Raw genomic sequence first — 114,568 nt, forward strand, 5'->3', positions numbered from 1 at the left:
GTCGTAGGCGTCGACCGTGGCCTTGACCGAGTTGCGGATGTAGTTGATGTCATCCAGCGCGTAGGTGGGGGCCGGGTTGTTCGAGTCCGCGATGGCCTGCGACAGCGACACGCCCGACGAGTACGGGTAGTTCGCGCTCGTGGTGTAGCCGTCGATGACCCACTTGATGCGTCCGTCGACGACCGTGGGGTACGGGTCGCTGTCGAGGGTCAGGTAGGGCGCGAGCTTCTGCACGCGCTCCTTCGGGTTGCGGTCGTACAGGATCTGCGACTCGGAGTTGACGTAGTCCGAGAACAGGATCTGCTCGGACTGGAACTTCAGCGCGTAGATGAGCCGGTTGAACACGTTGCCGACGCTCGGTCCGCCGTCGCCGGCGAAGGTCGTGCGGGTCTCGCTGCCCCCGTCGGCACCCAGCGGGTAGTCGAGCTCGATCTGCTCGCCGCCCTCTTCTCCACCCACGATCGAGTACGCCGGCGACTGCTCGCCGAAGTACACGCGCGGCTCGTACTTGAGGTCGGTGAGGAAACCGGTGCCGGGGATGGCCTGCTCGAGGAAGACCGGGTCGCCGTCGGCGGTGCGCTCGTTGCCCGCCGCCGCCACCATGCCGTAGCCGTGGGTGTAGACGAGGGTCGTGTTCTGCCACGACGCGGCATCGCCCAGCTGACCGATGTTCAGTTCGCGCAGCGACACGACGGTGTCTTGAGTCTGACCGTCGATCGTGTACCGGTCGACGTCGAGCGGGGTGTTGAACTGGTAGTACGCACGGTACTGCTCGAGCTGACGCACGGTGGGGCCGATGATCGCGGGGTCCATGATGCGCAGCTGCGCGGTGGACTCGGCGTCGTTGCGCAGCTGACCGGCCTGGGCCTGCGTCTCGGCCTGGAAGTCCTCTTTCTCGACACCGTCGATGCCGTACGCGGCCTTCGTCCCGTCGAGGTTGCGTTGGTAGTACTGGCTCTCGAGGGCGAGCTCGTTCGGGCGCACCTGGAAGGTGTTCACCGCCCACGGGATCGCGGCACCGACGACGATCGCCGAGACGACCAGCAGCGCGGTGGCGATGAGCGGGTAGCGCCAGCGGCCGATGAAAGCCGTGACGAAGAACGCCGCCGCGACGATGACCGCCGCGATCGCCAGGATCGTCTGTCCGGGGATGACGGCGTTGGCACCGACGTAACCCGGTCCGGTGATGCGCTCCGACGGCTCGACGAGCGTGCGGAAGCGGTCGAGCCAGAGGCTCGCACCCTGCAGCAACAGGTAGACACCGGCGAGGATCGCGAGCTGGATGCGCGCGGCCTTCGAGATGCGCAGTTCGCGCTGACCGACCCGCACCGAGCCGTAGAGGTACGACACCACGGCGGTGAGCAGCAGGCTGACGAGCACGACGGCCGAGGCGAAGCCCAGCGCGGCCGCGTAGAACGGCATCCCGAACAGGTAGAAGCCGGTGTCGAGGCCGAACTGGGGGTCGGTGACCGAGGTGGCGACCCCGTTGAACCACAGCCAGGTGGTCTCCCACTGGGCGGATGCCGCGAACCCGGCGAAGAAGCCGAAGAAGATCGGGATGCCCCACATCGCCAGGCGGCGCAGCGGCTCGACGACCTCCTGGTAGCGGTCGAGCTGCGAGCTCAGACGCGCGTAGACGGGGCGGAGTCGGTAAGCGAGCTGGATGACGCCCCACACAGGCACCGCCATCGCGAGGAAGCCCACGACGAACATCACGGTGCGCCCGATCCACTGGGTGGTCAGCACCTCCGTGAAGCCGAGCTGGGCGAACCACAGCCAATCGGAGTACAGGTTCGCGAAGACGAAGAAGGCGACGAGGAGAGCTGCGATCACCGCCAGGGTGATCGAGATGATCCGTCGTGAGCGGTTCGGGGGCGTGGCCTGGTTCGGCGCTGAGGTCGTGGTCACTCCCCCATCCTAGGCGCGCCCTTCTCGGGGTACGCCGTGAATGCTACGATCCCGAACCACACGTCGGGAGGGCGTCGAGATCGCCTCCGTCGCGGATCGTCTGGAGCACCGTGAGCGACTCCTGGAGCGTCGAGGTGGAGAACACCCGGATGCCGTCGGGCACGTGGCCGACGACCTCGTTGCAGTTCGCCGCGGGTGCGAGGAACCAGGTCGCCCCGGCATCCCGTGCTCCGTAGAGCTTCTGCCGGATGCCGCCGATGGGGCCCACGTTGCCGTCGGCGTCGATCGTGCCGGTGCCGGCGATGTGCTGTCCGCCCGTGAGGTCGCCCGGGGACATCTTGTCGATGATGCCGAGGGCGAACATCATGCCGGCGCTCGGGCCGCCCACGTCGTTCAGCTGGATCTTGACGTCGACGGGGAGGTCGAACGAGAGCATGAGGCCGACGCCCAGCAGGTACTGCTGCTGACCGTTGACGTCGGTCTGGCGCGGGGTGATCTCGACCGTCCCGGCTGCGCCGTCGCGCTCGTAGCCGATCGTCACCGGCGCACCGGCGGCCGCCTGCACCGCCGCGCGCACGGCGTCGACGTTCGGCGCCGTGACCCCGTCGACCGTGGTGAGGACGTCGTTCTGCTGCAGCAGGCCGGCCGCCGCACCCGAGTCGTCGACGGTTGCGACGGCGATCTGCTGCGGCACGTCGTAGCCCAGCGCCCGCAGCGCCGCGGCCGAGGACTCGACCTGCGAGTCGGTCATGAGGGCGGCGTTCTCGGTGTTGCGCTGCTCGGTCGTCTGCCCGGCGGGGAAGATGCGGTCGATCGGCACCACGGCGCGCGAGCGGTCGAACCAGGCCAGCGCGAGCTCGATCCACGACGGTGTGCGCTCGCGGTTGCCGCTGACCTGCACGGTGAGCAGGTCGAGCTGACCGGTGGAGGTGTCGTCATCCTCGTCGGGCACGCTGATCAGCGGCACCTCCTCGCCCTCGGCGTTGGTCGAGGTGCCGAGGGTGTCGAACACGGGGCCGGGCTGCTGGATGACGTACGCCGACGGCAGGAAGGTCATCACGAACAGCAGGATCACGGCGATCGCGAGCGACCACAGGCCCGCGACGGTGCTGCGCCGCCACCGCTGCGGCGATGCGGGCACGACGGAGGCGTTGTCGTCGAACAGGGTCACGGTCTCAATCCTTTGCCGGGTCGTTCGCGCGCGGCGTAAGCGGCGAGGAGCCGTGCCGGGGGAAGCGGGGAAGCGTGCGACTAGCGTAGGTCGTGATCCCGATGACCCGGCTGAAAGGCGGCTGAAGTGGCAGACGACGACCGAGGCGCCGACGACCGGAGCCCCGAAGAAGAGTTCCAGGAACTCATGCGTCGCCTCATGTCGGGCGACACCAGCGGCATCGATCCCGAGCAGCTGTCGCGCCTGTCGGGCATGCAGATCGATCCGGCCATGCTGCAGCAGGTGATGAACCAACTGCAGGGCGCTTTCGCCGGCACGCAGGAGGGCGTCGACTGGAGCCTCGCCGAACGCCAGGCCCTGCACATCGCCAACCAGGACGGCCTCGGCGTGTCGACGGGCCAGCGCACCGACATCGACCAGGCGTTCACGCTCGCCGGTCTCTGGCTCGGCGAGGCGACGACGATCTCGGACCTCCCGCGTCCCCCGCGCGTGGTCACCCGCGGCGCCTGGGTGAGCGCGACCCTGCCCCTCTGGCAGGAGCTCGCCGAACCCGTCGCGACCAGCATCGCCGACGCGCTGACCGAGGCCCTCGGCCAGCAGGCACCCGACGACATGCAAGAGATGATCGCGGGCGCCGGGCGGCTCATGCGCACGGTCGGCGGTTCGCTCTTCGCCACGCAGCTCGGACACGTCGTCGGTCGCCTGTCGACCGAGGTCGTCGGCGGCGGCGATGTGGGCATCCCCGTCATGCCCGAGGGCGACGCGGCGATCCTGCCGCAGAACTTCGCGGACTTCGGTCGCGATCTCGAGATCCCCGACGACCAGCTCGCGCTGTACCTCGCCACGCGCGAGCTCGCGCATGCCCGCCTCTTCCGGCACGCCCGGTGGCTGCGGCTGCACGTGATCGCGCAGGTGCGCGACTTCGCCCACGGCATCCGCGTCGACACCGACGCCCTCGAAGACCTCGCCTCGCGCTTCGATCCCTCGCAGCCCGAAGAGCTGCGCGGCGCACTCGAGAGCGGCGCGCTGCTGCCGGCGCGTTCCGAGGAGCAGACCGCGACGTTGACGCGTCTCGAGAACCTCCTGGCGACGATCGAGGGCTGGGTCGACGTCGTCACCGAAGACGCCACCTCGCGCCTCCCGTCGGCCGCGCGCATCGCCGAGGCCGTGCGTCGACGCCGGGCCGTGGGCGGGCCCGCCGAGCAGGCGCTCGGTTCGCTCGTCGGGCTCGAGCTGCGTCCGCGTCGCATGCGCGAGGCCGCCGCGATGTGGCGCTCCGTCACCGACGCCGTGGGTGTCGCCGGACGCGACGCGCTGTGGGACTACCCCGACCTCATGCCGTCGGCCGACGATATCGACGACCCCGCCGCCCTCATCGCCCGTCTGAGCGCCGCGTCACGGGGCGAAGCGGCTCCCTCGGATGCCATGGACGACGCTCTCGCCCAGCTCATCGCCGAAGAGACCAGTGGCGACGGTCGCGACGGCGCGCCGGATGCCGATTCCTCGGCGGACGAGGCCCTCCCCGGCGACGTGCTCCCGGGCGATGTGCTCCCCGGCGACGACCGGCGCGACGACGACGGCACTCCGGGCGACCAGCGCCCTGTCTGATCGGTCCGCCCGGGTCGGCCGTCGCGCCGACCCGGGCATCGGTTCCCCGTCCCGTCCTCCCCACGCGCGATCCGACGAGGATGGCTGGGGATAACGGCATCCGGGGTCAACCCCTGCGTCATGCTCGGGCGATGATCAGACTCGACCCCTCCGCTCCCCCGCTCTGGCGCCCCGACGGCAGCGTGCAGTTCGGCGCTCCGGCGATCGCGCGCATCCCCCGCGCCGACGCCTGGGTCGACGCCTGCGTCGCCGCTCTCGAAGAGGGCACGACGGCCCCGGCCCTGCGCGCCCTGACACGTGTGCACGGCGGAACCGATCACGATGCCGACGCCCTGATCGCGCAGGTCTCACCGGCGTTGCGCCGCGCTCGGCGTCATGCGCCGTTCGTGCTCCAGGCCGGCGACGACCTGTCCGCACGGGCGGTGCAGGCGGTGCTCGCGGCGCTCCCGCCCCGCACGCGCCTCATCGCCTGGGCGGGGCGTGTGACCGAGCCCGTCCCGCGGGGGACGCGGGTCGTCGTGCTCGCGTCGCACCGTGTCGATCCCCGCCGCGCGGCGATGTACGTGCGCGACGACGTCGTGCATCTGCCGCTCGCGCTCGACGGTGCGAGCGCCACCGTCGGCCCCGTCGTCGCCCCCGGGCGCACCGCGTGCCTCGCATGCCTCGACGCCGTGACCCGCCATCACGACGAGCAGTGGCCGACGCTCGCCGCGCAGTTGCTCGCGCGGCCCAGACCCGACGTCGACGCCGCCTTGGCGGCCGAGGCGGGACGCGCGGCGCGCTCGCTGCTCAGCTCGCCGATCGCCGAGACGACGCGGTCGGTGCGGCTGCGCGTCGATTCGTTCCGGCGGGTCTGGCAGCTGCATCGACCGAGTGCAGACTGCCACTGCCGATCTCTCGAAGGAACCTCGACGGCGAGCGTTCCATCCGCCCGCGTCCCCGTGCCCAGCTGACCGAGAGCGTGCGCGCGGCACGGGTGACCCCGACGTAGGCGAGTCGACGTTCCTCGTCGACGGCCTCGAACGTCTTCGCGTACGAGATCGGCAGCAGGCCCTCGCTCACCCCCACGAGGTAGACGTGATCCCATTCCAGACCCTTGGCCGCGTGCAGCGTCGCCAGCGTCACCGTGCGCGTCGTCGGCTCATGCTGGTCACGCGCGCGCGCCTGCAGGTCGTCGGTGAACGCACGGAGGTCCATGTCGTCCGGGGCCTCTTCGGCCAGGCGCAGCAGCGCCGCCCGTGCCTCCCACGCTTCGCGGAGGGCGCCCCCGGCCTCGGGGGGATCGTCGGTGAGCCCCATTCCGCGCAGAACGTCACGGACCGTGGCGTGGAAACCCGTCTCCAGCGGCGCCACCGACGCCGCGCGCAGGGCCATGAGCGCCTGCCGCACCTCGGGGAGGTCGAAGAACTTGCGCCCGCCCAGGACGGATGCCGCCACCCCCACCGCCGACAGCGCCGACAGCAGCGCCGCCGACTGCGCGTGCGAGCGGTACAGCACGGCGATGTCGTGCGGATCGACGCCGCGCTTCATCGAATCGGCGATGGATCGGGCCACGGCCGTGGACTCGGCTTCGTCATCGTCGAACCCGCGGACGGTGGGGACGACCGCCTCGTCGTCGCGGGCGGCGACCAGTTCGAGGGCGCCCGCGCGGCCGCGCATGAGGTCGTTCGCGACGGCCAGCACCGGCGCACTGGAGCGATAGTTGCGTTCCAGGCGCACCACGCGCGCGTCGTCGTGGGTCCGCTCGAAGTCGAGCAGGTAGCGGGCATCGGCCCCGGTGAACGAATACACCGTCTGACTGGCGTCACCCACGACGCACAGGTCGCGGCGGTCGCCCAGCCACAGCTCGAGCAGGCGGTTCTGCAGGGGCGAGACGTCCTGATACTCGTCGACGGTGAAGTGCCGGTACTGCTCGCGGACGGCGGCGGCCACCCGCGGCTCCGCCTCGATCATGCCCGCGCAGGTGAGCAGCACGTCTTCGAAGTCCATCTGACGCCGCTCGTCCTTGAGCTTCTCGTACGCCCGCTGCAACGCGACCACCTGGTCGACCCCGAGTCGACCGACGCCCTCGGGTCGCTCCGCGGCGTACTGCTCGACCGAGCGCAGGGTCACTTTGCGCCACTCGATCGAGGCGGCCACATCACGCAGGGTCGCGGTGTCGGGCGCCAGCCCCACCCCGTCGGCGGCGTGCGCGAGCATGCGCACCTTGTTGTCGATGATCGAGGGTGCCTGGTCACCCGCGAGGGTGGGCCAGAAGAAGTTCACCTGAGCCAACGCCGCGGCGTGGAACGTCCGCGCCGAGACGCCCGTCACCCCGAGCGCCCGCAGCCGCCCCCGCATCTCGCCCGCCGCCTTCGAGGTGAAGGTGACCGCCATGACCCGCTGAGGCGAGTAGGCGCCCGTGTCGACGCCGTGCGCGATACGCCGGGTGATGACGCGGGTCTTGCCTGTCCCCGCGCCCGCGAGGACGCACACCGGTCCGCGCAGCGCGCGCGCCGCCTCCAGCTGGTGCTCGTCGAGTCCGTCGAGGGGGCCGGTCACGCGTCGCCCCGAACCCAGCCATCGATCAGACGCCGGGCGATGGAGGCGGGTCCGGGCAGCTGCACCGATCCCTCGCCGCGCAGGGCGACGGCGATCTCGCCGCGGTCGAACCAGCGCACCTCGACGATCTCGTCGCCGTCGGGTCGGGCCTCGTCGACGTCGACGGCCCGGGCCCGGAAGCCCAGCATGAGCGACCGCGGATACGGCCAGGCCTGGGAGCCGCGATACGCGATGTCGCGCAGGCGCACACCCGATTCCTCGGTGACCTCGCGCTCCACCGTCTCTTCGAGCGACTCCCCCGCCTCGCCGAAGCCCGCGAAGCACGAATACCGGTCCCCACCCCAGGCCGCGTTCGCGCCGAGCAGCACGCGGTCGTCGTTCTCGCCGCCGGTGACCAGCACGATCACCGCCGGGTCGGTGCGGGGGAAGTGCTGGCGGCCGCACGAGGGGCAGTGGCGCGACCATCCGGCCTGTCCGAGCAGGGTGCGGGCGCCGCAGGCCGGGCAGAACGGCGCATCGCGCAGCCAGCCGGCCAGAGCCACGGCCGTCGTGAGCACCTCGGCCTCGGCGGCGGGCAGATCGCCTCCCCCGGTGCGCAGCGCCATCCACGCGGCGTCCGGGACGCCGTCGAGCTCGGCGTCGTCGGCGAGCACGGCCAGGAGCACCCCCGCACCGTCGGCCGTCCTGCCCAGGAACGCCCACTCGAGCGCGTCGTCGACTTCGGGCACGCTCACCAGTCGCAGGTGAGCGTCGGAGACGGGCGCCGCATCACGTCGGACGGCCAGCACGCGCGTATCGGCCGCCTCACGGAGGGAGTCGAGCAGATCGACGCGATCCCGCTCGATCGCCGATCGGTCGAAGGCCGAGTCGATCGGGTGGTCGTGCGACGTGTGATCGTGCGGCGGAGGCACGGGAAGCGGCATCGAACACCTCTCTCAAGGGCGTGGCGCGGGCGGGTGGGCGAGGGCCCGACCTACCCTGGGGGCATGGCACGCTCGCCCCTCATTTTAGCCGCGTCGGCGACGGCGGCACTGCCGCGCACCGCCATCACCCGCGTCAGCATCCTGACCGAGAACGCCGGCGGGAGGTTCGACACCGCCCTGGCGAGTACCGACGACGGACGGGAGCTCGTCGTGCGTATGCCGGCCGGCGACGACGACGGCGCCGACCTCGCCGCCGAGGCGCGCGCGCTTCACGCGCTCACCCCTGGTGTGCGTGCCCTGCTGCCCTTCGCGGTCCCCGAGGTCGCCGGCGAGAGCGGATCCGGCGCCCAGCGCGTGCTCGTGGTCGGGCACATCGACGGCTATCGCATCGACCCCGCGCACCTGCCCAAGGGCCCGGGGTACGCACCGGCGATCGGTGCCGCCCTGGCCGCCGTGCACGCCCTACCCGTGTCGATCGTGCGCACCGACGGCCTGCCCGTGCGCTCCGCCGATCAGACGCGCGACGACGTCCGGCGCCTCCTCGACCGCGCCGATGCCACCGGCCGGGTCAGCGACGGCCTCATGCTGCGCTGGCGCCGCGCTCTCGAGGTCGACGACCTCTGGCGGTTCGAAGCGGCGGTCGTGCTCGGCGGCGCGACGAGCTCGTCGATCCTGCTCACCGACGACGACGACGGCGTGCCGCATGTCGTCGGCCTGCTGGACTGGGCGGGATTGAGCGTGGGCGACCCCGCGGTCGACCTGCGCTGGCTCGCCTCGGCCCCGCTGGCCACCGATGACGTCTACGCCGGTTACGCCTCCGGTGCGGAGCGGTCCCCCGACCCCCTGCTGCGCGAACGCGCGCGCCTGTACGCCGAACTGGAGTTCGCGCGCTGGCTCGTGCACGGCCACGACGCGGGGGAAACCGACGTCGTCGCTGACGCCGTCGCCCTTCTCGACGCCCTCGCCGAGGGTGTGCGCGGAGACCACATCATCCCCGACTCGCGCAGCGACATCGACGACGCCCTCGCCCTGGTCGAGAGCGTGCCCCCCATTTCGGCGCCCGGGTCGGTCGACACCTCGATGCAGACCGACGCCTACGACCCCGAGGCGCTCTCGCTCTACCTCTCGGCCGAACGCGATCGGGCCGCGGCGGCCGAGGCCCTCGCCGACGCACTCGCCGCCGACCAGGATCCGGATGCCGAGACGGGGGCCCTCGCGTTCACCCCGCCCGCCCCGAGCTCGACGGACGAGTTCTCCTCACCCGAGCCCGGCGCGACCGAGCCGATCGATCTCGACGGGTGGACCGAGACGCCCGGCACCGCGCCCGGACAGGCGCACGCGGGAGCCGACGAGCAGGCGAACGTCTCACCCGCCGCCGCACACGGCGACGGCGCGCTCCCCGGCTGGGCTCGGCACGACGAGCCGGCGCTGCGGAACGGTCACGTAGACACCGACCACGACGACACCGACCACGATGATGAGGAAGACGCTGCGCGCGCCAGCCGTGCGGCCCTCCGCCGCTGGGGGGTTTCGGGCGACGGGGCCTGACGCGCTCGCGCCCGTTTCGCACGGCCTCAGCCGTCGCGCCGGCCCGCGCCTGCTCGGTGTAGGCGACCCGCTCGCAATGCGCTCACCGTGATTGACCGGCCGGAGTCGAGCTCGCTGTGAGCGAGCCGCTCGCGCACTCGACACGTCCGCGCCGTAATCGATGAACGCGACCGGCCCGCGCCGCACTGTACGCGCGCCCCTCCCGCGCCGCCGCCTCAGCCGCGCAGCACGAGCTCGTCGCCGACGTAGAACAGCGCGACGTCGATGCGGTCGAGGTCGATGCCGTGCTTGGCGTGATACGCCTCACGGTAGAGCTCGAGCTGCAACATGCGCGCGGTGCGCTCGGCCTCGGTGCGCGGCGGACGACCGGTCTTCCAGTCGACGATCTCGTAGCGGTCCCCGCGCCGGTAGACGGCGTCGAGTTTGCAGATGACGACGTGTTCCCGGCCGTCGAGCCGCGTCGTGACGAAGTCGATCTCGGTCTCGACCTCGAGCGGCATCAGCGGCGCCCATTCCGACCGCTCGAAGCACGCGCGCAGGCGCTCGAGTTCGGCCGCGTCGGCGGCCGATGCGCCCGCCTCGTCGTCGTCCCACAGCGCGTCGTCGTCGAGGCCGATCCCCGCGCCCACCAACCCCGACCGCTGTTCGACCCAGGCGTGGAACAGGGTGCCCAGGCGCGTCTGACGGTAGGGGCGCTCGGGGAGGGGCCGGCGGAGCGCCTCGACCGCCTCGCCGTAGTCGGCGACGAAATCCTTGAATCGAGAAGCGGGGATGCGCGTGGGCGCGGGCGTGTGGGCCGGACGCAACCGGTCGGCACGCTCGGCGAGAAGCAACGCGAGGTCGGGATCGGCATCCACCGGTCCCGACGCACGCGCGGCGGTCACCGCGGCCGCGGCAGCCGAGACGGCGGTGCGACGAGACCCGAGCGGGTCGAGCGGCCAGTGCAGCAGACGGCGCTCCCCGTCATACGGATCGTCGCCCGGATCACCGATCTCGAGGTCGATGCCGAGCGCATCGGTCGCCTCGTCGAGGAACACGCTCGGGCGGCGCGGGCGCTTCGTCCCCGACCAGCTCGATCCCGAAAGCATCAGATGGTCGCGGGCACGGGTGAAGGCCACGTAGGCGAGTCGGCGATCCTCGTCGAGTTGCCGCGCCCGGTTGTCGGCGACGAAGGCGTCGATGGCGGCCTTGAGGTCTTGCTGGGTCTCGGCACCCCGCCACCCGAACACCGGAAGCCAGGCGGAATCACCGCGGAACTCCGCGGGAAGGATGCCGAACCCCAGCCATCCCTTCGTGTCGCGTGCCAGCGACGGAAGCTCGTCGGTCACCAGGCGCACCACCGAGACGGCATCCCACTCGAGCCCTTTCGAGCCGTGGATCGTGAGCAGTTGCACCACGTCGTCTTCGGGCGGCTCGGTGCGCGGGGCGAACTCATCGGCCTGCTCGGCGTGATCGAGCCACGCGAGCAGGCTCGACACCGACCCCGACTCGTCGGCGGCGAGGAAGCCGCGGATCTCGTCGACGAACGCGCGCAACTGCGCCGAGGCGATGCGGGCGGGGCCGCGCGATTCGTTCGCGGCGAGCTCGATGTCGAGACGCAACTCGACCTCGATCAGTCGCAGGAGCTCCGGGATCGGTGCGCCGACGCTGCGCCGGAGCGCCGCGAACACGGCGCCGGCGTCGCGCAGCCGCGCGCGCCCCTCGGGGGTGATCTCGGCCAGCCAGCCGTGGCCGTCGGTCTGACGCGTGAGGAAGTCGAGCGCGTCGACGAGCGAGGCCCGGTCGGCCCCCGGCGTGGAGCGCAGTCGGTCGACGACCTCGGGGGCGAGGGGCTGCAGGCCGACGTCATGCGTGGCGAGGCGTCGTGCCAACTGCGCCAGGGCGCGAAGATCGGCCAGGCCCACGGCCCACCGCGGGCCCGACAGCAATCGGATCAGCGCCGATCCGGCCTCGGGGTCGCTGATGACCCGCAGGGCCGAGACGACGTCGACGACCTCGGGGGTGGTGAGGAGCCCCCCGAGACCCAGGATGCGATGAGGGATTCCGCGGCGACCGAGCGCGTCGCCGAAGCGCACCATGTGCTTCTTGCTGCGGAAGAGGATCGCGCCCGTCGTGGGGCGTCCCTCGGCCGCGCGGGCGGCGCGGGCCCCGACGAACCACGACGCGACGCGATCGGCTTCGGCGTCGAGGTCGTTCTCGAAGACCACATCGACGACGCCGGCCGGCGCGCCGGGGCGCGGGGCGAGTTCGCCCACCTCGACCGCCGCGCGCGCGGCGAGGGGGGCGAGGACCGCGTTGGCCGCCCGCAGCACCGCCGCGCTGTTGCGCCAACTCGTCAGCAGCGCGAAGTGCCGGCATCCCCCCTCCGGGGCGAAAGCGGCGGGGAATCCGCCGAGGTTGCCCGCACTGGCGCCCCGCCACCCGTAGATGGCCTGGTGGGGATCGCCGACGGCCATGACCCCGGTCCCGCCGAAGAGCGTCGCGAGCAGGTCGGTCTGCACGACCGAGGTGTCCTGGTACTCGTCGAGGAGCACGACCCGATACCGCGCGCGGAGTTCGGCGACCACCGCCGGGTGCTCCCGGGCGATGCGCAGCGCACCCGCCACCTGGTCGGCGAAATCCATCACCCCGACGCGGGCCTTCTCGCGGTCGTAGTCCGCCGCGAGGGCGGCGAGCAGTGAGAGCGCCGACACTTTCGCCGCGGCGTCGCCCACCTCTTTGTAGACGCTCACGCGGGCCGACGTCGAGGGGCGCTCGACGATGCGCGCGAACTCGTCGGGGAACGCGGCGAGACGCTCGAGGTCGACCAGGTTGTCGACGCCGTCGCGCGCGATGCGCAGGGCGGCGTCGATCAACGTGCGCGGGGATTCCTGTCGCTCCTCGAGTCTCGGGTCGTCGGAGGCGAACACCACGCGCCGCATGAGCAACCAGGCCGCCGACTCCGACAGCACCGCCGATTCGGCGTCGCGGCCGATGCGCACGCCGTGCTCGCGCACGATCCCGTCGGCGAAGCTGTTGTAGGTCGAGACGGTCGGCCGGTGCAGCAGCTGGTCGCCGTCGTGGGCGTCGTCGGCGTGCGCACCGACCTCGGCGGCCAGCGCGTCGAGCGCCTCGCGACGAGCGGCATCGCCGCGGGCACCGTCGAGGGGAGCCAGGTCGGCGAACACCGACAGCCGACCGGCCTCGTGCAGGGCCGGGAGGAAGGGCAGCAGCCCGCGCGCCTCGAACTCGGCCAGTCGCTGCAACCGCCGCTGGATGCGCTCGGCGAGCTCGCCCGCGGCCTTGCGGGTGAAGGTGAGTCCGAGGACCTCGTCGCGGCGGACGAGGCCGTTCGCGACGAGCCACACCACGCGTCCGGCCATCGTCTCGGTCTTGCCGCTGCCGGCGCCCGCGACCACCAGCGCCGGGGCGAGCGGGGCTTCGATCACCGACGTCTGTTCCGACGTCGGCGGGAACTGCCCGAGGGCCGCGGCGATGACCGCCGCCGAGACGGTGGCGCTCACGAGGCGCTCACCGCCGACACCGTGTGGATGCGGCACAGCCCGTACGAGAACTCGTCTCGACAGTGCACCTCGTAGGGTGCGGCGAAGCTCGTGCCCCGCATCACGCCGACGGCGCGCTGCACGCGGCTGACGAAGTCGGCGCGCTGCGCGTCGTCGAACGGCTTCTGCAACGGCTCGGCGTACTCTTTCGTCGCCGCCGTCGGGCGCAGCACGAGCAGCTTCGCTCCTCCCGGGGCGAGGCCGGCGACCGGCTCGATGGCACCCGACGAGAACGCCAGCTGGTAGGCGGCGAGCTGGGGGTTGTCGGCGACCTTCGCGTCGGTCTGCGGTTCGTTCTTGCCCGTTTTGAGGTCGACGATCACCACCTCGCCGCTCGGCGTCAGCTCGACACGGTCGATGTCGCCGCTGAGCACGGCGCGGTGCTCCGCCGCGTCGTCGAGGGGGATGGGCACCTCGAAGTGCCGCTCGGCGCCGATCAGCCGCCCGCCCGCGTCGTCGAACCGGCGGAGGTAGGTCGCGAGCCGTCGCACGAGTTCCCGGGCGCGCGTGCGTTCCGCCCGTTCGCGCCACACGGCGTCGAAGACCAACTCGCCCCAGCGCTCGTCGACCACGGCCCACAGGTCGCTCTCGGAGATGGATGCCGCGGTCTCGAGCGCCGCGTGGATGATCGTGCCGATGCCCGCCGTCGTGCCGCCTCGGTCACCGCCCAAATCGGCGATGACCCAGTCGAGCTCGCATTCTTCGAGGGCGTGGAGTCGCGACGGCGAGACCCGCACGTCTTCGCGGGTGAGGTCGCGCAGCGGCGCGGTCGAGGTCGGTGCGGTGACGCCGTACCACTCGTCGGGGGCCGCGCCGGCCACCCCCGCTGCCGCGAGGAGGGCGAGCTGGCCGGCGGCGTGCGCGCGGTCGGCCGGCGGGACCCGGGGAACGGTGAGCGCACGCCGATGACGAGCGACGAGTCCGCGCAGCGACAGGGGGTGCTCCGGGATCGCCGCGGCGGGCTCGGGAGTGGGGAGCATCTCGAACAGCACGCTCGGACCGGTGTCGTCGTCGTCGACCGCGGTGACCACGAGCCGCGCGTTCGCTCGACTGATCGCGCGCACGAACAGTCGCAGCTCGTCGTGCATCGCGGCGCGGCGGCGGTCGAGCATGCCCGAGACGGGGAGGTCGGGCTGCTGGACCGCGTCGGCGAGACGCCACGTCTCGAGCAGACCGCCGCGCAGCCGGGTGTTGGGCCAGACACCGTCTTGCACGCCGGCCACGATCACGGTGTCGAACGCGGTGCCGGCCGCGGCGGCGGGGGTGAGCACGCGCACCGTCTCGGTCACGGCGGGCTGCTCGATGCGATCTTCGGCGACGTCGCTGTCGAGCACCGAACGCAGGAACACCGCGGCTTCTCCGTCGGGCTCGCGTTCGGTGAACCGCTTGGCCGCCTGGAAGAGGGCGACGATCGCGTCGAGATCGCGATCGGCCTGCTCGGCGAGCGGACCGTGCCCCCGCGAGGCCTCGCGCCACACCCGCGCCAGAGCGCTGCGCTCCCAGGCGGTCCAGAGCAGTTCGTGCGCCGTGGCCTTCGCCTGCGTCTGCGCCCGCAGGGCCGCCAGTGTCTCGCCCAGTCGAGCCGCACGTCGCCCCTCGCGGGTGTCAACGGTCTCGAGCTCGAGGGGGAAGCGCACGCCCGAGACCAGCAGCTCGCTCGCGGTGCGGGATCCTCCCGCCGACAGCTCGTCGTGGCGGAGCGCGGTGCGAAGACGCCGGAGTTCGATGGGATCGAGGCCGCCGAAGGTTCCCAGCAGCGCATCGGTCACGGCATCGGCCGCCCACCCGTCGGGGTCGCGCATGCCCAGCTCGACGAGCGCGACCAGGTCGCGTACCGGACGCTGCACCCCGAGCGCCAGACCGGGGCCGCTCGAGCGCGCCGGCACCTCGCGCGCCGCGAGCTCGGCCTCGAGCGTGGCCACTTGCCGCGAGTCGTGCGCGATGACCGCGCACTGCGACCAGGGAACCCCGTCGAGCACGTGCCGTTCGCGCAGCAGACGCGCGATCGCGTCGGCCTCTTCGGCGGGAGAGCGCAGCAGGTAGGTGCGCACGGCTCCGGTGGGCGCCGCGCCGACGGGGGCGCGGCGGTGCGCCACGACGCCGGCCGCGCCGATGCGCGCCGCCACCTGCCGCACCAGGTCGATGTGTTCGGGGGTGCCGCGGTGGGGCTCCCCGAGCGCGGCCGTCGCGCCCAGCTCTCGAGCGAGTCGCGCGAAGTTCTCGGGGGTGGCGCCGCGGAAGGCGCCCGAGCCCACGTCGGGGTCACCGAAGGCGACGACACCGATCCCGAGGTCGCGGCAGGCGCGCAACAGGTCGATGCCGCCCGCGGTGAGCTCTTGCGCGTCGTCGACGAGGACGCAGCGCAACGACGAGAACCGCCCGAGCAGATCGCGCTCCCGGCGCGCCTCACCGAGCACGGAGACGGCCTCGCGGGCCAGGTCGGCGGCGTCGCGGTGCGCTCCGCGCATCGACGCGCGCACCGCGCGGTACTCGTCGGCGAACGAGGCGAGCGAGGCCCACACCGGGAGCTCGTGCTCTTCGGCCAGTCGCACGAGGGCGGCGGAGTCGACGCCCAGGTCGGTGCACTCCGCGAGGAACGCGCGCAGATCGCCGCGAAAACCGCGCGTCGCGCGAATGGCCGGGCCGAGCCACTCCGGCCACCGCGAGACGCCCTCGGCCTCGTCGAGCGCATCTCCGTCGAGCAGGTCGCGGATGATCTGGTCCTCATCGCCGCCGGTCAGCAGCTGGGGCGGTTCGGCACCGCGACGCACCTCGGCTCCGCGCACCAGGTGGAACGCGAACGACGCCAGCGAGCGCGCCAGCGCGCCCGAGGTCGCCCGTTGCACCGCGAGGGCGAGTGGATCGCGCAGCGCCGTCGCCGCCGGCCGCGTGGGGGTGAGCACGAGCAGATCGTCGGGGTCGACACCGGATGCCACGAGCACGCGCACGCGCGACAGCAGCGTCGACGTCTTGCCCGAGCCCGGGGCACCGACCACCACCCCACTGGCCTCGGCCGGCCACTGGACCACCGCGCGCTGCGCGTCGTCGAGCCGGTCGAGGGCGATCGCCGCCGGTGATCCACCCGCGAGACCGTCGACGCGGGACACCCCGGAGGCGAGCGCGGCCGCGGCGGAGATCTGCATGGCATCCACGCTAACGGCGACCTCCGACATCACCGGCCGCGCCAGGTCTGCCGCGAGGCGCCTCGCGGGACGGCCCTCCCCGAGCGGCGCTCCCGAGCGCCCTGTCACCGCGCCGCTCGCGTGAGAGGGCGCCCGCTCCGGAACCATCGCGTTCGCCATCCGCGAAGCGGGGGCCCGCGCGGGACGAGGTGTCGGAGGGCTGCCCTAGAGTCGGAAGCACGCGCCGGGCCGACCGCGGCCCGCGGGGAAAGGACGCATCGTGGAGATCCGTATCGGCATCACCAACACCGGCCGCGAGCTGAACTTCGAGACGAACGAGAGCTCGGACGCCGTCAAGTCGGCGGTCGCCGCCGCGCTCGACAACTCCGCCAGCCACGTCGTCTTCACCGATGTGAAGGGCAACACGTACCTGGTTCCGACCGCGAACCTCGCGTTCGTCGAATTCGGCACCGAAGAGGCCCGTCGCGTCGGCTTCGTCGCCTGACAGAGCGCCCCGTGCAGATCCTGCTCGGTCTGATCGTGGGGGCCGTCGTGGGCCTCGCCGCCCACGTCGTGCTCCCGCATCGACGGCTCCGCGGCGCGGCCCTCGCCCCGTTCGCGGGCGCCGCGTCGGCCGCGATCGTCTGGACCGCCCTCACGTGGGCGGGCCTGGGGATCGACTCCCCCGTGCTGTGGCTGGTCGTCGTCCTCGCTCCCGCGGCGACGACGTTCTCGCTGGTGCCGGCGATCACGCGCGCGCGGCTGAACCGCGACGCGGCGGATCGCGCCGAGCTCGGCATCTGACGGCGGCACGACGCTCGTCGCCCACCCCGGCGGCGCGCAGCGGCACCGCCGCCCACCCGTGGCCCGCTTCTTACGCGGCGAGCCCCATGGCATCCATGCGCCTCGCGTGCGCCCCCATCAGACCGCTGAAGACAGGCTCGACCTTGGCCTCTTCGTCGCGATCCAGATGAGCGTTGCGGAGGGCGGCGCGAGCCACCAGCAGCGTGTCGCCCACCAGGCGTCGCCCCCACAGCGCGAGCAGCCAACGCCACTCCTCGTCGCTCTGGATCGTGGCGCCGAGGATCTCGACGATGGCCTGGCGGTCGTCGTCGGCCTGCAGAATGCGGGCGACGCGCCGCCCGGTCTCGCCATAGCTCGACGAGAGGGCCAGGTAGAAGTCGTCGAGCATGCCGGCGGTGATGTGCACGGTCAGCATCGTCTCTTGCGGACGCACGCCGTGCGTGTTGCGACGGAAGGCGTCGAGCGACTCGCGGAACGGCAGCATGAGCTGGGTGGGATCGGCGCCGCGCTCGCGGATGAGTCCCACCAGCTCCTGGTGCTTGATGAGCGCCGCTCCGGCCGCGCGCGAGAGGGATTCCTTCTCGGCGAGCTCGGGCGTCGAGGCGATCAGCTCGCTGAGCGTTTCGAAGAAGCCGAGCTGCAGGTACGCGGCCTGCCCGAGGAAGGTCTCGACCTCGGGCGCCAGCTCGGCGAAGTCGACGCGGAGGGCTTCGCCCAGGTCTCCGCGCGAGCGCAGCTGCAGAGTGCGGCCCACGGGGCGCTGACGACGACGGAACCACGCGAACACGCCTACAGCCTAGGCGTCGGGGGCCGTCGAAACACGCCGGGTAGAGTGGAACAGCCCCGGCGATGGATCGGGGCCCCGCGCCTGCGGACGAGTGAGGGCGTGGATTCGACTCCCCAGGCGGTCTCTCGCCGCCGGAACAGGCACGCACATGACCACATTCTCCGATCTCGGTGTCGACCAGGACATCGTGGATGCCCTGGCATCCAAGGGCATCATCGATGCCTTCCCCATCCAGGAGCAGACGATCCCCCTCGGCCTCCCGGGGCAGGACATCATCGGCCAGGCCAAGACCGGTACCGGCAAGACGTTCGGTTTCGGCATCCCCGTCGTCCAGCGACTCGGTCTGAATCCCGAGCCCGGGGTGAAGGCGCTCATCGTCGTGCCCACCCGCGAGCTCGCCGTCCAGGTCTACGAAGACATGGACATGCTCACCTCGAACCGCTCCACCAGCGTCGTCGCCATCTACGGCGGCAAGGCCTACGAGGGTCAGATCGATCAGCTCAAAGCCGGGGCGCAGATCGTCGTCGGCACCCCCGGTCGACTGATCGACCTCGCCAACCAGCGTCTGCTCGACCTGTCGAACGCCACCGAGGTCGTGCTCGACGAGGCCGACAAGATGCTCGACCTGGGATTCCTCGCCGACATCGAGAAGATCTTCTCGAAGGTCCCCCCGATCCGTCACACGCAGCTCTTCTCGGCGACGATGCCCGGGCCGATCGTCGCGCTGGCCCGCCGGTTCATGTCGAACCCGATCCACATGCGTGCCTCCGACCCCGACGAGGGCCTCACGCAGGCGAACATCAAGCACCTGGTCTACCGCGCGCACTCGCTCGACAAGGACGAGATCATCGCGCGGATCCTGCAGTCCGACGGCCGCGAGAAGGCGGTCATCTTCACGCGCACGAAGCGCGCCGCCCAGAAGCTCGTCGACGAGCTCGGCGACCGCGGCTTCAACGCCGCCGCCGTCCACGGCGACATGAGCCAGGAGGCGCGCGAGCGCTCGATGGCCGCGTTCAAGGCCGGTAAGCGCGACGTGCTGATCGCCACCGATGTCGCCGCGCGCGGTATCGACGTCAACGACGTCACGCACGTGATCAACCACACGATCCCCGACGACGAGAAGACCTACCTGCACCGCGCTGGCCGCACCGGTCGCGCGGGCAAGACCGGCATCGCCGTGACGTTCGTCGACTGGGACGACCTGCACAAGTGGGCGCTGATCAACCGCGCGCTCGAGTTCGGCCAGCCCGAGCCGACCGAGACCTACTCGTCGAGCCCGCACCTGTTCACCGACCTCGACATCCCCGAGGGCACGAAGGGGCGTCTCGTGACCGCCCCGAAGGCCGTCGTCCCCAAGGTCGAGAAGAAGACCGAGGGCCAGGATGCCGAGGGCGAGCGCGGTCCGCGCCGTCGCCGTCGCGGACCCTCATCGGGCGAGTCCACCGGGGAGAGCACCCCGCGCGCCGAGGGCGGTGCCGGCACGCACGACGGCGCCGGCAAGGAGCACCACGACGGCAACGCGGCCCCGCGTCGCCGCCGTCGTCGTCGCGGCAGCGGAAGCTCGGGAACCCCGACGGCCCCCGTCGCCTGACCCGGACGTCGACACGGCGCCGATCCCTCCGGGGGTCGGCGCCGTTCGCGTGTCCGGGCGCGCCGGCTGCCGGGAGACGCCCGCATGCGGTGCGCGCGAGCGACGCCGCCGAGCAGCGGAACGGCGAGAGCGAGGTGACGAGCGGAGGGGATGCAACGAGCGGAGGACGCGAGAGCGCTCCCTCGTCCTCCGCTCGCCCCACGTCCTCCGCTCGCCCCACGTCCTTCGCTCGTCACCCCTCCCCGTCGCCGGGATGCCCGCCGCGGCACCCGCCGCCGACGACGGTCGCCTACGGGAAGACCGGTGCGGTGCCGTGGCCCAGGGCGAAGATGCGCGCGACCATGTCGTCGGCCGTCGTGTTCTCGCCCGGGACGTTGGGTTTGCCGAGGCCGTGGTAATCGCTCGATCCGGTCACGATGAGATCGCGCCGCGCGGCGAGGTCGGCGAGCAGCGCCGTGGGCTCGGGCAGGTTCTCGCGGTGGCCGAGCTCGAAGCCGGCGAGTCCCGCGTCGAGCATCGCCTGCGTCACCCCGTCGGGCAGCAGCGCGCGTCCCGCCGGGTGCGCGACGATGGGCACGCCGCCGGCACCGATCACCAGCTCCACCGCCGTCACCGGGTCGGGGGCGTAGAGGGCGACGTAGTAGTCGCCCGCGGGATGCAGGATGCCGGCGAACGCCTCGGTGCGATCGGTCACGATGCCCCGTGCGACCAGGGCGTCGGCGATGTGCGGGCGTCCCACGGTCGCCCCGTCGGCCGTCTGGGCGACGATGTCGCCCCAGGCGATGTCGTAGTCGTGGGAGATGCGTTCGGCCATGATCTGCGCGCGATCGAGGCGCGAGGAGCGGATCCGGTCGGTCATGGCGCGCAGCGCGGTGTCGTCAGGGTCGACCAGGTACGCCAGCAGGTGCACGCTGCGCCACCGGTGGCGGGCCGAGAGCTCCATGCCCGGAACGAACGTCATCCCGAGGGACGTCGCCGCCTCGGCGGCCTCGGCCCAGCCCGACGTCGTGTCGTGGTCGGTGAGGGCGGCCGTTCGCAGGCCGTACCGGTGCGCCGCCGCCATCACCTGGGCGGGCGGTTCGGTGCCGTCGGAGTGCGAGGAGTGCAGGTGCAGATCGCTCGGCCCCTCGAATCGACGATCATGCTGCACCCGTCGAGCGTAGCGCGCGGTCCCAGGCCCAGGGCATGCCCGGTCGGCATCGGTCGATCTCTCAGACGGCTCCCTTAGGGTCGGGTGCGTGCGTCGGTTGTTCGGGTTCCTCGTCGCGCTCGTCGTCGCGGCGGGTGCCGCGGTGCTGACGTGGCCGGCGTTCTTCGGCCTGGAGCGCACCTTCCCCCTGGCGCAGATCATCTCGTTCCGCGCCGCTCTGGCCGCCGTTCTGGTGGCCGCGACGCTGCTCATGCTGCTGTTCGCGCTAATCCGTCCGGTGCGGGTGCTCGCTCTCACCCTGGCGCTGGTCCTCGGCCTCGCGGGCGGGATCAACGTCGCGCTGCTCGCGCAGCGCGGCCTCGGCACCGAGGCGCTGCCTGCGAAGACCGACACGAGCCTGCGCATCATGACGTGGAACACCGCGGGCTCGGCCACCTCGGCCGAATCCATCGCCCAGTTCGCCGTCGGCATGCAGGCCGACGTGGTGACCCTGCCCGAGACGACCATCGACACGGGCGCCCGCGTCGCGGAGCTCATGCGCGACATGGGTCAGCCCATGTGGGCGCACCACGCCGAATACGGCGAGTACGGCATCACCGGGTGGGATGCCACCTCGACGACCGTGCTGATCAGACCGGAGCTGGGCGACTACTCCGTGATCCAGTCCTCGCTCGACGGGTCCAGCAACACCTCGACGGTGCCGAGCGCGGTGGCGATGCCGACCTCGGGCGACGGACCCATCATCGTCGCCGCCCACGCCGTGGCACCGCGCGAGGAGTACATGACCGAGTGGCGCAGCGACCTGCAGTGGCTGGCCGATCAATGCGCGAGCGACAACGTCATCCTCGCCGGCGATTTCAACGCGACGCTCGACCATATGACCGGCATGGGCGTCGAGGGCGGAACGCTGGGCCGCTGCCACGACGCGGCGTCCGCGAGCGGCAACGGCGGTGTCGGCACCTGGCCGACCGACGCCCCGGCCCTGCTCGGCGCCCCGATCGACCACGTCATGGCGACGCCCGACTGGACCGTGTCGGGCTCGGTCGTCATGCGCACCCTCGACGGGTCGGGCAGCGACCACCGCCCCATCGTCGTCCAGCTCGAGCGCACGGGCGGCTGAGCCGCCCCGCCCGAGCCCGTCGACGGATTCGGCACGCTCCCCGCGCACCCTCGGCCGCCGCGCTCTCGAGCCCGCTTCTCGCCGTCGCCATGCGATCCGGGCCCGGCGGTGCGAGACTGGAACGATGGATGCCCCCTCCACCAGCGACACGACCGCGCAGACCGCCGAACCGCAGACCGTCGAGAATCCGACGACCGAGCAGACGCCCGCCGCACCGAGCAATCGCAAGGCACCGTTCCCCCGCGGGTTCCTCGACACCATCTCGACGGGCTGGGCCGAGCACCCGGTCGAGCTCCCCGAGGCGCGCGAACAGGCCGCGTGGGCCGCGCGGCGACGCGAGCGCGTGTCGCAGGCCTTCCCGGGCCGCCGCGTGGTGATCCCCGCGGGCGGTCTCAAGCAGCGCAGCAACGACACCGACTACCCGTTCCGCGCGCACTCCGCCTTCGCGCACCTCACCGGGTGGGGCAGCGACGCCGAGCCCGACTCGGTGCTCGTCTTCGAACCGCGCGACGAGGGCCACGAGGCCGTGCTCTACTTCCGTGAGCGTGCCGACCGCACGACCGCGGAGTTCTACTCCGACGCCACCGTCGGCGAGTTCTGGATCGGCCCGCGTCCCGCACTCGACGGCGTCGCGGCCGACCTCGGCATCGCCACGGCCCACCTGCACGACTTCGCCGTCGGCGACGACGACCGCACGCTCGACGACGACGACGAGGTCACCCGCTTCGTGTCGGAGCTGCGCCTGGTCAAAGACGAGTACGAGCTCGCCCAGCTGGCCCTCGCCGTCGAGGTCACAGGCCGCGGCTTCGACGACATCGTCGCGGAGCTCCCCCGCATCGTCGAGCACCCGCGTGGCGAGCGCATCGTCGAGGGCGTGTTCCACCAGCGTGCGCGCTCCGACGGCAACGCGGTCGGGTACGACACGATCGCGGCGTCCGGTCCGCACGCGTGCTACCTGCACTGGACGCGCAACGACGGGGCAGTGAAGCCCGGCGACCTCATCCTCATCGATGCCGGGGCCGAGGTCGACAGCCTCTACACCGCCGACATCACGCGCACGCTGCCCGTCTCGGGCACCTTCACCGACGTGCAGCGCCGCATCTACGAGACCGTGCGCGAAGCGGCCGACGCCTCGTTCGCCGCGGCCGAGGTGGGCGTGCCGTTCCGCCGCCTGCACGAGGCCGCGATGGAGGTCATCGCCGCCCGCGTCGCCGAGTGGGGCCTGCTCCCCGTGACCGCCGACGAGGCGCTGCGGGCCGAGACCGGCGGCCAGCACCGCCGCTACATGGTGCACGGCACGAGCCACCACCTCGGCCTCGACGTGCACGACTGCGCGCAGGCCCGACGCGACATGTATTACGACGGGCTGCTCGAGCCGGGGATGGCGTTCACCATCGAGCCGGGGCTCTACTTCCAGATCGACGATCTGACGGTGCCCGAGGAGTACCGCGGCATCGGTGCGCGCATCGAGGACGACATCGTGATGACCGCCGACGGTCCCGTCAACCTGTCGGCCGACATCCCCCGCACCGCCGACGAGGTCGAGGAGTGGATCGCGCGGTCGTCGCGATGACCTTCACTCCCCCGTCTTCGTTCACCACGCGGCCGACCCTGCGTGGCACGTTCGGCATGTCGGCGTCGACGCACTGGACCGCGACGGCGACCGCTCAGGCCGTGCTCGAGCGCGGCGGCAACGCGTTCGACGCCGCGGTGGCGGCGGCCTTCGTGCTGCACGTCGTCGAACCGCACCTGAACGGGCCCGGCGGCGACCTGGTCGCCCTCGTGCGCCCGGCCGGTGCCGCCGAGCCCCTGGTGCTCATGGGCCAGGGTCCGGCCCCGGCTGCGGCCACCATCGAGCACTTCGAGGGGCGAGGTCTCGACCTCGTGCCCGGCGCCGGTGCGCTGGCGGCGACCGTTCCCGGCGCGGTCGACGCGTGGCTGCTGCTGCTGCGCGATCACGGCACGTGGGAACCCGCCGACGTCCTCTCCTTCGCCATCGGCTACGCGCGCGAGGGACACCCCCTGGTCGCGGGGGCCGCCGCCACCATCGGCCGCGTCGCCGACCTCTTCCGCGCGCAGTGGCCCTCGTCGGCAGAGCTCTGGATGCCGGACGGCGAGGTGCCGTCCGCCGACACGCTCATGCGCAACCCGGCGTGGGCCGGGGTCCTCGACGAGCTGATCGCCGCCGGCGACACCGCCGCCGACCGTGCGGGGCGTATCGACGCGGCACGTGAGCACTGGATGAACGCCGTCCTTCCGCGGGCGGCGGAGTTCGTACGCACCCCGCACCGGCACTCCGACGGCGCCGATCATCCCGGCGTCCTGGACGCCGCCGACCTGGCATCCTGGCGCGCGGGTTACGAACCCGCCGTGACGGCGCGCTTCCGCGGGTGGGACGTGTACAAAGCCGGCACCTGGTCGCAGGGTCCCGCCCTGCTGCAGGTGCTGCGCATGCTCGAGACGGCCGAGGACTCCCGGCTCGACCCGGCCACCGCCGAGGGAGCGCACCTGCTGCTCGAGACGCAGAAACTCGCGTATGCCGACCGTGACGCCTGGTTCGGCGACGCGGGCGGCGTGGTCGAGGTGTCGGCGCTCCTCGCCGACGACTATCTCGCCCAGCGCCGGGAACTCATCGACGACCGCGCCTCGACCGAGCTGCGTCCGGGAGCGCCCGAGGGGCACGCCCCGACGCTGCCTCCGTTGCGTGCCGACGTGATCGCCGCCGCCGGGGCGACCGGCGAGCCCACGGTCGACCGGTCGGGTCAGACGCGCGGTGACACCGTGCACATCGACGTGATCGATCGCTGGGGGAACGTCGTCTCGGCCACACCGTCGGGCGGGTGGCTGCAATCGTCGCCGGTCGTCCCCTCGCTCGGTTTCTGCCTGGGCACGCGCCTGCAGATGACGTGGTTGCAGCCCGGGCATCCGGCATCCCTCGTTCCGGGCCGACGCCCGCGCACCACTCTCACTCCCACCCTGCTCAGCCGCGGCGACGAGGTCACGGCGATGGGCTCCCCCGGCGGCGATCAGCAGGACCAGTGGCAGCTGCCGGTGCTGCTGCGCATGCTGGTGGGCGCGTATTCGCCGCAGCAGGCGATCGACGCCCCCACCCTGCACACCACCGCCGTGGCCGATTCGTTCTGGCCCCGCAGCTGGTCGCCCGCGGGCGCGGTGGTCGAGGACCGCCTCGGCGACGAGGTCATCGCCGAGCTCGAAAGGCGCGGGCACCGCGTGCGCCGGGCCGGAGACTGGGCGCTCGGGCGCGTCAGCGCCGTCGGGCGGGATGCCGAGGGCCTTCTGTGGGCGGCGGCCAACCCCCGCGGAGCGCAGGGCTACGCCGCGGGGCGCTGACCGACCGCCGGAGGACCGCCTCGCGGATCACCGGCTGTCGGACGGGCAGACGTCAGAGAGCGCGCGCGAAGGCCGCGACGATCGGAGCGAGTCCCGCGCCGATCTGATCGGCCGGCCGCCGCGCGCCCTTCACCTCGAACGAGTGGTTCCCACCCGCGATCCACTCCACGCGGGCGTTGCGGCACGAGGCGACGGCCGCGTCGAACTGGTCGCGCGGCTGGATGAACGCATCGTTCTCGCCCTCGACGAACAGCTGCGGCACCGCGATCGCGGGCAGGTGGTCGACGCGGGGTCTGTCGGGGCGCCCGGGCGGATGCAGGGGGTAGCCGAGGTAGGCGAGTCCGGCGGGGGCGATCACGCCCTCGGCGGTGGCGACGGATGCCATGCGCCCGCCGTACGACTTGCCCACCGCCGCGTACGGCCCGGGATGTGCGGCGGCCAACCAGGCCTCGACCCCCGCCCAGGTCGCGACGGCGTGCGGGGCGGGTCCCGGCATCCGTCGTCCGGCTTCGACGTAGGGGAAGACGAACCGCAGCACGCTCACTCCCTCGTCGACCAGCGCGCCGGTGAGACCCACCAGGAACGGGTGGTCCATGCCGGCACCGGCGCCGTGGGCAAGCGCGATCGTGGGTCCGGGACGCGGCGCGGGCGACCAGAGACCCGACACCTCGCTCGCGCCCGTCGGCAGCACGACGGGGAGGCGAACGGCGGTGACGGTCACCGCTCGGTGGGCGCGTCGCCCTCGGGCGGGGCGGACGAAGGCGTCTGGGCCGGCGGCGCCGGGTTCTCGCGCGGCGGCACGGGCGTGATGCGTTCGCCGTACCGGGGCGGCTCGTCGTCGACGGGGGTCGCGCCGGGGACCGGCGGGCGCGGGGGCGCAGCCGGGGCGCCGGCGCCGGGAGCGACGCGTTCGCCGTACTGCGGCGGCGCCATGGGGGCGGCGGTGGGGCGCGACACCGTCGTGCGGGTGGCGCCGGCACCGAGCACTCCGCGCGCCTTCTGGATGCTGGTGGCTTCGACGCAGACGTCGTAGTGGTCGGCGGCGACCTGCATGACCGAGGCGAAGTCGCGGCGGCGGCGCACGATCGAGTACGTGCCCAGGCTCAGGATCATGCCGAGGGCCATGCCCACCAGCAGCACGCCGACGAAGGCCGAGATCTGCACGGTCGGCATGCCCAGCACGAAGATGAACGCGAACAGCAGGCCCAGCATCAGGCCGTTCAACGCGCCCGAGCGGGCGGCGGTCGCGTAACCCAGCTTGCCGGTGATGCGTTCGATGGAGCGCAGGCCCGAACCGACGATCGCGATCTCGCGCGCCGGAACCTCGCCCGCGATGAGCGATGACACGGCCTTCTGCGCCTGCTCGTACGTCGGGAAAGAGGCGACCTTCTCGCCCACGTCGTCGCGTCCCGCGCCCGGTCTCCCCGCGAACATGCTCATTTCACCATCTTGTCACGCAGTCCTGACCGTCCCACCGGGTTTGCGCAGCGGGGGCGGACTACGCTGGTCCAGTGAGCACGCAAAGGGTTTTCGTCGCCCGCTTGGCGGGCTGCACGGTGTTCGACCCCGCGGGAGACCGTCTGGGGAAGGTGCGCGACGTCGTGGTGATCTACCGCGCCGCCGCCGCTCCGCGCGTCGTGGGCCTGGTCGTCGAGATCCCCGGCCGGCGACATGTGTTCGTGTCCATCGGACGCGTCACCTCGATTCAGGCCGGTCAGGTCATCACGACCGGCCTCATCAACGTGCGGCGATTCCAGCAGCGCGGCGGCGAGGTGCGCGTGATGGTCGAGATGCTGGGCCGACGCGTGAGCCTCGTCGACGGCTCGGGCACCGCGGTGATCGAAGACGTCGCGATCGAGCGCAACCGCCTCGGCGAGTGGGACGTGGGCCAGCTCTTCCTCCGCCGTCCCCGCACCAGCGCCTCGCCCTTCGCCAAGGGGGCGACGACGTTCGCGAGCTGGACCGAGGTGCGCGAGAACCAGACCCCCGGCGAGGCCCAGTCCGCCGAGCAGCTGGTGGCGACGTACTCCGAGCTGAAGCCCGCCGACCTGGCGAACACGCTGCTCGACCTGCCCGAAGAGCGCTTGATCGAAGTCGCCGAAGAGCTCAGTGACGACCGCCTCGCCGACGCGCTCGAAGAGATGCCCGAAGACGAGCAGGTGCATATCCTCGAGCAGCTCGGCGACGAGCGCGCCGCCGACATCCTCGACGCCATGGAGCCCGACGACGCGGCCGACCTCCTCGGTCAGCTGCCCGAGACGCGACTCGAACAGCTCCTCGACCTCATGGAGCCCGACGAGGCCGAGGACGTGCGCGCGCTGCTGCAGTACGGCCCCGACACCGCCGGCGGCCTCATGACGCCGGAGCCGATCGTGCTCTCGGCCGATGCCACGGTGGCCGAGGCGCTGGCCCTGATCCGTCGGCACGAACTGCACCCCGCCCTCGCGGCATCCGTGTTCATCACCCTCCCGCCGTACGAGACGCCCACGGGTCGACTGCTGGGCACCGTGCACTTCCAGCGCATGCTGCGGTATCCCCCGCACGAGCGTCTGGGTGCGATCATCGACGACACCCTCGAGCCGGTGCCCGCCGACGCGACGGCCGCCGAGGTCGCCCGCATGCTGGCGAGCTACAACCTCGTCTCGCTCCCCGTCGTCGATCAGGCGCACCGCCTCGTCGGCTGCGTGAGCGTCGACGACGTGCTCGACTACCTGCTGCCCGACGACTGGCGCACCCACGACGGCGACGATCCGCGGCCCAAGGTCACCACGAGACCCACCGCCACCACGAGCATTCCCAAGATCGTCCCGCAGACCCGGAGGAGGCGCTGATGGCTCGGAACAACCGCCAGCCCGCACTGGACGCCCCCCGCGGTCGCGCCCGCGTGCTCGCGCCCCGCGCTCCCCAGCCCTCGCGCGACAGGTTCGGCCGCTTCACCGAGTGGGTGGCCCGAGCGATGGGAACCCCCGCGTTCCTGCTGATGCTGAGCCTGTTCTGCGTGGTGTGGATGGCGTGGAACTCGCTCGCCCCCGACGACCTGCGCTTCGACTCCGCGGCGATCGGCTTCACGGCGCTGACGCTCGTGCTGTCGCTGCAGGCCTCGTACGCCGCTCCGCTCATCCTGCTCGCGCAGAACCGTCAAGACGACCGCGACCGCGTGCAGATCGAGCAGGACCGCCAGCGATCCGAGCGCAATCTGGCCGACACCGAGTACCTCGCCCGCGAGATCGTCGCGCTGCGCATGGCGGTGCGTGACCTCACCGATGAGGTGATCACGAAAGACAGCCTGCGCGCCGAGCTGAAGGCGGCGCTCGAACGCCTCGACGATCACGACGAGCCCTCGCGGGCCACGCCGTGACGACCGAGCTCGCCGACCGTGTGCGGGCCGCCGTCGGCGCCGTCACCGACCCCGAACTGCGCCGTCCGCTCTCGGAGCTCGACATGGTGCGGGGCATCGAGGTGCACGGCGGCGTCGCCGACGTCGGCATCGCGCTGACGATCGTGGGGTGCCCGGCCGCCGATCGCATCGAACGCGAGGTGCGGGATGCCGCGGCCTCGGTCGCCGGCATCGACGCGGTCGAGGTGCGGGTCGGCGTGATGTCGCCCGACGAGCGTCGCGCGCTCACCGACAAGCTGCGCGGGGGCCGCGCGAAGCGCGAGATGCCCTTCGGCCCCGACTCGCTGACCCGCGTGATCGCGGTCACCAGCGGTAAGGGCGGCGTGGGCAAGTCGACGATCACCGCGAACCTCGCCGTCGCCCTGGCGGCCCGGGGTCTGCGCGTCGGACTCGTCGACGCCGATGTGCACGGCTTCTCGATCCCGGGCCTTCTCGGCCTGGTCGACGCCGACGGGCTGCCGCCCGCGCCCACCCGCCTCGACGACCTGATCCTCCCGCCCGTCGCGTACGGCGTAAAGGTCATCTCGATCGGCATGTTCCTGCGCCGCCCCGGCGAAGAGGCCGCGGGGGCCGTCGCCTGGCGCGGTCCGATGCTGCACCGCACCGTGCAGCAGTTCCTCACCGACGTGTTCTTCGGCGACCTCGACGTGCTCCTGCTCGACATGCCCCCGGGGACCGGCGACGTGGCGATCTCGGTGGGTCAGCTGCTCCCCCACGCCGACGTGCTCGTGGTCACCACCCCCCAGGCGGCCGCGGCCGACGTGGCCGTGCGATCGGGCCTCGTCGCCCGCCAGACCGGTCAGCGCCCGATCGGCGTCATCGAGAACATGGCCGCCCTGACGCTGCCCGACGGTACGGTGCTCGATCTGTTCGGCTCCGGAGGCGGCGAGGCCGTGGCCCGCGCTCTGTCGAACGAGACCGATGACGTGCCCCTGCTGGCATCCGTTCCCCTCAGCCCGGCTCTGCGCACCGGCGGCGACGAGGGGCGCCCTGTCGTGCTGTCGCAGCCCGACGACCCCGCCGCGCGGGCGATCGACGCCGCGGCCGCCGCGCTGGCGGTTCGACCCCGGGGTCTGGCGGGCAAGCCGCTGCGCCTCGGCGTCTGATCCGGCGCGCGCCGCTGCCGACACAGGGCATACCGCCCTGTCGCCCGCTCGGGCGGCACGGCAGCGCGGAGACGCGAAGGGGGGCTCAGGTCGCTTCGTCGTCGAACGGGGGACGTTCGCCGGCGACGAACGGCGGCACCGTCGTCTTCTCGCGCGCCGCGAGGGCGGCCGCTCCGGCCGCGCGCATCGTGGCCGTCGGAGTGTCGTCGAGCAGTGCCTCGCGGATGATCCGGCGCGGGTCGTACTGACGCGGATCGAGCTTCTTCCAGTCGACGTCGTCGAACTCGGGGCCCATCTCGTCGCGCATGCGCGATCGCGCCCCTTGCATCGTCTCTTTGGCGCGCTTGGTGAACTTCGCGAGCGCCTCGGCGTAGCGGGGAAGGCGCTCGGGGCCGACGAGGACGGCGGCGATCACGCCGATCAGCATCAGCTTCTCGATCGTGAGCCCGAAGAACATGGGAACAGATTACCGGCCGCGCCTGGGGGTGGAGCGCGCTCGGGCCGTCTAGCCTGATCGAGGAGGTCCACGTGAGCGGTTATCAGGCGAACGAGCGGTTCGTGCAGGAGTCGACGGTCGAGCCCGAGCACATCGCTCGGGCGCGCGCGCACGCCCTCGAACTGGGAGCGGCGCCCATCAGCCCCGCGGTGGGCGCGCAGTCGGCGGTGCTGTCGGCCGCGTCCCGTGCCCTCAACATCGTCGAGGTGGGCACCGGCGGCGGTGTGTCGGGCCTGTGGCTGCTGCACGGGTCTCCCCGCGCCACGATCACCACGATCGACAGCGAGCCCGAGCACCTCGGCGCGGCTCGTGCCGCGTTCATCGACGCACGTGTGCCCGCGGCCCGCGCCCGGTTCATCACGGGCCGCGCGTCGGACGTGCTGCCGCGCATGAACGAGGCCTCGTACGACATCGTCTTCATCGACGCCGACCCCGAGGGCGTCATCGAGTACGTCGAGCACGGTCTGCGGCTCGTCCGCGCCGGCGGCACGGTGCTGATTCCGCGGGTCCTGTCGCACGGTGCGGTGGCGGATCCGGTGCGCCGCGACGCCGTCACGACCGCGTATCGCTCGCTCATCCAGGAGGTGCAGTCCTCCCCCGCCGTCATCGGCGCGCTGTCGACCTCGGGAGAAGGCCTTCTGCAGCTGACGACGCGCCTCACCGACGCCTGAGCGTCCTCACGAACGAAGAAGGCCGGCCCCCGCGGGGACCGGCCTTCACTCGTGGAGATGCGTCACGCCGTGACGACACCGCCGAGTACGTCGTGGAGTTCCTTCGCCTCGGCGTCGTTCACCGAGACGACGAGACGCCCGCCGCCCTCGAGCGGCACGCGCACGATGATCAACCGGCCCTCCTTCACGGCCTCCATCGGTCCGTCGCCGGTACGCGGCTTCATGGCTGCCATCGCGGCCCCCTTTTCGTCGTTGGTCTACCTAGGAGTTTACCGGTAACCCGCGAGTGTCGTCGTCCCGCGCGGCGAAGTACGTCATCGTGCCCGGTCAGGGAATCTGCCAGAAGGTGTTGGCCAGCCCGTACATGTTGTAGATCCACCACCACTGCCCCAGGAGCGACAGGGCCAGAACGCCGATGCGCCAGCCGCGCGAGGTCGGCACGGCGAACGCCCCCCACAGCGGCGAGACGGGCACGAGCAGACGGAAGATGCTCGACTGGGGGAAGAACACGAGCAGCAGGTAGACGAGGTAGCTCGCCGACCACAGGCGCACCTCGATTCCCAGTCGCTTCACCTGGGGCAGCAGCAGCAGCGCGGCCGCGGCGCCGACGATGAGCACGACGAGCGCGACGTATCCGACGACGGGCCCGGGCCCCCACTGCGTGAACCAGAATCCCGCCGCCTGCACCCACCCGTCGACCGGGACGAAGTGCCCCCCGCTATCGCCGAGCCAGTTGCGCCGCCACGCGAGCTCGGTGGGGAGGTAGGCGCCCGGATCGCCGGTGACGATCGTCGCGATGCCCTGCCACGCGAACCCGACGAGGGTCGACAGCGCCCCCAGCGCCACGATGTGCACCACGTCGCGTCTCGGCAGCGGCTCCGTGCGGCGACGGAGGAAGCGGTGGATGCCGAGCAGGGCGAGGAACAGCGCGAAGGCGAGGATGCCCGGGCGCGTGAACCCCATCGCCGGGACGAGCAGGTACAGCCAGCCCCATCGTCGCAGTTGCACGCAGCGCAGGGCGAGGAAGAGCAGGAACAGGAACAGCGCCTCGGCGTACCCCACCTGGAACAGCGCGGCCAGCGGGCCGCACGCGAAGAAGACGACGGCCCACATCGCCGCCGAGGCGCCGATGCGCTCGCGCAGCAGCGCGTGCAGCACGACGCACGCGCCGTAGCCCGAAGCGAGCGAGATGGCCACGGCCCCCGCGCCCCACGACCCGAGCAGCGCTCCGAGGCCCGCCGACAGGTAGGCGTACAGCGGCATGAACGCCCACGCGTTCTCGGCGACGTGACCCCCGGCGGCCAGCGGAAGGTCGGCCGGGTACCCCGACACCGCCGCCAGCCAATACCACTGCGCGTCCCAGCCCAGCGCGAGCTCGCCCAACGAGGGGGCCACGCCGTAGCGCGACGCCGGTCCCGACAGCGCCGCCGTCACGACGAAGAACCCGGTCGTGATCACGCGCGCGACCACGTAGACGAGGGCGATCCGTGCGGCGACGGGCAGCCGCTCCCACCCGCGGACGGACGGCGATGCCGTGACGTCGGCGGTCACGACCCGCTCAGCCACGCCCGCAGACCCCGCTCGACCGCGTCGATCTGCGCGAGCGGAACGCGCTCCTCGTCGTGGTGGGCCAGGTGCGGGTCGCCGGGGCCGTAGTTGACGGCGGGGATGCCCAGGGCCGAGAACCGTGCGACGTCGGTCCAGCCGTACTTGGGCTTCGGGGTCGCCCCCACGGCCGTGACGAAGTCCTGCGCGAGGGCCGCGTCGAGCCCGGGTCGGGCGCCCTCCGCCACGTCGACGATCTCGATGTCGAATCCGGTGAACACGTCACGCACGACGCGCTCGGCGGCCTCGGCATCGCGACTGGGCGCGAAGCGGTAGTTGACCTCGACCTCGCACGCGTCGGGGATGACGTTGCCGGCGACACCGCCCGAGATGCGCACGGCGTTGAGGCCCTCGCGGTAGAGGAGGCCCTCGACCTCGATCTCGCGGGCGCGGTACTCGGCCAGGCGGGCGAGGATGGGGGCCGCCTTGTGGATGGCGTTCTCGCCGATCCACGAGCGCGCACTGTGCGCGCGCACGCCGTCGGTACGGACGAGCGCGCGGAGCGTGCCGTTGCACCCTCCCTCGACCTCGCCGTTGCTCGGCTCCCCGAGGATGGCGAAGTCTCCGGCGAACAGGTCGGGACGGTTGCGCGAGAGACGGCCGAGACCGTTCAGAGAGGAGTCCACCTCTTCGTGGTCGTACCACATCCACGTGATGTCGACAGGGGGTGCGACCAGCTCCGCGGCGAGTTTCAGCTGCACGGCGACGCCGGCCTTCATGTCGACCGTGCCGCGACCCCAGAGGAACGCCTCGCCGTCGATCTCGCGGTCCTCCACCGGCAGGTTGCGGTTGATGGGGACCGTGTCGATGTGCCCCGCGATGACGACGCGTCGGTCGCGCCCCAGCTGGGTGCGGGCCACGACGGTGTCGCCGTCCCGGATGATCTCGAGGTGCCCGTAGGCCGAGACGGCGGCCTCGATGGCATCCGCGAGGGTGGTCTCGTCCCCCGACTCGCTGGCGATGTCGCAGATCGCACGGGTGAGGTCGACGGACGAGGAAGTGAGGTCGAGGGCGGCCATGCCCCGATCCTCCCACAGGCGGCACCCCCGCTAGCCTGGACGTGTGAGCAACGAACGACGCATCAGCGCTGCCGGCCTCTCCACCCGCACCCTCGAGGGGACCGTGCTCGACACGTGGTTCCCCCGGCCGGTCCTGGGCGTGCCCGAGACCCTGGATGCCGAGCGGGCCGACCTCGAGAAGACGGCCGGGGCCGACGAGCGCCGGGGTGTCGTCGTCGAGGCCGTCGCCCTCACGATCGACGCCGACGCGGCACCGGCGTCGACCGCCGACGCGTACCTGCGTCTGCACGCGCTGTCGCACCTGCTGGTGCGTCCCAACGACATCAACCTCGACGGGATCTTCTCCCACCTGCCGAACGTCGCCTGGACCAGCGCCGGCCCGATGCACCCCGACGATGCGGCGCGGCTCCGTCCCTCGCTCCAGCGCCACGGCATCCAGATCCAGGGGCTCGACAAGTTCCCGCGCCTCACCGACTACGTGCTGCCCGCCGGCGTGCGCATCGCCGACGCCTCGCGGGTGCGGCTGGGTGCCCACCTGTCGCCCGGCACGACCGTGATGCACGAGGGCTTCGTCAACTTCAACGCCGGCACGCTCGGCTCCTCGATGATCGAGGGGCGCGTGTCGCAGGGCGTCGTGATCGGCGACGGCACCGACATCGGCGGCGGCGCCTCGATCATGGGCACGCTCTCGGGAGGGGGGACCCACCGCGTCTCGATCGGCGCGCGCACCCTGCTCGGCGCCAACGCGGGCATCGGCATCTCGCTCGGCGACGACTGCGTCGTCGAGGCCGGACTCTACGTCACCGCCGGCACCAAGGTGCGGGTCGGCGACGAGACGGTCAAGGCCGGCGAGCTGTCGGGCCGTGACGGCATCCTGTTCCGCCGCAACTCCCTCACCGGCGCCGTCGAGGTCTCGGCCCGCGCCGGCGTCGGCGTCACGCTGAACGAGGCCCTGCACGCCTGACGCCGCACGCGCGACGCTGCACGCGCGGCGCTGCACGCCCGACGCCGAACCGCACCGCGTGTCGCGTCGCCCGCCCCGCGGCATCCGTCCCGCAGCCACGGCCGCGCGGCATCCGTCCGTCCCCCGCGCCCGCGCGGCGTACGCATCATGCCCATAAACGCTCTTCGTGCGCATAAACGCCACGACACCGCGTTTATCCGCACGATCAGCGTTTATGGGCGAGGCGGCGCCGGGGTCTCGACGCCGCACCCTGCCGCACTCACCGGTTGCCTCGGCCACACCCGCACCGACGCGCTTCCGGGCCGCCGAGAGCCAGCACCTCCCCGCCGGCAGACGAAACGCCCCGCCCCTCGCGAGAGGGACGGGGCGTTCGAGGGCCGGTGTCAGCCGATGCCGGGGTAGTCGCGCACCGCGGCACCCGTGTACAGCTGCTGCGGGCGGCCGATCTTCGTCTGCGGGTCGCTGATGGCCTCGCGCCACTGGGCGATCCAGCCGGGCAGGCGTCCGATCGCGAAGAGCACGGTGAACATGCGCGTGGGGAAACCCATCGCCTTGTAGATGACGCCGGTGTAGAAGTCGACGTTGGGGTACAGGCGACGCTCCTTGAAGTAGTCGTCCTCGAGGGCGATCTGCTCGAGCTCCTTCGCGAGGTCGAGCAGGGGGTCGCTCACGCCGAGGGCTTCGAGCACCTCGTCGGCAGCGCCCTTCACCAGCTTGGCGCGCGGGTCGTAGTTCTTGTAGACCCGGTGGCCGAAGCCCATGAGCTTGACGCCCTCTTCTTTGTTCTTCACGCGCTCGACGAAGCGTTCGACGCTCTCGCCCGAATCGCGGATGCGGCCGAGCATCTGCAGCACGGCCTCGTTGGCGCCACCGTGCAGCGGGCCCGACAGGGCCTGGATGCCGGCGGACACCGACGCGAACTGGTTGGCGCCGGTGGAGCCCACCAGGCGCACCGTCGAGGTCGACGCGTTCTGCTCGTGGTCCTCGTGCAGCATCAGCAGCAGGTCGAGGGCCTTGGTCATGACGGGGTTGATCTCGTACGGCTCGCTCATGACGCCGAAGTTCAGCTTGAGGAAGTTGTCGACGAAGCTCATCGAGTTGTCGGGGTACAGGAACGCCTGCCCGATGCTCTTCTTGTGCGCGTAGGCCGCGATCACGGGGAGCTTCGCGAGCATGCGCACGGTGTTGAGTTCGACGTGCTCGGGGTTGTGCGGGTCGGACTCGGCCTCGTAGTAGGTCGAGAGGGCCGCGGTCGCCGCCGACAGCACCGACATGGGGTGCGCGGTCGGCGGAAGCGACGAGAACAGGCTCTTCAGGTCTTCGTGCAGCAACGTGTGACGGCGGATGCGCTCGTCGAACGATGCGAGTTCGGATGCCGAGGGCAGCTCGCCGTAGATGAGCAGCCACGCGACTTCGAGGTAGGTGCTGTTCTGAGCCAGCTGCTCGATCGGGTATCCGCGGTAGCGCAGAATGCCCTGGTCACCGTCGATGTAGGTGATGTCCGACTTCGTCGAGGCGGTGTTGACGAAGCCGTAGTCGAGCGCCGTGTGCCCGGTCTGCTTCGTCAGCGACGCCATGTCGATGCTGGGGATGCCGTCGGTGCCCCGAAGAACCGCGAATTCGGCGGTGGTGCCCCCTACCGTGAGGGTGGCCTTGTCCTGCTGCGTACCCACGTCGCTCACCGCGCCTCCTTGCGATTTCTGGTCGCCCACTTGTCGACCGCGAGGGCGGGAGGCACCCGCGATCTTCCCGAACCGGGGATGCCGCGGGGGCGGCGTCCGGGTCGGCGCACGCCCGGAGGGTTGCCCGAACGCACTGCTTTTACAGCCTAGTAGGCCGGGGCGCCTACAGATGACATCGCCAAAGGATGCCCCCATCGAAGGGAGGGATCCTCCTTTTGCCACCGCCGATCTCACGGCATCCGCTCACCCGCGCGTCTTCGGCACCACCAGCGGTGTGCCCGACTCGGGGTCGGTGATGATGCGGCACGGCAGATCGAAGACCTCCTCGACCGCACTGGCGGTGAGCACGTCGGCGGGCGGGCCGTCGATCACGACGCGGCCGCGCTTCAGCGCGACGATGCGGTCGGCGTAGCGTGCCGCGTGGTTCAGATCGTGCAGCACGGCCACGATCGTGCGACCCTGTTCGCGATTGATGCGGCGGAACAGCTCGAGGGCGTCGAGCTGGTGCGCGATGTCGAGATAGGTGGTCGGTTCGTCGAGCAGCAGGGTGTGCGTGTCCTGCGCGAGGGCCATCGCCAGCCATACCCGTTGACGCTGTCCGCCCGAGAGCGCGTCGATGTCGCGCGAAGCGAGGTCGGTGACGCCGGTGGCCTCCAGGGCGCGACGCACGGCGTCTTCGTCGGCGGCGGTCCAGGGTGCGAACGGGCGGCGGTGCGGGTAACGGCCTCGAGCGACGAGGTCGGCCACGCGCATCCCGTCGGGGGCGGTGCTGGATTGCGGGAGCATTCCGAGCGAGCGCGCCAGTTCCCGCGGGGCCCGCGACTGCAGCTCGCGTCCGTCGAAGACGATCGACCCCGCAGCGATCGGCAGCAGCCGGGCGAACGCCCGGAGCAGCGTCGACTTCCCGCAGCCGTTGGGACCGACGATCGCGACTAACGACCCGCGTCGGATGCCGAGGGACAGCCCGTCCACCACGGTCTCGCCGTGCGGGTAGGCGATCGACACGTCGACGGCGGTGAGCACGCCGGGGCTCTCGGCATCCGGGATCGGTGTCACAGCAGTCCCTTCTCGGCGAGCAGGTCCTCGAACCTGTCGGTCTGCTCCTCGTCGTCGGCCTCCGACGAGAACACCTCCTCGATCGCGTCGCGGAGGCCCGGCCCGGCCGCCTCGAAGCGCGCGATCCACCGCTCGCTGTCGCGACGCCAGTACCCCATCGTCATCCAGCGGTGTGGCGGGATCCTCCGCTCGCGCCGCAGCGTGGTGCGCACGGTCCGCATGTCCGAGGCCTCCCCCGAGAACCACACGTAGGCATCGGGGTCGTCGGCGCTCAGTCGCCGGGTCTCGGCGACGAGATCTCCGGGCGCGCACCACCGCACGTCGTCGCCCGGTCGGACAGTGAGCTCCTGGCGGTCGGTCGGGTCGTCGAGGGCGATGACGACCGTCACCGGAGGGCCGCCCGCACCGGTGAGCGCCCGCTCGTCGAGGATGCGGCCGATCGCCGGCAGCGCCGTCGCGTCTCCGCACAGGAGGATGCGCGTGGTGTCGGCGGGCGGCGCGTAGTGCCCGCGGGGGGCCTCGAACAACACGGTGTCGCCCACCGCGGCGCGCGCCGCCCACTCGGTGGCCGGACCGTGCCCGTGCAGCAGCAGGTCGACGACCAGCTCGCCCGTCTCGGGGCGGCGCTCGCGGACGGTGTAGTACCGCTTGAGCGGGAGGGCATCCGGGCCCGGCACCCACAGCCCGAAGAACTCGTCGGGGTGCTGCGCGGCATCCAGACCCTGACCGTCGAGGGAGTGCACCTCGCCGATCACCACCCTCACCATGTGGGGGGTGACGCGTGCGACCGCCGTCACGGTCCCGGCGAATGCCGGACGGTCGTCGGGCTCGGTCATGGGTTCTCCTTCTCTCGACGGGTGAGCAGCCAGGCCAGGTAGACCCCGCCGAGGCAGACGGTCACGATGCCGGTGGGCAGCATGACGGGGGCGAGCAGACGCGAAGCGACGAGGTCGCTCGCGCACAGCAGGACGGCTCCGGTGAGGGCGGACGCGCCGAAGGGGATCGTCCCGGTCCCCCACAGTCGTCGCGCGATCTGCGGGGCGGCCAGCGCGACGAAGCCGACGGGACCGGTCACGGCGGTGGCGACCGAGATCATGGCGACTCCGACCAGCATCGCCGTCCAGCGCACCGCGACCGGGCGCACGCCGAGGCCGGCCGCCCTCTCTTCGCCGAACTCGAGGGCCTGCATCGCGGGGGCGAGAGCGGCCACGACGACGGCGCCCGTCCCCAGGGTGACGGCAGCGGGCAGGATCCAGCCCACCTCGACGCCGTTGAGCGAGCCCGTCGCCCAGACGGCGGCGGCACGGGCGCGCACGTCGTCGAGGCGCACCACGAGCACGACGTTGACGGCACCGAGCATGGCGGTGATGCCGACGCCGGTGATCACGACCGTGAGCCCGCGAAACCCCGTGCGCGCGCTGAGGGCGAAGACGATCACCGCCGCGAGCAGACCGCCGACCACGGCGCTGCCGGTGAGCGCGAGGACGGTACCCGCACCCGCGAGGGTCGCCAGCAGGACGCCGGTGAACGCCCCCACTGAGAAGCCGAGGATGTCGGGGCTGCCCAGGGGGTTACGGGTGACCGTCTGGAAGAGCGCGCCCGACAGCGCGAGCAGCGCGCCGATAAGGATTCCCAGCACGGCACGGGGCAGCCGCCACTCGCGCACGACGAGCACCGTCCCCGCGTCGCCCGTGCCCGCGAGCGCCGACAGCGCCTCGAGGGGCCCGACGCCGAGGTCGCCGAGAGCCAGGGTGGCAACGCTCACGCCGGCCAGCAGCACCGCCCCGAGGGCCCAGGCCATGATTCTCCGGCGTTGCAGGGCGGCGGGTGGGCGGATGATCGAGGTCATGTCATCCTCCGACGACGGTGCACCAGCGCGATGAGCACGGGAGCCCCGAGGAATGCGGTGACCACCCCGAGCGGGAGTTCACCGGGCGCGACGACCGTGCGGGCGATCACATCGGAGGCCAGCAGCAGCACCGGGCCCACGAGCACACTGGCGGCCAGGATCCGCACCTGATCGGCGCCGACGACCGCGCGCACCGCGTGCGGCACGAGGAGGCCCACGAACGCGATGGGCCCCACGGCCGCCGTCGCCGTGCCGCACAGCAGCACGATGAGCACCAGGCCGATGGCGCGCACGCGCGGCACCCGCGCACCGAGCGTGTGGGCGGCATCCTCGCCCAGCACGAGCAGGTTCAGCCCCGGCCCGATCCCCACGGCCAGCGCGACGCCCGCCACGATCAGCACCGACACGAGCAGCGCCGTCGGGGTGTCGCGTGCGGCGAGCGACCCGGTCTCCCAGACCCGGATGCGCGCGTACTCCGCTGGGTCGATCAGACTCAGCGCCTGCGTGATGCCCGAGAGCACGGCTCCGACGGCGACCCCGGCGAGCACGAGACGGGCGATGGATGCCGAGCGCCCGACGCCGCCGAGCAGCGCCACCAGGATCGCGGCCAGGCACGCTCCGGCGAAAGCGAAGAGCAGGGTGGCGGAGAAATCGTGCACGCCCAGCACCACGTACGCGACCGCCACGGCCGTGGACGCGCCCGCGTTGACCCCCAGGAGACCGGGTTCGGCGAGCGGGTTGCGAGTGAGCGCCTGCATGACGACGCCCGCGACCGCGAGCGCCGCCCCCACCGCGATCGCCAGCACGGCACGCGGGACCCGGATGGTGTGGACGATGATCGAGGCGACGGAGTCGTCGGGATGACGCAGCAGCTCGAACGCCCGAGCGGGCGAGAGCAGCGGGTCGCCGATGCACAGCGACGCCACGGCGAGAGCGGCTCCGGCGAGGAGGGCGGCGAGAAGCGCCACGCGGCCCCGGCGGGAGACGGCCGGGGCCCGCCGCGCGACGCGGCGGTCCCCGGCAGCGCCGACCGTCATCGACTCAGCGGTTGAAGTACGTTGTCGACCAGTTCACGCACCCACTCCTGAGCGGTCTCGTAGTCGGTCACGCTCGCGCGCATGGCGTACACGTCGCCGGATCGGGCGACATCGAGGGTCTGGAACACCGGGGAGGTGCGGATGGCCTCGATCCCCTCGAGCGGTGTGCCGTCGACGGCCGCGAACGTCAGCGCGTAGGTGACGCCCTCGAAGACGGTGGGCAGCTGCTCGAGCGGCAGCGAGACGTAGCCGCGGCCTTCGGTGTCCGAAAGCGAGGCCGCACCGGGTCCGTACTGGAGGCCGAGTTCTTCCACGACCAGGTCGCCGGTCGACCCCGTGGGCAATTGCACCGAGAACTGGCCGGGCTCGTCGCCGAACGAGAAGTTGATCCACCGGTGCGACTCGATCACCTCGCCGTAGGTGCTCTTCGTCTCGTCGCGTAGGGCTTCGTACGCGGCCTTGCTGGCCTTCAGCGTCTCGGTGGTCCCGGTGGCGGCGGCCGTCTGCTCGGTGATGCTCTGCCAATCGCCGCGGTCGGATCCCCCCGTGACGACGGTGGGCGCGATGGAGCGCAGACGTTCGTAGGTGCTCTCGTCGATCTCGTCGGCCGTGCCGACGATGAGGTCGGGGCGCGCGGAGGCGAGCGCTTCGAAGTTGATCTCGCCGAAGGTGCCGATCATCGTGGCGTCGGCGATGTACTCCATCTGCCCGGCCGTGTAGCTGTCGGCCCACCGGGAGTAGTCGATGGTGGCGATCGGCTTCACCCCGAGGGACATGAGCTGCCAGGGGGTGTCGTAGGACACCGCCGCGACGCGCACCGGCGACACCGGAACCTCGACGGGACCGTAGGCCGACTCGACGGTCGACTGCCCCGACGGCGATGACGCCGGGCCCGGTGAGGCGCACCCCGTCAGGAGGGCGAAGGCAACGGCCGCGGTCGCGGCGATCGCGCCGAAACGACGTGTTCTGAGCACGGAGAACTCCTCGATGTTAGGTAAGGGATACCTAATTATCGCGATGCCGTTGCGGCATGTGCGGGCAGAAATCTCCGCCGTTCAGCCGATTTCATTCGCGAATCGGTCACCGTGTGTGCCCGTCACGAACGCACGGGGGCTCGCACCGACCCGATCGCGGAACGCCGTCGAGAACGCAGCCGCCGAGTCGTATCCCACCCGTCGAGCGACGACGGCGACCCCCGCCCCCGCGCTCAGCGCCGCCATCGCCGCCTGCATGCGCAGCTGCGATCGCCAATGCGAGAACGACATGCCGGTCTCGTCGCGGAAGCGCCGGCTGAAGGTGCGGGTGCTCACCGCGCACGCCCGGGCCCAGTCGTCCACCGTCCGGCTGTCTCCCGGGGCACCCGACAGGGCGAGCGTCACCCGCCGGAGCCAGGGGGTGTGCGGTTGCGGGAGTCCGGCATCCGGCTGCGCGCCCAGCGACAGCAGGTCGAGGGCGAACGCCTCCGCCCGGGCGCGGCGCGCGGGGGCACGCCCGGGATCGGAGTATTCGGCGTGGAGATGGGCCAGCACGTCCTCGAGGAGGGTCGAGGTCGTCAGCACCGTGGGGAGGGTGAGGGCGTCCGGCACCGCGCCGCGGAGGAACCACGTGCACCGCATCACGTTGCCGGCGCTCGCGTGCACCGCGTGCGGAGTCTGCGCGGGGATCCAGATGGCCGCCCCCCGCGGCACGACGAAGATGGCCTGATCGGTCGCGACCGTCACCACCACGGAGATCGACGAGAGCAGCTCGTGCTCGTCGTGCGCGTGCGTCTCCCAGTGCTCACCCTCGTCGTGAAGCACCGGCGTCGCGATCTCGACCGAGTGCAGGCGCCGACCGGCCGAGCTCGGTGGCATCCTGATCTCATCCATCGGCGGCTCGCGAACGCGCCGTGCGTGACCCGCGGGACCGCCCCCGCCCGACCGGCTTCACGGGCTACGGAGCCAGCCGCTCCGCCGCCGCGGCGATCCGCTCGTCGGTCGCCGTGAGCGAGAAGCGCACGTGGTTCGGGAAGTGGGTGCCGTAGAAGTGCCCGGGCCCGACCAGGATGCCCAGGTCGGCCAGCCGACCCACGCTCTCCCACGCGTCGCGGCCCTCGGTCGCCCAGAGGTAGAGCCCGCCTTCGCTGCGGTCGATCGTGAAACCCGCGGCCTCGATCGCGGGCTTGAGGATCGCCCGCCGACGCGCGTACCGCTCGCGCTGCTCGACGACGTGCGCATCGTCGCCCAGGGCGACGGTCATCGCCCGCTGCACGGGGGCCGGAGGAATGAGACCGAGATGCTTGCGACCGGTCAGCAGTCGCTCCACCAGGGCCGCGTCACCGGCGAGGAAGGCCGCGCGGTATCCGGCAAGGTTCGACTGCTTGCTCAGCGAATACACCGACAGCACACCGATGAGGTCGTCGCCCACGACAGCCGGGTCGAGCACGCTGGGCACCCGCTCGCGGTCCCACGGCGCGTCCCACCCGAGTTCGGCGTAGCACTCGTCGGACGCGAGGACCGCACCGAGCTCGCGCGCCCGGGTCACGGCATCCCTCAACTCCGCCGCGGAGAGCACACGACCGTCGGGGTTACCCGGCGAGTTGATCCACACCAGACGCGTGTGGGCGGGCCACTCGGAGGGATCATCGGATGCCACGGCCTCGGCGCCGACGAGACGGGCACCCACCTCATAGGTCGGGTACGCGGCGCGCGGGTGCACGACGGCATCGCCAGGACCGAGGCCCAGCAGCAGCGGCAACAGCGCCACGAGTTCTTTGGATCCGACCGTCGGAAGGGCGTTCGCGGCCGTCAGGCCCGGGACTCCGCGGCGACGGGCGTACCACTCGACGATCGCCTCGCGCAGTGCCGGCGTGCCGGCCGTCTGCGGGTAGGCGTGCGCGTCGGTCGCGTCGGCGAGGGCGGTGGCGATCACGTCGGGCGTCGGGTCGACGGGCGAACCGATCGACAAGTCGACGATGCCGGCGGGATGTCGCCGCGCGCGCTCCGCGTACGGGGCGACGGCGTCCCAGGGGTAGTCGGCGAGGTCGGCGACGCCCACGGCTCAGTGGGCCTGCGGGGGAAGCGCGGTGATGACGGGGTGGTCCTTGGCGATCACGCCGACCTTCGCCGCTCCACCGGGCGAGCCGATGTCGTCGAAGAACTCGACGTTGGCCTTGTAGTAATCGGACCACTCTTCGGGCAGGTCGTCTTCGTAGTAGATCGCCTCGACGGGGCAGACCGGCTCGCACGCACCGCAGTCGACGCATTCGTCGGGGTGGATGTACAGCGACCGTTCACCCTCGTAGATGCAGTCGACGGGGCATTCGTCGATGCAGGCACGGTCCTTCACATCGACGCACGGGAGGGCGATCACGTAAGTCACGACCCCAGTCTAATCGCGCAGGAGCGACCGGCCTCGCCGCGCGGCCGCCGATGACCCCTGAGGCGTCACCGCGCGGTCGTGGCCGGGGTCGCGTTCGCGCCCGTGCCGACCGCGGGCTGCTGCTTCAGGTGCGAGAAGTCGGGCCAGAAGGCCACGAAGACCATCAGCGCCGGGCCCACGATCGTCCACACCACGGGGATCCATTCGGTGCCCGGGGTGGGGGCTGAGACGATGGCCGACCCGCCGGGACCCACCTGCGAGAACAGATACGTCGCCGCCGAGATGCCGAACCCGCCGGCCAGCGCGTTGATCCGGTCTCCCGTCAGCACGCGCAACGCGATCAACAGCGCCGCACTGCCGATCGTGGCCAGGATCAGTCCCAGCGGCACGGGCCCGAGGCGGTACGCCTGCGCGACCGTGCCGGCCGCCCCGTAGAAGGCGCCGACCAGCAGCGCCACGACCCAACCGACGATGCGCAGGATGCCAGAGCTCATCGCGCCAGTGTAGGCGCGACGCCTTTGCCCCGAGAGAACCCCCCGGTCACGCCGCCCACCCCCACAGGCGCAGCAGCGCCGCGGTGACCGCGGCCGCCACGACCACGATGAGGAACGGGGCGCGCGCCCACAGCAGCAGTGCCGCGACCGCGACGGCCGGCAGTCGCGCGTCGAGGACGATCTCCGAGCCCACAGCCACGGTCTGCACGATCACCAGCGCCGAGAGCAGTGCCACGGTCAGCAGATCGGCGATGCGCGCCGGGCGGGGCGCCTCGAGCCAGTGTGCGGGAGTGAGGTAGCCGACGCCCTTCAGGGCGACGCAGATCACCGAGGCCAGGAGCACCGCGGTCCACAGGGTCATGGCATCCCCTTCTCTTCGGCGACGACTCCGGGAGCGGACGTCGGGCGGCGCGGATCGAACAGCCCCACCGCGACCGCGACGCCCGCGGCGGCGATGACGGGGATGCCCGGCATGAGCACGGGGGTGAGGGCGGCGGCGACGACCGCCGCACCCGCGGCCACCGCGAGCGGCTCGCGCCCTCGCAGCCGGGGCCACAGCAGCGCGAGGAACGCCGCCGCCGCGGCCGCATCGAGGCCGTATGTGCGCGGGTCGCCCAGCACGTCGCCGAGCAGCGCGCCCAGGAGGGTCGAGATGTTCCAGCCGATCCAGATCGCGACGCCGGTGACCCAGAACCCCCACTGGCGTGCGCGCGGCGTGGACTGCGCAAGGCCCACGGCCACCGATTCGTCGATCGTGAACTGCGTCGCACCGGCCTTGCGCCAGAATCCGCCCGCCACGACGGGAGCCATCCGCATCGCGTACGCGGCGTTACGCACGCCCAGCAGCACCGACGATGCGATCGCGGCGGGAGCGGCGGCCGCGCCGCCGGCGGCGATGACACCGACGAAGGCGAACTGCGACCCGCCCGTGAACATCAGCAGGCTCAGCACGCACGTCTGCCAGACGTCGAGTCCGGAGGCCACCGACAGGGCACCGAACGACACGCCGTAGGCGCTCGTCGCCAGCGCGACGGCGAGCCCCTGGCGAGCGGCGACACCCTCGGTTGTTCGGTAGAACGAACGCATGGTCAACATCGTGAACGCTTGAGCGGCGTTCGTCAAGTCGAACGATCGTTGAGCATAATGAACGCATGACCGATCTGAGCGACCGCATCGCCGCGACCCTGCGTCGCGAGCGCGAACGACGCGATCTGAGCGTCTCGGAGCTCGCACGCCGCGCGGGCGTCGCGAAAGCGACGGTCTCGCAGCTCGAGAACGGTGGAGGCAATCCCAGCGTCGAGACGCTCTGGGCGCTGGCCACGGCCCTCGAGGTGCCCTTCGCGGTGCTCGTCGACGAGGGCGTGCGCTCCCCCACGCTCATCCGCGCCGGTGAGGCCACCGCGGCCGTGTCGTCCTCGGCATCCGACTATCTCGCCGTGCTCCTGTCGGCGAGTCCGCCGCACGCCCGCCGCGACATCTACCTGCTCAGCGCCGAGCCCGGCACGCCGCGACTGTCGGAGCCCCACCCCCGCGGCACGATCGAGCACGTCGTGCTCGTGACCGGTCGCGGCCTCGTCGGCCCGGTCGACGCCCCCTACGAGCTGTCCCCCGGCGACTACCTCTCGTACCCCGGCGACGCTCCGCACGTGTTCGAGGCACTGGAGCCGGGCATGAGCGTCGTCTGCGTCGTCGAGTCGCGCTGAGCCCACCGCTCGCACTGCAACACCCGTCGAGCCCCCCGCGCCGCGCTCACGCCGAGCCGCCCCCCAGCGCCACAACCCCGTTGAGTGTCCACGACACGCCGCCACGGCGCGGGTACGCGCGGCGTGTTCTGGACACTCAACGGGAAACGAGCGCCGCGCGCGCAAAACGGCCCCGCGCCACCGCCCCGCCCAGCCACTCGCGTCGCACCCACGCCGAGCCGCAAGCGCCGCAACGCCGAGCCCCCCAGCGCCACAACCCCGTTGAGTGTCCACGACACGCCGCCCCCGCACCGGCACACACGGCGCGTCTTGGACACTCAACGGGGAATCCACTCCGCGGAAACGCGAATGGGCCCGCGCCAGCGCTCAGGCCGCATCCGCGCCCAGCCCAGCCGAGCCCTGCCCGGCCCCGCCCCAGCGCCACAACCCGTCGAGTGTCCACGACACGCCGCCACCGCCCGAGGCACAGCGGCGTGTCCTGGACACTCAACGGGGAACGAACGCCGCAGAAACGCGAAACGGCCCCGCCCAGCCGGAGCTGGTGCGGGGCCGTCGTGGATGCAGACGCTTACGCGTTGGCATCCTGACGCTTCAGGCGCGAGGCGGAGCGTCCGCGCTCGGTCGCGTCGAGCACGACCTTGCGGATACGCACGGCCTCGGGGGTGACCTCGACGCATTCGTCGTCGCGGGCGAACTCGAGGCTCTCCTCGAGCGTCAGCAGGCGCGGGGGCGTCATCGACTCGAACGAGTCGGAGCTGGCCGCACGCATGTTGGTCAGCTTCTTCTCTTTGGTGATGTTGACGTCCATGTCGTCGGCGCGCGAGTTCTCGCCGATGACCATGCCCTCGTAGACCTCCTGCGTCGGCTGCACGAAGAACGACATGCGCTCCTGCAGACCGATCATCGCGAAGGGGGTGACGACGCCCATGCGGTCGGCGACGATCGAGCCGTTCTGACGGGTCGAGATGTGACCGGCCCAGGGCTCGTAGCCGTGCGAGATCGCGTTGGCGATACCGGTGCCGCGCGTGGTGGTGAGGAACTCGGTGCGGAAGCCGATCAGGCCGCGCGAGGGGACGACGAACTCCATGCGCACCCAGCCGGTGCCGTGGTTCGTCATGTTGTCCATGCGACCCTTGCGGCCGGCGAGCAGCTGCGTGATCGCGCCGAGGTACTCCTCGGGCGAGTCGATGGTGAGGTGCTCGAACGGCTCGTAGGTCTTGCCGTCGATCTTCTTCGTGACCACCTGGGGCTTGCCTACGGTGAGCTCGAAGCCCTCGCGGCGCATGTTCTCGACGAGGATCGCGAGGGCGAGCTCTCCGCGGCCCTGCACCTCCCACGCGTCGGGGCGTCCGATGTCGACGACCTTCAGCGAGACGTTACCGATCAGCTCGCGGTCGAGGCGGTCCTTGACCATGCGGGCGGTGAGCTTATGACCCTTCACCTTGCCCATGAGGGGCGAGGTGTTCGTGCCGATGGTCATCGAGATGGCCGGGTCGTCGACCGTGATGGCCTTGAGGGGCCGCACGTCTTCGGGGTCGGCGATGGTCTCGCCGATGGTGATGTCGGGGAAACCGGCGATGGCGACGATGTCACCGGGGCCGGCGTCGTCGGCCGGGTAGCGCTCCAGCGCGCGGGTCTTCAGCAGCTCGGTGATGCGGGCGTTGCTGGTGGTGCCGTCGGCTCGGACCCACGCGACCGTCTGACCCTTCTTCAGGGTGCCGTTGAACACGCGCAGCAGCGCGAGGCGGCCGAGGAAGGGGCTCGAGTCGAGGTTGGTGACCCACGCCTGCAGCGGCGCCTCGTCGTCGTACGACGGGGCCGGAACGTGCTCGAGGATCGCGCCGAAGAGCGGCTCGAGGTCGTCGTTGTCGGGCAGCGAGCCGTCGGCGGGACGGTTCAGCGACGCAGCTCCCGCACGACCCGAGGCGTACACGACGGGGACGTCGAGCAGGGCATCGACGTCGAGGTCGGGAACGTCGTCGACCAGGTCGGACGCGAGACCGAGCAGCAGGTCGTGCGCCTCTTCTTCGACCTCGCCGATACGCGCGTCGGGTCGGTCGGTCTTGTTCACCAACAGGATGACGGGGAGCTTGGCCTCGAGGGCCTTGCGCAGCACGAAGCGGGTCTGGGGCAGCGGGCCCTCGGACGCGTCGACGAGCAGCACGACACCGTCGACCATCGACAGGCCGCGCTCGACCTCGCCACCGAAGTCGGCGTGGCCCGGGGTGTCGATCACGTTGATCGTGACCGGCACGTCGCTGTGGACGCCGTTGTAGGTGATCGCCGTGTTCTTGGCGAGGATCGTGATGCCCTTTTCGCGCTCGAGGTCGTTCGAGTCCATCGCGCGTTCTTCGATGTGCGCGTGGTCGCCGAACGAGCCGGTCTGGCGGAGCATGGCGTCGACGAGAGTCGTCTTGCCGTGGTCGACGTGCGCGACGATCGCGACGTTGCGGAGGTCAGGACGAAGGGCGTGCGCCATGGAGGGTCTCCAGGAAAATTCGGGGTGGCGCCCGGAATCGGGCTCCCTTAGTCTACCGGGCGCCCGCCGCGCAGCCTGGCAGACAGCAGAAAGGGGCGGGATTCCTCGGAATCCCGCCCCTTTCCGGCACCTCAGGAGGCCGGGTCGTCCTTCAGCAGCTCGTGACGGAGCTCGCGGCGCGCAGCCTGGACCTCGACATCGGGCACCGGGATCGCGGCGATGAGTCGCTGCGTGTACTGCTGCTTCGGTGCGCGCAGGATCTGATCGCGGGTGCCCTGCTCGGCGATCTTGCCGCGGTTGAGCACCACGATGCGATCTGCCATCGCATCCACCACGGCGAGGTCGTGGCTGATGAACAGGCACGCGAAACGGTGCTCCTTCTGCAGCTCGCTGAGAAGTTCGAGCACGCGGGCCTGCACGGAGACGTCGAGCGCGCTCGTGGGCTCGTCGGCGACCAGCAGACGCGGCTGCAGCGAGAGGGCGCGCGCGATGCCCACGCGCTGCTTCTGCCCGCCCGACAGCTCGTGCGGGTAACGGTTGCGGTAGCTGCGCGGAAGACGCACCTCGTCGAGCAGCTTCTCGATGCGCGCGTCGAGCTCGGCGCCCTTGGCCTCACCGGCGAGGAACAGCGGCTCGCCGATGGACTCGCCGATCGGCAGGCGCGGGTTCAGCGACGACGACGGGTCCTGGAACACGATGCCCACGCGGCGGCGCAGCGACTTGATGAGCTTGCGCGAACCGCTCGAGATGTCGACGCCGTCGACCACCAGACGACCGTCGGCGATGGGCTGCAGACCGATGGCGGCGCGGCCGATGGTCGACTTGCCCGACCCCGACTCTCCGACCAGTCCGACGATCTCGCCCTCGGCGATGCCCAGCGTGACGTCGTCGACGGCGCGGAAAGCGGCGACGCGTCCCTTCTTGCCGTACTCGATCGAGACGTTGTCGAGCTGCAGCACCGGGTGGGCGATCTCGGGGGCGGCGACGGCGAGGGCGATCGTCTCGGTGCGGGCGGGACCGCTGGCCACCGCGGTGGCCAAGGCCTCGACGACGTCGACCGTGGCTTCGCCCTCGAGGGTCTCGCCCAGGCGCGGGACCGAGGCCAGCAGTTCCTTCGTGTAGGCGTCCTGCGGGTCGCCCAGCACCTTCCCGGCGGGGCCCTGCTCGACGATGTCGCCGGACTTCATCACGACGATCCAGTCCGCGAGGTCGGCGACGACGCCCATGTCGTGCGTGATGAGCAGCACCGCGGAGTCGAGGCGGTCGCGCAGGTCGCGGATGAGATCGAGGATCTCGGCCTGCACGGTCACGTCGAGCGCGGTCGTGGGCTCATCGGCGATGAGCAGCGCCGGCTCCAGGCTGATCGACTGCGCGATCATGGCGCGCTGGCGCTGGCCGCCCGACAGCTGGTGCGGGTACGAGGCGAAGGCCTTCGCCGGGTCGGGGAGCCCGACCATCTCGAGCAGCTCCATCGCGCGGGCCTTGGCCTGCGTGGGAGCGATCGGGGTGTGCGCGCGCAGCGCCTCGATGATCTGCGACCCCACCGTCAGCACGGGGTTCAGGGCCGTCATCGGCTCCTGGAAGATCGCCGCGACCTCGGGACCGCGCAGCTGCCGCATCTGCGACGCCGACAGGCCGGTGACCTCACGGCCGTTGACCTTGATGCTGCCGGTGACGCGGCTGTTGCGCGGCAGCAGGTCGAGCACGGCCATCGAGCTGACGCTCTTGCCCGAGCCCGACTCGCCGACCACCGCGACGACCTGGCCGCGCGCGATCGAGTAGGTGAGGTGCTTCGCGGCGGGAACCCACACGTCGTCGACCGCGAAGTCGACGCTGACGTCGGTCATCTCGAGGGCGGGGATGGCCGCCTTCTCGGTCGTGCTCATGAGAATGTCCTCTCGGTCCCGCCGAGCGGGAGTGAGTGATCGGGGAATGAAAGAATCGGAGGATGCCACGCCAGACGTTCCGTTCGACGTTCACCCGAGTCCTGTGCGGCATCGTCTGGGCGATCATCGCCGTCGTAGCGATCGGTCTGCTCGTCACGCCCGGGGCGAGCGAGGCGCCCGCCCTCGTGATCGTGGGCGCGCTGGGAGCGGCCGCCCTGGTCACCGGCATCCTGTGGTCGCCCTCGGTGTCCGTCGACGACGACGGCGTGCAGGTCGACAACATCGCCCTGCGCTACCTCGTGCCGTGGGCGGCGCTCATCCACGTCGACACGCGGTACTCGCTGCAGCTGCACACGCCCGGACGTCGCATCGGCGTCACCGCCGCACCGGCGCCCGGCGCGACCGGATCGCTCCGCGCCGCCCGCGCCCACCGCCGCAGCGACAGCCCGTCGACGCCGCAGACGCGCCCCGGCGAGCTGCCGAACACCGACTCCGGACGCGCCGCCGAGATGGTGCGCACCCGCTGGCACGCCCTGCGCGAAGCCGGACGCATCGAGGCGGGTGTCGCCGAGAGCGTCCGTGTGCACGTGGGCGTCCGCACGGGCAACCTCGTGCTGCTCGTGGCCGGCGCGGCCGGTCTCGTCGCGGCGGTCGCCCTGGGCTGACACCCGCGCGAAGGCGAGCGTCATGACGACGGGGTCTCCGGGTGCACCCGCGCCTGCGTGCTCGCGGGAGCGGTGGTCGACGACGCCGAGGTCTCTTTCGTGCGACGCAGCGAGAAGCGCTTCTGACGCGGGTCGAACGCGTCGCGCAGGCCGTCGCCGACGAAGTTGACCAGCACCGCCAGCAGCACGATGAACACGGCGGGCCACCAGAACAGCCAGGGGCGGGTCGAGAACGCGGACTGGTTGTCGGAGATGATCAGACCCAGCGACACGTCGGGCGGGCGCACGCCGAGCTGCAGGTAGCTCAACGCGGTCTCGAGCAGGATCGCCGAGGCGGCGAGAAGCGTCGCCGCCACGATGACCACGCCGATGGCGTTGGGCAGGATGTGCTTGAAGATGATGCGCGCGTCGCTGGCGCCCGCCACGCGGGCGGCCTCGACGAACTCGCGCTCGCGCAGCGACAGGAACTCGGCGCGCACCAAGCGGGCGATCGTCGTCCACGACACCATCGCGAGGAAGAACGCCAGCGGGATCACACCGAGGCCGCCCGTCGCGCGACCGACGACGGCGCCGATCACGATGATCGGGATGACGATGAACACGTCGGTGATGCGCATGAGGACGGCATCCACCCAGCCGCGGTAGTACCCGGCGAGGGCGCCGATGACGGTGCCGACCGTGGTGCCCACGAAGCTGATGATGATCATCACGAGGATCGAGTTCTGGATGCCGCGCATCGTCATCGCGAAGTAGTCGATGCCGATGCGGTCCTGACCGAACGGGTGCTCGCCCAGCGAGAAGGGGAAGACCGACAGCGTCGGCGCCCCGCCGTCGTTCTGCGGGTTCAGCGACGTGTAGTCGTATTTCCACCAGCCCGGGATGGGCCCCAGGCCGATCGCCGAAATCGAGAAGATCGCCAGCAGCACGAACAGGATGCCGGAGACGACGGAGATCTTGTTCGACAGGAAGCGACGCAGGACGAGCCGTCCCTGGCTCACCCCGACGGTGTCGCGCTCGTCGGCCGGGACCGGCGCATCGACGTTCGCGGGTTCGGGAAGCATCTGAGTCATCGGGAGACCTCCGGGAATCGGACGGCGGCGATCATGCGACCACTCGCACTCGGGGGTCGAGCGCCGCGTAGGCGAGATCGGCCAGGAAGTTGAAGACGATGGCGGTGATCGCGATGACGATGAAGTAGCCCATCACCGGGTTCACGTCCACACGCTGGATGGAGGTCACGAACAGCTGACCCATGCCCGAGATCGCGAAGACCTTCTCGGTGATGACCGCGCCACCCAAGAGGGCTCCGACGTCGGTTGCAACGAGCGTCACGATCGGGATGAGCATGTTGCGCAGGCCGTGGCGCAGGATGACCGTCCGCTCCGGCAGACCCTTGGCGCGGGCCGTGCGGATGAAGTCCTGGTTCATCACCTCGAGCATGCCCGCGCGGGCGTAGCGCGTGTATCCCGCGAACGAGATCAGCAGCAGCGAGATCGTCGGGAGCAGCAGGTGCGTGAAGCTGTCGATGCCCGTGATCCACATGTCGCCGTTGAACCCGGGGGTGACGGCACCGACCGTCGCGATGGGGCGACCGTTGATGCGCGGGTTGTTGACGTATGCCGGCCACGACTGCATGTAGCGGTCGAGGATCACGAGCGCGAACGACAGGAACGCCACGAGGCCGCCGATGCGCGCGGTCATTCCGCGGTCGGGGGCGCCGAGCAGGTAGCCCGTGGCGAGACCGACGACCACGGCGACCAGGCCGATGATGATGATCGTCGCGGGCGTGGAGATGTCGAACAGTCCCTGCAGCAGGAAGAAGCAGAGGTACGAGATCGCGCCGTTGAGCGCCGCGACGATGAGGGCGCGACGGTTGGTGAGCCCGGCGATGAGGGCCGTGACGATGACGACCACACCGGCGATGATCAGCAGCAAACCCACGGGGCCGAACCCGGGGTTGCGGAACCAGTCGGTGACGTTGAAGTACACCAGCAGCGCCACGGTCGCCGCGGCGGCGGTGGCGCCGACGATCAGGCGACGACGCGCCTCGCCGCCGATCATGGCCTGCCAGACGACGGCGGACACGACCGCCAGGAGGACGATCACCCAGATCGGGATCGAGGTGGCCGACTCGAGGAAACTGTTGAAGCCGAGGGCCAGGAACTCCTTCAGCAGCACCGCCACGAGGAACGACGGCAGCGAGAAGAGGAAGAAGCTCAGCAGCGTGATGCCGAAGTCGAAGCCGCTGTACTGGCGCAGGGCCGAGACGACACCGACCACGATGCCCAGCACGATCGCCAGCACGAACGACGCCGTCACGAGCTGGAGAGTGGAGCCGACCGCGGTGGGCAGGATGTCGAGGACGGGGGCATTGCTGATCGTCAGGCCCAGGTTGCAGGTTCCGGCGAAGGGGATGAGGCAGCCGGCGGCGCCGCCCAGCCAGAGGAAGTAACGCAGCGGCGCGGGCACGTTCAGATCGAGCGCGGCGACGCGGGCGGCGATCAGCTGGTCGCGGTTGGCGGCGGTGCTGTCGCGGAGGTCCTGGAGGGGGTCGCCGGCGTTGGCGGCGAGCACGTACATGATGAACGATGCTGCAAGCAGAACCAGGATCGAGACGGCGATGCGCCTGAGAATGAATCCGACCATCGCGGGAGGTCTTCTTTCGATCGGGTGACGGACGCGGAGACGGCGCCCTGGAAAGGATAGTCGCGGGCGCGGCGCAGAGAGCGCGCCGCGCGCAGACGAAGTGAGGCGCCGGAGCCGAGCGACTCCGGCGCCTCACGAGGGATCAACGGGTCATCAACCCGCGAGCGTCCACTCCTGTGCGTTCCAGACGATGCCGGTCTGGCCGCCGAAGTAGTCGACGCCCGTCACGGAACCGTTGTCAGCGAACAGACCGGGCGACTGGAACAGCGGCAGACCGTAGAAGTCCTTCGCCGTGGCCGTGTCGATCTGCACCTTGAGGTCGGCCAGCTTGGTCGTGTCGACCGTGACCTGGGTCTCGTCGACGAGGGTGTCGACGGCCGAGTTGCTGTAGTTGTTGTAGTTACCGCCGCCGCCGCTCTTGAAGATCTGCGGGAGCGCGGCGTTACCGGCACCGGGCGAGACCCAACCGAAGATCGACGCGTCGTAGCTGCCGCTGCCCAGGAGCTTGCTCCAGTCGGGCGAACCGGCGTCCTCGATCACGAAGCCGGCCTGCTGCGCCGACTGCTGGATGGCGCGGAAGCTGTCGACACGGTTCGGGTTGTTGGTGTTGTAGAGGATGCGAACGGTCGGGGTGGCACCGTTGAGCAGCGCCTTGGCGCCCTCGATGTCGGGCTCGGTGAACGCGTCGTATCCGCTCGAGGAGACGGCGGTGGTGTACTGGTCGCCGTCGGTGGGCAGGAAGATCTGCGAGTTGAGCACGTTGGCGTCGGGGTTGACCGGCTTGATGATCGAGTCGAGGATCTGCTGACGCGGGATCGTCTTGAGGAAGGCCTCACGGACGTTGGCGTCGGCGAAGACACCGCCGAAGGTCAGGTCGACGTGGTCGTACGCGAGCTGGCTGCCCGAGTGGACCGTGGCGTTCGCGTTCTCGAGCGCGGTCAGCGTGTCGGCGGAGGCCTGCGGCTGGATGGCCTGGACCTCACCGTTCTGGAGCGCCGTGACCTGAGCGTTCGAGTCGCCGATGAAGCGGATGATCAGCTGGTCGTACGCGGGCGACATCTCGCCCTTGTAGTTGGGGTTCTTGCCCAGCGTGATGCTCTGCTCGGGCGTGAAGTCGGTCACGATGAACGGACCGCTCGCGACGAGCAGGCTCTGGTCGGTCGGCATGGCGGTGACGTCGTAGCCGGTGTTCCAGAAGTCGGCCGCGGCCTTGAGCGTCGCGTTGGGCGCGACGGGCGCGTCGGGGTTGCCCTCGGGCAGCGACTTGAGCAGGTCGACGAACTCGGACTCCGACACGCCGGCCTTCTCGGCGAGCACGTGGGCCGGCTTGCCGATCGGGTTGACGAGCTCGTAGTCCACGAAGGGCTGCGAGTACACCAGCGTCATCGACATGTTGTCGTCGCTGATCGTGGGGAAGGCGGTGGTGTCGAGACCCGCGGTGCTGCCGGCGAGGCTGAAGTACTGCGTGCCGCCGTTGGTGACCTCGCTGGTGGCGGGGTCGAGCTTGGCGTCGTCGAAGTAGCCCGAGTTGATGGCCCAGTTGACGAGCATGTCATCGGCGTTGATGGGCTCGCCATCCGACCAGGTGAGACCCTCGTTGATCGTGTACTTGACCGTGAGGGGGTCCTCGGAGACCGTCTCGTACGTGCCGAAGTCGGTGTTGTCGAGGATCGAGAAGTCCTTATCGAGGCGCTGGAAGCCACCGAGGCCCAGGCCGCCGCTGACACCGGTCAGGTAACCGACCATGCCGTTGGTGTCGAGGTTGGCCTCGGGGGTGTCGCCGTTGAACGAGGTGAACGCGTTCGTCGTGGCGATGGTGACGGTGCCGCCGGTGGACGACGCACCGCCCTCGGGGGTGGCGGTGGTGGTGCAACCGGCAAGGGCCAGAGCCGCGACCGCGACTCCTGCTCCCGCCGTAAGGGCGCGCATGCGCCGAGTCTTTTCAGACACTTTGCCTCCAGTGCAGAGTGGACGGGCACCCCCGACACACGAGTGGCAGGGGGAAGCCGTGGATACCGAAACGATAGATAAAGGCTTCCGGATGGTCAAAACTCCTGGGCAATTCGTTACAGACCTTTAACTTGAGCGCGGTTGCGTAGAGCATTCTGACAACCCCGTTCTGTGTCATCCCCGGAAGCGGCCGAGCATCCCCCGCCGATGCTCGTGCGCGCACCCATCGGTCATCGCCCGCCGGTGTTAGATACACGGTGTGACCCGGCATCCGTTCTCCGCCCCGCCCTCCCTCGGCGAGGGCGACGCGACATATCGACGACGACGACTGATGTGGGAGATCGCCCTCGTCCTACTCGTCACCGTGGGCCAGTCCGCGATCTACTCGGTGGTGTCGTTCGTGCGCACCGTGACCCGGGCGCCCATCTCGCAGCAGCAGACGCAGTTGAATCCGTCGCGCAGCGCCGAACCGCTCTGGGACGCCGTCTACCAGTTCCTGGACATCGCGTTCTCGCTGGCTCTGGTCGCGCTCGTCGTCTTCCTCTTGTGGGAGCCGGCGAACAATGCGCTGCACCGGATCGGCCTGGATTTCCGGCGGTTCGGCAGCGACATTCTGCGCGGGGTGCTGCTGCTTTTGCTGATCGGCGTTCCGGGGATCGGGGTGTACGCGATCGGACGCGCGCTCGGCCAGAGCATCGCCGTCGTTCCGGCACCCCTGGACTCGTCGTGGTGGGTCATCGCTCTGCTGGTGCTCGCGGCCCTTCGGGCGGGGCTCACCGAGGAGGTCATCTTCCTCGGGTACCTCTTCGACCGCCTGCGACGCCTCGGCTGGTCGTGGACGGGGATCATCGTGTCGACGGCGTTGCTGCGCGGCAGCTATCACCTCTACCAGGGGTGGCCCTCGGCGCTGGGCAACGTCGTCATGGGACTCGTGTTCGGCTGGTGCTACAAGCGCTGGGGCCGCGTCATGCCGCTCGTCGTGGCGCACACGATCATCGACATCGTGGCCTTCGTGGGCTACCCGCTGGCAGCGGCGTGGTGGCCCGCGATCTTCGCCCCGCCGACCCCCGCGGTCACGCCCACACCGTCGCCGACCGTCACCCCGTGACGCCCCGCGGGCGGCACGAATCGCGCTGAATCGGCGACGGTCGGGCCGCCACGCCCGACCTCGCGATCAGGGCTGCGGCGGCGTCCAGGTCCAGAATGCGGGCGGCAGGCCGTTCGGTTGCGACGTGTAGGCCACTCCCCCGACGCCGGCGGCGGTCACGACCGCGCCCGTGCGCTCGAGCAGGGGCACCCCGGCGTACGCGGTGAACAGCGACTGATCGATCTTCTTCGCCGCGGCGAGCACGTCGACCGGGTCGGTGTCGTTCGTGAGTCCGGCGAACAGGCGCGCGGTGTCGGGCCCGTCGACCCCCTCGGCGATCCGATCGCGCGCCGAGCGGTACAGGCTCTCGTCTTCTCCGACCCAGGCGAGGGTGGCATCCGGAGTCTCGGTCTCGGTCGCGACGCGCACGGCGATGCCCGCGGTCGCCCCCATCGTCACCATGCGCGCGAAGACCTGCGCCGAGGTCTCGTCGGTGGCGTCGTACCCCACCCGCAGCACCGCGGCGCGGTCGTCGAGCGCCTCGCGCGCACCGTCGACGTCGCTCCCCGTTCCCGGCGCACCGTTGCCCGAGGTGAGGTCGCGGTAGAGCTGACCGGCCGCGGGCGACGACAGGAACGACTGCAGCGGCTGCGCGTCGGGCCGCACGGTGCCCAGCGCGTCCTTCACAATCACCGAGCGGTCGAGCGAACGCGAGGTGGCCTCTCGCAGGGCGGGGGCGGTGCCGTTGGCGAACCGCAGCTGCAGGGTCTCGGTGGTGGGCCCGGTGACCACCTGCAGACCGGCGTCGGTGAGCGTCTTCAGCTCGTCCTCGTCGAGGTCGCCGATGTTCGCCACGTCGACCATTCCCGCCTCGATCGCCGAGAGCTGCGCCGCACGATCCGCGAAGAAGCGCACCGTGAGACCCTCGAGCCCGGGGAAGTGCGCGCCCTGGTAGCTGTCGCGCCGGGCCAGGGTGAGGGTGTCCGTCGTGGCCGAAGCGACGGTCCAGGGGCCGGCGGCGACGACGGATGCCGGATCGGGAGCCGTTCCCGCGGGCACGTCGAAGCCCGTGTTCCAGGCCTGCGCGGCGGCCGCCAGCACGGGGTTGGGGGCGACGGGCGCCGTCGGGTCGCCCTCGGGGACCGTGAGGATGGCGGTGAGCAGGTCCTTCACGCTGACCCCGGCGCGCTGCGCGACGACGTGGACCGGCCGATCGAGCAGCCACTGGCGGTTCCAGTCGGCGAACGGCTCGTCATAGGTGAGGGTCAGGGTGTCGGCGGCACGGTCGATGCTCGGGCGCGCCGTGCGCGCGTTGGGGTCGGCGGGGGCTGCGGTGTCGAAGTACCGCGTGCCCGAGACGATCTGCCCGGTGGCGTCGTACGTGGCGTCATCGAAGAAGTGCGACGACACCGCCCAGCCGAACAGCAGGTCGTCGAGGGTGACGGGCGTGCCGTCCGACCACGTGCGGTCGGTGAACAGCTCGTAGCTGACCTTCAAGGGGTCCCCCTCGACGCGGGTGATGCGTCCGAGGCCGTCGTTCGGTACGACCTGCAGGTCGCCGTCGAGCGAACCGAGTTGCTCGTCGAGCAGCTCGGACACCGCACGGTTGGCCGCCGTGTCGCCGGTGCGACTCTCGGCGTTGAAGCTCGTGAGGCTGCCGACCACGCCGACCGTGAGGCTGGTGCGTGCCTCCGGCTCGGGCGCGGGTGCCGCGTCGGGCGCAGCGCACCCGGCGAGCACGATGGCGCAGGCGGCGAGCAGGGCGATCGACCGCCCCCGTCCGCGTCGTCGTCGAGTCGGTCGTGAGTGGTCAGTCAGCCCGTGGTGCACACCCGAACTGTACTAAACGCCTCCTGTGCGAACCCCCGTCCGGGCCGTGGGCGAACGATCCGGCGGCGATCCCGGAATCCGGCCGGGATCGCCGCCGCACTCACTCAGCGCTCAGGCGAACGCCTCCGGCGGAGGGCAGGAGCACACGAGGTTGCGGTCGCCGTACGCCTGGTCGATGCGGCGTACCGGGGGCCAGTACTTGCCGCGGATCAGAGAACGCACGGGGTACACCGCGGTCCCGCGCGAGTACGCGTGCTTCCACTCGCCCACGACCACCGTCTCGGCGGTGTGCGGCGCGTTCACGAGCGGGTTGTCGTCGGCGGGCCACTCCCCCGCGGCGACGGCGTCGGCCTCGTGCTTGATCGCGATCATGGCATCCACGAACCGGTCGAGCTCGGCGAGGTCCTCACTCTCGGTCGGTTCCACCATGAGGGTGCCGGCGACCGGGAACGACATCGTCGGGGCGTGGAAGCCGTAGTCGATCAGACGCTTGGCCACGTCGTCGACGGTGACCCCGGTCTGCTCCTTGAGGGGACGCAGGTCGAGGATGCACTCGTGCGCGACCAGACCGCCCTCGCCCGCGTACAGCACCGGGTAGTGCTCGCGCAGGCGCACGGCGATGTAGTTGGCCGACAGCACGGCCGCGGCCGTGGCCTGGCGAAGCCCCTCGGCCCCCATCATGCGCACGTACGCCCACGAGATGGGCAGGATCCCCGCCGACCCGTGCGGCGCGGCCGACACCGGTCCCCCGTCGAACACACCACCGGCGTGGTCGGCGCGCTGCGAGAACGGATGCGAGGGAAGGAACGGCGCGAGGTGCGCCTTCGCGGCGACCGGGCCGACGCCCGGGCCCCCACCGCCGTGCGGGATCGCGAACGTCTTGTGCAGGTTGAGGTGCGACACGTCGCCGCCCAGGTCGCCGAAGCGGGCGAAGCCGAGCAGCGCGTTGAGGTTCGCCCCGTCGACGTACACCTGTCCACCGGCGTCGTGCACGGCCTGGGTGATCTCGAGCACGTCGTGCTCGTACACGCCGTGGGTCGAGGGGTACGTGATCATCAGCGCCGAGAGGGACTCGGCGTGCTGGGCGATCTTGGCCCGCAGATCGTCGAGGTCGACGTTCCCCGCCTCGTCGCACGCGACGACGACGACCTTCATGCCCGCCAGGATCGCCGAGGCCGCGTTCGTGCCGTGCGCCGACGAGGGGATGAGGCACACCGTGCGCTCGGTGTCGCCGTTCGCGAGGTGGTAGCCGCGGATGGCGAGGAGTCCCGCGAGCTCGCCCTGCGAGCCGGCGTTCGGCTGCAGCGAGACGGCGTCGTAGCCGGTGACCTCGGCGAGCCAGCGCTCGAGCTGCTCGATCATCTCGAGGTAGCCGTGCACGTCGGCCTCGGGGGCGAACGGGTGCACGCGCGAGAACTCCGGCCACGACACCGCGGCCATCTCGGTCGCCGCGTTCAGCTTCATCGTGCACGACCCCAGCGGGATCATGCCGCGATCGAGCGCGTAGTCGCGATCGGCGAGGCTCTTGAGGTACCGCATCATGGCCGTCTCGCTGCGGTGAGCATGGAAGACGGGGTGCGTGAGGTACTCGTCGTCGCGGTGCAGCGCCTCGTCCACGCCGCGGAGGGCGACGCCCTCGGGCAGGTCGTCGCTCGCGAGGCCGAACGCGTCGAGGACGGCCGCGAGGTCGGCATCCGTCGTCGTCTCGTCCACCGAGACCCCCACGGTCGCATCGTCGACCCACAGCAGCTGATAGCCGCGCTCGCGCGCCCGGTCGACCACGTCTTGGGCGCGCCCCGGCACGTGCACGCGCACGGTGTCGAAGAACGCGTCGCTCGCCAGCGTCAGGTCGTACGAACGCAGGGCGGATGCCAGGATGTCGGCCTTCCGCGCGACGCGCGTCGCGATCCCCCGCAGCCCCTGCGGCCCGTGGTACACCGCGTACATCGCCGCCATCACGGCCAGCAGCACCTGGGCGGTGCAGATATTCGAGGTCGCCTTCTCGCGACGGATGTGCTGTTCGCGCGTCTGCAGCGACAGGCGGTACGCGGGGGCTCCCACGGCATCCTGCGACACGCCCACGAGGCGGCCGGGGAGCTGGCGTTCGAGGCCCGCGCGCACGGCCATGTAGCCCGCGTGCGGTCCCCCGAAGCCGAGCGGAACGCCGAAGCGCTGGGTCGTCCCGACCGCGACGTCGGCGCCGAGGGCGCCGGGCGAACGCAGCAGGGTCAGGGCGAGCAGGTCGGCCGCGGCCACGACCAGGCCACCGGCGGCGTGCACCGTGTCGGCGACGGCCGAGAAGTCCCACACGCGCCCCGTGGCGCCGGGGTACTGCACGAACGCACCGAACGCCTCGGGCAGCTCCCCCGCGAACGAGGTCTCCTCGATGCGGATGCCGACGGCCGCGGCGCGGTGGTGCAGCAGCGCCTTGGTCTGCGGCAGGGCATCGACGTCGACGAGGAAGACGTCGGTCTTCGCCTTCGACGCCCGGCGCGCGACGAGCATGCCCTCGACGACCGCGGTCGACTCGTCGAGCATCGAGGCGTTCGCCGTGGCGAGACCCGTCAGGTCGGTCACCATCGTCTGGAAGTTGATGAGAGCTTCGAGCCGACCCTGCGAGATCTCGGGCTGGTAGGGCGTGTACGCGGTGTACCACGAGGGGTTCTCGAGCACGTTGCGGGCGATCACCGAGGGGGTGAAGGTGTCGTAGTACCCCAGCCCGATCAGCGGTCGCGCCGAGCGGTTCGCGGAGGCGAGCTCCCGCAGCTCCGCGAGCGCCTCGGCCTCGGTGGCCGCGGTCGGGATCGAGCTGGTCGCGCGCTGCTGCACGTGGATGGATGCCGGGACGGCGGTCTCGACGAGCGCCTCGACGCTGTCGTACCCGACGACCTCGAGCATGCGGGCCTGGGCGTCGGCGTCGATGCCGATGTGGCGATCGACGAAGACGGCGGGCGCGGCGGTATCGGTCCGCGGGGGGAGAAGAGTGCTCATGCGGTGAGGCCCTCGTAGGCGGCGCGGTCGAGGAGGTCGCCGGGCAGCTCGCCCTCGACGCGGATCTTGATGAGCCAGCCCCCGGCGAAGGGTTCGGCGTTCACGAGAGAGGGGTCGTCGACCACGGCGTCGTTCACCTCGACGACTGTGCCAGTCAGGGGTGCGTAGAGCTCGCCGACCGACTTGGTCGATTCGATCTCGCCGCAGACGTCGCCGGCCGAGACCGCGGAGTCGGCGCCGGGCAGCTCGACGAAGACGACGTCGCCGAGCTTGTCGGCGGCGAAGTCGGTGATGCCGACGGTCGCGATGTCCCCCTCGAGGGAGATCCACTCGTGCTCGGACGTGTAGCTGAGGGCGGTGAGGTCGGTCATGCGTTTCTCCGATAGAAGGGAAGGGCGGTGACGGTGGCGGGAATGCGGGTTCCGCGCACGTCGATGGTCAGTTCGGTTCCGGGCTCGCTCGCCGACGGCGCGACGAATGCCATGGCCACGGGGTGGCCGAGGGTGGGGCTGAGGGCACCGCTGGTGATCTCGCCGACGGTGTCGTCGCCGCGGAGCACGGAGTAACCGGCGCGGCCCGCGCGACGGCCCTCCGACACGAGCCCGACGAGCACGGGGGCGTCGGCGGGGCTCGACGCCACGCCGTCCTTGCCGACGAACGCCTCTTTGTCGACGGCGACGACGCGGCCGAGGCCGGCCTGCGCGGGAACGATGTCGCGCGAGAGCTCGTGGCCGTACAGCGGCATGCCCGCCTCGAGGCGCAGCGTGTCGCGCGCGGCGAGGCCGCAGGGGACGAGTCCGCGATCGGCGCCCGCGGCGAGCGCGGCGTCCCAGAGGGCGCCGGCCTGGGCGGTGGGGATGAGCAGCTCGTAGCCGTCCTCGCCGGTGTACCCGGTGCGGGCCACGAACAGCGAGGCGCCCTGGAAGGTGCCGTCGGTCCAGGCGTAGTAGCCCAACTCGTCCAGAGCGGTGCCGGTGATCTCGACCCCCGGGGTGGAGCTCAGGATGCCGAGGGCCTCGGGGCCCTGGAGGGCGATGAGCGCGAGCTGATCGGTGACGTCTTCGACCCGCGGGATCGCCCCACCGGACGTCACGGCGTAATCGGTGCCCTCGAGGGGGCCGTCGAGGAACGCCTGCGCCGACGACCACGTGGCACGGGCACCGTCGAACGCCGCGGCCACGGCATCCCGGTTCCCGGCGTTCGCGATCACCAGGAAGTAGTCCTCACCGGTGCGGTAGACGATGACGTCGTCCACGATTCCGCCGTCGTCGGCCAGAACGAGGGAGTACTTGGCCTTGCCGATGCGCATCGTGGAGATGCGGCCGGCGAGCACGAAGTCGAGGAAGTCCGCGGCGCGGCCGCCCTGCACCCAGAACTCGGCCATGTGCGAGATGTCGAACAGGCCCGCGGCCGTGCGCACCGCGTGGTGCTCGGCGAGGTCGGAGGTGTAGCGCACGGGCATGTTCCAGCCGCCGAAGTCGGTGAACGAGGCGCCGAGGGCCTCGTGCCGATCGTGCAGCGGCGACGAGCGTGGAGGTGCGGGGGTGTCGGTCATGAGTTCTGCCGTTCGCGATGACGGACAGACGCCGGTCGGCGCCTGGAGAACTCCCCCTCTGTCATGGGCCTGAGAGTTTCGCCACGGCATCCGTTCGATGAACAGGATGGCGGGCTTTCACCGTCGGCGGATCCGGCGCGGTGCACCCGGATCACTTTCCAGAGTGGCCCGATCGACGCGGTACGCGTACCTGAGAGATTGGCGGGGAGGCTTGCTCCTTCGGTGCCCGGCTGCATTCGCCGGAGCTCTCCCGCATCGATCATGGGGCCGGTGTGGACTTGTGGGGTCAGCCTAGCGGAGGCCCGCGGCGCTCTGTCCAGCCCCGCGGTGAACGACGCCGGATGCCGCGGCCTCGATCGCCCACGTCGCCCTCACCGCCGCGGGCCCCGGGCTCCCCTCACCCGGTGTACAGGGGCGTGGTGCTGGTGCGCCAGACGTCGATGTCGTCGCTGACCCTCCAGGCAACGGTGAGCGGCTGGACGTCGGCCGAGGGCACGACACTGTCGAGGGCGATGTCCCACCGACGCTGCGACTCGGAGGCCGCGGCGGAGGCGGTGACCTCCGTCGTGCCGATGTAGGCGACGATTCGATCCGGATCGCCCACGAGGCTGGCACCGTCCTCGGCGCCGTCTCCCCGATCGGCGAAGACGATCGCGGCGGGTGCCGTGGGGTCCACGGGCGTCACGTCGCGGATGTCTTCGGGCCCGGAGGCGGGGTTCACCCACTCGTACGGGCTCTGCCCGGTGAGGGGAACGCCGGCATCGTCGATGCGGGGGCCTTCCGGCGTGTCCCGCACGATCCACGCATCGGCGTGGCGGTCGGCGACGGCGGTGACGAGGACCGCGCCGTCGACGGGCCCCGGCCCCGCGGTGATCACGCCGTCCGTTCCGAGATATCCGGTGGCGTCGTCGACGCGGACGAACCCGCCGACGGCCGTGTCGGCGAACCGTTCGGCGGGCCCCGCGATCGACTGCGCCCCCTCGGACAGCAGCGTGTAGGCGTCGGCGAAACGCTCCTCCTGGAACGCCGTCAGGTAGTCCTCGACGAGGCTCACGGCCTCCGATTCGCTCACCCCGTCGGCGGAGGGCGAAGCCGGGGCCGCGGACGTCGCGGTCGTGCCGCTCGGAGATGCGGGCGGGGCCGAGGCGGAAGGCGCGGAGCTGCTTTCTCCGACGCAGCCCGCGAGGAGCAGGACGGCCGCCGAGGCGGCGAGGGCGGTGGACACCGTGCGAAGCGTTGTCTTCTGGCTCATCCCTCCACGGTAGGAAACGGCGACGGCCGCCGGCTGCCCGGTTGTCCGCGAGCACCGGATGTGGAAGGGTCCGCCCCCGGCGCGGGGCCCTCGCCCCGGCACCCCGTTCAGCGGCGCGTGCAGCTTCCCGAGGCGACGGGCGCCGACAGGGCGTCCATCTGCGCCATCACGGGGAGCAGCTCGGCGGGGGTCATCGCGTAGCCGACGTTGTCGTCGGTGTCGCTGCGGGCGAAGACGATGCCCGCGATCTCACCCGACGTCGTCAGCAGGGGTCCCCCCGAGTTCCCCGGTCGAACCACCGCGGCCAGCGCGTAGATGTCGCGCGGCACCGAGGAGGTGTCGTAGATGTCGGGAACGGGGACGGTGCCCGACGACAGCACCTGGGCGCTGCCCGAGGTGAACGGTCCCCCGCCCGGGTATCCCTGCACCACGGCGGAAGCCCCCACTTCGAGGGTCGCGGAGATCGGCAGGGGCGCGGCATCGAGACCGTCGACCGAGACCACGGCGATGTCGTCGGTCGGGTCGAAGTAGACCACTCGCCCCTCGCGCGCCGGGCGGCCGGGCAGCTCGACGAGGGGCGTGTCGACGCCGGCGACGACGTGCGCGTTGGTGACGATGCGGTCGGCCGCCACGACGAAGCCCGAGCCGCTCGAGGTGATGCCGCAGGCGTAGGCGGTGCCCGAGATCCGCGCGACCGACTGCGCGGCCTGCGTCAGCGCGGGGTCGTCGAGGGCGACCGCCGGGGCGCTCGGCACGGGCCCGATCTGGATGAGCTCGCCGAGGCGGGGGATCCCCTCGGCGAAGACCGTTCCGCGCAACTCGGCGAGCGCGCCGCGCACGGGGGCGGGGGTGAGGTCGTCGATCGTGCGGATGACCGCCGACGAGCCCAGCGCCGCCGACACGACGGGAACGCCGACCGGGGTGAGCGATCCGGCGACGAACGACACGGCGAGCGCGGCCGCGGCGACGTTGACGACCCCACCGAGCAGACGCTCGGGAACGCGGAGCTTGATGCGGTCGGCGCCCCGACGAAAGAAGCCGCCGAGGGCGCTGCCGAGACCCGAGCCGATGAGCAGCAGCAGGATGCCGGCGCCGATCATCGCGGGGCCCCGCCAGGCCGGCTCGGTGATCCACTGGCCGACGAACGGCGTCACCCAGTACGCGGCGACGGCGCCGACCGCGAGGCCGGCGAAGAAGCCGATCGTGGCGAGGAAACCTCGCGAGAGGCCCGTGATGAGCGCGATCGCCAGAAGGGCGATCAGAACGATGTCGATGATCGGCATCCGACCTCCCCAATCCGACTCTCACGCTAAGCCGCGCGTCTGAGAGAACCCTTTCGACGCGCCCGCTCCTCCATCCCGCGGTCGCCGCGGTTCGGGGCGCGATTGGCGCATTGGGGCGGATATCGCCCGCCCCAGTGCGCCAATCGTGCCCCGAACCGCCCACTCGGCCATGACCCGCCGACCCGTCACCGCGGACGGCGGTCAGCGATTCGCCCTTCGGGTCGGGATGACACTAAGATCGATCCCGGAGATATGGTCACCATGACACGAACCCCTGAGCCCGAGTCCCGCGACGCCGACGTGCGCGTCGCGGTGTCGACCGTGATCTTCAGCGTGCGCCGCGGCGCCGACGACGAACCCGTCCTGTCGCTCCCCCTGGTGCGCCGCACCCGCGACCCCTTCGACGGGCGGTGGGCCCTGCCGGGCGGCTGGCTCGACGCGACCGAAGAGCTCGACACGGCGGCATCCCGGACCCTCGCCGAGACCACCGGGCTGACCCCCAGCTACCTTGAGCAGCTGTACGCGTTCGGCGCCGTCGACCGCTCCCCCACCCGCGTGGTGTCGATCGTGTACTGGGCGCTGCTGCGCTCCGACGAGGTCGACGCGCAGGTCGCCGCCCACGCCCGCCAGGGCGACGCCCCCGAGAATGTCGAGTGGTTCGACGCGACCGCCCTGCCCGCTCTCGCCTTCGACCATGACCACATCGTCGAGTACACGCTGTGGCGCCTGCGCAACAAGGTCGGCTACAGCCGCATCGCGCACGGGCTGCTCCCCGACGAGTTCACGCTCGCCGACCTCCGCGAGGTCAACGAGACCATCCTCGGCAAACGCCTCGACCCGGCGAACTTCCGCCGCCAGGTCGACACGTCCGACACCCTCATTCCCACCGAGCGCTTCCGCACCGGAAGCCACCGCCCCGCCCGCCTGTACCGCTACAACCGCGATGTGGAGCTGGCCGACCGCGGCCCCCTCCCGTCCCGTCACTGATCGGAACGCCCATGTCCGCCACGCCCCTCACCCTGCAGCCGCGTCTCGCGATCGACCCGAGCGTCGACCACGCGATCCAGGCCATCGTCTCCGGCGCCTCGATCGACGCCACCTGCACCACCGACCTCGCGGTCGGCCCGTGGGACTTCGACACTCGCCCGGGCTATGGTCCGGGCTCGTCGATGGGAGACGTCATCCCCACCGGCGCTCCCCGCCAGGGTGAACTGCCGCAGGCGTACCGCGACGCCTCCGACGACGAGCTCGACGCCCGCATCCGCGCGGCGAAAGCGACGCTCGGCGATCGGGTCGTCGTGCTCGGGCACTTCTACCAGCGCGAAGAGGTCGTGCGCCACGCCGACTACGTGGGCGACTCGTTCCAGCTGGCAAACGCCGCGAAGGACCGACCCGAGGCCGAGGCCATCGTGTTCTGCGGCGTGCACTTCATGGCCGAGACCGCCGACCTGCTCTCGCGGCCCGAGCAGGCCGTGATCCTGCCGAACCTCGCCGCCGGCTGCTCCATGGCCGACATGGCCGACATCGATCAGGTCGAGGAGTGCTGGGAGCAGCTCGCCGACGTGCTGGGCGATCTCGACACCCCGGATGCCGAGGGGCTGGTGCCGGTGATCCCGGTGACGTACATGAACTCCAGCGCCGCCATCAAGGGCTTCGTCGGGCGCCACGGCGGCATCGTCTGCACCTCCTCCAACGCCCGGACGGTGCTGGAGTGGGCGTTCGCGCGCGGGCGCCGCGTACTGTTCTTCCCCGACCAGCACCTGGGCCGCAACACCGCCAAGGCCATGGGGGTGCCGCTCGAGCAGATGCCGATGTGGAACCCCCGCAAGCCCCTCGGCGGGTCGTCGGACGCGCAGATCGTCGACAGCCGCGTCGTCCTGTGGCACGGCTTCTGCTCGGTGCACCGACGCTTCACCGTCGAGCAGATCGACCGCGCCCGCGTGGAGCACCCCGGAGTGCGCGTGATCGTGCACCCCGAGTGCCCGATGGACGTCGTCGACGCGGCCGACGAGGCGGGGTCGACCGACCTCATCCGCAAGGCCATCGCCGCGGCCACAGAACCCACCACCTTCGCGATCGGCACCGAGATCAACCTCGTGCAGCGCCTGGCCGCGCAGTATCCGCAGCACGAGATCTTCTGCCTCGACCCCGTCGTCTGCCCCTGCTCGACGATGTACCGCATCCACCCCGGCTACCTCGCGTGGGTGCTCGAGTCGCTCGTCGAGGGCGAGGTCGTCAACCGCATCAGCGTGCCGACCGAGGTCGCGGCCCCGGCCACCGTCGCTCTCGAGCGCATGCTCGCGGCCAAGCCCAGCGGCGCCGTGAAATGACCACGGTCGTCGTCGTCGGCAGTGGCATCGCCGGCCTGACGGCAGCACTCCACGCGGCCGAGAACGGATGCGCGGTGACCGTCGTGACCAAGGGCGCGGTGGCCGACACGAACACGCGCTGGGCCCAGGGCGGCATCGCCGCGGTGACCTCTCCCCTCGATGACGTCGCCTCGCACGCGGCCGACACGCTCACCGCCGGCGTGGGAATGAACGATCCCTCCGCGGTCGACGTGCTGGTGGGCGAGGGGCCGACGCGCATCGTCGAGCTCGTCGCGCGCGGTGTCGCGTTCGACCGGGGCGTCGACGGCGACTTCGCCCGCGGCCTCGAGGCCGCCCACGCCCGTCCCCGCGTGCTGCACGCCGGCGGCGACGCCACCGGAGCCGCGATCCAGGCGGCGCTCGGGGCCGCCGTGCGCGCGGCGGGTGTCGCGGTGCGCGAGCACGCGCTGCTGCACGACCTGATCCTCGACGACGGTCGCGTCACCGGCGTGGAGCTCGCCGACGGCGAGCGCCTCACCGCCGACGCCGTGATCCTCGCGGCGGGCGGTGCGGGCCAGCTCTACGCCCACACGACCAACCCGCTCGGCGCGACCGGTGACGGCATCGCCGCCGCCATCCGGGCCGGCGCCGCCGTCGCCGACCTCGAGTTCGTGCAGTTCCACCCCACCGCTCTCGCGGTGGGCGCGCCGTTCCTCGTATCGGAGGCCGTTCGCGGCGAGGGCGCCGTGCTCATCGATGAGGCGGGTCGGCGCTTCGCCTTTGACGCGCACCCCGACGGCGAGCTCGCTCCGCGCGACGTCGTCGCCCGCGCGAACGCCCGAGCCATGGCCGCGCAGGACGGCCGACCCGTGCGGCTGGATGCCACCGCCCTCGGCGCCGCGCGTCTCGCCGAGCGCTTCCCCACGATCGACGCCGCCGTGCGCGAACGCGGGCTCGACTGGGCGCGCGACCCGATCGCCGTGACCCCCGCGGCGCACTACCTCATGGGCGGTGTGGTGACCGACCTCGACGGACGCAGCAGCGTGCCGGGCCTGTACGCGGTGGGTGAGACGGCGCGCACCGGAGTGCACGGCGCGAACCGCCTGGCATCCAACTCGCTGCTCGAGGGGGCCGTGTTCGGCGCCCGCGCCGGAGACGCGGTCGCGCGTGACGAGGCGTGGCCCGAGGCCTCCCCCGCGCTGCCGCTGCAGACGTCCGCCCCCACCGAGGCCCCGCCGTTCTCACGTGAAGCCCTGCAGAAGCTCCTGTGGGCCGAGGCCGGACTCGTGCGCGACGGCGCCGGCCTCGCTCGCGCCGCCGGCGTGCTCGCCGCGTGGAGCGCCGAGACCGCATCCCGGTCGATCGAGGACGCCAACCTGCTGCTGGTGGCCACGCACGTCGTCGCTGCCGCCCGCGCCCGCTCGGGCTCGATCGGAGCGCACTTCCGCTCCGACGCCCCGGATGCCGGGACCCCGGCCGCCGCAACACCGGGCACGGTGACACCGGGCACAGTGACACCGGGCACAGTGACACCGGGCACAGTGACACCGGGCACGGCGACCCGGGGCGCCCGCACGCGGGATGCCTCGCCGCCGCGACCCGACGTCTCGCCTTCGGCCCCGGCATCCCGTCCCCGTCCCCAGGAGGTCTCCGCATGCTGACCCGCACCGCCATCGACCGCGTCGTCTCGGCCGCGCTCGACGAAGACGCCCCGTGGGGCGACCTCACCAGCGAAACGCTGATCCCCGAGCACGCCCCCGCGCGGGCCGAGCTGGTCGCCCGGGTGCCCGGCGTCTTCAGCGGCGGTGCGGTGTTCACGGCCGCGTTCACGCTGACCGACCCCTCGGTCGTCGTCGAGATGCGCGTGGCCGACGGCGCCGCCTTCGCGCCCGGCGACACGCTCGCCGTCGTCACGGGCCCCGCGCGGGCGGTGCTGACGGCCGAGCGGATCGGCCTCAACTTCGTGCAGCGCATGGCGGGCATCGCCACCCTCACCCGTCGCTACGTCGACGAGGTCGCGCACACCGGCGCGCGCATCGTGGACACCCGCAAGACCACCCCGGGCCTGCGCGCGATCGAGCGCCAGGCCGTGCGTGACGGCGGAGGCCACAACCACCGTTTCTCACTGTCCGACGCGGTGATGGCGAAAGACAACCACCTCGCCGTGCTCACCGCCAGCGGGATGTCGGTGACGCAGGCCCTCGAGAGCGCGATCGCCCGACTCCCCCACACGACCCACGTCGAGGTCGAGGTCGACCGCCTCGACCAGATCGACGCCGTGCTCGCCGCCGGGGTCGGCACGATCATGCTCGACAACTTCTCGCTCGACGACCTCCGCGTCGGCGTCGCCCGCATCGCCGGAGCCGCCCAGGTCGAGGCGTCGGGAGGGGTGAGCCTCGACACCGTGCGGGCCATCGCCGAGACCGGCGTCGACGTCATCTCGGTCGGCGCCCTCACCCACTCCGCGCCCTCGCTCGACCTCGGGCTGGACATCCGCATCGAGACGGCGTGACCCTCTACCTCGACAACGCCGCCACCACCCCCGTGCGCCCCGAGGTGCTCGAGGCCATGGCGCCCTACCTCACGCGGTTCTTCGGCAACCCGTCGAGCCATCACGAGATCGGCGAGGCCGCGGCATCCGCCCTCGACGACGCCCGCTCGCGGGTCGCCCGGGTGCTCGGCCTGCGCGCCGGAGACGTCATGTTCACCTCGGGAGGCACCGAATCCAACAACGCGGCCCTCAAGGGTCTCGTGCTGGGCTCGGGGCGCCGGCACCTCGTCACCACCGCGATCGAACACGAGTCGGTGCTCGCCTCGGCCGACTACCTCGCCCGTTTCCACGGCACCGAGGTCACCTACGCCCCCGTCAATGCCGCCGGCACGCTGACCCCCGACGCCCTCGCCGACGTGCTGCGCGACGAGACCGCCCTGGTCAGCGTGGGCTACGCGAACAACGAGGTGGGCACGATCCAGGATGCCGCCGCCCTCGCCGCCGTCGCCCACGCCCGGGGGGTCCCCCTGCACCTCGACGCCGTCCAGGCCGCCGGGTGGCTGCCGCTGGCGGGGCTCGGGGCCGATGCGATCACCGTCGCCGGTCACAAGATCGGCGCACCGAAGGGCACCGGGATCCTCGCCGTGCGCGGCCGGCTCCCTTTCGAACCGCTCCTGCACGGCGGCGGTCAGGAGCGCGGTCGCCGCTCCGGCACCCCCGACGTCGCGGGGGCCGTCGCGATCGCCACCGCGTTGACCCTGGCCGAGGACGAGCGCGAAGCCGAGGCGCGGCGCGTCTCAGCGCTCCGCGACGCCTTCGTCGCCCGTGTGCTCGCGCTCGTTCCGGGAGCGCGCCTCACCGGCCACCCCGAGCGACGACTGCCCGGCACCGCGAGCTTCGTGTTCCCCGGCACGAACGGTGAGACGGTGCTGCTCGAGCTCGAACGGCGCGGGGTCGTGTCGTCGAGCGGATCGGCGTGCGCCGCCGGGAGCGACGAGGCGTCGCACGTGCTACTCGCGCTCGGCATCGCGCACGACGAGGCCCGCACCGCCGTGCGCTTCACCCTGCCGCGAGGGCTCACCGGATCTCTCGACCCCGTAGCGAATGCCGTCGTCGCCGCGGTCGCCGCCGTAGGATCACGCGGGTGAGTTCCACCGCCGTCACCGTCATCATCCCCGGCTTCGACGTGGCGGACTTCGCCGAGGAGGCGCTCGACTCCGTCCGCGGCCAGACGCACTCGAACTGGACCGCCGTCCTCGTCGACGACGCCTCCACCGATGACACGACCCGCATCTTCGCTGACGCCGCAGCCGCCGACGCCCGCTTCCGCGTCGTGCGCCACGAGGAGCAGCGCGGCCTCGGCGCCGCCCGCAACACCGGCCTCGCCGAGGTCGACACCCCCTACACGGCCTTCCTCGACGCCGACGACCGCTATCGCCCCGACGCCCTGGCACGCCTCGCCGACACCCTCGACCGCACCGGCAGCGACTTCGTCGTGGGTGCGTACGTGCGCCTGCGCCCGGATGCCGACGGCCCCGGCTACACGGCCGGCGACGTGCAGCCGTGGGTCGCCGCCGCCACCGACCCGGCGCGGCAGCGCACCACGCTGACGGAGCACCCGGCGGTATCCGGGAACATCGTCGCGTGGTCGAAGCTGAGCCGCACCGCCTTCTGGCGCGCGCACGACCTGCGCTTCCCCGAGGGCCGCTACTACGAAGACCAGGTGCTCGCGCAGCGCATGTACACGCTCGCGTCGGCGTTCGACGTGGTGCCCGACGTCGTCGTCGACTGGCGGGAACGCCGCGATGGCGGATCGATCACTCAACGCCTGGCCGAGGTGGGCGTGCTGCGCGACTACCTCGACGCCCTGGGCGAGGGCATCGCGCTGCTGCGCGCCGCCGGCGCCGACGCGGCCGTTCGCGAGCGTGGAGCGCTCATTCGCACGCTCGATCTTCCGCCCCTGTTGCGGATCTCCGAGGCGCACCCCGACCCGGCGTACCGCATCGCGCTCGAGGCGTTCCTCGAGACGCTGCCGGACTGAGGGCACGCCGCCGGGCGACTCCGCCCGTCGAGCCGTCGGGCGTCCCTTCACTCATCGCCGCGGCCGATCCCGACCCACGACGACGATCGTTCACTCCGGCGGTTCATCCGCCCGGCGGGAGGGCAGTGCCGCGCGGGCGAGGCCCGCCGCGTCGAGCTGCTCGTCAGCGAGGACGAACGAGGCGGCGAGCTGCTCGGCAGCGAGGCTGGAGTACAGCCCGCCCGCTGCGAGCAGTTCGGAGTGGGTACCCGACTCCACGATGCGACCCGCGTCGACGACGTGGATCTGATCGGCGCTGATGACCGTCGACAGGCGGTGCGCGATCGACAGCGTCGTGCGCCCGTGCGATGCGGTCTCGAGGGCCTCCTGCACGATGCGCTCCGACACGGTGTCGAGAGCACTCGTCGCCTCGTCGAGCAGCAGCACGGGAGGGCCTTTGAGCAGCACGCGCGCGATCGCGATGCGCTGCTTCTCGCCGCCCGAGAGGCGGTATCCGCGCTCACCGACGACGGTGTCGTATCCGGCTTCGAAGCCGGCGATGACGTGGTGGATGTTCGCGGCGCGGCAGGCGGCCTCGATCTCGTCGTCGGAGGCCTCGGGGCGGGCGTAGCGCAGGTTCTCGCGCACCGTCGCGTGGAACAGGTACGTCTCTTGCGACACGATGCCGATCTCGTCGACGATCGAGGCCCGATCAAGGTCGCGCACGTCGGCTCCCGAGAACAGCACCGCCCCGCCTGACGCTTCGTACATGCGCGGCGTCAGGTACAGGATCGTGGTCTTGCCCGCCCCCGAGGGCCCCACGAACGCCACGTGCTGCCCGGGTTCGACGGTGAACGAGATCCCGTCGAGCGTGGGCCGCGCGTTCGCGGGTGCGTCGGGGTAGCGGAACTCCACGTCGCGGAACTCGACCCGCCCGACCGGACCGGGCGCGGCCGAGACCGGTAGGGCGTCGGGGACGTCGACGATGGCCGGCCGCAGGTCGAGGTACTCGAAGATGCGGGCGAACAGCGCCGACGAGGTCTGCACGTCGAGCGCCACGCGCATGAGCCCCATCAGCGGCATGAGCAGCCGCGCCTGCACGGTCGTGAAGGCCACGATGGTGCCGGCGGTGATGGCACCCGCGCCACCGGCGATGAGATACCCCGCGACGAGGTAGATCACGGCGGGGACGCTCGACATGATGACCTGGACCACCGCGAAGAAGCCCTGGCCGCTCATCGCGCGCCGCACCTGCAGGTGCACCTGGTTGTCGTTCTCGGCGTCGAAGCGTGCCGACTCGGTGCGCTGGCGGTTGAACGACTTCGACAGCAGGATGCCGGACACGCTCAACGTCTCTTGAGTGATCGCCGAGAGCTCCGACAGGGACTCCTGCGTCTCGCCCGCGATGCGCGCGCGCACCTGCCCCACCCGGCGCTGCACGAAGATGAGGAACGGCATGAGCGCGACGGCGATGAGGGTCAGTCGCCAATCGATGAGGATCATCGCCACGAGCGAGGCGATCACCGTCACCGCGTTGCCGAGGATGCTGGTGACCGTGTTGGTCAGCACGCCCGAGACGCCGCCGACGTCGTTCTGCAGACGCGACTGGATGACGCCCGTCTTCGTGCGGGTGAAGAACCCGAGCTCCATCGATTGCAGGTGGTCGAACAGGCGCGTGCGCAGATCGCCCGTCACGCGGTTGCCCACGGTCGCCGTGAACCACGTCTGCCCCACGTTCAGCCCCGCCGACACCAGGAACAGCACCATCATGATGCTGACCAGCACGGCGAGCAGCTGCAGATCGGGGCGGGACCCGTCGATCGGGAAGAGCGCATCGTCGAAGATGCGCTGCACCAGCAGCGGCGGGATGACCGCGATCGCCGCCCCCACCACCACGAGCACCGCCGTCATGACGATGCGACCGCGATAGGGCCGGAACAGGTCGACGACCCGCCGCCCGAGGTTCGCGACGCGCGGTGCCTGGGAGTTGCGTCGGCGCTGTTCGGCGGCGTCCACGCCGCGGAACATGCTTCCGCCTACTCCACCCGGGGTCATGCGGGCCAGCCTACGTCCGACCGCCGACACCGGCTCCCGCCCGGGCACCGCGGCGGGCGGCCGCGAGACCCCGCCCCGCGCTTCCCCGACATCGTCCCGGCGAATTTCTCTCGACGTCGGAATATCCCGCCGACCGCCGCCGTTCGGTCTGAGGCACGTCGCCTCTCCGGCGCCACGAAGCCCCCCGCACGAAAAGGACCTCGTCATGGCTGCCACCGGCACCCCCGTCGCTTCCCCGCCCGCCACCGCCTCGGGCGTGACCACCGAGCAGAGCCGCGTCATCTGGCTGCTGCTCACCGCCGCGTTCGTCGCGATCCTCAACGAGACGACGATGAACGTCGCCATCCCGTTCCTCATTCGCGACCTGGGCATCACGGCCGTCGCCGCGCAGTGGCTGACCACCGCGTTCATGCTGACGATGGCCGTCGTCATCCCGATCACGGGCTTCCTGCTGCAGCGTTTCACCACGCGTCAGGTCTTCATCGCGGCGATGTCGCTGTTCTCGACCGGCACGCTCGTGGCCTTCCTCGCCCCCGGCTTCGAAGTTCTCGTCGTCGCCCGCGTCATCCAGGCCTCGGGGACGGCCATCATGATGCCGCTGCTGATGACCACGATCATGACGATCGTGCCGCCGCAGCAGCGCGGACGCATGATGGGGCGCGTCAGCATCGTCATGGCGCTCGCCCCCGCGATCGGCCCGACCATGTCGGGGCTCGTGCTCCAGTCGCTCGGGTGGCACTGGATCTTCGGCATCGTGCTGCCCATCGCCCTGGTCGCCCTCTTCGTGGGCGCTCGCTGGATCCACAACCTCGGCGAGACCCGCAACGCCCCCATCGACATCCCGTCGGTTGTCCTCTCGGCGCTCGGCTTCGGCGGCCTCGTGTTCGGCCTCAGCCAGATCGGCGGCGGCCATGGTTCCGACCCGGATGCCGCGTCGACCTCGCTCGTGACCCTCATCGCCTCGCTCGCGGTGGGTGTGATCGGACTGGGCCTCTTCGTCTGGCGTCAGACACGGCTCCAGCGCAGCGACAGCGCCCTGCTCGACCTGCGCGTGTTCCGCTCCCGCAACTTCACCCTCTCGGTGGCGCAGCTCGGCGTGATGTCGATGGCGTTCTTCGGCGCGATCACGCTGCTGCCCCTCTACCTGCAGACGGTGCTCGAGAAGACGCCCCTCGAGACGGGCCTGGCCGTGCTGCCCGGCTCTCTCGCGATGGGCCTCGCGGGTCCCGTGATCGGGCGCATCTACGACCGCTTCGGCACGCAGGTGCTGCTCGTGCCGGGCGCCGTGATCACCAGCGGCTCGCTGTGGTTCTACACGACCGTTGGCACCGACACCCCGTTCGCGCTGCTCATCGCGGTGCAGACCGTCATGATGATCGGTCTCGCGCTGTCGTTCACGCCGCTGTTCACGGCATCCCTCGGTTCGCTCGAGCCCCGGTTCTACTCGTACGGCTCCGCCGTCGTGGGAACCGTGCAGCAGGTCGCCGGCGCCGCCGGTATCGCTCTGCTGGTCACGCTGATGTCGTCGGTCTCGGCCGCGGCGGGCGGGGGCCTCGAGGCCGGAGCTGCGGGAACGCGGGCCGCGTTCCTCGTCGCCGCGATCATCTCGGTGCCCCTGATCGTGGGGGCGTTCCTCATTCGCAAGCCCGCCGATCAGCCCGAGGGCGTGGCGCCGATCGCGCACTGAGGGGCACAACGCCGATCGTGGACGGCGGTGACGACGCGCGACGACGACAGCGCCGGGACGCACGTCCCGAGGTTCAGGTCAGATCACGGTGCGCCGGACGACATGACCACGACGGGCCGGGCGCGCCGGGGGTACAGGCTCAGAGCGAGCAGGAACCGCCGCCGCAGCACTGCGACGCCGCGGGGCGAGACTCGTCCTTCTCTTCGGCGGGAGCGTTCAGAAGCGTGATCAGCGGCTTCGATGCCGAAGTCGTCTCAGACGTGGTGTCAGCGGACATGCGCTCCATGCTACGCCCGCGCAGGACTCCGGCGGGCCGCCGACGGAACCGGGCGATCGACGCAGGTCACCGCTAACGCCGGGGCGCGGCATCCGCAACCCCCGCCCCCGTCCGCGCGGCGGTTTCTAGCGTGGAAGGCGTTCCCGATCGAGAAAGAGAGAGTCGCACCATGACCGATCTCACCGGCAAGCGCATCGCCTTCCTGCTCACCGACGGATTTGAAGACAGCGAGCTCACGAGCCCGTGGGAGGCCGTCACCTCCGCTGGCGCCGAAGCCGTGCTCGTCTCGCCCGCCGACGGCAGCATCACCGGCGAGAAGGGGCACCAGCAGCCCGTCGACCTCGCCGTGGGCTCGGCCTCGGCAGCCGACTTCGATGCCCTCGTGCTGCCCGGCGGCGTGCAGAACGCCGACGACATCCGCATCGTCCAGGATGCCGTGTCCTTCACGCGCGATTTCTTCGACCAGCACAAGCCGGTCGCCGTCATCTGCCACGGGGGCTGGATCCTCACCGAGGCCGACGTGCTGAAGGGCCGCACCCTCACCAGCTACCCGACCTTGAAGACCGACCTGCGAAACGCCGGAGCCACGTGGGTCGACGAGGAGGTGCACGTCGACCAGGGGCTCGTCTCGAGCCGCAACCCCGACGACCTGCCCGCGTTCAACGCCAAGCTCGTCGAAGAGGTCGCCGAGGGGAAGCACTCCGGCCAGACCGCCTGAACGTCTTCGTCGGCAACGGCCCCGGGCTTCGGCTCGGGGCCGTCGTCGTTTCGGCCGAGCGGGCGTCGGTGGGGCGATCGCTCGATTGGTTTCCCGCGAGTCGTGCCCCGAGGCACGCCTCGGTCCCGCGCCCGCCCGACGCGACCCCCGCACGAGACGAGCGGCGGATCAGCCCGGCAGCACCTGGCACGACGGGCAGTACTGCCCGCCGCCCTTCGTACCGGGAATGTCCTCGATCACACCGCCGCAGTCGGGGCAGGGCTCGCCCGTGCGCCCGTGCACCGCCATGGCCGCCACCTTGGCGGCCTTCTGCTGGGCGATGGGGACGCCCCGCCGCGCCAGCACCGCGGCGGTCAGCGTGTCGTGCAGCGCCGCGTGCAACCGCGAGACGTCGTCGCTCGAGAGGCTCGACGCGTGCGCGACGGGCGACAGTCGGGCGGCGAAGAGGATCTCGTCGGAGTACGCGTTGCCGATGCCGGCGAGCGACTCCTGCTCCTGCAGCAGCGCTTTGAGCTGTTTGCGCCGTCCGCCGAGAGCGTGCGCCAGCGCCTCGCGCGAGAACGCGGGGTCGATGGCATCGGGTCCGAGCTTCGCGACCGACGGAACCTCGTTCGCCGCATCGACGACGTGCAACTGCACCGAAAGCCAGTCCCCCGCGTCGGTGATCCCCAGGATGCCGTCGTCGAGCACGAGGCGCGCGATCACCGCTGCCGGTAGGACGGCATCCACCGAACCGGAGCCGGGCTCGGCGTCGGACTCGGCGCCCGCGTCCGTCCACGTCGCCCACCCGGCCCGGCCGAAGCCCACGCCGAGGTGCACGCCGTCGAGATCGAGGTCGAGGTGCTTTCCGTGCCGGGTCACCCCGGTCACGGTGCGCCCCACGAGCTCGTCGAGCGGGCGCGGCCGCGTCTTGAGCGCGCGCCCCTCGACGAGCTCGACGTCGCGCACCACGTGCCCGCCGAGGCGCTCACGCAGGAACAGCGTGAGCGCCTCGACTTCGGGGGCTTCGGGCATGGAACGACCCCGCGCTCAGGCCCCGGGCTCGGGGGCCGTGGGCGTCGTCGCCGGGACGGGAGCAGCCGCAGCGGTGGCCGGGTGCTGCGCGTTCGCGAACGCGTCGGCCATCGCACGGCCCTGGATGATCTGCGTCAGGTCGATGCCGGTCGCCGCGCGCACGGCCTCGAACGACGAGCGCAGGCCTGTTGCCGATTCCGCGGCGAGGTGTCCGCTGGCACCCTCTCCGCCGAGCACCGTGATGGAGCCGACGCGGTCGAACCCCTTCGCGAACTCGGTCATCATCGGCACGAGCGCCTCGAGGGCACGCTGCGCGAGCAGAGCCTCCTGGTTGTGCGCCAGGGCCTCGGCCTCGGCGCGGATCGCCTCGGCGCGGGCCTCACCGGCCAGGCGCACCGACTGCGCGTCGGCCTCGGCGCGCACCCGCACGGCCGCGGCCTCTTGCTCGGCGATCTGCGCGCGGGCCTGCGCGGCCTTGATCTGCGCGTACGAGTCGGCGTCGGCGTTCTTCTGACGCTGGTACAGGTCAGCGTCGGCGACGCGGTTGACCTCGGACTCCAGGCGCGCCTCGGTGTTCTGCGCCTCCTGCTCGAGCACGGCCTGGCGGCGTTCGGCGCGCGCGAGGGCCTCGGCCTGCTCGGCCTCGGCGTTGGCACGGCCGACCTCGGCCTTGGCCGCGGCGCTGTTCTTGTCGAGCGCGGTCTGCTCGATCAGGTTGGCCTCGTCGGTGGCGATCTGGCGCGCGCGGATCTCGCGCACGGCGTTGATGCGGGCGACCTCGGCCTCGCGCTTGACGCGCTCGACCTCGGTGGCACCGAGCGCCGAGATGTAGCCGTTCAGGTCGGTGATGCCCTGGATCTGGAACGAGTCGAGGATGAGCCCCTGCGACGAGAGGTCCTGCTTGATGCCTTCGGCGATCTGGTCCGACAGCCGCTGGCGGTCCCGCATGAGCTCTTCGACGGTCAGGGTCGCGACCACTCCGCGCAGCGCACCCTCGAGCTGCTCGGTGGTGAACTGCTCGATCGCCTTGTCCTGCGAGGCGAAGCGCTCGGCCGCACGACGCACGGATTCGGGGTCGGAGCCGATCTTCACCAGCGCGACACCGCTGACGTTCACGGTGACGCCCGTCGACGACTGCGCCGTGGGCTCCATCTTGATCTGGCGGGCACGGAGCGAGATCATCTCGCCGCGCTGGGTGAGCGGGTTGACGATCGCGCCACCGCCGGTGATGACGGTGATCCGCGACGAGTTGCCGTCAGAGCTCTTCTGGCGCTTACCGACGATGACCAGGGCTTCGTCGGCCTTGGCGACGCGGTACCAGCCGCGGATGATGAGCGAGAGGACCAGGAGGACGACGACCGCCACCACCACGACGATGGCGACGATGACTCCGACGGCTCCCAATGCGGCGAGTTCCATGCTTCTCCTTCGACAGGCGCCGAAAGACCGACGCGGGGGAATTGTCTCCAACCTATCCGGGGGGCCGCAGGCGGTGTCCACCCCTTCTGCGCACGAATCCCGTCGCCGGTCGGGTGGGGAGGAGCGTACCGTTGAGGGTGAGGCGGCCCGAACCGCCGAAAGAAGGGTCCCCCATGAAGATCGTTTCGTCGCAGGACTGGCGGGATGCCATCCGCTTCGACGCCCCTGTCCTCGTCGCCGACGTCGTCCCCGGCGACGCCACCCGCTGCGTCGCCTGTGGAACCGACGGCCGCCTGTACGAGCGCACCGAGCTGTGGGCCGTCAAGCATCGCCATCCCAAGCACCACGACGGATTCGTCCGCTTCTACTGCGAGGAGCACACGCCGGCCGCTGCTCCCCCGCCCCCGGCGCCCGTCGAGCTGAAGCGCACCCGCGCGGCCGCTCCTCGTGCCGAGCGCCGCACGCCCAGCGCCAAGCCCACGCCGATCACCGACCGGCCCGTGCGCACGATGTGCCCCGACTGCTTCGTCGAGGTGTCCGTCGGCGGCGACTGCGGGATGTGCGGAGCCCAGGTCGTCTGACGCTCGCAGAAAACGAACCGCCCCGCCGCTTCCGCGACGGGGCGGTCGTGCGTCAGAGCGCCGAGATCGTCCAGCTCGCCTCGTGCGACGCTCCTGGGGCGAGGGCGACCACCCCGGTGTCGAAGTCGTAGGCGTCGTCGTTGAACGCGTCGGGCGCGCAGGTCATGGGCTCCACGGCGAGTCCCGCGCGGTGCCCGGGCGTTCCAGGGCCGGCGGGCAGGTCGGCGGTGTGGATCTGCACCCAGGCGCACGCGGCGTCCCAGCTCATGGCCACTCCCGTGCCCGACGGATCGATGAGGGTCACCGTCGCCCGTGAACCGGCATCCCGCACCAGGTCGGTGTACGCGTGGTCGATCTCGACCGCGCCGAGCACGCGGGGCGCGCGGAAGTCGAAGCGTTCGGCATCGACGGCGACGGATGCCAGCGCCACGGGTGCGAGTCGGTCCGGCGTCACCTCGAGCACGGTGTCGGCCGGCAGTCCCAGGGTCCAGGCGTCCAGCGGCGCGGAGCCGGCGACGAGGTAGGGGTGGGGACCGGTCCCCCACGGCGCCGGAGTGTCGGCGAGGTTCGTGGCACGCACGGTCTGGGTCAGGCCGTCGGCGCCGAGGCGGTAGGTGGTCGAGACGACGAGCCACCACGGGTACCCGGCCTGCGCCGGCACGGCCGCCGTCAGCGTGACGGCGTCGGCAGTGGCATCCGAGACGTTCCAGCTGACCCACGACAACAGGCCGTGCAGGGCGTGACCGCGATCGGGTTCGGTGAGGGCGAGCTGGTGCTCGGCTCCTCCGAAGCGATGAATTCCGTCGACGATCCGGTTCGGCCACGGGGCGAGGGTCGTCCCGCGGTAGGCGGGGCGCAGCTCGTCGGCGTCGAACGGCACGACGAGATCGCGCCCCTCGTGGGTGAGGGAGCGCAGCGAGGCGCCGACGCTGGCGATCGCGGCCTCATAGCCGTGGGCGCGCAGGACGACGGGGGTGCCCGAGACGACAGTGGGGGTCTCGGTGGGAGCGGCATCGGTCATCCCGCCATTATCCCGGCCCGCCGCGTCGGCTCCCGCACCGTAAAACGACGAATGCCCCGATCCGCACGGGACCGGGGCATTCGGGGAGGGCGACTTACTTGAAGGCGTCCTTGACGTTTTCGCCGGCCTTCTTGACGTTGGCCTTGCTCTGATCGGCCTGACCCTCGGCTTCGAGGCGCTCGTTGTCGGTCGCCTTACCGAAAGCTTCCTTGGCCTTGCCGGTGATGTCCTCTGCGGCGTTCTTGATCTTGTCGTCGAGTCCCATGTCGGCTCCTCCCATTAGGTATGCGGGTAATTCCCGTTGACATCACGGTAGATCGCCGTCCTTTCGGGCTCGGGGGGCTTGAAATTCGTCGCGACCTGAGCAAGCCGACCGGGTTAGGTTCGAAGCGTGCGCCCTGACCCTCGCCTCATCCCGTCGATCCAGGTTGCGCCGTGAGCGCGTCGTCCGGCCCGGGAACGCTCGACGACCTCGTCGACCTTCTCGACGAGTCGCCCGGCGCGCAGCGCGGGAGTGGACGAGCCGGTCGGATCGCCCTCGTCACGTTCGTCGTCGTGGTTCTGATGGTGCTCGCCGGCGGCGGCGGATACGTGTGGTGGGCGTCCTCCGCCGCCCTCCCCGCACCGACCGTCACCTCGGAGGCATCGGCCGTCGCGCCCGGCGCGCCCGCGGCGATCGCCCTTCCCGCCGAGGGGGCCATGCTCGTGAGCGTGGCGGGCGGAGAGGACTACCTCGGGCCCGATGCCGCCGGCGCCTTCGCCTCGTCGGGCGGCAACGATCCGCGGCCCCTCGCGAGCGTCACGAAGCTCATCACGGCGATGGTCGTGCTCGATGCGCACCCGCTCGACGGGCCGAACGACCCCGGACCGACCATCTCGTTCACCGAGGCCGACACCGATCTCTACGACCAGTTCTACGTGCAGGGCGTCACGATCGCCCGCATGCCCGACGGCACGTCGATGTCGCAGCGCGATGCGATGGCGACGATGCTCCTGCCGTCCGCGAGCAACTACGCCGTGGCCCTGGCCCGCTGGGGCTTCGGCTCGGAGGGCGCTTTCGTGCAGGCGGCCCGGTCGTGGCTGAGCGCGAAAGGGCTGAACGACACCCGGATCGTGGATGCCACGGGCGTCGACGAACGCAACAGCAGCACGCCCGGTGACCTCGTCGCCCTCGGCCGCCTCGCCGCCGCCGATCCGGTGATCGCGACCCTCACCGCCACCCGCTCGATCAGCGTCGTCGGTCCGGGAACGGTCACGAACACCAACGACCTGCTCGGAACGCTCGGCGTCAACGGGCTGAAGACCGGCAACCTCGGCGACGGCCTGTTCAACCTGCTGTTCACGTCGACCCTCGACGTGGGCGTCAGTGGACCGTTGAAGATCACGGGAGTGCGCATGGGCGGGGCGACGCACGACAGCACCGACGCCGACGTGCGCGCGCTGCTGCAGAGCATCGAAGACGGGTTCCACGATGTCTCCGTCGGCCGATTGGGCGATGAGGTCGGTACGATCACCACGCCGTGGGGGTCCACGGCCACCATCGTGCTCGCGAAGAACGCCGCATTGCGAACCTGGTCGGACACCCCCGTCGCCGCCTCGCTCGTCACCGTCGCTCCGCGCAGCTACGCCGACGGCGAGGTCGTCGGCACCGTCACCTGGACCGCCGGCCCGAACACGGCGAGCGCCGACGTGAAGATCTCCGGCACCATCGAGGAGCCCACGCTCTGGTGGCGGCTGACCCACCCGGGCGACCTGGGCTGAGGGGCCGGGGTTTCCGGCATCCGGGGTCCGCGGCCGCGGCCGTCCCCGTCTGAGGTCTCGCCCTGAGGGAGTCGAGTCCGGCTGCTCTCGGTGTGACCGCGGTGTCGAGGGTGGCGGCCCCGACGAACCCCGAGGCACAGCGCGGCGCGTCTAGGAGGTGTGCGACCCCCGGAGCGCGTCCTCGATGACACGGGCATCGACATCGAGGGAGTCGGCCGCGATCGAACGGCGACGTCGCTTGCCTCCGTCGTGACGGGTGAACTCGACGCGCGCCTTCTGCAGACCGGACGCACGGAAGATCTCGACGCTCGTCCCCTCCCGCGGCCACTCCTCCGCACGAAGGCGAGGCGCCAGCGCCGACGGCCGCTCGACGGCCGGAAACAACACGGAGGTGGGGGTGATCGTGACGGCGACCTCGGGCAGGCGCGGACGCCGCCGCAGCTGCCGCACTCCCAGCACGATCAGCACGAGGGGAACGACGAGGAGCGCGCCCCCGACGACGACGAAGGCCGCATCGATACCGGCACTCGCCGCCGCGACGAGCGGCACCAGCACCAGCGCCCCGAGCAACGTCCCGAGAACGAGCATCAGGATGCCCCGCATGCGCACGAGCGTGCGGAGGGTCTGCTCTACGACTGTTCTGTGGGCCTCGTCGTACCGCACGACCACCGTCGCGTCGGGGGTCATCGATCCTCCTCAGCGGGGTCGTCGCTCATTGTGCCCTCCGCCTCAACTTCCGAGAGATATGCAGTCCCGTAGACGGAACACCCCAGCCTTCCGAGGTCGCGAATGAGGTCCGCCTCCAGCACGAATCCACCTTGCATGCTGTCAGAATCTCCCGACCACCAGAGGACGGTTTCACCGCCCTGGCGCAGTTCACCGAGTGCGTGCGCCCTGGACTCGAGTCTCACCACCAACGCCCGGAGCGCGGAGAAGCCGGTCTGATCGTCGGAGTCCTGGTTATCGGAAGACTCGGTGATCGACCAGTAGGTCCGCTGATACGTCAGACGCTCCTGTGCGAAGTTGCGGCCAGCTCGCCCCGCCGGAGTGGGATCGCCTTTGTCACCCCAATGGTCCGGCTCGATCCCGAGCAGCTCGGAAATCTCGACAGTCGTCTTCGTGTCGCTGTACACGCTGAGCGATGCCCTGTTGCCCCGAATCATGAGCGAGAGCTTACTTAGAGCCCCAGATGTCTTCTGGTACGGAACTCCACAACGTAGCCGCCCACTCTTCGCACCCTTGTCACTGCGTGCGGACTCGCGACATCACGAGCGCGAGCGCTCCGACGAGCAGGCAGAGGGCGTTCGCGACGATGGCAGCAACGACCAAAGGCGTCACGACGCCCTCGCTTCGCGCCCAGAGCAGAACCGGCGAAATGATCGAGATGCAGGTGAGGGTGATCGCACCAGCCCGAGAGAACGGTGCGATGCCTGGCTTCACTACCAGGCGCACAGTCACGGCGAGCAGGAGCAGGCCGATGACCGTCGCACCGGCAACGACGAGCACTGCCGACAGTTCGAGGGGCATGGGCTCCCGCTTCGACACGCCGACCCCAGCGAGCAACATGGCGATCGACGCTATCGGCGGGATCCACTCCGCCAGATCGAATATCGGGTCTGATCGCCGGATCGGGGGCTGATGAGCGTGCCGCCAGCGTCGCCGCGCGCTCGTGACGGCTTCGCCGTCCATCGACCCGCGCGCCGCGACGAGTTCTTGCTCGGGGAGGACGTCAAGCTGAACCTCATCGCGTCGCCGTCCGGCATTCCGCCATGAACCGGAGCGGTGATGCATGGTCATCCTGTCAATCAGACGACGCTGTCCACCACGCGACGAAGGACCGCGCCAGTGGAAGTTCAGCATCGGTGTCCACTATTTCGAGGCCATAGTCGTCGTGAAGGAACTGCACGATGTTGGCGCTCAATTCACGGGGGCTCGCACCATCGGCGAGCCATCGCATGATTGGTTCGATGAGGTCGTCGTACTCGCCGTCATCACCCGGGCCTTCGCCGTCGCCGTACACGCCGAGGACGTCCCACTCAATGAGTCGGGCGCGCATCTCCGCAACGCGCGCGTGCGGATCCTGCCGCGCGTGGTCCATGTGTCATCCCCCCGATAGGTGAGACGCAAACTATCAGCTCCGTCGAACTCGGAACGTCACCACGTCGATACCCCACATCCATGCTGAGGGCGAGCAAACCACGGCTCGGGCGGACTCGCTCGCGCCCGACGGCCACTGCGCGGCACGTCCGGCTCGGTATCGCAGGAGTACTGGCCGCCCCGGCGCGATGGGACGCTCCGGCCCGACTTAATTGCTGAACCAGAACTTCGCGGAATTGTTGTCTGGTGTCAACACGAGGGCATCGCCGGCAAGGCAGGTAGGCCATACGTTTGGTTCATGTCTCCGTCGGCCAATCGGACGCACACGGTCATATGCAAGCTGCTGACCTGCGCAGCAACCGGATTCGCATCTGGTGCGCTTCTGGGCGCACTGTACGTGCTGATCGGCTGGTTTCCCGGCGCCATGATGACGTTTGCCGAGCACCCGCAGTACGCTGATCCGCGCCTCTCGCTTTTGCCGTGGTGCGTTGCGTACGCAACTGGCGTGGGTTTGGCGGGCTTAGTCGCCGGTGCCATCGTCGGGATTTTTCGGGCCGTCCCGGCCCAATCGGACTAGCTGCGCGTCCTCCAGGCTGAAGACGGAACTCTGCTATCCACGCAATCAGCTCGGCTGGGAGATCAGCGCTGTGCTCAGCCTTCCGCTGCCGAATGACCCCCAGCGACCAGCAAAGGTCGAAGCAGCCGCTGCCGCCCACGCAAAGGAGGTAGAGAGTATGCACTCTCTGTCAAAGCTTGGCGACATCGAGCATGTGCGCCATCTTGAGCCCTACCTAAGGAAGTTCCTCGAAGACCACCCCGAGCCCAGCCGCAATGTCTTCATCATGATGCGCTTCAGCGACTCTCCTGATACCGCGAACTCGATCAGGCGTGAGATCGGCATTTGGATTACCAGGGATCTCCGGATCTAGCCGATGGCGACGAACCGTCGGCCGAGGGGCGGATTCACATCAGTTTTGCGCCAATCCGCGCGAGGAAACCGCAAGATCCCAACGGACTAATTGTTGAAGCGGAACTCCACCACGTCGCCGTCCTGCATCACATAATCCTTGCCCTCGAGGCGCGCCTTGCCCTTCGCGCGGGCCTCGGCGACCGAGCCGAGCTCGACGAGGTCGGCGAACGAGATGACCTCGGCCTTGATGAAGCCCTTCTCGAAGTCGGTGTGGATGACACCCGCCGCCTGCGGCGCCTTGGCGCCCTGCGGGATCGTCCAGGCACGGGCCTCTTTCGGACCCGCGGTGAGGTAGGTCTGCAGGCCGAGGGTGTCGAAGCCGATACGCGCGAGCTGGTCGAGACCCGACTCGTCCTGACCGGTCGAGGCCAGCAGCTCCGCGGCATCCTCGGGGTCGAGGTCGATCAGCTCGGACTCGATCTTGGCGTCGAGGAACACGGCCTTCGCCGGGGCGACCAGGGCGGCCAGCTCGTCCTTGCGCGCCGGGTCGGTGAGCACGGCCTCGTCGACGTTGAAGACGAAGATGAAGGGCTTCGCCGTCAGCAGTCCCAGTTCGCGGATGGGGCTGAGGTCGATCTTGGATGCCGAGAGCAGCACCCCGCGCTGAAGCGCGTCTTCGGCCGCCTTGGCCGCGTCGAGCACCGAGGGGTCGAGCTTCTTGCCCTTGACCTCTTTCTCGTAGCGCGTGATGGCCTTCTCGAGGGTCTGGAGGTCGGCGAGCGCGAGCTCGGCGTTGATGGTCTCCATGTCACCGGCGGGGTTCACCTCACCGTCGACGTGGACCACGTCGTCGTCGGCGAATCCGCGGACGACCTGGGCGATGGCATCCGCTTCCCGGATGTTCGCGAGGAACTGGTTGCCGAGCCCCTCGCCCTCGCTCGCGCCGCGCACGATGCCAGCGATGTCGACGAACGACACCGCGGCGGGCACGAGGCGCTCGCTGCCGAAGACGTCGGCGAGCTGCTGCAGTCGCACATCGGGAAGGTTGACGACCCCGACATTCGGCTCGATGGTCGCGAACGGGTAGTTCGCGGCGAGCACCGAGTTCTTGGTCAGAGCGTTGAAGAGGGTCGACTTTCCGACGTTGGGAAGGCCGACGATTCCGATGGTAAGAGCCACGGGAGTCCAGATTACCCGGCCGCGACGGATCGCACGGCGCCGCACTGCGCCACGCGGGCGCGCGCCGCCCGTCTCAAGGCCGTCTCCTCACGACCGGCGCTTGCGCCGTGCACGAGCGATCAGGGCCGCCGCGCACGGAACGCGTGGGTGACGTACGGCAGCGCAACTGAGCCGCCGGCGGCGAGTTCGGGAACGGATGCCACCACCTCGTCGACCGCGGCGTCGATTCGCGCGCGCTTCTCGGGGTCGGCGGTGATGATGTCGCTGCGCGAGAGAACGAGGTCGCGCAGCTGCGCAAGGGTGATCGTGCGCTCCCAGCGCCACTCGTGGTGCTCGAGCTCGCCGAACGGCGCGGCCACCCGGGGTCCGGTCGTCGCGAGCAGGACCTCGGCATTCGACCCGCCCATGGCGGAGGTCAACCGACGCACCCAGTCGACGCTCTCGTCGCGGATGTTCCAGACGAGGCCCAGCACTCCCCCGCGGCGCAGCACGCGGCCGATCTCGCGAGACCCTTCTTCGGGGTCGACCCAGTGCCAGGCCTGCCCCATGACCACGGCGTCGAGGGCCCCGTCGGGAAGAGGCAGGGCCTCGGCCGTCCCGGCAAACGTAGGCACCCCGCCGACGTTGTGCCGCAGGGTCGCGAGCATGTCGGCATCCGGATCGACCGCCACCACGTCGGCACCGTGTTCCACGATCGTCCGGGTGAGCTTGCCCGTTCCGGCGCCCACGTCGGCGACGCGCAGCGCACGACCCGGTTCGCGCGCGGGCTCGAGCATCCACGCCACGGCGTCGGACGGGTACTCGGGACGCCCGGATTCGTAGGCGGAGGCCGCCTGTCCGAACGACGTCGACTTCTCGCGATCGGTCATGCCCCGACCCTACGCCGACACTCCGACACCACCACGGGCGTCGCCGTCGCGACCGGTCCCGGCGACACGCGGGCTTCCCGGCGCGCCTCCCGCCGTCGAGGTCGACCCGCGGTGAAGGTGGTCCCGTGGCTTTGGATTTCACCGCGATCGACTTCGAGACGGCGAACTCCAGCGGCGCCTCCGCGTGCGCCGTGGGGCTCGCCCGGGTGCGCAACGGACGGGTCGTCGCGACCGCGGCGTGGCTGATCAAGCCCCCGAGCGGGCACGACCACTTCGCACCGATCAACGTGGGCATCCACGGCATCCAGGCCGCCGACGTCGCACACGCCCCCGACTGGAGCGCCCAGCTCGCCCGCCTCACCGCCTTCGCCGGGGCCGACGTGCTCGTGGCCCACAACGCCGGGTTCGACATGTCCGTGCTGCGCCGTGCCTGCGCCGCCACCGGCGACGAGTGCCCGCCGTACCGCTACCTGTGCAGCGTGCAGATGTCGCGCAAGACCTACACGCTCGACTCGTACCGTCTTCCGCTGGTGGCCGCCGAGGCGGGCTGCTCGCCGTTCGCGCACCACGACGCCCTGGCCGACGCGGTCGCGTGCGCCGAGATCACGATCGACTGCGCCCGCCGCGCGGGGGCCGACGACGTACAGGCCCTGGCCTCGCACCTGGGCGTGCGCATCTCGCGCATCCCCGTCGAGTCGGCCGAACGCGCCGTCGCCTGACCTCCCGGCCCGTCTCTCGGGCGATGTCGGAGGTCTGGTGCATGCTGACCCCATGGATGCCATCGCCCTCGTTCTCGTGATCCTCGCGCTCGCCCTCGGCGTAGCCGGCGGGTGGGTCGTCGCCTCGGCGCGCGCAGCGGCGCGGGGTGCGGTCGAGCAGCAGGCGCTCGGCGCCCGCGTGGCGGCGGCCGAGACCGCCCGCTCCGGTCTGCAGGCGCAGCTCGATCACCAGGTCGCGTTGTACCGCGAGCTCGTCGGTCAGTCCCGCTCCGACCAGGCGGCGCGCGAAGAGCGGGAGCGGCGCGAGCAGACGGTGCTGCGGGCACTCGATCCCGTGCGCGAGACCCTCGACGCGATGCAGCGCAAGGTCGACGGCCTCGAGCGCGACCGCGTCGAGCAGTACTCCGCGCTCGGTGAGCAGCTGAGGCTCTCGCGCGAGGCCGACGAAGCCCTGCGCGCGACCACCGAATCCCTGGCCTCGGCGATGCGCTCGGGAACGACCCGCGGGGTGTGGGGCGAGACCCAGCTGCGGCGCGTGGTCGAGGCCGCGGGCCTCACGCGGTACGTCGATTTTGATCTTCAGGCGGCGGTGTCCAGCGACGCCGGCGCCGGTCGCCCCGACATGGTGGTGCGCCTCCCCGGGGGAAAGGCGCTGGCGGTCGACGCCAAGGTCCCCCTCGAGGCGTACCTGCAGGCCAGCGCCATCGCGGTCACCGCCCAGGGCGACGAGGGCGCACGCCGGGCGAGCCTGCTGTCGCGCCATGCCAAGGCGGTGCGGGCGCACGTCGACGCGCTCGCGAAGAAGACCTACTGGGCAGGTCTCGCCTCGAGCCCGGAGTTCGTCATCTGCTTCCTTCCGAGCGAATCGCTGCTCGCCTCGGCCCTCGACGAAGACCCGGCCCTGCTCGACTATGCGTTCACCCGGCGCGTGGCGCTCGCGTCCCCCGTCAACCTGTGGGCGGTGCTCAAGACCGTCGCGTTCACGTGGACGCAGCAAGACGTCTCCGACGAGGCGCGCACCCTCTTCACACTCGGCACCGAGCTGTACGAGCGGGTCGGCGTTCTGGCCGGGCACGCCAACGACCTTCGTCGAGCGATCGAGAAGACCGTCGACAGTTACAACAGGTTCGCGGGCTCGCTCGAGTCACGCGTCCTGGTGACGGCCCGCAAGTTCCCGGGTATCGACGAGACCAAGCTCGACGCCGTCGCCGCACCCGCCGCTCTCGACGCGACCCCGCGTCGGTGGACGGCGCCCGAGATGATCGAACTCGACGACATCACGACGACGGCCGACGCCACGGCCGATCCGCACGAAGCGGAGTCCCTCGGGTCACCGACCGGCGTCGCGGTTACGGCCGATCTGGGGGGCGTGCGCGAACGCGCCGGACTGTCCGACGAGAATCTTCACGGCTGAGACCCGCCGGGCCTCGAGCTCAGGAGCCGCCCGGAACCCAGCTGAGCAGGCTGATCACCGCAGCCGAGACGCCCACGAAGGCGCCGACCATCCACCAGGCGCTGATCTCGTGCCCCTCGTCGCGGCGAACGCGAAGCAGGACATCGGGGCGACGTGCGGGGTCCACCGCTCTGGCCACCACCGCGTGCGCACCTGTCTGAGGTGCGGTCGAATTCGTCGGAGCTGCTGCCATGGACGATCCCCCTTCGGGTCTCGGAAGTCACAGCGTCGCCGTTGACACTGCTGACGATTCTGCCAGACAGCCTCTCCGACACCGGTCACGCTTGCGTCACGACACGCCCGGCTGTAGGTGCGCATCGGCTGAGCGCGGCGTGCCGGCGCGGCCTGCACGGCGCGTCGGGGTGAGACTGCACGCCCCGACGCCGCGGCTCCTCCCCGGACGGGGTCAGAGCCACTTCGACGTGAGGTGCTCCGACGTGATGCGACGCAGAGTTCCCGACGCGCCGCGCAGCACGACACTCTCGGTGTAGAGGAAGTCGCCTTCGCGGCGGACGCCCGCGACGAGCTGACCATCGGTCACGCCGGTGGCGACGAAGATCGTGTTCTTGCCCTTCACCAGACCATCGGCCTCGTAGACCTCGCCGTCGACCTGCAGTCCGGCATCGCGGCCCTTCTGCTTCTCGTCGTCGTTGCCCGGGGTCAGAATGCCCTGGATGTGACCGCCGAGCGCCTTGATCGCGCACGCCGTCACGATGCCCTCGGGGCTGCCGCCGATGCCGACGCACATGTCGGTGCGGGCGTTGTGGCGGGCCGCGTTGATGCCGCCGGCGACGTCGCCGTCGCTCATCAGGCGGGTACCGGCTCCGGCTTCGCGGATGTCGGCGATGAGCTTCTCGTGGCGGGGACGGTTCAGCACCGACACGACGATCTCGTCGACGGGCTTGCCGAGCGCCTTGGCCAGCAGACGGATGTTCTCGCCGATCGGCAGGCGGATGTCGACGACACCGACGCCCGCGGGACCGGTGACGAGCTTGTCCATGTAGAACACGGTCGAGGCGTCGAGCATCGTGCCGTGATCCGAGACCGCGATGACCGACAGGGCGTTCTGGCGGCCGGCGGCGGTCAGCGAGGTGCCGTCGATCGGGTCGACGGCCACGTCGCAGCGGGGGCCGCGGCCGCTGCCGACGCGCTCCCCGTTGTAGAGCATGGGGGCGTTGTCCTTCTCGCCCTCACCGATGACGATCGTGCCGTCGAAGTCGACGGTGCTGAAGAAGGCGCGCATCGCGTCGACCGCGGCGCCGTCGGCGGCCTCTTTGTCGCCGCGACCGATGAAGGGAACGGCGCGGATGGATGCCGCTTCCGTCGCCCTCACCAACTCGAGAGCCAGGTTTCGGTCGGGATGCAACGGGCTCATGTCGGCAGTCAGGCTCACCATGTGGCCACTGTATCCACCGGGAGCGCGACAATCCCGGGATTTGACCGACGCCAAGGCGAAGGAATCGCTCTTCTTAACGAATGGGCAGAAGTGCACCGTTCCTACCGAGGTCGCACCGTCACGATCCGGCGCCTTCGCTAGGCTGACGGTGTCCCGACAACACCAAGGAGCACCTCCATGCCCGTCGCTTCCCCTGAGCAGTACGCCGACATGCTCGACCGCGCCAAGGCCGGCAGCTTCGCGTACCCCGCGATCAACGTCTCGAGCTCGCAGACCATCAACTCGGTGCTCCAGGGCCTGACCGAGGCCGGCTCCGACGGCATCATCCAGGTCACCACCGGTGGTGCCGACTACTTCGCCGGCCACACGGTCAAGGCCCGCGCCACCGGCGCCCTCGCCTTCGCCCGCTACGTCACCGAGGTGGCGAAGAACTACCCCATCACGGTGGCCCTGCACACCGACCACTGCCCGAAGGACGCCCTTCCCGGCTTCGTCCTGCCGCTGCTCGAAGCCTCCGAAGAAGAGGTCAAGGCCGGTCGCAACCCCATCTTCCAGTCGCACATGTGGGACGGCTCGGCCGTTCCCCTCGACGAGAACATCGACATCGCGGCCGAGCTCCTCCCCCGCATGAAGGCCATCAACGCCATCCTCGAGATCGAGGTCGGCGTCGTCGGCGGCGAAGAAGACGGCGTGCAGCACGAGGGCTCGAACGACGCGCTCTACACCACCGTGGCCGACGTCACGAAGGCCGTCGAGCGTCTCGGCCTCGGCGAGAACGGCCGGTACATCTCGGCCCTCACCTTCGGCAACGTGCACGGCGTGTACAAGCCCGGCGGCGTCAAGCTCCGTCCCGAGCTGCTCGGCGAGATCCAGGAGGGCATCGCCGCCAAGTTCGGCACCGGCCCCAAGCCCCTCGACCTCGTCTTCCACGGCGGCAGCGGCTCGACCGATGAAGAGATCGCCCTCGCTGTGGCCAACGGCGTCGTGAAGATGAACATCGACACCGACACCCAGTACGCCTTCACGCGCTCGATCGCGGGCTACATGTTCTCGAACTACGAGGGCGTGCTCAAGCTCGACGGCGAGGTCGGAAACAAGAAGCAGTACGACCCCCGCGCCTGGGGCAAGGTCGCCGAGTCGGCCATGGCCGTTCGCGTGGTCGAGGCCACGAAGCAGCTCGGCTCGTACGGCCAGTCGAAGAGCTGACTCACCCGCATCACCGCGAACGCCCCGGCCTCAGCCGGGGCGTTCGTCGTTTCCGGATGCCACGGCCCGAGCCTGACCCGCAACGCGCGCCCGCCGTGCACGACGGCAGCTCAGCCCGGCGACATGCCGATCTCACGCCGCCGCGAACGGCGTGCCATCACAACGCCCCACCGTTGTGCGCGCACCCCGCCTCGGGCGACCGGATGCCGACACCCGGCGTCTCAGCCCCGGTACACCTCGAGCACCGTCGGCGCGCCCTCGGGCGAGGACACGATCTCGATCGCATCGCCCGCGCGCACCTCCCCCGCGCGTCGCACCCGCAGGTACGCGCCGAGGCGCCCCTCGTCGGAGAACCGCTTCACCCATCCGCGCGCCGCGGCGCCTCCGACCCAGCGCGCGAACGTCGCGCAGGGGGTGCGCGGCATCGTCACCTCGACCTCGACGGTGTCGCCGATGCGCCACACCTCGCCGATACGGGCGCCGTTGACGTCGAGCCCCTCGACGCGCAGGTTCTCGCCGAACCAGCCGGCGGGCAGCTCACGGTCGAGTTGCCCCTCCCAGAACTCGGCGTCGTCCTGCGCGTAGGCGTACACCGCCTTGTCGGGGCCGCCGTGGTGCTTGCGGCTCGCCTGCACGTCGGCGCGGACGCCGAGCTTGCCGACGCGCACCGCCCCGTCGAGCGGGCGCTTGTCGATCGCGGTGACGCCGATCGACCCGGCATCCGGGTGCAGGCTGTGAACGGCGCAGACGGCGACGAGACGGGGCATGCGACGATGCTACGGCCGTCCCGATCGCCGCGCCGACCCGCCGAGGTGGCGCCGCGCGTCAGGGCGTCGCGAAGTCGCGCCGCATGATCACGCGGTCGCCCTCGACGGTGCGGATCTCGACCGAGCCGATGCTCGAGGCCGCCAGATCGGTGCCCGCGCTCAACTCGGTCGTCGCCCCGGGGCCGGCCCGCCAGGTCGACAGCACGCTCGTCGCACCTGTCTCATCGGTGATCGCGAGCGCGTAGGGCCAGCCACCCGGAGGCGCGTCGAGGACCTGCCCGGTGTACTCGCACACCAGGTCGATGCGGGTGCCCCACGGCACCGACGTGAGCTTGACCGAGGCTTCGATGGGCGCCCCCGCGACGTCGTCGAGGGCGTAGACCGCGCCCGACGATGAGCTGACGGCGTTCGTCACCGCGATTCCCGCCGGCACGGCGACCGCGATGAGGGCGATCGACGCCGCGAGCGTCCAGGCCGTGGCCCGCCGCGCGCGTCGACGCCGCGCCGCCTCGACCACCCGGCCCCGCAGCGACGGGTCCGGCGCCGCGATCGGCACCGGTCCTGTCGTCGCACCGACCGCGCGGGCGCGATCGGCGGACACGCGTGAGAGCAGTCCGGCGGTGGGCGCGAGGTCGGCGACTGCGGCACGGCACTCGGCGCAATCGGACAGGTGCGCTTCGAACTCGGCGCGGTCGGGAGCGTTCAACGCCCCGAGCACGTAGGCGCCGTCCCACATCGACAGACGTTCATGATCGACGCTCATCGGGTCACCCCTCTTTCCTGCAGCGCGAGCCTCAGCGCTCGCACTGCGTAATGCAGTCGCGATTTCACCGTTCCGGCCGGGATGCCGAGTTCTTCGGCGGCCTGCGCGACGCTGCGGCCCCCGTAATAGGCGCTCACGATGACCGCACGGTGGTCGGGGGTGAGGGTGGCGAGCGCCTCCTCGACGAGGAGCGCATCGAACATGGCATCCGTGTCGTCGTCGCGCACCGTCTCGGGCAGTTCGTCGACCGGCAGCTCGTGCCGGCGCCGCGCGCTGCGCGCTTCGTCGATGACGAGGTTTCGCGCCACGGTGTACATCCACGAACGAAGGGTCGCGGGCTCGTCGTTCATCACGCGCGGCGTCCGCCACGCGCGCAGCAGCGTCTCTTGCACGACGTCGTCCGCGCCGGCGTGATCGCCGGTGAGGCTGACCACGTAGCGCCACACGGGTACGGCGTGGGCGTCGTACAACGCCGTCAGCTGCGCGTGTTCATCTCGCACCACGCCGGTCCCCTTTCTTCGTTCACGGGGAACACGGGATACCGGGCCCGACGGTTCAGTTCGGGACGCTACCGATGATCGCCGTCATGAACTGCTGGTCACCGACCAGGGCCAGCGTCACGCAGAGACCGGCCAGCAACGCCGTGACCACGAAGCCCGCGAGCGGGATCCAGAACGCGACGCGCCCGCGACGCAGGCGGCGCCAGGTGAGCACCGCGGTGAGCAGCCAGCCGATGCCGTAGACGAAGGCGGCCGCCGCACCCCAGAGGTATCCGGCCGACAGGTTGGTGTAGCTCGCGTCGACCCCGAGGATCTTGGCGGCGGTCTCGGCGTACGTGGGGAAGTCGAGCAGCTGCACGATCGTCGACACCGTCGACACCAGTCCGTACGCGAGCAGACCGCCCGTGAGGATCCGGTCCCAGAGCGGCCCGCGCAAACCCGCACGCCCGGTACCGGCCGACGGGGTCGCCTTCTCGGCCACCGGCGCGACGGGTTCGGGCTGCGGTGCGACCCCGGCCTCGAGCGCCTCGGTCACCTCGGGACGCTGGATGCGCGCGCGCTGTTCCTCCGGCGTCGCGTACTCGCCGTACTGCGGGCGGGGGCGCCCGTCGACGTCGCTCGCGCGCGCGTCATCGCCCGGGGCGGTCGACCGTTCTGCGCCGTCGCTCACGCGCTGCTCCGGCCGCCGAGCGCGCGACTGTCGCGCTTGCCGCTGGCATCCTGTCGCAGTTCCTTGGGGAGCGAGAAGATCAAGTCCTCTTCGGCGGTGCGCACCTCTTCGACATCGCGGTAGCCGGCGCGGGCGAGCTCTTCGAGCACCTCGCTCACGAGCACCTCGGGCACCGAGGCACCGCTGGTGACGCCGACGGTCTCGACACCGTCGAGCCACTCCTGCTTCACCTCGTCGATGTAGTCGACGCGATAGGCGGCCTTGGCGCCGTACTCGAGGGCGACCTCGACCAGACGCACGCTGTTCGAGGAGTTGGCCGATCCCACGACGATGACCAGGTCGGCGCCGACGGCGACCTTCTTGATCGCGACCTGACGGTTCTGGGTGGCGTAGCAGATGTCGTCCGAGGGCGGGTCCTGCAGCTGCGGGAAGCGCTCGCGCAGGCGCCGCACGGTCTCCATCGTCTCGTCGACCGACAGCGTGGTCTGCGAGAGCCAGACGACCTTCGACGGGTCACGCACCTCGATGGCATCGGCGTGCTCGGGAGAGTTGACCACCGTCACGTGCTCGGGGGCCTCGCCCGCGGTGCCCTCGACCTCTTCGTGGCCTTCGTGGCCGATCAGCAGGATCTCGAAGTCGTCGCGCGCGAAGCGCACGGCCTCACGGTGCACCTTGGTCACGAGAGGGCAGGTCGCATCGATCGCCTGCAGACCCCGATCGGATGCCGCCGACACCACGGCGGGCGACACCCCGTGCGCGCTGAAGACGACGTGCGATCCCGGGGGAACCTCGTCGACCTCTTCGACGAAGATCGCCCCCTTCTTCTCGAGCTCGGTGACCACGTGGATGTTGTGCACGATCTGCTTGCGCACGTACACGGGCGCGCCGTAGCGCTCCAGGGCCTTCTCGACGGCGATGACCGCGCGGTCGACGCCCGCGCAATAACCGCGCGGCGCCGCCAGCAGCACCTTCTTCTTTCCCTGTACGGGGATATCCTGGAGCCGCCCGCGTCGACCCGGGATTCGGGGAACGGGCAGTTGGACGACAGGTGTGCTCACCCCTCGATTCTATCGGGGCGCCCCTGGATGCCGGCCGAACCGGCCACCTCGACCCTTCCGGAGACCATGACCTCGTTCCAGCCCGAGACCATCGCGGGGCAGGCGCCGCCCGCCGACTCCGTGCACCCCCGCGAGTCGAGCACCGATGCGCCCACCTCGGTGTCGCGGCTGAACGACACCATCCGCGGCTTCATCGAACGATGGGGTTCGGTCTGGGTCGAGGGCGAGATCACCTCGTTCAACCGGCGCGGCGGCAACGTGTTCGGCCGTCTGAAGGACCTCGGCACCGAATCGACCGTGGCGTTCCGCATCTGGTCGAGCACGCTCAACCGCCTCCCCGCAGACCTCAAGGTGGGCGACCGCGTCGTCGCGTGCGTGAAGGCCGACTACTTCCCCCGCACGGGCGACTTCTCGTTCGCCGTGTCGGCGATGCGGCATGTGGGGCTCGGCGAACAGCTCGAGCGCCTCGAGCGCCTGCGCGTGCAGTTGCGGTCCGAGGGCCTGTTCGACCCGGTGCGCAAGAAGAAGCTCCCCTTCCTCCCCCACTGCATCGGGCTCATCACGGGTGAGAACTCGGATGCCGAGAAAGACGTGCACCGCAACGCCGAGCTGCGCTGGCCACGAGTGAACTTCCGCACGAAGTACGCCGCCGTGCAGGGCGAGCGCTGCGTGCCCGAGACGCTCGCCGCGCTGAAGGCGCTCGACGCCGACCCCGAGGTCGACGTCATCGTCATCGCCCGCGGCGGGGGCGATCCGCAGACGCTGCTGGGCTTCAGCGACGAACGAATCGTGCGGGCCGTGGCCTCGGCATCCACCCCGATCGTCAGCGCCATCGGGCACGAGAACGACCGCCCCCTGCTCGACGACGTCGCCGATGTGCGCGCATCGACCCCCACCGACGCCGCCAAGCGCGTCGTGCCCGACGTGGCCGAGCAGCGGGCGATCGTGGCGCAGCTGCGGGCCCGGCTCACCGGCCGACTGACCCAGCGCGTGCTGCACGACATCGCGCAGCTCGAGCAGATCCGCTCGCGCCCGGCGCTGCGCACTCCGCACTCCATGCTCACCTCCCGTGCGCAGGAGCTGTGGATGCTGTCGAATCGAGGCCGCGACATCGTCGACCGTCGGCTCGAGAGCGAACGTCGCCGCACGCGCGAGCTCAGCGCGGGCCTGCGCGCGCTCTCCCCGCTCGCCACCCTCGCCCGCGGATACGCGATCGTGCAGAGCGACAGCGGCTCCGTCGTGCGCGACGCCCGCGACGCCCCCGCCGGCGGCGCCCTGAAGATCACCGTCGAACAGGGCACGCTCGCCGCGCGCTCCGAGGGCGCCCTGCCCGACGACCGACCGCTCGACGCCGAGGCACCGGGCGACGGCGCGACCGCGCGTCCCGCCTAGAATGGATGCCATGACCGCGACGACCCCGGGCTCCGCCTCCGACGTCGCCACCCTCTCGTTCGAGCAGGCCCGCGACGAACTCGTGCGCGTGGTCGCCGAGCTCGAGCAGGGTGCCCCCACGCTCGAGGAGTCGCTGGCGCTCTGGGAACGCGGCGAGAAGCTCTACGCGCGCTGCGAAGAATGGCTCCTGGGCGCGAAGCGCCGGCTCGATGCCGCTCGCGGTGACGCAGGGGACGACTGATGGCCCGCGTCGTCGCCCATCTCGGCCGCCCCGAGACCCCGCAGGAGGCGGCCGACCGCAAGGCCGAGTCGTCGCGCCGGTATCGCTCCAGCAAGACCTTCCGCAACCTCATCGCGGCGCTGCTCGTGACCGTGGCCGTGGTGCTCGTCGTCGTGGCCGCCGTGCCGCGTGGCGAACCCGCCCCCCGTCCCGAGCCCGACGTGGTCGCCCTCGCGGCTGATCTCGAAGGCGATCGCGGGCGTCCGGTGCTCACCCCCTCGCTCGGCGAGGGGTGGCGCGTCAACCAGGCCACCATCGAGGGCAGCGGCGGCACGCAGGCGTGGACGATGGTCTACGTGCGCTCCGGTGAGTCCGGCTTCCTCCGGATCGCGCAGGGCTTCGACGCCGACGAGGCCTGGGCCGGACAGCTGCTCGACGGAACCCGGGCCACCGACACCACGACGATCGACGGCATCGAGTGGAACGTCTACCGCCCGGCGAACCCCGCGGGCACCGGCAACATCGACTACGCGCTGGCCACCGCCGCCGGCCCCGACTACGTGCTCGTGTACGGCGACGCCGCCCCCGAGACCGCGGCCCTGGCGGCCGCCTCCGTGACATCCCAGATCGAGCAGTTGAGAGAGGTCCCGTGAGCGAGCGCATGACCCCCCACCAGGTGTGGGAGCAGATGGTCGAGGGAAACCGTCGTTTCATCTCCGGCGCACCCGCCCACCCCCGGCAAGACGTCGAGCGTCGCGCCGAACTGGCCTCCGCGCAGCACCCTTCGGCGGCACTGTTCGGCTGCTCCGACTCGCGCCTCGCGGCCGAGATCATCTTCGACGAGGGCCTCGGCGACCTGTTCGTCGTGCGCAACGCCGGCCAGGTCATCTCCGACTCCGTGATCGGCAGCCTCGAATACGCCGTGGGCGTGCTCGAGGTCCCCCTCATCGTGGTCCTCGCCCACGACGCGTGCGGCGCCGTCGGTGCGGCCATCGAGAGCACCGGGGTCGATGCGCCCACCCTGCCCGCGTACATCTGGCGCCAGATCGCCCCGATCGTCCCCGCGGTGCGCCGCGTCCAGCGCGCCGGCGCCGTCGAGGGCCGCGTCCCCGACGCCGTCGATCCCGAGCTGGTCGGCCGCGAACACCTGCGCTACACCGTGGGCGAGCTGCTGCGGGCGTCCGAGCTGATCAGCGAAGCCGTCGCCGAGGGCCGCTGCGCCGTGGTGGGCGCGAACTACCGACTCGACGAAGGGGAAGCCTTCCCCGTCGTCATCGTGGGCGACATCGACGACTCGCGCGTCGAAGCGCCCGCGTGATGAGCCCCAACTGAAGCAGAACGACCGACCTGGAGGAACGACGACGTGACCGACATCGAGTACCGCATCGAACACGACACCATGGGTGAAGTGCGCGTGCCGAAGGACGCCCTGTACGCCGCGCAGACGCAGCGCGCCGTCGAGAACTTCCCCATCTCGGGCTCGGGCCTCGAGTCGACGCAGATCGCGGCCCTCGCCCGCATCAAGAAAGCCGCCGCCCTGGCCAACAAGGAGCTGGGCACGCTGGATGCCGGTATCGCCGACGCCATCGCGCAGGCCGCCGACGAGGTCGTCACCGGTCAGCACGACGCGCACTTCCCCGTCGACACGTACCAGACCGGCAGCGGCACCTCGTCGAACATGAACATGAACGAGGTGCTCGCGACGCTCGCGACCCGCATCCTCGGCTCGACCGTGCACCCCAACGACCACGTCAACGCGTCGCAGTCGTCGAACGACGTCTTCCCGACCTCGGTGCACATCGCCGTCACCCAGGCGCTCATCACCGACCTCATCCCCGCCCTCGACCACCTCTCGGTCGCGCTCGAGGCGAAGGCCGACGCGTGGAAGGGCATCGTGAAGTCGGGCCGTACCCACCTCATGGATGCCACCCCCGTCACCCTCGGTCAGGAGTTCGGCGGCTACGCCCGCCAGATGCGCCTGGGCATCGAGCGCGTGCAGGCCGTTCTCCCCCGCGTCGGCGAGGTCCCGCTCGGCGGCACCGCCGTCGGCACCGGCATCAACACCCCGCTCGGCTTCCCGCAGAAGGTCATCGAGCTGCTCGCGGCCGAGACCGAGCTGCCCATCACCGAGGCGAAGGATCACTTCGAGGCCCAGGCCAACCGCGACGGTCTCGTCGAGGCATCCGGGGCCCTCCGCACGATCGCCGTGTCGCTGACGAAGATCAACAACGACATCCGCTGGATGGGATCGGGGCCGAACACCGGTCTCGGCGAGCTGCACATCCCCGACCTGCAGCCCGGGTCGTCGATCATGCCCGGCAAGGTCAATCCGGTCGTCCCCGAGGCCACCCTCATGGTGTGCGCCCGCGTCATCGGTAACGACGCCACGGTCGCCTGGGCCGGTGCGTCGGGCTCGTTCGAGCTCAACGTCGCCATCCCCGTCATGGGCACGGCGCTGCTGGAGTCGATCCGCCTGCTCGCCAACGCCATGCGGGTGCTCGCCGACAAGACGATCGACGGACTCGAGGCCAACGTCGCTCGCGCCGAGGCGTTCGCCGGCATGTCCCCCTCGATCGTCACCCCGTTGAACAAGGTCATCGGCTACGAGGCCGCCGCCAAGATCGCGAAGCACTCGGTCGCCAAGGGCATCACCGTGCGCGAGGCCGTCATCGATCTCGGCTACGTCGAGCGCGGCGAGATCACCGAAGAGGTGCTCGACGCCAAGCTCGACCTGCTGTCGATGACGCACCCGGGCTGAGCCGCACGACGACGACGCCGAGGCGCGCCATAATCGGAGGATGAGCCCCACGACGAGACCGATCTCGACGCGGGTGCGAATCCTCGGCGCGATCCTCGGCGTCGTCCTGCTCGGCATGATGATCGCCGGCGGCATCACCTTCGCCGCTCAGCGCGAGCGTGTGCTCGCGAACGCGCAGAAGCAGCTCGACGGCTTCGCCTCGTCGGTGGCGTCGAGCTCCGACGACCCGGTCGACCTGGTCGCGGGAACGATCCCCGGCCGCACCGACGGCACGCTCGCGCTCGACGGCGACGAGGTGCTCGCCGCGACTCCCTCGCCCCCCGGTCTGGCCATCGCCGACGATCCGGTGCTCCTGGCCTCGCTGACCGCCCGTCTCGCCGACCGACAGCTGAGCGGGCAGGCCGACAGTTCCCACGGGCCCGTGCTGTACGTCGCCGTCGCGGATCGCGGAGCGACCGCCGTGCAGGTCATCTCGATCGACCAGCGCATGGAGCTGGTGGCGCTGTCGACGACCACCTACGCCCTCTCGGCGGTGGGAGTCCTGCTGCTCGTGGGAGTCGCGGGGTGGTTCGTGACGGGGCGCCTCTTCTCGCCGCTCAAGCGCCTTCGCGACACCACCGACGCCATCACGATCGACGACCTCGGCACGCGGTTGCGCGCACACGGGTACGACGAGATCTCCGACCTCACGACGTCGGTGAACGGCATGCTCGACCGCCTCGCGATGTCGGTCGACGCGCAGCGACACCTGCTCGACGACGTGCGGCACGAGCTGAAGACGCCCATCACCATCGTCCGCGGACACCTCGAGATGATGGATCCGTCGGATCCCCAGGACGCCTCCGACACCCGTGATCTCGGGATCGCCGAGCTCGACCGCCTGGCGCGCCTGGTCGACGACATCGACGCCCTGGCCGATGCCGAGACGGCCACCCTCTCGGCATCCCTCATCGACGTCGGGGGTCTCACCGACCGGGTGGCCGAACTCGTCGGGGCCATTCCCCATCACACCTGGAGCATCGAGGCACGGGCATCGGGCCGTGTCCACGGTGATGCCGACCGTCTCGTGCAGGCGTGGTTGCAGCTGGCCGACAACGCGGCGAAATACACCCCCGCCGGCTCCGCCATCGAGATCGGCAGCAGCGCCGACGACACGACGGCGCGGCTGTGGGTGCGCGATCACGGGCCGGGCATTCCGCCCGCCGCCCGTCACCGCGTCTTCCGCCGCTTCGATCGGATCTCCCCCGGGCGCGGGATCGAGGGCTCTGGTCTCGGCCTCGCCATCGTCGACGCCATCGTGCGCGCGCACGACGGACACTGCTCGGTGGGCGACACCCCGGGCGGCGGCGCCACGATGACCCTCCACCTTCCCCTCGTGCGCGGACGCTCCGCCGCCGAGCTTCCCACCCCGGTTCGCGCCGGAGACGTGGTCCTGCAAAGAGAGGCAACCGGATGACGCGCATCCTCATCGCCGAGGACGAAGAACGCATCTCGGCTTTCGTAGCCAAGGGCCTCGAGTCGGCGGGGTATCAGACGGTCACCGTCGGCGACGGCGCCGAAGCGCTCGACACGGCGCTGTCCGGTGAGGTCGACCTGGTGCTCCTCGACGTCGGTCTTCCCTCGCTCGACGGTTTCGAGGTGCTCCGCAGCCTGAGGGGGCAGGGTTCGTCGGTGCCCATCATCATGCTGACGGCCCGTACCGGCACGCGCGACACCGTCGAGGGCCTCGACGCCGGGGCCAACGACTACGTCGCGAAGCCGTTCAAGTTCGACGAGCTGCTCGCGCGCATCCGGTCGCGCCTGCGTGAACCCGTCCCGACGGGCACGATGACCGTGGCCCACGGCGACGTGACGCTCGACGTGCTCGCCCGCCGTGCGACCGTCGGCAGCCGCGCGATCGATCTCAGCGCCCGCGAGTTCGCCCTCGCCGAGGAGCTCATGCGCCACGCAGGGCAGGTGCTCAGCCGCGAGCAGTTGCTGAGCCGGGTGTGGAACATGGACTTCGATCCCGCGTCGAACGTCGTCGACGTGTACGTGCGCTACCTGCGCGCCAAGCTCGGCGCCGCGCACATCGTCACGGTCCGAGGCGCGGGGTACCGCTGGGAGTGACGCGCACGGGGTGAGGCGCGCTGCCACCGCCACCCGGGCCCGACCGAGCACGGCGGCGACCGTTCGCGGAAACTCGAAACCCCCGGTGGTGTACCGGGGGTTTCGAGGAGATCACGTTCACTACCGGCCGACGTACCCGAACGACGGCGGCAGGGGTGGAACGGATCTCGGGTTTCCTCAGGGGGAACCGCCGAGGCGGTGACGAGGTTTCCCTCGCCTCTGTGTCCAGCCTGAGGGGTCAAAGTGAGAGCGCGGGGAGGTGGACATGAGAAAGCTCTCATGTGGACCCGCAAGCACGAGAAGAGGGTCGGGACACCGTGGCATCCCGACCCCTCCTCGACCGCGGATCAGGACAGTTCGCCGGCCTCCAGCAGCTCGGTGACCAGGGCGGCGATGGCGGAGCGCTCCGAACGGGTGAGCGTGACGTGGCCGAAGAGCGCGTGCCCCTTGAGCGTCTCGATGACCGAGGCGACCCCGTCGTGCCGGCCCACTCGCAGGTTGTCGCGCTGCCCCACATCGTGGGTGAGCACCACCCGGGAGTTCTGGCCGATGCGGCTCAGCACCGTCAGCAGCACGTTGCGTTCGAGCGACTGGGCTTCGTCGACGATGACGAAAGCGTCGTGCAGCGACCGACCGCGGATGTGCGTGAGCGGCAGCACCTCGAGCATGCCCCGCGCCAGCACTTCCTCCAGCACGTTGCCCGAGACGACCGAACCCAGGGTGTCGAAGACCGCCTGACCCCAGGGGCCCATCTTCTCGGCCTGGTCGCCGGGCAGGTAGCCGAGCTCCTGACCACCCACGGCGAACAGCGGCCGGAACACGATGATCTTCTTCTGCTGCTGACGCTCCAGCACGGCCTCCAGCGCCGCGCACAGGGCCAGCGCCGACTTTCCGGTACCGGCACGTCCGCCGAGCGACACGATGCCGACCTCGGGGTCGAGCAGCAGGTCGAGCGCGATGCGCTGCTCGGCCGAGCGACCGTGCAGCCCGAAGGCGTCGCGGTCGCCGCGCACCAGCCGGAACTCGCCGTTCCCGGTCACGCGCCCGAGGGCCGATCCCCGCTCGGAGTGGATGATGAGACCGGTGTTGACCGGCAGCCCCACCACCGACTCGCTGACGGCGACCTCGCTCTCGTACAGGTCGGTCATCTCATCGCCCGACACGTCGAGCGAGGTGATGCCCGTCCACCCCGAGTCCATCGCCTGCTCGGCAAGGTACTCCTCGGTGTTCAGGCCCAGCGATGCCGCCTTCACGCGCATCGGCAGGTCCTTCGACACGACGGTCACCTCGGCGCCGTCCTGGGCGATGTTCATCGCCACGGCGAGGATGCGACTGTCGTTGCCGCCCATCCGCATGCCCGAGGGCAGCACCTGGGGGTCGGTGTTGTTCAGCTCGACACGTAGGGTGCCGTCGGTGCCCACGGGGACGGGGAAATCGAGGCGGCCGTGCTCGACGCGCAGTTCGTCGAGGTGGCGGAGGGCCTGGCGGGCGAAGTAGCCGATCTCGGGGTCGTGACGTTTGCCCTCGAGTTCGGTGATCACCACGACGGGGATCACCACCGAGTGCTCCGCGAAGCGGAAGAAGGCCCGCGGGTCGCTGAGAAGAACGGAGGTATCCAGGACATACGTGCGCAGGGCCTGGTCGGATCCGGTTTCGGATCCGGTGTTCTCGACGACGCGACGCTGGTCGTATGGTGCTCGTGCAGTCACAACCCACTCCCGACCCGGGTGAATCACCCGGTTGCCTCGAGTCGACCTGTGGGTCACGAGTCGCGATCCGAAGGTCGACCCGACCGGGCTCCGTGCCCGATGTGATCACCGTACGTCTCCGCGACACCGACGCGGGTCGTTAACACGCCACGAATGTGACGACTTCGTGAACAGCACGTTTTGGCGCCCGACGGGGTGGAGATCACTCGCGTCGAAGGTCGCCCCTCGGCGCCCGAGCGGGTCGTCGCGCTACTGCCCGTAGCGTCGGTCGCGCGCCGAGAAGTCGCGGATGGCCCGCAGGAAGTCGACCTCGCGCAGATCCGGCCCCAGCGCCTCGACGAAGTAGAACTCGGAGTGCGCCGACTGCCACAGCAGGAAGTCGCTCAGCCGCTGCTCCCCCGACGTGCGGATGACGAGGTCGGGATCGGCCTGACCGCCCGTGTACAGGTGCTCGCCGATCTGCTCGGGGGTGAGGCTCGCGGCCAGCTCCTCCATCGAGCCGCCCGAGGCGTCGTGCTTGCTGATGATGGAGCGCACGGCATCCACGATCTCGCTGCGCCCGCCGTACCCGACCGCGAGGTTGACGTGCAGACCCTCGTGACCGCGCGTGCGCTCGGTGGCCTCGTGCAGCACCTCGGCGAGCTCGGCCGGGAGCCCTTCGGCGCGACCGACGTGCTTGACGCGCCAATCGGGCTCGTGCGACAGCTCGCCGGCGAGCTGGGCGATGATCTCGAGCAGGTCCTGCAGCTCTTTGCTGTCGCGCTTGACGAGGTTGTCGTTGGACAGCAGGTAGAGCGAGACCACCTCGATACCGAGGTCGTCGCACCACCGCAGGAACTCGTGCATCTTCGCGGCACCCGCGCGATGCCCGTGAGCGGCGCTGTCGTACCCGAGCTGACGTGCCCAGCGGCGGTTGCCGTCGATCATCATGGCGACGTGGTGCGGCACGGTGGCCGGCATGCGGCGACGCAGGCGCGAGATGTACAGACGGTAGAGGGGCCCTCGCCCCTCGTTCCTCCACACGCGCGCCACCTTCCTACGCTACCGCGTCCCGGCCCGTTCACCGTGAACGTTCAGGTGCCCCTCGCTGGGGAAAGGGTGAGCCCTGCCCCCATGTACGCACCCTGGCATGGGGGCGGACGTAGGGTCGAAGACGTGACGCGCACGACCCCCTCAGACGGACCCGACATGCCCCAGCTCCCCCTCCTCGACGCCGGGGCGGTGGGCGCGCAGGCCGAGGTCAAACCCACCTGGCGCGGCTGGATCCACGCCGGAACGTTCCCCGTCGCGATCGTCGCGGGCATCGTGCTGATCGCTCTGGCCCAGGGAGCCCCGGGCAAGTGGGCCGCGGCCGTGTTCATGGCCACCTCGATGCTGCTGTTCGGCAACTCGGCCCTGTACCACCGCTTCCACTGGAAGCCCAAGACGCTCGCGGTGCTCAAGCGCATCGACCACGCGAACATCCTGCTGCTGATCGCCGGCACGTACACGCCGCTGGCGGTCCTGGCCCTGCCGACACCCAAGACGGTGCTGCTGCTCTCGATCGTCTGGGGCGGCGCGATCCTCGGCATCCTGTTCCGCGTGTTCTGGATCAACGCGCCGCGTTGGCTCTACGTCGCGCTCTACCTCGCCCTCGGGTGGGCGGCGGTCATGTACCTCGGCGACCTTCTCGCGGCGAACGTCGCGATGATGGTGCTCGTCGTGGTCGGCGGACTGCTCTACACCGGCGGCGCCGTGGTCTACGCGATCAAGAAGCCCAACCCGTGGCCCGGGCACTTCGGGTTCCACGAGATCTTCCACGTGTGCACCGTGCTGGCGTTCCTCTGCCACTGGACGGCGTGCCTGCTGATCGCCCTCGCCCCGGCGTACCACGGCGGATGATCCCGGATGCCGGGACCTCCGGCAGGAGTCAGACGCGCGGCGCGGTGGGGTCGGTGTCGTCGGCCGACGCCTCGCGTGCCCGCGCTTCTTCGGCGTCGAGCTCCGCGTTGACCTCTTCGCGGTACCGGCCGCGGCGGATGCGACGCAGCATGTCCCAGACGAGCAGGAACACGGCGACGCCGATGAACGCGATGGCGGCGAAGCCGAGCGGACCCGGCGTGACGATCGCGGGGTCGGGAGTGACGGCCGGGGTGGGCGTTGTCGCGAGAGCGACGAGCACGGGGAGCATGGAGTCCTTCGGTCCGGGCGGAAGCGCGTAGCCTGGATGTCCAGCCTAAAGCCCGGAGAGACCATGACGACGCAGGCCCAACTCGACGACCGCTACGGACGCACGCGTTCGCCGCGGCGGCGCATCGTGGGGTGGTCGATCGTGGCCGTGCTCGCCCTCGGCGCTATCGGGTACCTCGGCTGGACGACGGTGGCCGGCAGCCTCGGTTCGGTCACCGCGACCGACACCGGGTTCACGGTCGAGAACGAGCGCTCGGTCTCGACGACGTTCCAGATCACCGCCCCGGTCGGCGAGCCCGTCGCCTGCGCTCTCGAGGCGCGCGACGAGGAGCACGGGACGGTGGGATGGCGGGTCGTTCAGTACCCGGCATCCGAGGAACATTCCCGCGCGTTCACCGAGCAGATCCCGACGCTCGCGCTGGCGACGACAGGTTTTGTCAACGCCTGCTGGGTGCCGTAAACTCGCGGGATCACGACGCGCCCCGGCTCGATGCCGGGGCGTTCGACATATCCCCCGCCGACGGCTCCCGAACCCGCGCCGTCTGCGTTTCGACGAAGGAGTAACCGTGTCCAACGACGCTCAGGTGACGTTCCTCACGCAAGACGCCTACGACCGCCTGCACAACGAGCTCGAGCGCCTCTCGACCACGGGCCGTGAAGAGATCGCCAAGCGTATCGAGTCGGCGCGCGAAGAGGGCGACCTCAAAGAGAACGGCGGCTACCACGCCGCGAAAGACGAGCAGGGCAAGCAAGAGGCGCGCATCCGCACCCTCCAGCAGCTGCTCAAGGACGCCAAGGTCGGCGAGGCTCCCGAGAGCCACGGCGTCGTCGAGTCGGGCACCGTCGTGACCGCCATCGTCGCCGGCGGCGAAGAGGTCTTCCTCCTCGGCAACCGCGAGATCGCCGTCGACTCCGAGCTCGACGTCTACAGCGAGGCCTCGCCGCTGGGCGCGGCGATCCTGGGCCTCAAAGAGGGCGACAAGGGTTCGTACACCGCGCCGAACGGCAAAGAGATCAAGGTCGAGATCGTCAAGGTCGAGACCTACTCGGGCCAGTAAGCCCCACCGTCCGGGAGCCGCTCTCCCCTTCGGGGTGGGCGGCTCGCGGCGTTCACGGCACGGGTGGTGCGCTCAGCGCCTCAGTTGGGAACGACCGTGGCCACGAACCCGGCGTCTTCCAGCGTGCGGATGACGAGGGCCCGGTGCTCTTCGCCGCGGGTCTCGACGCTCAGTTGCAGCACGACCTCGCTGATCTGCATGCCCTGACCGTGACGTGTGTGAAGCACCTCGATGACGTTGGCGCCCGCCTGGGCGAGGAGTTCCGAGACGCGGGCGAGCTGGCCCGGACGGTCGGGAAGCGGGATGCGCAGCGACATGTAGCGACCGGATGCCGCGAGGCCGTGCGCCACGACGCGCTGCAGCAGCAGCGGGTCGATGTTGCCACCCGACAGGATCGCCACCGTGGGGCCGGTCGCCGTCACCTTTCCGGCCAGGATGGCGGCGACACCGACGGCACCCGCGGGCTCCACGACCTGCTTGGCGCGCTCGAGCAGCACGAGCAGGGCCCGGGCCATGTCGTCTTCGGTGACCGTGACGACCTCGTCGACGAACTGTCGGACGAGCTCGAACGGGAGATCGCCGGGCCGCGCCACGGCGATGCCGTCGGCGATGGTCGGCGTGGTCTCGATCTGCATCGGGTACCCGGCGGCCAGCGACGACGGGTACGCCGCGGAGTTCTCGGCCTGTACGCCGATGACGCGCACGGTGCGCCCCTCGGCGGCAGCGCGCGTCTTCACCGCCGTGGCGACTCCCGCGGCGAAGCCCCCGCCGCCGATGCCGACGATCACCGTCTCGAGGTCGGGCATGTCTTCGACGAGCTCGAGCCCGAGCGTCCCCTGGCCCACGACGATGTCGCGGTGGTCGAACGGGTGGATCAGCACCGCGCCGGTGCGCTCGGCGAACTCGGCGGCCAGACGCAGCGGGGTCTCGACGGTGGCGCCCTCGAGGATGACCTCGGCGCCGTACCCGCGTGTGGCCAGGAGCTTCGGCAGCGGCACACCCAGCGGCATGAAGATCGTCGCCGCGATGCCGAGCTGCTGCGCGGCGAGGGCGACGCCCTGCGCGTGGTTTCCGGCGGAGGCGGCGACCACGCCCCGGGCACGCTCCTCGGCGGTCAGGCGCGAGAGACGGTATGTCGCGCCGCGGATCTTGAACGAGCCGGTGCGCTGAAGGTTCTCGAGCTTGAGGTTGACCGGCACGCCGAGCAGTTCGGTGAGGTGCAGCGATTCGTCGAGGGGCGTCCGCGTGATGATGCCGCGCAGGGCCTGCGCGGCATCTTCGAACTCGGCCAGGGTGGGAGTGTCGTTCATGTCTTCCTTCCGCGCTCGCGCGGGACGGTCTGCCAGATGAGATCTCGGGATACCAGGGCCTCGCCGTCGTGCTGCCACGCATTCGAGCTGAGGTACACGGCGACGACGTTGACGAAAGCGGCGAGGGGCACGGCGAACAGCGCGCCGGCGATCCCGCCGATCATGGCGCCCCCGGCGACGACCAGAACGACGGCGAGCGGATGCACCTTGACGGCCGAGCCCATGAGGATCGGCTGAAGGATGTGGCTCTCGACCTGCTGGACGCCCAGCACCACGATCAGCATGAACAGCGCGATGAGCGGTCCGTTGTAGACCAGCGCGATGAACACCGCGAGAGCGCCGGTGGCGACGGCTCCCACGAACGGGATGAACGCGCCGAGGAACACCAGCACGCCGATCGGGATCGACAGCGGAACGCCGAGCAGGAAGGCACCGAGGCCGATGCCGACCGCGTCGATGGTGGCGACGAGCAACTGCGTGCGGGCGTAGCTCTTCACCGTGCGCCAGCCGGCCCGACCGGCGCCGTCGACCGCGGGGCGGGCGACGCGCGGGAAGAGCCGTGTGGTCCAGCGCCAGATCCCGCCGCCGTCGGCGAGCAGGCACAGGAGGATGAAGAAGGTGAGCAGCAGCCCGGTGCCCACGTGCCCGAGCGTCGTTCCAATGGCGAGGGCCCCGGTCCACAGCACCTCGGCCTGCTGCTGGAGGAACGTGCCCGCGCGGTTCAGGCCGTCGTCGATCTGCTGCGCACTGAGGTGCAGCGGGCCATCGATGAGGTACTGCCGGAACTGACCGACCGCGGCGACCGTGCGCTCGCGTACCGACCCGGACTCTCGGGCGATCTGCCAGACCGCGAGCCAGACCAGGCCCGAGATGATCGCGATGGTGGTGAGCACCGTGACGACGATGGCGAGCCACTTGGGCCACCGGTGTCGGAGCAGGAACGAGAAGCCGGGCCACACCAGCGCGGTGACGAGGATCGCCACCAGCAGCGGGATGACGAGCAGCTTCAACTGGATGACGATGAAGATGACGACGCCGAGGGCCGCGGCGATGATGAGCAGCCGCCATGCGTAGGCCGTGGCCTGGCGCAATGCCGGCGGAACCGGGGGCTGCAGATCGCTCGAGACGGTGCGCCGCTTGAGGACGTCGAGGAAGGATCCGCGGGGTTCGGGATCGGTTCCGGTCATTCCGTCAGCCTACCGTCGCTCTCCCCGGCGATCGCTGCGATGTCGGCGGTGGTGGATACGGTGAGGAGCATGACCACGACGCTCCGTCGCGCCGACGCGCGCCGTATCGCCCTTGCCGCGCAGGGCTTCGCCCGCGCCCGTCCCGAGATGGTGGGCACGCGCCAGATCACCGGGGCGCTGCATCGCATGCGCATCCTCCAGATCGACTCGGTCAACGTCTTCGCGCGCTCCCACTACATGCCGCTGTTCGCCCGCCTCGGCGCCTACGACACCGGGCTGCTCGACAAGCTCGCGTTCTCGCGGCGGCCGACCTGGGTCGAGTCGTGGGCGCACGTGGCGTCGCTCGTCTCGGTCGACGATTGGCCGCTGCTGCAGTTCCGCCGCGACGCGATGCGCGCCAAGTACGGCGACGACGAATGGGCGCGGGCGAACCGGCCCCTGCTCGACTGGCTGCGCGACGAACTGGCCGCGCGCGGGCCGCTCCGACCGGCCGACATCGACAACGACGCCCGAAGCGGCTCGCGGGGGTCGTGGTGGGGGTGGGACGACGTGAAGAACGGGCTGGAGCGACTGTGGCTGAGCGGTGACGTCGCCATCGCCGGACGCCGCGGCTTCGAGCGACGCTACGGGCTGGCATCCGATGTGCTGCCGGCGGCGGCGCTCGAGACATCTGTCCCCCGTGCCGCGGCCATCGCCGAGCTCGTGCGCCGCGCCGCCGTCGCGTACGGCGTCGCCACCGCGGCCGACCTGGCCGATTACTGGCGCATCCGCGACCGCCCCGCGGTCCTCGCCGCGATCCGCGATCTGGTCGACACCGGCGAGCTGCTTCCCGTCGAGGTCGAGGGCTGGCTCGTGGCGGGTCGCCCCGCGAAAGCCTGGCTGCATCGCGACGCCGCCCGCCCTCGAAAGCTCGACGTCGCAGCCATCCTCACCCCGTTCGACCCGATGGTGTGGTTCCGCGACCGTGCCGAGCGGCTCTTCGACTTCGACTACCGGATCGAGATCTACACGCCCGCGCCGCAGCGGCGGTTCGGCTACTACTCGCTGCCGGTCGTGGTGGGCGACGACGTGGTGGGCCGCCTCGACCTGAAAGCCGACCGCGCGAACAGCACCCTCCGCGTGCAGTCGGCGTGGTGGGAGCAGGGGGCGCCGCCCGATGCCGCCGACCGCGTCGCCGAAGAGCTGCGAACTGCGGCGCGGTGGCAGGGCCTGGAGCGCGTGACGGTCTCGCGCTGGGGCGACGCGGTGGACGCCATCGCCGGGGCGTTGCGTGCGGAGCGGCACGACCACCCCGACGACCGCGCCAACGAGAACGCGCCCCCTCCGGTGAGAGGGGGCGCGTGACGTCAGAACTGCACGCGTGGGGGTTCCGCGATCGCCGCACCATCGACGACCTCGAAGAACTCGCGCTCGCGGAAGCCGAGCTGGCGCGCGAAGAGGTTGTTGGGGAAGACCTTGATCTTCGTGTTGAGCTCCCGCACGCCACCGTTGTAGAACCGACGCGAGGCCTGGATCTTGTCCTCGGTGTCGACGATCGAGTGCTGCAGCTGCAGGAAGTTCTGGCTCGCCTGGAGCTGCGGGTACGCCTCGGCAACGGCGAACAGCGACTTGAGCGCCTGCTGCATGTGCCCCTCGGCGACACCGGCCTCGGCCGGGCTCTGGGCCGACAGCGTCTCGGCGCGGGCGCGGGTGACGTTCTCGAACACGGCCTTCTCGTGGGCCGCGTAGCCCTTCACCGTCTCGATGAGGTTGGGGAGCAGGTCGGCACGACGCTTGAGCTGGACGGTGATGTCACTCCACGCCTCGTCGACACGCACGTTCAACGCGACCAGGGCGTTGTAGGTGGCCCACAGATAGATCCCGGCGATCGCCAGAATGCCGACGATCACGATGACCGGTACAAGCCACTCCCACATAAGTCCCCACCCTCAGTTCGCGAGATTGCCCTTCAGTGTAACTGCGGGGCACCGGCCGGAACGGGTGGGTGGCGGGGACTCCCAGAGAACGTGCATAGTACGCGGACGTCCGAGGATGCGACGTACCCCCGGTGGGGCTCGAACCCACACTGAAGCGATTTTAAGTCGCCTGCCTCTGCCATTGGGCTACGGGGGCCCGACCTCCACCGTATCGCTCGACGGCGCGGCATCCGGGGCCGTGTACGACGAGACCCCCGCACCCGGCGGGGTACGAGGGTCTCGATCAGCGGAAGATCACTTCGCCGCGACGGGCTCGGCCTTCTTCTCGGCCGGAGCTGCCGGCGCCGGAGCGTCGGCCGCGGGCGCCGCCGGACGCGGGCGCGCGGCGAACTCCTCGAACGCGGCGCGGGGCTGCTGGACGGCCTCGAGGTTGACGACCTCGCGACCGTGCAGGAAGTTCTGCACCCAGTCGCCGACGACGCGGAACTTGCGCTCCCACGTCGGCATGGCCAGACCGTGGTAACCGCGGTGGGCGAACCAGGCGATCAGGCCGGTCAGCGCGATGTTGCCCGACTGGAATGCGCCGTTGTAGAGCCCCAGGCCGGCGACGGCGCCGAGGTTCTTGTGGTTGTACTCCTTGGGCTCCTCGCCGCGCAGCACCGCGACGAGGTTCTTCGCCATGAGCTTGCCCTGGCGTACCGCGTGCTGGGCGTTGGGAACGCAGAAGCCGCCCACGCCGCCACCCGACAGGTCGGGAACGGCCGAAACGTCGCCGGCGGCCCAGGCACCCTGGACGATCTCTTCTTCGGTGCCGACGCGCAGGTCGGGGCGCGTGCGGATGCGACCACGCTCTTCGACGGGCAGGTCGCTGCCACGGACGACCGTGGGGTTGGCCATGACACCGGCGGTCCAGATGATGAGGTCGGTCGGCAGGTTCTCGCCGGTCGACAGCTCGATGACGCCGTCGACGGCGCCCTTGACCTGCGTGTCGAGGTGCACGAAGGCACCCTTCTTCGCGAGGTCGGCGAGCACCCACTCGCTCGTCTTCTGCGACACCTCGGGCATGATGCGGCCCATGGCCTCGATGAGGTGGAAGTGCGTGTCCTCGAACGCGAGCGTGGGGTACTGCTTGAGCAGCGACGAGGCGTACGCGCGGAGCTCCGCGAAGACCTCGATGCCGGCGAAGCCGCCACCGACGACGACGACGGTCAGCAGGCGGTCCCGCTCGGGACCGGCGGGCAGCACCGACGCCTTGTCGAAGTTCGACGTGAGGCGGTCGCGGATGGCCACGGCCTCTTCGATGGTCTTGAGCCCGATGGCGTTGTCGGCGATGCCCGGGATCGGGAACGTGCGCGACACGGCGCCGGCGGTCACGACGATGTGGTCGTAGCTCTGCTCGAACGTCTCGTCACCGGCGATCGGAGAGATCGTCGCCGACTTGGTGGCGTGCGAGATCCCGGTGATCTTGCCCGCGATGACGGTGGTGCGCTTGAGGTGGCGGCGCAGGCTCACCACGACGTGGCGCGGCTCGATCTCGCCGGCGGCGACCTCGGGGAGGAACGGCTGGTACGTCATGTACGGCAGCGGGTCGACGAGCGTGACTTCGGCCTCGTTACGGCCGAGGAGCTTCTCGAGCTTCCACGCGGTGTAGAAACCTGCGTAGCCCCCACCGACGATGAGGATTCTGGGCACGGTAGTGGTCACGATGTGAGGGACTCCTCGTTTGTGGTGCGGCTCGGCTCGCGGGAGATGCGCGCCTGTCTTATTCGCCGGGCAGCAGCAGTGACACCGAGCGCAATCATTATAGCGGCCAGTGTGCCCGCGCCGAGCGGCAGCGATCCGTACAGAACGCTATCGCGCGACGGCAGCAGAGGCGAACCCGCCTCGGGCGCCGATGTCACCGGCGGTAGCGGTGGAATCTCGACCGCCGTGGCGGTCGGGGTCGGCGCGGGTTCCGCGTCGGCCCGACGGTAGAGCCGGATCCACTCCGACAGACTCCCGAGCGGGTTCTCCGAGACGGTGTCGACCCGCGCCGAGATGGCTGCCGCCGCGTTGACGAGTCCGTAACCGTAGAGCTTGTCGGGCACGGTCGTGGCGCCGGCGGCGGGCTTCGCGGTGCTGATCAGACGGTTGAGGACGTTATCGGCATCCAGGTCGGGGTGGGCTGCGCGAACGAGGGCGGCGATGCCGGCGACGATGGGAGCGGCCCCGCTCGTGCCGTTCCATTGCACGAGCGTGCCGTCGGCCGACACCCCGCGCAGGCGCTCACTCGGCGCCGACAGCCCGATCGTGATGCCCTGCGTCGACGCGCTGCTGCTCGCGGTGCCGTTCGGGTCGACGCCGCCCACGGCGAGGACGCCCGGGATCGTGGCGGGCGCCCCGACGCGGTCGGTGCCACTCCCCCGGTTGCCCGCGGCGACGACCACCACGACGTCGTTGTCGAAGGCGTACTCGAACGCGTCGTCCCAGCTGCGGTCCCAGTCGAGGGTGTTGGTGGTCAGCGACAGGTTGATGACGGTCGCACCGTTGTCGACCGCCCACCTCATGGCCTCGGCGATCTGCTCGGTGAAC

Annotated in this window: 104 protein-coding genes, 1 tRNA gene and 2 riboswitches (2 of these 107 running past the window's edge); of the genes, 40 read left to right on the forward strand and 65 right to left on the reverse strand. The window is 70.9% G+C overall.

The features are described from left to right. Both IFU40_RS07900 and IFU40_RS07905 read right to left on the reverse strand, forming a co-directional pair. Positions 1-1,908 carry the 5' portion of a UPF0182 family protein gene (locus tag IFU40_RS07900; protein ID WP_191925960.1) on the reverse strand. It extends 1,050 nt beyond the left edge of the window, so the window shows 1,908 of its 2,958 coding nt (coding positions 1-1,908); its start codon is at positions 1,906-1,908; the stop codon falls past the left edge of the window. A gap of 43 nt (positions 1,909-1,951) precedes the next feature. Beyond that, a complete protein-coding gene (locus IFU40_RS07905; protein ID WP_055939654.1) occupies positions 1,952-3,079 on the reverse strand; it encodes a YlbL family protein in 1,128 nt (375 codons plus the stop codon). Positions 3,080-3,265: 186 nt separating this feature from the next. Here IFU40_RS07905 and IFU40_RS07910 point away from each other — a divergent pair, with 186 nt between their 5' ends. Continuing rightward, entirely contained in the window at positions 3,266-4,687 is a 1,422-nt protein-coding gene (locus IFU40_RS07910) for a zinc-dependent metalloprotease (RefSeq protein WP_249404146.1), read from the forward strand. Positions 4,688-5,476: 789 nt separating this feature from the next. Here IFU40_RS07910 and IFU40_RS07915 read toward each other — a convergent pair. Next, positions 5,477-7,228 carry a UvrD-helicase domain-containing protein gene (locus tag IFU40_RS07915; protein WP_191925961.1) on the reverse strand — a complete coding sequence of 584 codons (1,752 nt, stop codon included), beginning with the start codon at positions 7,226-7,228 and terminating at the stop codon, positions 5,477-5,479. After that, the gene (gene nudC, locus IFU40_RS07920) at positions 7,225-8,151 is read right to left on the reverse strand and encodes an NAD(+) diphosphatase (RefSeq protein ID WP_191925962.1); all 927 of its coding nucleotides are present in this window, start codon (positions 8,149-8,151) and stop codon (positions 7,225-7,227) included. Before nudC ends, IFU40_RS07915 begins: the two co-directional genes overlap by 4 nt. A gap of 63 nt (positions 8,152-8,214) precedes the next feature. Between nudC and IFU40_RS07925 the strand changes: the two genes are divergently transcribed. Beyond that, entirely contained in the window at positions 8,215-9,699 is a 1,485-nt protein-coding gene (locus IFU40_RS07925) for a phosphotransferase (RefSeq protein ID WP_191925963.1), read from the forward strand. Between the two features lie 215 nt (positions 9,700-9,914). On the opposite strand, the gene IFU40_RS07930 is transcribed toward IFU40_RS07925, so the two are convergent. Together IFU40_RS07930 and IFU40_RS07935 are read right to left on the reverse strand one after the other, a co-directional pair. Then, on the reverse strand, positions 9,915-13,202 hold the full coding sequence (locus tag IFU40_RS07930; RefSeq protein ID WP_191925964.1) for a UvrD-helicase domain-containing protein: 3,288 nt from the start codon (positions 13,200-13,202) through the stop codon (positions 9,915-9,917). Further along, entirely contained in the window at positions 13,199-16,384 is a 3,186-nt protein-coding gene (locus IFU40_RS07935; RefSeq protein ID WP_191925965.1) for an ATP-dependent helicase, read from the reverse strand. The genes IFU40_RS07930 and IFU40_RS07935 overlap by 4 nt, the downstream gene beginning before the upstream one ends. 259 nt (positions 16,385-16,643) lie before the next feature. On the opposite strand from IFU40_RS07935, the gene IFU40_RS07940 reads away from it, so the two are divergent. Both IFU40_RS07940 and IFU40_RS07945 read left to right on the forward strand, forming a co-directional pair. Next, positions 16,644-16,868, forward strand: a complete 225-nt coding sequence (locus tag IFU40_RS07940) for a DUF3107 domain-containing protein (RefSeq protein WP_055836269.1) — start codon at positions 16,644-16,646, stop codon at positions 16,866-16,868. Between the two features lie 11 nt (positions 16,869-16,879). Beyond that, positions 16,880-17,167 carry a hypothetical protein gene (locus IFU40_RS07945; RefSeq protein WP_191925966.1) on the forward strand — a complete coding sequence of 96 codons (288 nt, stop codon included), beginning with the start codon at positions 16,880-16,882 and terminating at the stop codon, positions 17,165-17,167. Positions 17,168-17,237: 70 nt separating this feature from the next. Here the strand turns inward: IFU40_RS07945 and IFU40_RS07950 are convergent, their stop codons facing one another. Further along, entirely contained in the window at positions 17,238-17,954 is a 717-nt protein-coding gene (locus IFU40_RS07950; RefSeq protein ID WP_055939647.1) for a ferritin-like fold-containing protein, read from the reverse strand. A 148-nt stretch (positions 17,955-18,102) separates the two neighbouring features. Here IFU40_RS07950 and IFU40_RS07955 point away from each other — a divergent pair, with 148 nt between their 5' ends. Beyond that, positions 18,103-19,545, forward strand: a complete 1,443-nt coding sequence (locus tag IFU40_RS07955; RefSeq protein ID WP_070409709.1) for a DEAD/DEAH box helicase — start codon at positions 18,103-18,105, stop codon at positions 19,543-19,545. Between the two features lie 289 nt (positions 19,546-19,834). On the opposite strand, the gene IFU40_RS07960 is transcribed toward IFU40_RS07955, so the two are convergent. Beyond that, the gene (locus IFU40_RS07960; protein ID WP_191925967.1) at positions 19,835-20,695 is read right to left on the reverse strand and encodes a PHP domain-containing protein; all 861 of its coding nucleotides are present in this window, start codon (positions 20,693-20,695) and stop codon (positions 19,835-19,837) included. Positions 20,696-20,783: 88 nt separating this feature from the next. Here IFU40_RS07960 and IFU40_RS07965 point away from each other — a divergent pair, with 88 nt between their 5' ends. The 3 genes from IFU40_RS07965 to IFU40_RS07975 all read left to right on the forward strand — a co-directional run bounded on the left by IFU40_RS07965 (position 20,784) and on the right by IFU40_RS07975 (position 25,166). Further along, entirely contained in the window at positions 20,784-21,815 is a 1,032-nt protein-coding gene (locus IFU40_RS07965) for an endonuclease/exonuclease/phosphatase family protein (protein ID WP_191925968.1), read from the forward strand. 124 nt (positions 21,816-21,939) lie between these two features. Then, positions 21,940-23,388, forward strand: a complete 1,449-nt coding sequence (locus IFU40_RS07970) for an aminopeptidase P family protein (RefSeq protein ID WP_191925969.1) — start codon at positions 21,940-21,942, stop codon at positions 23,386-23,388. Next, positions 23,385-25,166 carry a gamma-glutamyltransferase family protein gene (locus IFU40_RS07975; protein ID WP_191926057.1) on the forward strand — a complete coding sequence of 594 codons (1,782 nt, stop codon included), beginning with the start codon at positions 23,385-23,387 and terminating at the stop codon, positions 25,164-25,166. Before IFU40_RS07970 ends, IFU40_RS07975 begins: the two co-directional genes overlap by 4 nt. Before the next feature lie 52 nt (positions 25,167-25,218). Here IFU40_RS07975 and IFU40_RS07980 read toward each other — a convergent pair whose 3' ends face one another. Together IFU40_RS07980 and IFU40_RS07985 are read right to left on the reverse strand one after the other, a co-directional pair. Then, complete coding sequence (locus tag IFU40_RS07980) at positions 25,219-25,887, reverse strand: alpha/beta family hydrolase (protein ID WP_191925970.1); 669 nt, start codon at positions 25,885-25,887, stop codon at positions 25,219-25,221. Continuing rightward, entirely contained in the window at positions 25,884-26,606 is a 723-nt protein-coding gene (locus tag IFU40_RS07985; RefSeq protein ID WP_191925971.1) for a general stress protein, read from the reverse strand. The genes IFU40_RS07980 and IFU40_RS07985 overlap by 4 nt, the downstream gene beginning before the upstream one ends. 71 nt (positions 26,607-26,677) lie before the next feature. Between IFU40_RS07985 and IFU40_RS07990 the strand changes: the two genes are divergently transcribed. The 3 genes from IFU40_RS07990 to IFU40_RS08000 are packed head-to-tail and all read left to right on the forward strand — an operon-like array spanning position 26,678 to position 29,669. Further along, entirely contained in the window at positions 26,678-27,997 is a 1,320-nt protein-coding gene (locus tag IFU40_RS07990) for a magnesium transporter MgtE N-terminal domain-containing protein (protein ID WP_191925972.1), read from the forward strand. Further along, a complete protein-coding gene (locus tag IFU40_RS07995) occupies positions 27,997-28,524 on the forward strand; it encodes a DUF1003 domain-containing protein (RefSeq protein ID WP_055836243.1) in 528 nt (175 codons plus the stop codon). Before IFU40_RS07990 ends, IFU40_RS07995 begins: the two co-directional genes overlap by 1 nt. Then, on the forward strand, positions 28,521-29,669 hold the full coding sequence (locus tag IFU40_RS08000) for a P-loop NTPase (protein ID WP_191925973.1): 1,149 nt from the start codon (positions 28,521-28,523) through the stop codon (positions 29,667-29,669). Before IFU40_RS07995 ends, IFU40_RS08000 begins: the two co-directional genes overlap by 4 nt. 85 nt (positions 29,670-29,754) lie before the next feature. Here the strand turns inward: IFU40_RS08000 and IFU40_RS08005 are convergent, their stop codons facing one another. After that, positions 29,755-30,126 (reverse strand): hypothetical protein, encoded by a 372-nt coding sequence (locus IFU40_RS08005; protein ID WP_055836236.1) that lies wholly within the window; start codon positions 30,124-30,126, stop codon positions 29,755-29,757. A 71-nt stretch (positions 30,127-30,197) separates the two neighbouring features. On the opposite strand from IFU40_RS08005, the gene IFU40_RS08010 reads away from it, so the two are divergent. Further along, positions 30,198-30,836 (forward strand): O-methyltransferase, encoded by a 639-nt coding sequence (locus IFU40_RS08010; protein ID WP_055836233.1) that lies wholly within the window; start codon positions 30,198-30,200, stop codon positions 30,834-30,836. A gap of 62 nt (positions 30,837-30,898) precedes the next feature. Here the strand turns inward: IFU40_RS08010 and IFU40_RS08015 are convergent, their stop codons facing one another. The 3 genes from IFU40_RS08015 to dapE form a co-directional block, all read right to left on the reverse strand. Beyond that, a complete protein-coding gene (locus IFU40_RS08015) occupies positions 30,899-31,069 on the reverse strand; it encodes a DUF3117 domain-containing protein (RefSeq protein WP_070409703.1) in 171 nt (56 codons plus the stop codon). A 94-nt stretch (positions 31,070-31,163) separates the two neighbouring features. Then, the gene (locus IFU40_RS08020; RefSeq protein ID WP_191925974.1) at positions 31,164-32,387 is read right to left on the reverse strand and encodes a hypothetical protein; all 1,224 of its coding nucleotides are present in this window, start codon (positions 32,385-32,387) and stop codon (positions 31,164-31,166) included. Beyond that, positions 32,384-33,460 carry a succinyl-diaminopimelate desuccinylase gene (dapE, locus tag IFU40_RS08025; RefSeq protein WP_191925975.1) on the reverse strand — a complete coding sequence of 359 codons (1,077 nt, stop codon included), beginning with the start codon at positions 33,458-33,460 and terminating at the stop codon, positions 32,384-32,386. Before dapE ends, IFU40_RS08020 begins: the two co-directional genes overlap by 4 nt. Before the next feature lie 43 nt (positions 33,461-33,503). Here dapE and dapD point away from each other — a divergent pair, with 43 nt between their 5' ends. After that, entirely contained in the window at positions 33,504-34,424 is a 921-nt protein-coding gene (dapD, locus tag IFU40_RS08030; RefSeq protein ID WP_191925976.1) for a 2,3,4,5-tetrahydropyridine-2,6-dicarboxylate N-succinyltransferase, read from the forward strand. Positions 34,425-34,807: 383 nt separating this feature from the next. Here dapD and IFU40_RS08035 read toward each other — a convergent pair whose 3' ends face one another. From IFU40_RS08035 to IFU40_RS08090, 12 genes are all read right to left on the reverse strand, one after another. Next, positions 34,808-36,106 (reverse strand): citrate synthase, encoded by a 1,299-nt coding sequence (locus tag IFU40_RS08035; protein WP_082509624.1) that lies wholly within the window; start codon positions 36,104-36,106, stop codon positions 34,808-34,810. Positions 36,107-36,349: 243 nt separating this feature from the next. After that, positions 36,350-37,162: an ATP-binding cassette domain-containing protein gene (locus IFU40_RS08040; protein WP_191926063.1), complete on the reverse strand. Its 813-nt coding sequence runs from the start codon at positions 37,160-37,162 to the stop codon at positions 36,350-36,352. Beyond that, positions 37,159-37,998, reverse strand: a complete 840-nt coding sequence (locus IFU40_RS08045; RefSeq protein ID WP_191925977.1) for a siderophore-interacting protein — start codon at positions 37,996-37,998, stop codon at positions 37,159-37,161. Before IFU40_RS08045 ends, IFU40_RS08040 begins: the two co-directional genes overlap by 4 nt. Then, entirely contained in the window at positions 37,995-39,011 is a 1,017-nt protein-coding gene (locus IFU40_RS08050; RefSeq protein ID WP_191925978.1) for a FecCD family ABC transporter permease, read from the reverse strand. Before IFU40_RS08050 ends, IFU40_RS08045 begins: the two co-directional genes overlap by 4 nt. Next, positions 39,008-39,979 carry an iron chelate uptake ABC transporter family permease subunit gene (locus IFU40_RS08055; protein ID WP_198424681.1) on the reverse strand — a complete coding sequence of 324 codons (972 nt, stop codon included), beginning with the start codon at positions 39,977-39,979 and terminating at the stop codon, positions 39,008-39,010. The genes IFU40_RS08050 and IFU40_RS08055 overlap by 4 nt, the downstream gene beginning before the upstream one ends. Before the next feature lie 65 nt (positions 39,980-40,044). Beyond that, on the reverse strand, positions 40,045-41,022 hold the full coding sequence (locus tag IFU40_RS08060) for an ABC transporter substrate-binding protein (RefSeq protein WP_191925980.1): 978 nt from the start codon (positions 41,020-41,022) through the stop codon (positions 40,045-40,047). 81 nt (positions 41,023-41,103) lie between these two features. Continuing rightward, complete coding sequence (locus tag IFU40_RS08065) at positions 41,104-41,901, reverse strand: helix-turn-helix transcriptional regulator (RefSeq protein WP_191925981.1); 798 nt, start codon at positions 41,899-41,901, stop codon at positions 41,104-41,106. A gap of 79 nt (positions 41,902-41,980) precedes the next feature. Beyond that, positions 41,981-43,084 carry a succinyldiaminopimelate transaminase gene (dapC, locus tag IFU40_RS08070; protein WP_191925982.1) on the reverse strand — a complete coding sequence of 368 codons (1,104 nt, stop codon included), beginning with the start codon at positions 43,082-43,084 and terminating at the stop codon, positions 41,981-41,983. Positions 43,085-43,087: 3 nt separating this feature from the next. Further along, complete coding sequence (gene fdxA / locus IFU40_RS08075; protein WP_055836218.1) at positions 43,088-43,408, reverse strand: ferredoxin; 321 nt, start codon at positions 43,406-43,408, stop codon at positions 43,088-43,090. Positions 43,409-43,473: 65 nt separating this feature from the next. Beyond that, on the reverse strand, positions 43,474-43,902 hold the full coding sequence (locus tag IFU40_RS08080) for a DUF6113 family protein (RefSeq protein ID WP_191925983.1): 429 nt from the start codon (positions 43,900-43,902) through the stop codon (positions 43,474-43,476). A gap of 46 nt (positions 43,903-43,948) precedes the next feature. Continuing rightward, positions 43,949-44,263 (reverse strand): AzlD domain-containing protein, encoded by a 315-nt coding sequence (locus IFU40_RS08085; protein WP_191925984.1) that lies wholly within the window; start codon positions 44,261-44,263, stop codon positions 43,949-43,951. Further along, positions 44,260-44,988: an AzlC family ABC transporter permease gene (locus IFU40_RS08090; protein WP_191925985.1), complete on the reverse strand. Its 729-nt coding sequence runs from the start codon at positions 44,986-44,988 to the stop codon at positions 44,260-44,262. Before IFU40_RS08090 ends, IFU40_RS08085 begins: the two co-directional genes overlap by 4 nt. Positions 44,989-45,053: 65 nt before the next feature. Here IFU40_RS08090 and IFU40_RS08095 point away from each other — a divergent pair, with 65 nt between their 5' ends. Continuing rightward, entirely contained in the window at positions 45,054-45,605 is a 552-nt protein-coding gene (locus IFU40_RS08095; protein WP_055836207.1) for a helix-turn-helix domain-containing protein, read from the forward strand. Between the two features lie 568 nt (positions 45,606-46,173). Here IFU40_RS08095 and typA read toward each other — a convergent pair. Next, on the reverse strand, positions 46,174-48,084 hold the full coding sequence (typA, locus tag IFU40_RS08100) for a translational GTPase TypA (RefSeq protein WP_055836205.1): 1,911 nt from the start codon (positions 48,082-48,084) through the stop codon (positions 46,174-46,176). A gap of 131 nt (positions 48,085-48,215) precedes the next feature. Further along, positions 48,216-49,970, reverse strand: coding sequence for a dipeptide ABC transporter ATP-binding protein (locus tag IFU40_RS08105; RefSeq protein WP_191925986.1), 1,755 nt, complete (start codon positions 49,968-49,970; stop codon positions 48,216-48,218). 62 nt (positions 49,971-50,032) lie between these two features. On the opposite strand from IFU40_RS08105, the gene IFU40_RS08110 reads away from it, so the two are divergent. Next, positions 50,033-50,635, forward strand: coding sequence for a PH domain-containing protein (locus IFU40_RS08110; RefSeq protein WP_055836199.1), 603 nt, complete (start codon positions 50,033-50,035; stop codon positions 50,633-50,635). Positions 50,636-50,655: 20 nt separating this feature from the next. Here the strand turns inward: IFU40_RS08110 and IFU40_RS08115 are convergent, their stop codons facing one another. The 3 genes from IFU40_RS08115 to IFU40_RS08125 form a co-directional block, all read right to left on the reverse strand. Then, positions 50,656-51,705 (reverse strand): ABC transporter permease, encoded by a 1,050-nt coding sequence (locus IFU40_RS08115; RefSeq protein WP_055836196.1) that lies wholly within the window; start codon positions 51,703-51,705, stop codon positions 50,656-50,658. A 31-nt stretch (positions 51,706-51,736) separates the two neighbouring features. Then, complete coding sequence (locus IFU40_RS08120) at positions 51,737-53,281, reverse strand: ABC transporter permease (RefSeq protein ID WP_055836193.1); 1,545 nt, start codon at positions 53,279-53,281, stop codon at positions 51,737-51,739. Between the two features lie 153 nt (positions 53,282-53,434). Further along, positions 53,435-55,210 carry an ABC transporter family substrate-binding protein gene (locus tag IFU40_RS08125; RefSeq protein WP_070409696.1) on the reverse strand — a complete coding sequence of 592 codons (1,776 nt, stop codon included), beginning with the start codon at positions 55,208-55,210 and terminating at the stop codon, positions 53,435-53,437. A 352-nt stretch (positions 55,211-55,562) separates the two neighbouring features. Between IFU40_RS08125 and IFU40_RS08130 the strand changes: the two genes are divergently transcribed. After that, a complete protein-coding gene (locus tag IFU40_RS08130) occupies positions 55,563-56,339 on the forward strand; it encodes a CPBP family intramembrane glutamic endopeptidase (protein ID WP_083285894.1) in 777 nt (258 codons plus the stop codon). 66 nt (positions 56,340-56,405) lie between these two features. Here IFU40_RS08130 and IFU40_RS08135 read toward each other — a convergent pair whose 3' ends face one another. The 6 genes from IFU40_RS08135 to IFU40_RS08160 form a co-directional block, all read right to left on the reverse strand. Then, positions 56,406-58,148: an ABC transporter substrate-binding protein gene (locus IFU40_RS08135; RefSeq protein ID WP_191925987.1), complete on the reverse strand. Its 1,743-nt coding sequence runs from the start codon at positions 58,146-58,148 to the stop codon at positions 56,406-56,408. A 111-nt stretch (positions 58,149-58,259) separates the two neighbouring features. Beyond that, complete coding sequence (gene gcvP / locus IFU40_RS08140; protein WP_191925988.1) at positions 58,260-61,139, reverse strand: aminomethyl-transferring glycine dehydrogenase; 2,880 nt, start codon at positions 61,137-61,139, stop codon at positions 58,260-58,262. Further along, the gene (gene gcvH / locus IFU40_RS08145) at positions 61,136-61,510 is read right to left on the reverse strand and encodes a glycine cleavage system protein GcvH (RefSeq protein WP_191914863.1); all 375 of its coding nucleotides are present in this window, start codon (positions 61,508-61,510) and stop codon (positions 61,136-61,138) included. Before gcvH ends, gcvP begins: the two co-directional genes overlap by 4 nt. Continuing rightward, entirely contained in the window at positions 61,507-62,694 is a 1,188-nt protein-coding gene (locus IFU40_RS08150) for a glycine cleavage system aminomethyltransferase GcvT (protein ID WP_191925989.1), read from the reverse strand. Before IFU40_RS08150 ends, gcvH begins: the two co-directional genes overlap by 4 nt. A 48-nt stretch (positions 62,695-62,742) precedes the next feature. Next, positions 62,743-62,862: riboswitch (glycine riboswitch) on the reverse strand. After that, a riboswitch (glycine riboswitch) is annotated at positions 62,863-62,957 on the reverse strand. 134 nt (positions 62,958-63,091) lie between these two features. Beyond that, positions 63,092-63,946, reverse strand: a complete 855-nt coding sequence (locus IFU40_RS08155) for a hypothetical protein (protein WP_191925990.1) — start codon at positions 63,944-63,946, stop codon at positions 63,092-63,094. A gap of 107 nt (positions 63,947-64,053) precedes the next feature. Continuing rightward, the gene (locus IFU40_RS08160) at positions 64,054-65,229 is read right to left on the reverse strand and encodes a MarP family serine protease (protein ID WP_191925991.1); all 1,176 of its coding nucleotides are present in this window, start codon (positions 65,227-65,229) and stop codon (positions 64,054-64,056) included. Between the two features lie 261 nt (positions 65,230-65,490). Between IFU40_RS08160 and IFU40_RS08165 the strand changes: the two genes are divergently transcribed. The 6 genes from IFU40_RS08165 to IFU40_RS08190 are packed head-to-tail and all read left to right on the forward strand — an operon-like array spanning position 65,491 to position 72,070. After that, the gene (locus tag IFU40_RS08165; RefSeq protein WP_055837813.1) at positions 65,491-66,216 is read left to right on the forward strand and encodes an NUDIX hydrolase; all 726 of its coding nucleotides are present in this window, start codon (positions 65,491-65,493) and stop codon (positions 66,214-66,216) included. Between the two features lie 11 nt (positions 66,217-66,227). Beyond that, complete coding sequence (gene nadA / locus IFU40_RS08170) at positions 66,228-67,559, forward strand: quinolinate synthase NadA (protein WP_191925992.1); 1,332 nt, start codon at positions 66,228-66,230, stop codon at positions 67,557-67,559. Continuing rightward, positions 67,556-69,199 (forward strand): L-aspartate oxidase, encoded by a 1,644-nt coding sequence (gene nadB, locus IFU40_RS08175; protein ID WP_191925993.1) that lies wholly within the window; start codon positions 67,556-67,558, stop codon positions 69,197-69,199. Before nadA ends, nadB begins: the two co-directional genes overlap by 4 nt. Further along, a complete protein-coding gene (nadC, locus tag IFU40_RS08180; protein WP_191925994.1) occupies positions 69,193-70,050 on the forward strand; it encodes a carboxylating nicotinate-nucleotide diphosphorylase in 858 nt (285 codons plus the stop codon). Before nadB ends, nadC begins: the two co-directional genes overlap by 7 nt. Then, positions 70,047-71,177 (forward strand): aminotransferase class V-fold PLP-dependent enzyme, encoded by a 1,131-nt coding sequence (locus IFU40_RS08185; protein WP_191925995.1) that lies wholly within the window; start codon positions 70,047-70,049, stop codon positions 71,175-71,177. Before nadC ends, IFU40_RS08185 begins: the two co-directional genes overlap by 4 nt. Then, positions 71,174-72,070: a glycosyltransferase gene (locus tag IFU40_RS08190; RefSeq protein WP_191925996.1), complete on the forward strand. Its 897-nt coding sequence runs from the start codon at positions 71,174-71,176 to the stop codon at positions 72,068-72,070. Before IFU40_RS08185 ends, IFU40_RS08190 begins: the two co-directional genes overlap by 4 nt. Before the next feature lie 90 nt (positions 72,071-72,160). Here IFU40_RS08190 and IFU40_RS08195 read toward each other — a convergent pair whose 3' ends face one another. Then, a complete protein-coding gene (locus tag IFU40_RS08195; protein WP_249404108.1) occupies positions 72,161-74,077 on the reverse strand; it encodes an ABC transporter ATP-binding protein in 1,917 nt (638 codons plus the stop codon). A gap of 232 nt (positions 74,078-74,309) precedes the next feature. Here IFU40_RS08195 and IFU40_RS08200 point away from each other — a divergent pair, with 232 nt between their 5' ends. After that, a complete protein-coding gene (locus IFU40_RS08200; protein ID WP_191925998.1) occupies positions 74,310-75,791 on the forward strand; it encodes an MDR family MFS transporter in 1,482 nt (493 codons plus the stop codon). Positions 75,792-75,930: 139 nt separating this feature from the next. Here the strand turns inward: IFU40_RS08200 and IFU40_RS08205 are convergent, their stop codons facing one another. Continuing rightward, a complete protein-coding gene (locus IFU40_RS08205; protein ID WP_191925999.1) occupies positions 75,931-76,068 on the reverse strand; it encodes a hypothetical protein in 138 nt (45 codons plus the stop codon). Positions 76,069-76,237: 169 nt separating this feature from the next. Here IFU40_RS08205 and IFU40_RS08210 point away from each other — a divergent pair, with 169 nt between their 5' ends. Beyond that, positions 76,238-76,786, forward strand: coding sequence for a type 1 glutamine amidotransferase domain-containing protein (locus IFU40_RS08210; RefSeq protein ID WP_055836152.1), 549 nt, complete (start codon positions 76,238-76,240; stop codon positions 76,784-76,786). A 168-nt stretch (positions 76,787-76,954) separates the two neighbouring features. Here IFU40_RS08210 and IFU40_RS08215 read toward each other — a convergent pair whose 3' ends face one another. Then, positions 76,955-77,800 (reverse strand): DNA-formamidopyrimidine glycosylase family protein, encoded by an 846-nt coding sequence (locus tag IFU40_RS08215; RefSeq protein WP_191926000.1) that lies wholly within the window; start codon positions 77,798-77,800, stop codon positions 76,955-76,957. 15 nt (positions 77,801-77,815) lie between these two features. Then, complete coding sequence (locus IFU40_RS08220; RefSeq protein WP_191926001.1) at positions 77,816-79,219, reverse strand: flotillin family protein; 1,404 nt, start codon at positions 79,217-79,219, stop codon at positions 77,816-77,818. A 173-nt stretch (positions 79,220-79,392) separates the two neighbouring features. Between IFU40_RS08220 and IFU40_RS08225 the strand changes: the two genes are divergently transcribed. Then, entirely contained in the window at positions 79,393-79,800 is a 408-nt protein-coding gene (locus IFU40_RS08225) for a glucose-6-phosphate dehydrogenase (RefSeq protein WP_191926002.1), read from the forward strand. Between the two features lie 52 nt (positions 79,801-79,852). Here the strand turns inward: IFU40_RS08225 and IFU40_RS08230 are convergent, their stop codons facing one another. Together IFU40_RS08230 and IFU40_RS08235 are read right to left on the reverse strand one after the other, a co-directional pair. After that, positions 79,853-80,821, reverse strand: a complete 969-nt coding sequence (locus IFU40_RS08230) for an aldose 1-epimerase family protein (RefSeq protein WP_191926003.1) — start codon at positions 80,819-80,821, stop codon at positions 79,853-79,855. A gap of 94 nt (positions 80,822-80,915) precedes the next feature. Next, entirely contained in the window at positions 80,916-81,086 is a 171-nt protein-coding gene (locus IFU40_RS08235; protein ID WP_055836137.1) for a CsbD family protein, read from the reverse strand. Between the two features lie 170 nt (positions 81,087-81,256). Between IFU40_RS08235 and IFU40_RS08240 the strand changes: the two genes are divergently transcribed. Next, on the forward strand, positions 81,257-82,582 hold the full coding sequence (locus IFU40_RS08240; RefSeq protein WP_342343499.1) for a D-alanyl-D-alanine carboxypeptidase family protein: 1,326 nt from the start codon (positions 81,257-81,259) through the stop codon (positions 82,580-82,582). Positions 82,583-82,732: 150 nt separating this feature from the next. Here the strand turns inward: IFU40_RS08240 and IFU40_RS08245 are convergent, their stop codons facing one another. The 6 genes from IFU40_RS08245 to IFU40_RS08270 all read right to left on the reverse strand — a co-directional run bounded on the left by IFU40_RS08245 (position 82,733) and on the right by IFU40_RS08270 (position 87,637). Continuing rightward, on the reverse strand, positions 82,733-83,269 hold the full coding sequence (locus IFU40_RS08245; protein ID WP_191926004.1) for a phage holin family protein: 537 nt from the start codon (positions 83,267-83,269) through the stop codon (positions 82,733-82,735). Then, on the reverse strand, positions 83,266-83,745 hold the full coding sequence (locus IFU40_RS08250) for a DUF4279 domain-containing protein (protein WP_191926005.1): 480 nt from the start codon (positions 83,743-83,745) through the stop codon (positions 83,266-83,268). The genes IFU40_RS08245 and IFU40_RS08250 overlap by 4 nt, the downstream gene beginning before the upstream one ends. Positions 83,746-83,824: 79 nt before the next feature. Continuing rightward, positions 83,825-84,379 carry a hypothetical protein gene (locus IFU40_RS08255; RefSeq protein ID WP_191926006.1) on the reverse strand — a complete coding sequence of 185 codons (555 nt, stop codon included), beginning with the start codon at positions 84,377-84,379 and terminating at the stop codon, positions 83,825-83,827. A 4-nt stretch (positions 84,380-84,383) separates the two neighbouring features. Then, positions 84,384-84,680, reverse strand: coding sequence for a hypothetical protein (locus IFU40_RS08260; protein ID WP_191926007.1), 297 nt, complete (start codon positions 84,678-84,680; stop codon positions 84,384-84,386). A 1,014-nt stretch (positions 84,681-85,694) separates the two neighbouring features. Next, entirely contained in the window at positions 85,695-86,768 is a 1,074-nt protein-coding gene (gene ychF, locus IFU40_RS08265) for a redox-regulated ATPase YchF (protein ID WP_055939562.1), read from the reverse strand. 119 nt (positions 86,769-86,887) lie between these two features. Beyond that, positions 86,888-87,637: a class I SAM-dependent methyltransferase gene (locus IFU40_RS08270; RefSeq protein WP_191926008.1), complete on the reverse strand. Its 750-nt coding sequence runs from the start codon at positions 87,635-87,637 to the stop codon at positions 86,888-86,890. A 125-nt stretch (positions 87,638-87,762) separates the two neighbouring features. Between IFU40_RS08270 and IFU40_RS08275 the strand changes: the two genes are divergently transcribed. Then, positions 87,763-88,356, forward strand: a complete 594-nt coding sequence (locus IFU40_RS08275; protein ID WP_191914842.1) for an exonuclease domain-containing protein — start codon at positions 87,763-87,765, stop codon at positions 88,354-88,356. Positions 88,357-88,408: 52 nt separating this feature from the next. Next, positions 88,409-89,770 carry a DNA recombination protein RmuC gene (locus IFU40_RS08280; RefSeq protein WP_191926009.1) on the forward strand — a complete coding sequence of 454 codons (1,362 nt, stop codon included), beginning with the start codon at positions 88,409-88,411 and terminating at the stop codon, positions 89,768-89,770. A 19-nt stretch (positions 89,771-89,789) separates the two neighbouring features. On the opposite strand, the gene IFU40_RS08285 is transcribed toward IFU40_RS08280, so the two are convergent. Both IFU40_RS08285 and glpX read right to left on the reverse strand, forming a co-directional pair. Continuing rightward, a complete protein-coding gene (locus IFU40_RS08285; RefSeq protein ID WP_249404109.1) occupies positions 89,790-89,936 on the reverse strand; it encodes a hypothetical protein in 147 nt (48 codons plus the stop codon). Positions 89,937-90,215: 279 nt separating this feature from the next. Then, on the reverse strand, positions 90,216-91,205 hold the full coding sequence (glpX, locus tag IFU40_RS08290) for a class II fructose-bisphosphatase (RefSeq protein WP_055836106.1): 990 nt from the start codon (positions 91,203-91,205) through the stop codon (positions 90,216-90,218). 177 nt (positions 91,206-91,382) lie between these two features. Between glpX and fbaA the strand changes: the two genes are divergently transcribed. After that, positions 91,383-92,411 carry a class II fructose-bisphosphate aldolase gene (fbaA, locus tag IFU40_RS08295; protein WP_055939551.1) on the forward strand — a complete coding sequence of 343 codons (1,029 nt, stop codon included), beginning with the start codon at positions 91,383-91,385 and terminating at the stop codon, positions 92,409-92,411. Between the two features lie 221 nt (positions 92,412-92,632). Here the strand turns inward: fbaA and IFU40_RS08300 are convergent, their stop codons facing one another. From IFU40_RS08300 to IFU40_RS08320, 5 genes are read right to left on the reverse strand one after another with little or no spacing between them, the layout of a single operon-like run. Further along, entirely contained in the window at positions 92,633-93,178 is a 546-nt protein-coding gene (locus tag IFU40_RS08300) for an MOSC domain-containing protein (RefSeq protein ID WP_191926011.1), read from the reverse strand. Positions 93,179-93,236: 58 nt separating this feature from the next. Then, the gene (locus IFU40_RS08305) at positions 93,237-93,941 is read right to left on the reverse strand and encodes a zf-HC2 domain-containing protein (protein ID WP_055836097.1); all 705 of its coding nucleotides are present in this window, start codon (positions 93,939-93,941) and stop codon (positions 93,237-93,239) included. After that, positions 93,938-94,444, reverse strand: coding sequence for a sigma-70 family RNA polymerase sigma factor (locus tag IFU40_RS08310; protein WP_083285890.1), 507 nt, complete (start codon positions 94,442-94,444; stop codon positions 93,938-93,940). The genes IFU40_RS08305 and IFU40_RS08310 overlap by 4 nt, the downstream gene beginning before the upstream one ends. A gap of 52 nt (positions 94,445-94,496) precedes the next feature. After that, positions 94,497-95,111 carry a DUF6264 family protein gene (locus IFU40_RS08315; RefSeq protein ID WP_191926012.1) on the reverse strand — a complete coding sequence of 205 codons (615 nt, stop codon included), beginning with the start codon at positions 95,109-95,111 and terminating at the stop codon, positions 94,497-94,499. Beyond that, positions 95,108-96,169, reverse strand: coding sequence for a 4-hydroxy-3-methylbut-2-enyl diphosphate reductase (locus IFU40_RS08320; RefSeq protein ID WP_181015947.1), 1,062 nt, complete (start codon positions 96,167-96,169; stop codon positions 95,108-95,110). The genes IFU40_RS08315 and IFU40_RS08320 overlap by 4 nt, the downstream gene beginning before the upstream one ends. A gap of 66 nt (positions 96,170-96,235) precedes the next feature. Here IFU40_RS08320 and xseA point away from each other — a divergent pair, with 66 nt between their 5' ends. Genes xseA through IFU40_RS08355 form a run of 7 tightly spaced genes read left to right on the forward strand, consistent with a single transcriptional unit; the run spans position 96,236 to position 102,648 of the window. Beyond that, positions 96,236-97,561 carry an exodeoxyribonuclease VII large subunit gene (gene xseA / locus IFU40_RS08325; RefSeq protein WP_191926013.1) on the forward strand — a complete coding sequence of 442 codons (1,326 nt, stop codon included), beginning with the start codon at positions 96,236-96,238 and terminating at the stop codon, positions 97,559-97,561. A 1-nt stretch (position 97,562) separates the two neighbouring features. Beyond that, positions 97,563-97,802 (forward strand): exodeoxyribonuclease VII small subunit, encoded by a 240-nt coding sequence (locus tag IFU40_RS08330; RefSeq protein WP_055836088.1) that lies wholly within the window; start codon positions 97,563-97,565, stop codon positions 97,800-97,802. Further along, positions 97,802-98,434, forward strand: a complete 633-nt coding sequence (locus tag IFU40_RS08335) for a DUF4245 family protein (protein ID WP_191926014.1) — start codon at positions 97,802-97,804, stop codon at positions 98,432-98,434. The genes IFU40_RS08330 and IFU40_RS08335 overlap by 1 nt, the downstream gene beginning before the upstream one ends. Beyond that, positions 98,431-99,099 (forward strand): carbonic anhydrase, encoded by a 669-nt coding sequence (locus IFU40_RS08340; RefSeq protein ID WP_082509617.1) that lies wholly within the window; start codon positions 98,431-98,433, stop codon positions 99,097-99,099. Before IFU40_RS08335 ends, IFU40_RS08340 begins: the two co-directional genes overlap by 4 nt. A 45-nt stretch (positions 99,100-99,144) precedes the next feature. Beyond that, the gene (locus tag IFU40_RS08345; protein WP_070409673.1) at positions 99,145-100,539 is read left to right on the forward strand and encodes a class II fumarate hydratase; all 1,395 of its coding nucleotides are present in this window, start codon (positions 99,145-99,147) and stop codon (positions 100,537-100,539) included. A gap of 40 nt (positions 100,540-100,579) precedes the next feature. Next, positions 100,580-101,995: a sensor histidine kinase gene (locus IFU40_RS08350; RefSeq protein WP_191926015.1), complete on the forward strand. Its 1,416-nt coding sequence runs from the start codon at positions 100,580-100,582 to the stop codon at positions 101,993-101,995. Further along, positions 101,992-102,648 (forward strand): response regulator transcription factor, encoded by a 657-nt coding sequence (locus IFU40_RS08355; protein ID WP_055836077.1) that lies wholly within the window; start codon positions 101,992-101,994, stop codon positions 102,646-102,648. Before IFU40_RS08350 ends, IFU40_RS08355 begins: the two co-directional genes overlap by 4 nt. A 347-nt stretch (positions 102,649-102,995) precedes the next feature. Here the strand turns inward: IFU40_RS08355 and IFU40_RS08360 are convergent, their stop codons facing one another. Next, positions 102,996-104,357: a PhoH family protein gene (locus tag IFU40_RS08360; protein WP_055939533.1), complete on the reverse strand. Its 1,362-nt coding sequence runs from the start codon at positions 104,355-104,357 to the stop codon at positions 102,996-102,998. Positions 104,358-104,606: 249 nt separating this feature from the next. Further along, entirely contained in the window at positions 104,607-105,380 is a 774-nt protein-coding gene (locus IFU40_RS08365; protein ID WP_070410052.1) for an isoprenyl transferase, read from the reverse strand. Positions 105,381-105,545: 165 nt separating this feature from the next. On the opposite strand from IFU40_RS08365, the gene trhA reads away from it, so the two are divergent. Next, on the forward strand, positions 105,546-106,238 hold the full coding sequence (gene trhA, locus IFU40_RS08370) for a PAQR family membrane homeostasis protein TrhA (RefSeq protein WP_191926059.1): 693 nt from the start codon (positions 105,546-105,548) through the stop codon (positions 106,236-106,238). A gap of 28 nt (positions 106,239-106,266) precedes the next feature. Here the strand turns inward: trhA and IFU40_RS08375 are convergent, their stop codons facing one another. Continuing rightward, positions 106,267-106,527, reverse strand: coding sequence for a hypothetical protein (locus tag IFU40_RS08375; RefSeq protein WP_055939530.1), 261 nt, complete (start codon positions 106,525-106,527; stop codon positions 106,267-106,269). Between the two features lie 63 nt (positions 106,528-106,590). On the opposite strand from IFU40_RS08375, the gene IFU40_RS08380 reads away from it, so the two are divergent. Then, entirely contained in the window at positions 106,591-106,986 is a 396-nt protein-coding gene (locus IFU40_RS08380; RefSeq protein ID WP_055836069.1) for a DUF4307 domain-containing protein, read from the forward strand. Positions 106,987-107,092: 106 nt separating this feature from the next. After that, positions 107,093-107,584 carry a transcription elongation factor GreA gene (gene greA, locus IFU40_RS08385; RefSeq protein ID WP_055836066.1) on the forward strand — a complete coding sequence of 164 codons (492 nt, stop codon included), beginning with the start codon at positions 107,093-107,095 and terminating at the stop codon, positions 107,582-107,584. Positions 107,585-107,664: 80 nt separating this feature from the next. Here greA and ilvA read toward each other — a convergent pair whose 3' ends face one another. Then, positions 107,665-108,894 carry a threonine ammonia-lyase gene (gene ilvA, locus IFU40_RS08390; RefSeq protein WP_055836063.1) on the reverse strand — a complete coding sequence of 410 codons (1,230 nt, stop codon included), beginning with the start codon at positions 108,892-108,894 and terminating at the stop codon, positions 107,665-107,667. Next, positions 108,891-110,081, reverse strand: coding sequence for an AI-2E family transporter (locus tag IFU40_RS08395; protein WP_191926016.1), 1,191 nt, complete (start codon positions 110,079-110,081; stop codon positions 108,891-108,893). Before IFU40_RS08395 ends, ilvA begins: the two co-directional genes overlap by 4 nt. A 69-nt stretch (positions 110,082-110,150) precedes the next feature. Between IFU40_RS08395 and IFU40_RS08400 the strand changes: the two genes are divergently transcribed. After that, positions 110,151-111,425 carry a winged helix-turn-helix domain-containing protein gene (locus tag IFU40_RS08400; protein ID WP_191926017.1) on the forward strand — a complete coding sequence of 425 codons (1,275 nt, stop codon included), beginning with the start codon at positions 110,151-110,153 and terminating at the stop codon, positions 111,423-111,425. 2 nt (positions 111,426-111,427) lie between these two features. Here IFU40_RS08400 and IFU40_RS08405 read toward each other — a convergent pair whose 3' ends face one another. From IFU40_RS08405 to IFU40_RS08420, 4 genes are all read right to left on the reverse strand, one after another. Beyond that, on the reverse strand, positions 111,428-111,997 hold the full coding sequence (locus IFU40_RS08405; RefSeq protein WP_055836054.1) for a LemA family protein: 570 nt from the start codon (positions 111,995-111,997) through the stop codon (positions 111,428-111,430). Between the two features lie 123 nt (positions 111,998-112,120). Next, positions 112,121-112,193: transfer RNA gene (locus tag IFU40_RS08410), tRNA-Leu, on the reverse strand. Positions 112,194-112,291: 98 nt separating this feature from the next. Then, entirely contained in the window at positions 112,292-113,701 is a 1,410-nt protein-coding gene (locus IFU40_RS08415) for an NAD(P)/FAD-dependent oxidoreductase (RefSeq protein ID WP_235561593.1), read from the reverse strand. Beyond that, positions 113,698-114,568, reverse strand: the 3' portion of a protein-coding gene (locus tag IFU40_RS08420; protein ID WP_070409666.1) for a S8 family serine peptidase. Its footprint extends 488 nt past the window's final position; 871 of the gene's 1,359 nt are visible here — the last part of the coding sequence; its start codon lies off the right edge, out of view — the gene reads right to left on this strand; its stop codon occupies positions 113,698-113,700. Before IFU40_RS08420 ends, IFU40_RS08415 begins: the two co-directional genes overlap by 4 nt.

Origin of the sequence: Microbacterium sp. CFBP 13617, assembly GCF_014839445.1 — a bacterium.
GTDB lineage: Bacteria > Actinomycetota > Actinomycetes > Actinomycetales > Microbacteriaceae > Microbacterium.

Bases quoted from the DNA above. Each gene is read 5' to 3' on its own strand.
- nadC (WP_191925994.1), top strand. From the start codon at position 69,193: ATGCTGACCCGCACCGCCATCGACCGCGTCGTCTCGGCCGCGCTCGAC.
- IFU40_RS08270 (WP_191926008.1), bottom strand. From the start codon at position 87,637: ATGACCGATCGCGAGAAGTCGACGTCGTTCGGACAGGCGGCCTCCGCC.
- IFU40_RS08330 (WP_055836088.1), top strand. From the start codon at position 97,563: ATGGATGCCATGACCGCGACGACCCCGGGCTCCGCCTCCGACGTCGCC.
- IFU40_RS08110 (WP_055836199.1), top strand. From the start codon at position 50,033: ATGCCACGCCAGACGTTCCGTTCGACGTTCACCCGAGTCCTGTGCGGC.
- IFU40_RS08005 (WP_055836236.1), bottom strand. From the start codon at position 30,126: ATGTTCTTCGGGCTCACGATCGAGAAGCTGATGCTGATCGGCGTGATC.
- IFU40_RS08250 (WP_191926005.1), bottom strand. From the start codon at position 83,745: ATGATTCGGGGCAACAGGGCATCGCTCAGCGTGTACAGCGACACGAAG.
- IFU40_RS08155 (WP_191925990.1), bottom strand. From the start codon at position 63,946: ATGAGCCAGAAGACAACGCTTCGCACGGTGTCCACCGCCCTCGCCGCC.
- IFU40_RS08045 (WP_191925977.1), bottom strand. From the start codon at position 37,998: ATGACCGAGCCCGACGACCGTCCGGCATTCGCCGGGACCGTGACGGCG.
- IFU40_RS07955 (WP_070409709.1), top strand. From the start codon at position 18,103: ATGACCACATTCTCCGATCTCGGTGTCGACCAGGACATCGTGGATGCC.
- IFU40_RS08230 (WP_191926003.1), bottom strand. From the start codon at position 80,821: ATGACCGATGCCGCTCCCACCGAGACCCCCACTGTCGTCTCGGGCACC.
- nudC (WP_191925962.1), bottom strand. From the start codon at position 8,151: ATGCCGCTTCCCGTGCCTCCGCCGCACGATCACACGTCGCACGACCAC.
- IFU40_RS08300 (WP_191926011.1), bottom strand. From the start codon at position 93,178: ATGCCCCGTCTCGTCGCCGTCTGCGCCGTTCACAGCCTGCACCCGGAT.
- IFU40_RS08015 (WP_070409703.1), bottom strand. From the start codon at position 31,069: ATGGCAGCCATGAAGCCGCGTACCGGCGACGGACCGATGGAGGCCGTG.
- IFU40_RS08350 (WP_191926015.1), top strand. From the start codon at position 100,580: ATGAGCCCCACGACGAGACCGATCTCGACGCGGGTGCGAATCCTCGGC.
- IFU40_RS08355 (WP_055836077.1), top strand. From the start codon at position 101,992: ATGACGCGCATCCTCATCGCCGAGGACGAAGAACGCATCTCGGCTTTC.
- IFU40_RS08235 (WP_055836137.1), bottom strand. From the start codon at position 81,086: ATGGGACTCGACGACAAGATCAAGAACGCCGCAGAGGACATCACCGGC.
- IFU40_RS08205 (WP_191925999.1), bottom strand. From the start codon at position 76,068: ATGTCCGCTGACACCACGTCTGAGACGACTTCGGCATCGAAGCCGCTG.
- IFU40_RS08120 (WP_055836193.1), bottom strand. From the start codon at position 53,281: ATGGTCGGATTCATTCTCAGGCGCATCGCCGTCTCGATCCTGGTTCTG.
- IFU40_RS07970 (WP_191925969.1), top strand. From the start codon at position 21,940: ATGGATGCCCCCTCCACCAGCGACACGACCGCGCAGACCGCCGAACCG.
- IFU40_RS08215 (WP_191926000.1), bottom strand. From the start codon at position 77,800: ATGCCCGAAGCCCCCGAAGTCGAGGCGCTCACGCTGTTCCTGCGTGAG.
- IFU40_RS08150 (WP_191925989.1), bottom strand. From the start codon at position 62,694: ATGACCGACACCCCCGCACCTCCACGCTCGTCGCCGCTGCACGATCGG.
- IFU40_RS08220 (WP_191926001.1), bottom strand. From the start codon at position 79,219: ATGGAACTCGCCGCATTGGGAGCCGTCGGAGTCATCGTCGCCATCGTC.
- IFU40_RS07925 (WP_191925963.1), top strand. From the start codon at position 8,215: ATGGCACGCTCGCCCCTCATTTTAGCCGCGTCGGCGACGGCGGCACTG.
- IFU40_RS08065 (WP_191925981.1), bottom strand. From the start codon at position 41,901: ATGCCACCGAGCTCGGCCGGTCGGCGCCTGCACTCGGTCGAGATCGCG.
- IFU40_RS08395 (WP_191926016.1), bottom strand. From the start codon at position 110,081: ATGACCGGAACCGATCCCGAACCCCGCGGATCCTTCCTCGACGTCCTC.
- IFU40_RS07995 (WP_055836243.1), top strand. From the start codon at position 27,997: ATGGCTCGGAACAACCGCCAGCCCGCACTGGACGCCCCCCGCGGTCGC.
- trhA (WP_191926059.1), top strand. From the start codon at position 105,546: ATGCCCCAGCTCCCCCTCCTCGACGCCGGGGCGGTGGGCGCGCAGGCC.
- IFU40_RS08195 (WP_249404108.1), bottom strand. From the start codon at position 74,077: ATGTTCCGCGGCGTGGACGCCGCCGAACAGCGCCGACGCAACTCCCAG.
- gcvH (WP_191914863.1), bottom strand. From the start codon at position 61,510: ATGACCGACCTCACCGCCCTCAGCTACACGTCCGAGCACGAGTGGATC.
- nadA (WP_191925992.1), top strand. From the start codon at position 66,228: ATGTCCGCCACGCCCCTCACCCTGCAGCCGCGTCTCGCGATCGACCCG.
- IFU40_RS08380 (WP_055836069.1), top strand. From the start codon at position 106,591: ATGACGACGCAGGCCCAACTCGACGACCGCTACGGACGCACGCGTTCG.
- IFU40_RS08405 (WP_055836054.1), bottom strand. From the start codon at position 111,997: ATGTGGGAGTGGCTTGTACCGGTCATCGTGATCGTCGGCATTCTGGCG.
- IFU40_RS08080 (WP_191925983.1), bottom strand. From the start codon at position 43,902: ATGAGCTCTGGCATCCTGCGCATCGTCGGTTGGGTCGTGGCGCTGCTG.
- xseA (WP_191926013.1), top strand. From the start codon at position 96,236: ATGACCTCGTTCCAGCCCGAGACCATCGCGGGGCAGGCGCCGCCCGCC.
- glpX (WP_055836106.1), bottom strand. From the start codon at position 91,205: ATGGTGAGCCTGACTGCCGACATGAGCCCGTTGCATCCCGACCGAAAC.
- IFU40_RS08095 (WP_055836207.1), top strand. From the start codon at position 45,054: ATGACCGATCTGAGCGACCGCATCGCCGCGACCCTGCGTCGCGAGCGC.
- IFU40_RS08260 (WP_191926007.1), bottom strand. From the start codon at position 84,680: ATGGACCACGCGCGGCAGGATCCGCACGCGCGCGTTGCGGAGATGCGC.
- IFU40_RS08165 (WP_055837813.1), top strand. From the start codon at position 65,491: ATGACACGAACCCCTGAGCCCGAGTCCCGCGACGCCGACGTGCGCGTC.
- IFU40_RS07985 (WP_191925971.1), bottom strand. From the start codon at position 26,606: ATGAGCATGTTCGCGGGGAGACCGGGCGCGGGACGCGACGACGTGGGC.
- IFU40_RS08335 (WP_191926014.1), top strand. From the start codon at position 97,802: ATGGCCCGCGTCGTCGCCCATCTCGGCCGCCCCGAGACCCCGCAGGAG.
- IFU40_RS08280 (WP_191926009.1), top strand. From the start codon at position 88,409: ATGGATGCCATCGCCCTCGTTCTCGTGATCCTCGCGCTCGCCCTCGGC.
- IFU40_RS07935 (WP_191925965.1), bottom strand. From the start codon at position 16,384: ATGCAGATCTCCGCCGCGGCCGCGCTCGCCTCCGGGGTGTCCCGCGTC.
- IFU40_RS08125 (WP_070409696.1), bottom strand. From the start codon at position 55,210: ATGCGCGCCCTTACGGCGGGAGCAGGAGTCGCGGTCGCGGCTCTGGCC.
- IFU40_RS08305 (WP_055836097.1), bottom strand. From the start codon at position 93,941: ATGAGCGTCGATCATGAACGTCTGTCGATGTGGGACGGCGCCTACGTG.
- IFU40_RS08050 (WP_191925978.1), bottom strand. From the start codon at position 39,011: ATGACCTCGATCATCCGCCCACCCGCCGCCCTGCAACGCCGGAGAATC.
- fbaA (WP_055939551.1), top strand. From the start codon at position 91,383: ATGCCCGTCGCTTCCCCTGAGCAGTACGCCGACATGCTCGACCGCGCC.
- IFU40_RS08105 (WP_191925986.1), bottom strand. From the start codon at position 49,970: ATGAGCACGACCGAGAAGGCGGCCATCCCCGCCCTCGAGATGACCGAC.
- IFU40_RS08130 (WP_083285894.1), top strand. From the start codon at position 55,563: ATGTGGGAGATCGCCCTCGTCCTACTCGTCACCGTGGGCCAGTCCGCG.
- IFU40_RS08085 (WP_191925984.1), bottom strand. From the start codon at position 44,263: ATGACCCTGTGGACCGCGGTGCTCCTGGCCTCGGTGATCTGCGTCGCC.
- IFU40_RS07910 (WP_249404146.1), top strand. From the start codon at position 3,266: ATGCGTCGCCTCATGTCGGGCGACACCAGCGGCATCGATCCCGAGCAG.
- IFU40_RS08255 (WP_191926006.1), bottom strand. From the start codon at position 84,379: ATGACCATGCATCACCGCTCCGGTTCATGGCGGAATGCCGGACGGCGA.
- IFU40_RS08200 (WP_191925998.1), top strand. From the start codon at position 74,310: ATGGCTGCCACCGGCACCCCCGTCGCTTCCCCGCCCGCCACCGCCTCG.
- dapE (WP_191925975.1), bottom strand. From the start codon at position 33,460: ATGGCCGCCCTCGACCTCACTTCCTCGTCCGTCGACCTCACCCGTGCG.
- IFU40_RS08090 (WP_191925985.1), bottom strand. From the start codon at position 44,988: ATGCGTTCGTTCTACCGAACAACCGAGGGTGTCGCCGCTCGCCAGGGG.
- typA (WP_055836205.1), bottom strand. From the start codon at position 48,084: ATGGCGCACGCCCTTCGTCCTGACCTCCGCAACGTCGCGATCGTCGCG.
- IFU40_RS08160 (WP_191925991.1), bottom strand. From the start codon at position 65,229: ATGCCGATCATCGACATCGTTCTGATCGCCCTTCTGGCGATCGCGCTC.
- IFU40_RS08115 (WP_055836196.1), bottom strand. From the start codon at position 51,705: ATGACTCAGATGCTTCCCGAACCCGCGAACGTCGATGCGCCGGTCCCG.
- IFU40_RS08245 (WP_191926004.1), bottom strand. From the start codon at position 83,269: ATGACCCCCGACGCGACGGTGGTCGTGCGGTACGACGAGGCCCACAGA.
- nadB (WP_191925993.1), top strand. From the start codon at position 67,556: ATGACCACGGTCGTCGTCGTCGGCAGTGGCATCGCCGGCCTGACGGCA.
- IFU40_RS08375 (WP_055939530.1), bottom strand. From the start codon at position 106,527: ATGCTCCCCGTGCTCGTCGCTCTCGCGACAACGCCCACCCCGGCCGTC.
- IFU40_RS08400 (WP_191926017.1), top strand. From the start codon at position 110,151: ATGACCACGACGCTCCGTCGCGCCGACGCGCGCCGTATCGCCCTTGCC.
- gcvP (WP_191925988.1), bottom strand. From the start codon at position 61,139: ATGAGCACTCTTCTCCCCCCGCGGACCGATACCGCCGCGCCCGCCGTC.
- IFU40_RS07975 (WP_191926057.1), top strand. From the start codon at position 23,385: ATGACCTTCACTCCCCCGTCTTCGTTCACCACGCGGCCGACCCTGCGT.
- IFU40_RS08225 (WP_191926002.1), top strand. From the start codon at position 79,393: ATGAAGATCGTTTCGTCGCAGGACTGGCGGGATGCCATCCGCTTCGAC.
- ilvA (WP_055836063.1), bottom strand. From the start codon at position 108,894: ATGAACGACACTCCCACCCTGGCCGAGTTCGAAGATGCCGCGCAGGCC.
- IFU40_RS08210 (WP_055836152.1), top strand. From the start codon at position 76,238: ATGACCGATCTCACCGGCAAGCGCATCGCCTTCCTGCTCACCGACGGA.